The sequence below is a fragment of the Yersinia hibernica genome, assembly GCF_004124235.1.
In the GTDB taxonomy this organism is placed as follows: domain Bacteria; phylum Pseudomonadota; class Gammaproteobacteria; order Enterobacterales; family Enterobacteriaceae; genus Yersinia; species Yersinia hibernica.
The window spans coordinates 1,784,200-1,899,542 of sequence record NZ_CP032487.1; the positions used below are offsets into that span (position 1 = coordinate 1,784,200).

Sequence of the window (115,343 nt, forward strand, 5' to 3'; positions counted from 1 at the left end):
AATCGCCGCACGCTCCAGCGTATTGAGCAATCTGAGGCCCTCATGCCCTTGGCGCGCATAAATAAAGACCAGTAAACCGGGGGCATATAACAGTGCCGATAGCAGCAAATACAATAAGCCCGCCGCATAAATCAACCACAAACCATACAAACATGCACCACTGGCCGCCATAATCAACCGCCAGTCTTGGCGTTTCAGCGCCACTTTAAATAAGAATGCCCCCACGAGGAAATAGGGCACCAGAATCATCTCTGAGGCAATGGTCAGCAAAGTGTTGTAATTACTGCCCGTCAGCCAGATAAGAATCAGCGCCACCTGTACGGCACAGTTAGTTAGCCACAGTGACTTGGCCGGGGCATTATGTTTATTCTGATACTGGAATATTTTAGGGAATGCACCATGTTTGGCCGCCACCATAGGGACTTCCGCGGCCATAATTGTCCAGCTCAGATAAGCGCCGCACACTGAAATAATCAGCCCAGTGGCAATAATGACCTCTCCCCAAGGGCCTATCATTTCAACCATAATACCTGCCATGGAGGGGTTACGCATGCCCGCCAACTCCGCACGCGGCACCACGCCAAGGGACAATAACGTGATGAGCAGGTAAACACACAGCGCTGAAAGCACCGCCAGCATGGTTGCCCGGCCAACATCTTTTTTATTGCGCGCTCTGGCGGAAACCACCACCGCACCCTCGACACCAATAAAGACCCACAAGGTGATTAACATGGTGTCTTTCACTTGCTGCCAAACTGGGGTGTGCAGGGCGATGCCAGTGAAATCAAAACGGAAGGTATCGAGGCTAAAAGCCAGGCCGGCCAAGACAATAAAACCGCCGATGGGCAATAGTTTTGCTAATGTTGCGGCCAAATTGATACTGGCGGCAGTTTGAACCCCCCGCAAAACCAGGGCATGAACGAGCCATAACAGGCAAGACGCGCCCAGCAGTGCCTGCCAAGTGTTGCCCTCACCGAACATAATATGGCCTGACTTATCAGTAAAAAAGCTTAACGCCGCAAAAACAATCACCAAGTAAGATACATTGGCAATAACGGCGCACAGCCAGTAACCCCAGGCCGAGAAAAAGCCAATAAGATCACCAAAACCCTCCTTGGCATAGCTGAATATTCCCCCATCCAGATCAGGGCGCAATCGTGTCAGTAGCAACATGGCAAATGCCAGAAAAATGATTCCCACACCGGTAATACTCCAACCAATGAGCAACGCTGCGGGGCTGGCAACTTCAGCCATATTTTGTGGCAGGCTGAAGACTCCGGCACCCAGCATTGAGCTGAGCACCAGCGCGGTGAGGGCTGTCAGGCCAAGTTTTCTTTCCAATGATGGATCCTGGTTTTTAGAGTATTAATGAATGGTTACTGACTTGTAAGCAGCATTATATGAGGTAAATCAGTCGATACCTGACAGATAATATCCCAAAATTTTCGGGAGATTTTACGGAGTGGGGCGCGATCATGCAATGATTGGTTATGCGATTTTGACAAAAAATTATTCAGTCGAGTTTCAGGCGCTAAATCAGCACTGTGGCAGATAAAAAAAGGGCAGCCCTAGGCTGCCCTTATGTGACTATTCAAACCAACTTATTTGAACAAATCAGCACTGACACTCAGGTTACCACCACTTTGGTTCTGCCATTGGCGAGTGATATGGTAATACTTCGCGCCTTTGGCGGCAGCGCGTTTCGCCACTTCATGCGAGACATCAGTCATGCTGTTGTAATGGCCGCCAAAGGTCACTGAATCAAATGGCACCATCTGAGCCGCCGTGATGTTGTTCAATTCCTGAATCTGCGTGCCATCATTCAGAGTGACGGTGTAACGTTTGCCAGTTGATGACTGCGTTTCAAAGAAACGGCCAACATCGGCACTTGGCGTAGCGGAAGAAGCAACACCCGGAATTTCTACATTTGCCGCCGCAGCACCGCCCGCCGCCAGTGCGGCACGGCCAGCATCTGAATCCGCAGGAATGACATCAGGGCTTTGTACGATACGTTTGGCGGCATCTTCTTTATAAACATAAGCCGTCACAAATTGGTTCCCGCCTTGGTTGGCATCCACTTGGCGCACGATAAAGAAGGAGTACGCGCCTTTCTCTTTGGCTGCTTTGGAAACGGCGTCGTTGATATCAGGTTGGCTACGGAAGAAACCACTGACTGAAACGGTGTCATAGGGTTGCAAGGCGTAAGCTTCTGTTTTTGGTAATTCTTTGATGCCATTAAAGATACGATACTGAGTCTCTTTACTGACTTCTGGCGCATCATTGTGATAAATATCGGCCGTTACACGCCAGTTGCCACCATTATTATTGCTGTTGAGATCCTGAATATAGAACGCATCAGCCCCTAATTTATCAGCACGACGGGATATTGCATCAGCAGCTTCATTAATTGCGTTAAATCTGCCGGTCACAGTAATACGATCAAATGGCTTAATGGCTGCTGCTTGCTCTGGTGTTAACTCTTTCGCCGCATGTGCAGCAGAAAGTGCCGAGAGTGACAGCAATGCCGACGCGATGATCGTGTATTTCAGCTTCATAAAAAATCCTTTCGCCTTGCGCATTAACGTTGATACATGCGGAACAATTGATGTGTAACAGAATAGCAGATGATTATTACATGTAATAATGCTGGGTGTCTCCGCAATTTATATGACTAAGTATATGAATTCTGCAGTTCGGCCTGATAGCACTTTACAGTAAGAATCGAGATAAGCTTTACGAATAATGCCTTTAACCTCATAAGCGCTGTTTATTTACATTTTTCTAACCTGATGCCGCGCCATGACTGGGTTGCCTTACTATACTAAATCTTGTTATTTTGGCTCAAAGTTGCAGGATAAGCCGCTAGTAAATATTATTTTTATAGTGAATTATACAGAGTTCTTTCTGCCTACTAGTTTTAGTGCAAAAACTGCTTCAGAACCGCATACAGATATGGATCATCAGTCACATTTTCAGTAGGTTATAGGGAGCCGTAACTAAGCAGTTTTGTCAGTAACCAAACAGATAGACATTATATCAAAGACAAGTAAAAGGGATCATTATGCGTATTGGTGTACCAAGAGAGCGGTTGGCCAATGAAGCCCGTGTTGCAGCAACGCCGAAAACGGTGGAACAGCTGCTGAAATTAGGCTTCACCGTGGCGATTGAAAGCGGAGCTGGTCATTTAGCCAGTTTTGACGATGCGGCGTACCAGGATGCGGGTGCCACCATTACGGATACCACCGATGTGTGGCAGTCCGATATTATCCTCAAAGTGAACGCCCCCCTTGAGGACGAAATTGCCCTGATGCGTGCGGGGAGCACTTTGGTCAGCTTTATTTGGCCAGCTCAGAACCCAGAATTACTGCAAAAGTTAGCCGAGCATCAGGTCACTGTATTGGCGATGGATTCGGTGCCACGGATTTCACGTGCGCAATCGATGGATGCCCTAAGCTCAATGGCTAACATTGCGGGCTATCGCGCGATTGTTGAAGCCGCGCATGAGTTTGGCCGTTTCTTCACCGGGCAAATCACCGCCGCGGGCAAAGTCCCGCCGGCAAAAGTGATGGTTATTGGTGCCGGTGTTGCGGGGTTGGCCGCTGTTGGGGCTGCCGGGAGCTTGGGTGCGATTGTGCGCGCTTTTGACACCCGTCCGGAAGTGAAAGAACAAGTCCAAAGTATGGGCGCTGAATTCCTCGAACTCGATTTTGAAGAAGAGGCCGGCAGTGGCGATGGTTACGCGAAAGTCATGTCTGAAGCGTTTATCAAAGCCGAAATGGCGCTATTTGCCGCACAAGCTGCTGAAGTGGATATCATTGTCACCACGGCATTGATTCCCGGCAAGCCCGCGCCCCGTTTGATAACTAAAGAGATGGTCGCATCAATGAAGTCGGGCAGTGTGATTGTCGATTTGGCAGCACAAACCGGCGGTAACTGTGAATTGACGGTGGCCGATAAAGTCACTGTGACTGAAAATGGCGTGAAAATCATCGGTTATACCGACTTACCTAGCCGTTTACCGACCCAGTCATCTCAGCTTTACGGTACTAACTTGGTTAACTTGCTGAAGTTACTCTGCAAAGAGAAAAATGGCGAGATAGACATTGATTTTGACGATACCGTGATCCGCGGTGTTACCGTGGTTAAAACCGGTGAAATAACTTGGCCAGCGCCACCAATTCAGGTATCAGCGCAGCCAGCGGCTGCCAAAGCAGCGCCCATTGTTAAAGAAGCGGCGAAACCTTCATCGCCGTGGCCTAAATACATCATGATGGCGCTGGCTATTGTGTTGTTCGGTTGGTTGGCGAATGTGGCACCGAAAGAGTTTTTATCCCACTTTACGGTCTTTGCGCTGGCGTGTGTGGTTGGTTATTACGTGGTGTGGAATGTCAGCCATGCGCTGCATACCCCGCTGATGTCAGTGACTAACGCCATTTCCGGCATCATTGTGGTTGGCGCACTCTTACAGATTGGTCATGGCGGCTGGGTGAGTTTCTTATCCTTTATTGCGGTACTGATTGCCAGCATCAATATCTTTGGTGGCTTTACTGTCACCCAGCGCATGCTGAAAATGTTCCGCAAAAATTAGGTTTCGCCGAAAGCCAACTTGCCTCAAGGGCAAGCGAGTTGATAACGCTAAGTGGATAAAACAATGTTTATCAAGACAATGTTTACAAAGACAATGTTATATAAAAATAAAGGGGTAACTAATGTCTAGTGGTCTCGTTACAGCTGCGTACATAGTTGCTGCGATTTTATTTATTTTCAGTTTGGCTGGGCTGTCGCGCCACGAAACATCCAAACAAGGTAACACTTTCGGTGTAACCGGTATGGCCATCGCGCTGATCGCCACCATTCTGGGGCCAGATTCAGGTAACGTTGCCTGGATTATCATTGCCATGGTGATTGGTGGGGCAATTGGTATTTACCTGGCGAAGAAAGTCGAAATGACTGAAATGCCGGAACTGGTGGCTATTTTGCACAGCTTCGTGGGCCTGGCGGCAGTTCTGGTTGGCTTTAACAGCTATCTGGATCATGGCTCGGCAGTCATGGATGCGGTGATGGTGAATATCCATCTGACCGAAGTGTTCTTGGGCATCTTTATCGGTGCGGTAACATTTACTGGCTCTATCGTTGCGTTCGGTAAATTACGCGGGGTTATTTCATCCAAACCGCTGATGTTGCCACAACGTCATAAATTGAATTTAGTCGCGCTGGTTGTTTCATTCCTGCTGATGATTATGTTTGTCAGAACAGATAGCGTGGCCCTACAAGTGGTTGCTCTGTTATTGATGACCGTGATTGCTTTGGGCTTCGGCTGGCATTTGGTCGCCTCCATTGGCGGTGCTGATATGCCAGTGGTGGTGTCAATGTTGAACTCCTACTCCGGTTGGGCAGCGGCGGCGGCGGGCTTTATGCTGAGCAACGACCTGCTGATTGTGACCGGGGCGTTAGTCGGTTCTTCGGGTGCTATCCTGTCATACATCATGTGTAAGGCGATGAACCGCTCGTTTATCAGTGTCATTGCCGGCGGTTTTGGTACTGATGGTTCCTCAACCGGTGATGCTGAAGAGATGGGCGAATACCGCGAGACGAATGCAGAAGAAGTGGCGGAGCTGCTGAAAAATGCCAGCTCAGTCATCATCACCCCAGGTTATGGTATGGCGGTGGCGCAGGCGCAGTATCCGGTGGCTGAAATTACCGCAAAATTGCAGGCGCGTGGGGTCAAAGTGCGCTTTGGTATTCACCCAGTAGCAGGGCGCTTACCTGGCCATATGAACGTGCTATTGGCGGAGGCCAAAGTACCTTACGATGTGGTGCTGGAAATGGACGAAATTAATGATGATTTCCCAAGCACTGATGTGGTGCTGGTTATTGGTGCTAACGACACCGTAAACCCCGCCGCCCTTGAAGACCCGCGCAGCCCGATTGCCGGTATGCCCGTACTGGAAGTCTGGAAAGCGCAAAGTGTTATTGCCTTTAAACGCTCAATGAACACCGGCTATGCTGGCGTGCAAAACCCATTGTTCTTCAAAGACAATACTCAGATGTTATTTGGCGATGCTAAAGACAGCGTGGAAGCAATTTTACGCGCGTTATAATCGCAATGTTTTGATTAAGGGCCACCACGGTGGCCCTTTTTATTGGCTATAAATCATACAATATACAAGAAAGAGGGGGCTACGCGCTGTCGTTTCTATCTTCATTGCTTTCAATCGGGCAGGTAAATCCTTCCGGCTTAATCGCTAACAAATCGCATTTAAGATGGTCAATCACATGCTCTGTGGTGTTGCCGATAAAAGCCGCCGACAGCCCAGTGCGCCCCAAGGTACCCAGCACCACCACCCCAGCATGTAGATGTTCTGCCAAGTCAGGAATAACTTCCTCGGGTAACCCTTTTTCGACATGAGTGAATTTTTCATCAATGCAAAACTGCTGACGTAATGCTTTCATGGCCACTAAATGCTGACCACGAATAGCATCGTTATAAACGCTTGGATCAAAATCAGGCAATTCGATAGCAATATTAATCGGCGTTACCGGATAGGCACTTATCAGATGCACCTGAGTTTGATTGACATGCTCTGCGAGTTCTTGGGTTTCTTTCACTAAACGCAGATTAAGGGGGTCATGCAGTGGGTCTTCACTTGAAAGGTTGACGGCCACCAGTGCGGTGCCATTTTCCGGCCAAGGCTGGTCTTTGACCATCCAGACCGGGCAGGGGCACTTACGTAATAGATGCCAGTCAGTCGGGGTGAAAATAATCGATTCCAAGCGGTCATGTTGGTGCGCCATTTTTAGCAACAAATCATGCTTAAATTTCAGCACTTCCTGAATCATGGCTTCATAGGGGCGGTTATGCCATACCACTTTGATTTCAATCGGGATCCCCTCATCAAGATAAAAGCGGCACTGCTCGCTTATCCAGGCTGAGCGCTGGCTGATAACCCCTTTACGCATCGCTGTACGCTCATCGGGTGACAGCAGGGTCGTCATGTCATAGGACAAATCATAAATAGCCAAAAATGCTTTAATTGTGCCACCATTGCGGCGCACAAGATAAACCGCACGTCTTAATGCAGGTTGATCGTCCTGATTGGGGTCAATAGCAACCAGAATATTCTGATACTTTGCCATAGAGTCTCCTTACAACCGTGAATTAACAGTATGTTAGTTAAAGAGTAAACCATGAAAGTGAAAGAGAACAGGCGAGAGAACAAACCAGACCAATTATTATTGATCTGGTTTCCGATTGATTTACAGATTGGGTCTTGGGTTACCTGCCAGTTGTGCCAGAGCTTCGGTATTCTCGATAGTGATGTATTTACCTTTCACACTCAAAATATCGCTTTTCTGGAAACGGCCCAGTAAACGGCTGATAGTTTCTACTGTCAGACCTAAATAGTTGCCGATATCACCGCGCGTCATAGTCAGGCGGAACTCACGAGGTGAGAAACCACGCTGAGCAAAGCGGCGCGAGAGATTATAAATAAAGGCGGCCAGACGCTCTTCTGCATTCTTTTTAGAAAGCAGCAAAATCATATCTTGATCACCTTTGATCTCGCCACTCATTAACCGCATCATTTGCTGGCGCAGATTGGGCATTTTACCGGATAAATCATCCAGCGTATCAAATGGGATTTCACAAACCATTGATGTTTCTAGGGCTTGTGCAAAACTTGGATGCTGTAAGTTACTGATAGCATCAAAACCGACTAAATCGCCCGCCAGATGGAAACCGGTAATTTGCTCATCACCTTCTTCGGTAATGGTGTAACTTTTGATAGTCCCGGAACGGATGGCGTACAGGGATTTAAGTTCATCACCGGCCTTAAATAACGCCTGTCCTTTCTGAATAGGTTTCTTTCTTTCAATGATATTGTCGAGCTGATCCAGCTCGTTTTCATTCAAAGTGAAAGGAATACAGAGCTGACTGATACTGCAATCCTGGCAATGGATGGCACAACCGCCAGATTGAATACGTCGGATTACGCGTTTTTCCGGGATCATAGGGTATTCCCATTAATATTGATATGCGTCAATTTTAACATCTTTTCTTGCGTCTGATAAGTGCAAGAATAGTTAGCGTGCTAAAAGATATCCCTCGTGCATTAATAACCAGCGTTTTCGCTCCACACCACCGGCATAACCTGTCAATGCCCCTTGCTGCCCAATCACGCGATGGCAAGGCACAACAATCGAAATAGGATTCAAGCCATTCGCCATCCCAACCGCCCGCGATGCCGTGGGGCGATTGATACGTTTGGCTAACTCACCATAAGTAATGGTTTCACCGCAGGGGATTTTTCGCAATTGCTGCCAGACTTGACGCTGGAAGTCAGTGCCAGCGGTTTTTACCGGTAAATTATCAATAATACTTAGCTCGCCGGCAAAATAGCGCTGCATACTGTCACTCAAACCGCCAGGATTCACTTGTTCCACCAAGGTAAAGCTGTTGCTGGCGTAATGATTGTGCAGCAACTTTAGCAGCCGCTCATAATGATCAGTCCAATCAATGGCGCGTAGCCGATTTTCTTCGTCTGCAATTAACACCAGTTCCCCCTGCGGGGTGGCTATTCTATCAATCAAAAACGTTTCCATAAGTCTCCACTACTTGGCTGCCACGGTTTGATAAAAATCATTTAATGAAAAGCGGGGTGAGGAAAATTTTGCCGGTGATTATGACATGAAAGCCAACATCATTAGATAACTATCCGGTTCGAAAGCTAAAAGCTGGCTTTAATCGGGCACCAATCGCAGCATCCCGCAAGTTTAGATTCAGCTCGGGGTGGGCGAAGTGGATTTAAGCCGCTAGGATGAATGTCTGCTATTCGCGAAACTAATTCATATCAGGTAGGTAATTCATGTCCAATATCACTTTGTCCCCTTTATTACGAGAAGGCGAACCTCCAGCCGCGGTAATTGAACGCCCTGCAAGTCGCTCACCCTTTATCTTGCTAGCAGACCATGCCGGGCAGTGTATTCCCGAGCAACTCGGGGATTTGGGGTTACCCGCCGGGGAAATTGACCGCCACATTGGTTGGGATATTGGCTCGCTGGCCACGGCGCAACGGCTTAGCCAATATTTGGATGCCACATTGATTCATCAGCGTTATTCGCGCTTAGTGATTGATTGCAACCGTACCCCCGGTATTGCCAGCTCCATCCCTGAAATTTCAGAACATACCCGAGTCCCGCGCAATATTGGCGTCACAGTGCCAGAGGCTCAAGCTCGCCGCGCCGAAGTATTTCAGCCTTATCATGACTTAATTACCCAAACACTTAATCAGCGCCGTGATAGCGGTTTGCCCAGTGTGATTATTTCCATGCACAGCTTCACACCTTCGTTCAAAAATATTTCTCGCCCCTGGCAAATTGGCACATTGTTTAACCGTAACCCCGAGTTTGCCTTGCAGTTAGTGGCACTGTTACAACAAGAAGATTCATTAAAGGTCGGCATCAACGAACCTTACGCCATGACAGATGCAACGGATTTCACTTTACCGTTCCATGCCGAGCAGCGGCAACTACCTTATGTGGGCATCGAAATTCGGCAAGACCTGATTACCCAGCAAGAGGGGCAGGAGCAATGGGGGCAGCGATTAGCGCGCTTGCTGCCGCAAGCCTTAGCCGCCTATAACCAATCGAAATAAGTTTTGATGTGTTTATTTACCCAAGAAATATCTGTTTTTCACTAACTCTTTTACTGGGTTTATGACTGGCCACTATTAATTAGTTATTATCGGTGGCTATAGTTATTTCTAATTTGTCACTCATTTATTTATCACAAAATAGTAAGGTTGATAATCTCGTGGAAGCCAAACCAGCGCGTATCCTAATCAGTGCCTGCTTGATGGGCAAAGCCGTGCGTTATAACGGCAGTGCTCTGCCTGTTGATAATGAAATTATCCAGCGCTGGCAGGATGAAGGCCGACTGGTACTGGTTTGTCCTGAGCTGGCTGCCGGAATGCCAGTACCACGGCCACCGGCTGAAATTCAGCAAGGCAATGGTGAGGCGGTGTTACAGGGGCAGGCGCGCGTGATTGAGCAGTGGGGTAATGATGTCAGCCGGGAATTCCTGCAAGGGGCTTATCAAGCATTGGCATTGGCACAAAAACACCAGTGTACATTAGCTATTCTTACCGAGGGCAGCCCATCTTGTGGCAGTAGCCGGATTTACGATGGGCGTTTTAACGGCACCCAACGCACGGGACAGGGGGTGACCACGGCATTATTGCGCCGCCATGGGATAACAGTTTTTAGTCATCTTCAGCTTGAACAAGCAGATGATTTTTTGCGAAGCGGTTCACAATCAAGTGGGAAAATTAATCAAATGTCATAAAATGCCGCTATACTGTATAGATGTACAGTATCTATGTGGATTCGTATCTTTAGTCACTTAATTTTTATAAAAACCATTAAGTTGAGGTAGCGATATGACATTTAAAATTATTGAAAAACCGTCACAACAGGTTGTGAGTATCCGAGTCGTTGGGCCTTATCACGAGACCATCCCGCAAGGCTTTGACCAGTTGTCATCACTTTATGGCCAGCATCAAATTCCTGGAAAAGATTGGCTAGCGCTTTACTGGGATAATCCGGAAACAAATCCTCCGGCGCAGTTGCGGGCTGATGTGTCACTCTCTGTTGCCGATGACTATACCTTGCCAGCTGAACTCAGTGGTCAGCTACAGTTGCAGGTGATCCCCGCAGGTTTATATGCGGTGTACCACACTCGAGTTACCGATGATGACTACGCCAAAGCTTGGGGGGAGTTATATCACCAGCATCTGCCACAAAGTGGCTATCGCCCAGCGGAGGGCGCATGTTATGAGGTTTACCTCAATGACGGCAGAACTGACGGCTATTTTGATATTGATATCTATCAATCCGTCGAGAAAGGACAATAACGTGTGGCAACAGCCGAGCTAACCTGTTCGGCTGTTTATGCTGTTCGGAATATCTGACGGAGCCAGTCACTGAAAATACGCACGCGTGGTGATAATTGCCGATTGTGCGGATAGAGGAAAGAGACTGGCATCGGAGGTGGCGTATATTCTGGCAATACCTCAATCAATGTTCCAGCGTATAAATCAGGTTCAACATGGTAACGCGGCACTTGTACTATCCCTAACCCCAGTCGAGCGGCAGCAACAAAACTTTCAGCACCACTGACGGATAAAACGGCGGGTAATTTTACTGCTTGAATGCTCGTTTTTTGACAATCAGGTGATAGGCGGGGCGGTGTAGGGCTGACAGCGAATTCTAACGGCATTAAGCCACCGCTGGCACTGGAACGAAATCCGACCATCCGATGCCCGGCTAACTCATGCGGTGTGCACGGGGTGCCATAGTGTTGCAAATAACGCGGCGCAGCACAGGTCACTTGTGGCAGAAGTGCCACACGGCGGGCCACCATATCACTGTCTTGTAATGTGCCGACGCGCAATACTCCGTCAATACCTTCGCGAATCAAATCGACGAGTCTATCACCCTCACTGATAAATAATTCGATGTCTGGGTATTGTGCAATAAAATCGGGTAATTGCGGCAATACGAAATGACGAGCCAAGGTACCCTGCACGTCGATTCGCAGTAAACCTCGTGGTTTGGCATCCGCGAACGCCATTTCAGCATCTTCGATGTCAGCAATAATCTGTAGGCAACGTTGATAGTATGCCTCTCCATCCAGTGTTGGGCTGACATGCCGGGTGGTGCGTTGTAATAGGCGCACATTCAGCCGTTTTTCAAGCTGCTTAATCGCATCCGTGACGGTAGAACGCGGCAAATTCAAATCTTGCGCTGTTTGGGTAAAGCTGCGCTGTTCCACGACTCTGATAAACACACGCATTGCATCAATTCTGTCCATACTATTGTTCGACTTTTTCGGATAGTGTGAACGAATAATAGGTGATTATCCGAATGACGAAAAGTGACATGCTGTATCTAGCGCTTTAAGTGGCCGAGTGTTTAATCATTCGCCACGAATCCAGACAGATAATGAAACTCACGCTCAGGAGAATATTATGACGAATTCCACTCAACAGGTCGCTATTGTTACAGGTGCATCAAGGGGAATTGGCGCGGCAATCGCTGAGCGCTTGGCGCAGGATGGCTATACGGTTGTTATCAATTATTCTCAGGCTGGTGATAAAGCCGAAGCATTGGTGCGTAAAATTGAACAAGCGGGAGGGCATGCAATGAGTGCGCAAGGTGATGTTAGTGATCCCGCTGCTGTGGCTCAATTATTTGCAACAGCAGAGGCTGCTTTTGGTGGTGTGGATGTTTTGGTCAATAACGCCGGCATTATGTCACTCAGTACCATTGCCGACAGTGATGATAAACATTTTGACCGCCAGATGGCAATTAATGTGAAAGGCAGCTTCAACGCAATGCGGGAAGCCGCGAAACGGTTGAGAAAGGGCGGCCGCATCGTCAATTTTTCCACGAGCGTCGTGGGGTTGAAGTTAGAAAAATATGCTGTTTATGCGGCGACCAAAGCCGCAGTGGAAACAATGACGGCAATCCTGGCAAAAGAGATGCGCGGCCGCAATATTACTGTTAATGCTGTGGCACCAGGGCCAACGGCTACGGATCTTTTCCTGCAGGGTAAACCCGCAGAACTGATTGAAAAAATGGCCCAAATGACCCCACTGGAAAGATTAGGCACCCCAGAAGACATTGCGGCGGCGGTATCATTTTTGGTCGGTAAAGATGGCGGTTGGATCAATGGGCAAGTGCTGCGCGCCAATGGCGGCCTGATTTAGCCCAGTTTCTAAGGAGTCCGGGCAAGGGCAGAGGTCAGGGTAAATGGCCCTGAAAGATAAGGAATAATAATTAATTGCGATTGTCATAAAAGCGTCATTCGCCTGTTTTAGTATCCGTTGTAACCAATCAATACAAATTGTATTACTGTTTTACAACAAGGAACTCTACTGATGCAGAACCGCGTATCCACTTTGTCCGGCATAGCCTTATCAACTCTGATATTAAGCAGCTCCCTGTTCGCCCACCATGCGGTGGCCGCGGCCACCGGTTTATACGATCGCAGCGCCCACGGTGATATCACCCAATTTGGTGGCGCTCGCCGTTTGACTGCAGATCAAACCCAAGCTCTTCGCAACTCACTGTCCAACAAAACGGCAAAAAATGTCATTCTGCTGATCGGCGATGGGATGGGGGACTCAGAGATTACGTCTGCTCGTAACTATGCGATGGGAGCCGGTGGTTTCTTTAAAGGGATTGATGCATTGCCGTTAACAGGGCAATACACGCACTATTCATTAGATAAAAAAACGCAGAAACCCAATTATGTGACTGATTCAGCGGCATCGGCTACCGCCTGGTCATCAGGGGTGAAAACCTATAATGGGGCACTCGGCGTGGATGTGTTGGGTAAAGACCACGCCACACTGTTGGAGCTGGCTAAAAAAGCGGGTAAAGCCACCGGCAATGTTTCAACCGCTGAATTGCAAGATGCAACGCCTGCCGCACAATTCGCCCATGTTACGGGGCGCAAGTGCTACGGCCCGGAAGAAACCAGCGAGAAGTGCAGCACCAATGCATTGGAGAATGGCGGCCGGGGCTCTATCACCGAACAAATGATTGAAGGGCGCGCTGATGTGACCTTGGGCGGCGGTTCGAAATCATTCAGCCAACTGGCTAAAGCAGGTGAATGGAAAGACCAATCGTTGCGTGACCAGGCACTGGCTCGGGGTTATGTGATTGTCGAAAACCTTGATGACCTGAATGCAACCAAACAGGCTAACCAACAAAAACCGCTGTTAGGGCTATTCAGCCCAGGTAACATGCCGGTTCGTTGGCAGGGGCCGAAAGCCTCTTATCACGGCAATGTGGACAAACCACCGGTAGTTTGTGAAAGCAATGCTGAGCGAACTAAAGATATTCCAACCTTGGCGGTCATGACTGAAAAGGCTATTGACCTCCTGAAAACCAATAAAAATGGTTTCTTCTTGCAAGTTGAAGGAGCCTCTATTGATAAACAAGATCACGCCGCCAATCCTTGTGGCCAGTTTGGCGAGACCGTTGACTTAGACGAAGCGGTGCAAAAAGCATTGGAATTTGCCCGTGCGGATGGCAATACACTGGTCATCGTGACTGCGGATCATGCGCATTCCAGCCAAATAATTGAAGCGGATGCCAAAGCGCCGGGGTTAACCCAAGCATTGACCACCAAAGATGGCGCGGTGATGGCTATTAGCTACGGCAATTCTGAAGATGACTCTCAAGGGCATACCGGTACGCAATTACGTATCGCGGCTTATGGCCCACATGCAGCAAATGTTGTTGGTCTAACTGACCAAACTGACCTGTTCTTTACCCTGCGTGATGCCATGGCCATTAAATAAATCCCCTCTGTCTTATCGAATGTCCCGGTGCAGTAATGACCGGGATTTTTCATTTCTGCTATTTGTTCATCTGCAAATATTCTCGATTTATATCATGAATGCTTACCAATTGTTATAATAATAACATTTTAGTGATTGCACTTAAGGCTTAAAACCTCTATTTCGCATTTTCATTGGTGCGATCATTGTCACATACATAACATTCTCGCCCTGATAATGTTATTGAAATAACATTGAAAAATAAAAATAGCATAGAGGGATGGACAATGGATATTGCAGTCATTGGCTCGAACATGGTTGACTTGATTACCTATATTGATGAAATGCCGCAAGTGGGGGAAACCTTAGAAGCACCTGATTTTGAAATCGGATGCGGTGGTAAAGGCGCTAACCAGGCGGTCGCGGCTGCTCGATTAGGGGCCAATGTGATGATGATTACCCGCGTAGGTGACGATCTTTTTGCAGAAAATACGATAAGAAACCTACAACAAGCGGGGGTTGATACTCAGTATGTTAAAGCGGTTGTCGGGGCCTCCAGTGGTGTAGCACCGATTTTTGTCGATAAATCGTCACAAAATCGCATTCTGATTATTAAAGGGGCCAACAATCATCTATTACCAGCAGATGTCGCCGCGGCGGCTGATGCTTTAAAACATTGCCAACTGATTATCCTACAACTTGAAATCCCACTGGAAACTGTCTACGCCGCAATTGATTTTGCCCGACAAAACAATATCAAAGTTATTTTAAATCCCGCACCCGCTGCCAAAGCATTAGATATTGGTTACGCCTGCCAATGTGAATTTTTTATGCCGAACGAAACGGAATTGGCTATTTTGACCGGGATGCCGGTGGACAGCCTGGATAATATCTATCGGGCAGGGCGCAGTTTATTAGATAAAGGCCTGCATAATTTAATTATTACATTAGGACACCGTGGTTCGTTATGGATGCACGGCGAAGAAATACATCATGTGCCGCCAGTGAGTGTCCATGCCATTGATACCAGTGGGGCAGGCGATGCTTTCATCGGGTGCTTCGCTCATGAGTATGTCCAGCATGGAAATATATTAAAAGCCATGGAAATGGCCTCTGCTTTTGCTGCATACAGTGTCACCGGCAAAGGAACGCAACGTTCTTACCCTGACGCGTCGCAATTTATTGATTTTTTAAAAACCCTACACCAAGGAAAATAAAATGCGCCTTAATACCGTTCAACTGCCCGATGGCTATTTAAATAAAACACCCTTATTTCAGTTTATTTTGCTTTCCTGCTTATTCCCACTTTGGGGATGCGCAGCCAGTCTGAATGATATTTTAATTACTCAATTTAAGAGTGTTTTTGCATTGAGTGATTTTGCCAGTGCACTGGTACAAAGCGCCTTTTATGGTGGCTATTTCCTGATAGCTATCCCGGCCTCATTAGTGATTAAAAAAAGTAGTTATAAAGTTGCTATATTAATCGGGTTAACACTTTATATTGTCGGCTGTACCTTGTTCTATCCGGCATCACATATGGCTACCTACACCATGTTTCTGGCGGCTATTTTTGCCATTGCCATTGGTCTAAGTTTCCTTGAAACTGCGGCGAACACCTACAGTTCCATGATTGGTCATAAAGACTATGCCACATTACGGCTTAATATCAGCCAGACGTTTTATCCCATCGGTGCATTAATGGGAATTGTATTAGGGAAATATCTGGTATTTCAGGAAGGGGACAGTTTAGAGAATCAGATGGCATCCATGACGCCAGAACAGGTTCATGAATTCCGTCTTAGTATGCTAGAACACACCTTAGAACCTTATAAATACCTTATTTTCGTGTTATTACTGGTGATGCTGCTCTTTATTATAACTCGCTACCCACATTGTAAACCGCAAGATGATAGCAATAAGAAAGTGGCGCAACCCTCATTAAAAGAAACACTGAAATACCTGGCAGGAAATAGCCGTTTTAAAAAAGGAATTGTGGCTCAGTTCCTTTATGTCGGTATGCAAGTCGCGGTATGGTCATTTACTATTCGCTTGGCATTGAACTTGGGAGCATCCAATGAGCGAGACGCTTCAAACTTTATGATCTATAGCTTTATTTGCTTCTTTATTGGTAAGTTTGTGGCCAATTTCTTGATGACCCGCTTTAAAGCAGAGAAAGTATTAATTGCTTATTCTATCTTAGGGGCATTAACCCTGCTCTATGTGGTATGTGTTCCTAACTTTACCGCAGTTTATGCAGCGGTATTTGTCAGCGTTTTATTCGGGCCTTGCTGGGCGACTATTTATGCCGGCACACTGGATACTGTGGACAATAAATATACTGAAGTCGCTGGGGCTATTATTGTTATGTCAATCGTTGGTGCCGCCGTCGTGCCAGCATTGCAAGGCTTTGTCTCTGACCACTTAGGTTCAATGCAACATGCCTTCATGGTGTCATTATTGTGCTTCGTCTATGTTGGTTTCTATTTTTGGGGTGAACTGCGCAATAAACAGCGGGTCAATGCGGCAACATTGGCAAATAATGAATCCTAACGAAACGGGGAGTAACCATAAATGACTGCCAAAATAGCGCTGTTCCGTGAACAATTCAGTCGTCATGAACAGGAAATTTATCACAGCGATAATTTTACTGTCACCAGTTTTAAATATGCTTCAGGTATTGAAGCATTAAAAATGACTAACTCCCGCGGTTATATCACTGTCTTGCCTTATTATGGTCAGATGATTTGGGATGCAGAATTTGATGGTCATAATTTGAAGATGGATAACATGTTTTCTCAGCCTAAACGCGGAGAAAATATTGTTGATACCTACGGTTGTTTTGCTTTCCATTCAGGTTTGCTGCGTAACGGTTGCCCATCACCTGAAGATGACCATGTATTGCATGGTGAAATGCCTTGCGCCGAAATAGATCAGGCCTGGTTACTTATTGAGGGTGAACAGCTAGCACTGACGGGCAGTGTGGAATATGTGAAAGGGTTTGGTGACCATTATTGTGCTCAGCCATTAGTCAGACTAACGGCAGGCAGTGCGCAATTCGATATTGAAATGAAGGTCACAAATTTAGCCAGCACTGCCATGCCTCTGCAATATATGTGTCATATGAATTACGCTTATATTCCCGGGGCCACTTTCCGTCAAAACTTGCCGGGTTCAGCTCTAAAATTACGTGAGACAGTACCTGCGCATGTTCATCCAACGCCGCAATGGTTGCAGTATAACCAGCAATTACGCGAGCGTCCGGCGGGGCTAACAGATTTAAATGAACCGGAGTTTTATGATCCTGAGATAGTTTTCTTTGCAGATGATCTGTCGCAATATGTTGATAAAGCAGAGTTCTTTATGTTGTCGCCGGCTGGGCATCGCTTTGTGACGCGGTTTTCAACTGAGCAGTTTAATTATGGTACTCGCTGGATACTTTATAATGGTGATCAGAAAGTGGCTGCATTTATTTTACCAGCCACCTGTCGCCCTGAAGGATATTTAGCTGCAAAAGAAAAGGGCACATTACTGATGTTACCGGCAGGAGAAAGTCGCCATTTTAGTGTTACCACCGGGGTAGTCTAATCAGTTGTTTGCTTTATTATCGCGGGCAAGGATGCCCGCACTTTAGCAATTAAATTAGCAACTAAATACGGCCATAAAACGTCATTCGAGCCGTTTCAGATAATGAGATATCAGGCTGCGCATTATAAGCCAGTACCACCAGCATCCGGGTGATATCACCTTGTGTTGGCGTGACTCGGTGAATGGCATTCCTGCCACGAAATAGCACCAAATCCCCCGGTTCAATACCTAACGTTTTAGGCGTAATTTGCTGGTCTAATAGTTTTTCTACCTCGGTATAATTCATCTCTCCGTTATCGGCATCCCTCATCTCTTCAATGTATTCAAAAACGCCACCCGCCAAGGGTTTCTGTACCAATAAGGTGATGGCAAATGACGAGTTATCAAAATGCCAGCCTAACTCTTGGCCCTGACTGGCATAGTGCAAATTGATGGAAGACAAGGTGTCAGCATATGGATAGAGCTTTTTTTCACCTAAAACAGCACACAGAAAATCTTGAAAATCGGTGGCGTTATACAGTGTCCGCAGTATCGAATGCGGCGGGATATCTTCATCGGTAATACAGCCTTTTGATGAAGTGACCAACCGATTCCGAGGATGGTCAACAGCAAATTGCGTATCCGTTTTGGCCAGATATACATTGTGCTGATTGGCGGCATAGTAAGCCAGATGTTGATGATCTAACCCCTCGCGCTTAATACTGTTCAGTGCCGGCGGCAAGATGAAATCAGATAAAACCAACGCCCCGTATGTTGCTAAGGTACTCTTGCTTTGTGCAATAAATGTCGCATCGTTGATAGGATTGGTGGCCATGTTAATTATTTCAGCGAGTTTCTGCATATTTCCCCACAATCATGCTAAATGTTACTTGGTTTCCACATTCAACTGTATAGGATAATTTGTAGCTGAAATAACAATAAAACGTTACTGATAGGTTAAGTTTGGCTATCGATATCACCATCATGCGCCATGGGAAAGAGGTCGGATAATGAATAATCTCGCCACAGTTCGCTTGCCAAAATTAACCGCTATATTAGCCTTTGAAACCGCCGCAAATACTGGCAGCCTGGCCAGTGCAGCGATACGTTTGTCATTAACTCCAGCGGCGGTAAGCCAACAAATTCGCCAACTAGAACAGCATTTAGGCATTCAACTCTTTGCTCGTTCCAAGACAGGTGTTGAACTGACTCCGCAAGGCAGTGCTTATTTGGCTTATGTACAACAAGCCTTTGAAACATTGCGTATGGCGCAGCAAGGTATTGCGCGGGATAAAGGCGACTTATCCCTGAATATATTCGCATTGCCGGCGTTGGCCAGCCGCTGGCTTAATCCCCATCTCAACCAGTGGTTATTACACTACCCAGATGTCGATATCCATATTCACGCCACACATTCCGCGGTAGATTTCAATCGTTGCGCCGCCGATTTTTATCTGGCTTTTGGTCATGAGCATTACCCGCAACAAGAGCAAGAGATTTTATTTCAAGATTGGGTTTTTCCTGTTGCCAGCCCCAAATTATTAACAGCTCCTTGGTTGGAGAGTCAGCACCAGATTGATTATCCGATGATCCATGTCGATTGGGGTAAAGAAGGGCAGTTTTTACCGGATTGGCATGAATGGCTTTTGTCAGCACAATGGGGCGCGAGTGTGCCTAACCGGGGGCCAATTTATAATCTAACGTCAATGGCAATTGACTCAGCAATAGCAGGCAATGGCATTTTACTGGGGCAACAACATTTGATTAAGAAAGAAATAGCCGAAGGAAGTTTAATTCCATTATCTGAGCACAAATTGCCGGTGACTAAACCTTATTATTTAATTTATCCCAAACGCACACTGGACAAACCAAAGGCGAGGGAGTTTATCCAGTGGTTGCATAGTCTTTGCTAGCTGAATGCATAATGAACTGGCATAATTGATTTACTGAGTGTTTTAGTACGCCATTCTGCCGAATGGGCCGTTATTAAAATAAAATTCTGACTTATTATTTAACCTATAAATTGGACTTAAGTGCAATTTATAGGTTTCGTCTGTGGTTTTTACTGTGTTTTATTTGTGTGAGAAGTCCTGTTAAGAAGCATTATTTATTAAAAATTGCCATTAAAGGCAGAATAAAAATTATTATTTTAAGATAGGGGCATATAAACCATCGTGGCTAAGAGAAAATCTACTGGTACCGGCTGGGTTATCCTACTGATTGTGGTTTTAGGGCTCATTAGTGGTATCCCAAGAGAAGTGTGGATTGCACTGAGTGCGGCTATCTTATGCCTGTATTTTGTCTGGCAAAACCTTAAGGGCACCAAAAGGCATCTGGGCACGGCGATGAATACTGATATGCAAAAAGCCTCGGCGGTGCCTGACCTGGGGGATTACCAAGTTGCGCCGTCTCAGTTGGAATTAGAACCCGCGACGGTACCTGATGAATTGGTGAAAGAATCCCCGGTCAATGAAGCCAAAAAATCTAAAGTAAAACAACCAGATGTATCACGTGGGTCGCTAGCTCGTGCCTCTTGGCTTCGTCCTGGTGAATTGGCGGTGGTCGCCGGTATAAACTTACCTGATGGTATGGTTTACATTGGTAATAAATATAAAAGCAATCGTACCGGTGCCGAGCCCGCATTTATTAATCCCTCCATGGATGTGGCATCCGAAGAAATAGATATCTCATTACCCCTGATTGAATATGCGCCGGATTACTCAACTTGCTCACCGGAGGCGAGGCGGGCATATTTGCAGTGGTTATCGGAAGGCCGCAAGTCGCCAACCGCAGATATTGGTTATGTTTTCTTATTTTTCTATGGTTTAGAGCATCGAGTGCTCATTGATGCCGCGATAGATCCTATCGCTAAAAAAGAACTCCATATTATTGAATCTGAAATTAATCGCCTGCTAAATATTTACGGAAGAAATAACGCATTCAATCATTATGCGCAGAATCTATTGGTTTATATCACTAGAGTGAATATAGATGAGAAACTCTATCTTTCTGCGCCACCTGAAATCCGCGAGGCCTCAACTGAACTGCCGCTGGCGCTCTTGGTTGGATTGGGGCAATTAGCGCTTGACCAGAAACCCTTACCGGCAGCTTGGGCACTGGCTTGGGGAGAGGCAGACCCGGCTATCAACCAAAATATCTCAATGGCACATTGTGCTGATATTTTTTCCACCTTGTTCTGCCAACGCTATCAACAACAATATGGCGATGGATTTTTATTACCGGTTAATAAAACCAAACTACAAATATTCTATCGCCCAGCCTCTGCGGGCTTAATGGGACAAGAGTTTTTCCAACAAATTGCGGATCTGCCAAATGTCGCGGTGTGTAAAGCGCATCGAGATAAACTGCGAGCAATATTTGCCGCATGTCAGCAGGATCTTGATATTTATAACCGTTTTGCCAGTGTTAATCCGAAGAAAAAAATGTCGCTCGAAGGCCAGTTATTAATGCCGATGGCATTGTGGTCTGCGGCATTAACCACCGAATTAGCAAATATCAAGGCCAGAGTAGGCTATGGTTTATTGATGGTCACTTTGGGCGAGCTTTTTGTGCAACTCGGCGCGGCCTGTGGTACTAAGCCATTAGAGCGTTTATCGCGCAGCCATGTGATGGCATTGACCTATGCATTAGCCGCTTTGCAAGTGGGTATTGAGCCTGATGTCAGAGCCGATAATCGCACTCCCGTTTTGCAAGATACAGTGGCACTTTTTCCTATCGAATCGCTGGTTGCTGAGTCAGCAACCTTTGATACTTACCGCGTCACGATGCTAACGGTCGAACTGGCTTGTGCGGCGGTCATGTTTGATGGGCGTATTGGTGAGCCTGAATCTATAATATTGACCAGGCATATTGATGCATGGGGTTTTCTTAGCCCCGGCCAACGTATGCGCTTAAAAGCTTATTTGCAGCCGGGCATACGAAAAAACAATACATTATTGGCCCTGAAGAATAATTTGGAGCCGCTCTCGCTAGAACATCGCCGTGTTATTGCGCGCTTCCTGGCGCACCTGATTCAAGTCGAAGGGACAATCACACCACCAGAAGTGAAGTTTCTCGAGCGTGTATACCAACGTTTTGCACTGGACAGTAAATGGGTTTATACCGACCTTGATAGCCGAGCAACCCCCATGACATTGAGTTTACCGTCAGCGGCGGTTGAGGCGGTGACTGATGCCGACCGCGTCAATTTGCTGAAAAAGGAAAGTCAGGAGCTGGCCAAATTACTGGAGGGCCTGTTTGTTACTGATACAGTTAAAGCTGACAGTGCGCCAGAGCTGAACCCGCAATCGATGGCAGCAATCACCGCTGATTTGCCTGAAACAACGGTTACCTTCTTGAAATTATTGATGTCACGGGATGCATGGGAACGCGAAAAATTGCAGGATATCGCCGCTGATATGGAGATAAAGCTTGATGACACGTTGATTGAGATTAACCGAAAAGTATTAGCCGCGTTTGATAACCCGCTTATCACCGGTGACAGTGATTTGGTGATAAACCGCGAAATATCCACCGCACTATTAATGGTGTAACGGCAATTAATGGTGTAACGGCGATTAATAGTGTAACGGCCATGAAAAAGTAGCTTGGCTTGAGCTGAGTCACAATTATCGCTACCATAACGCGCCTAATAATGTCTAAGAGATGAGCGTAATGAAATACCAATGGATACTGTTCGATGCAGATGAAACTCTATTTCACTTTGATGCTTATCAAGGGCTAAAGCTGATGTTTTCGCGCTTTAATGTGGATTTCTCTGTACAAGATTTCGACCATTATCAGTTGGTTAATAAACCGCTCTGGGTGGATTATCAAGACGGTAAAATATCGGCAGCCGAATTACAAAATACGCGCTTTGCCATGTGGGCTGAAAAGCTGGGTGTGACAGCGCCGCGCCTCAACAGTGAGTTTTTGATAGCCATGGCCGATATTTGTTCACTATTACCCGGGGCGCGCGAATTAGTGGATGCCCTCAGTGGCAAAGTGAACATGGGCATCATTACCAATGGTTTCACTGAGTTACAAACTATTCGCTTGGAACGTACTGGGTTGAGAAATGTTTTTTCTCCTCTAATTATTTCAGAGCAAGTCGGGGCGGCTAAACCTGATGTTGCTATTTTTGAGCATGCCTTCCATTTAATGAATAACCCTGCAAAAGAAGATATTCTGATGGTGGGCGATAACCTTCATTCGGATATTCAGGGCGGTATTAATGCTGGCATTGATACTTGCTGGCTTAATACCAGCGGCGCTATCGCCGATGATAATATTGCGCCACGTTATCAGGTCAGTTCACTGGCAGAGTTACAACAATTACTGCTGGCGTAATGCCGTGCTATTTAATGAAATAAGGGGGCGTTAGCGATATATTGTCGATAATGCCCCTTATTCTTGCAGTCATCCTTTATTTATTGCCATAGAGCAGCCAGCATTCATCATCCCTGATGGGGCATTAATGATGGTGTACCTACCACTGCGGGTTTATTGCTTTGTAGGGCTTGCTCATCCTGATGAATACTTCCGCTATTGGCAGCCCAAACACCTTCTTGTGTTTTAGTGACCGCTTGATGCTGAGCATTCAAGTCTTGCCCAACGGCGGCGATATGAGTGGTTTCAGTTGCGCCGCTGTTATCAGCCCAGGGTATTTGGGGATCGGCCGCGCGAGCCATATTAGTGCTCGCTAATGTCATGATGGCTATGGCGAATGCATATTTGATTTGAGTGTTCATAATATACCTGCTTATTGGGGTCGCAAATACGTTGTCTGCCATGCGGCAGAACCCTCTCACTCAGGCGAATAATTGTCGGGGGAGATACTGCTCAGCTTATGCCCGTGTCATGCATCAGATTTAGCAATGGATGCGGTATGTTGCATTTTTGTATATTAAAATGTAATTAATATTGCCATTAAGTAATTTAATGTGTGCCACAGCAATGTCAATTAAAACATGGGCAAACTGAAGAGAACTTTGCCCGACACTGCCATTTATTCGCCGCAGTGTCGGCCGGTAATAACTGTGGCATTAGCGCTGATTGGCGACTAAATCCTCAACCCTATCAAAAATAGGCATTTCAGCGTCAAAGCGACAAACCTGAAGCACATCCTCGAGCTTTTCAAGCTGGCTTATCATTTGCTGTAAACGTTGGTCATCTAAGACTTGCAACCAGATTCGGCTTTCTTCGCCGCCAGCCAGCGGCATACATAATATCCCATCAACGTTAAATGCGCGGCGGGCGAATAAACCGCAAATATGGGACATCACCCCCGGGTGGTTGCGCACGGTTAGCTGCAGTGTGACGCGCGCAGCCGTGGCTGGTTGTGGCGCTATGTGTGGGTTAGTCATATTACTCACCTCCAATCATATCAATATTTGCCGCACCCGGTGGCACCATGGGGTACACTTTTTCATCCACATCGATCAGGGCATGGATCAAGACCGGGCCAGGGCGGTTTAATGCCTCATGCAATGCGCTATAAGGATCATCGGCAGCATTGAGATCACAAGTCGAGAAGCCAAAGCCTTCAGCGATATGAATAAAATTAGTGCGATAAGGGTAATCCGCGGCAAAGATCCTTTTGCCGAAGAACAATTCCTGTTGTTGATGAACTAAGCCTAATGATTGGTTATTCATCAAAATAATCTTAACGTTAAGTTGCTCTTCTGCTGCGGTGGCCATCTCTTGAATATTCATCATCAAGCTGCCGTCGCCTGAAAAACACACCACTTTAGCTTGTGGTTTGGCCAGCGCAGCACCAATGGCCGCGGGCAGGCCAAACCCCATGGTGCCTAGTCCGCCAGAGGTTAACCACTGGCGCGGGCGATGCAGAGGATAGGCTTGTGCGACCCACATCTGATGCTGGCCGACATCGGTGGTAATGATAGTGTCGTCATCCAGTGCCGCCGCGGCTGCTCGAATCAAGCCATAGTGGCACAATGGATTGGCACTGTTGGGTTGATTGAACGGAAATTCGCGCTGCATCTCACTGACCACGCGCCGCCACTCACGGCGCGCTTGTGTGTCAATCAAGGGCAGCAAATGGGTTAATGCCTGCTTGATATCCGCATTTATCGCCAGATGCGGGCGGCGAATCTTCCCCAATTCTGCCGGGTCAATATCAATATGAATAATACTGGCATCAGGGCAGAACTGTTCGGCTTTTCCGATAGCCCGATCATCAAATCGCGCCCCCAGTACAATCAATAAATCGGCTTGTTGCATAATGAAATTGGTTGAACGCGCGGCATGCATCCCCAACATTCCCAATGATAATGGGTGGTCAACCGGCATCGTGCCTAATGCCATTAATGTCATGGTGGTGGGTAAGTCGGCTTGTTCCGCCAGTTGTATGGCCTGCTGATGGGCCTCGGAGCTGATGATACCGCCGCCCAAATAGAGCACCGGGCGCACAGCGCTGTTGATCATCGCGGCGGCTTGTGCCATCGCCAGCGGATCAATGGGGCAGGGGTTATCAGCGAAACCGGGCTCTGGCAGGGCATCAAGCTCGATTTCCGCGGTTTGCACATCTTTAGGAATATCAACCCATACTGGGCCTGGGCGTCCAGACTGCGCGATACGGAATGCGGCCGGGATAACTCGCGTCAGTTCGCTAATATCCCGCACCAAATAATTGTGTTTGGTGATGGGAATCGACATGCCGTAAGTATCGACTTCCTGAAACGCGTCGGTACCAATCATTGAAGATGATACTTGGCCGGTAATACAAACCAGTGGGATGGAGTCGAGTTTGGCATCCGCAATCGCGGTCACCAGATTGGTTGCCCCCGGGCCACTGGAGGCTAGACAGACAGCGGTTTGCCCAGAGGCTCGCGCCATTCCCTGAGCCATAAAACCAGCACCTTGCTCATGGCGCGCCAACACATGGCGAATAATGCGGCTTTGTCCCAGAGCATCATACAGCGGTAGTGCGGCTCCACCAGGAATGCCCGCAACAGTGGTGATGCCTTGCTGTTCCAGCAAACGAACGATTAATTGGGCGCCTGTATAACGCATGGTTATATCCTTCATCAGGGCCGGCAGCTAACAGAGTGGGGCTAAAAAGAAACCCCGCTCGGCTGGCGCCGGCGGGGTTTGGGAATCTTGCTGGATTCGGTACCCGTTACGGCGCGCTGCCGACCACCACCACGCGCACGACGACTACCGCGTCAACATGCGCGGTGTTTAGTAGAGCGAAATTGGCAGAGGAATAGTTCACGAGGTATCTCATCAATAAGTGTAATAAGCATTAAAAGATAACCACGATTTGTAAAAAGGCACAAGCATGCTGAATGAGAAGAGTGCAAAAATCCAAGATTGATCACAAAGTGACTCGAAGCGGTCTGATTAAGTGTTTTGTTTAATTATTTGATAAATATGAAATTAATTGATTTTCTGACTCTGCTCGACCTGATATTTGGGGGCAAAAAAAGTGAGCCAACTTAAGTGCTATTCTCTGCTAATTCCCACAAATAAGATTTTGTTTATGCCTTGTTTAAATTTTAAACATTAAGGTAACAACTCTTAGCTTGAATGGAAATATCTGATAAGACGCAGAAGGGACTTATGCATAAATCGTTATCTTTGGTTTTACTTGCTGTTTTAGCGGGCTGCAGTGCGCAAAACAGCGCCCATCAACCCGCCAATATTGACAGTTATACGGCTAATCGAATCAATGACATCATAGAGAATCAAGTTAAAACATCGGATAATCGCAATCCCGGCGAGGTCATTAATAAAGTCTCGGCTGAGTTTTTGGCAACCCCCTATAAAGCCGACATGCTGATTGGGTCACCGACAAAACCCGAAGAATTAGTGATAGATTTCCGTGGGCTGGATTGTTTTACTTATCTTGATTATGTTAATTCATTGCGCAAGGCAAAAAAGAAGACAGACTTTGTGCAACAGCTGATAATTACCCGCTATATTAATAGCGATATTAGTTACAAAAATCGCAAACATTTCTTCACTGATTGGTCACACCAACCACCATTAAATGCGCAAGATATTACGGCAAAAATAAGCTCTCATACCGTGACCGTAACCAAGTTCTTGAATCAAAAAAAGGATGGTGGTGAGTTTATTCCAACATTAGGAATAGTTAAACGGGATATTGCTTATATCCCCGCACAGTTCATTAATGAAGCCGTTATTAGCCAATTAAAAACCGGCGATTACATTGGTATTTATACAAAAATTGATGGCTTGGATGTCACTCATACCGGTATTTTTATTATGACTGCTGATGGGCCAATGTTGCGTAATGCCTCTTCGTTGCAAAAGAATATGAAAGTTGTTGATTCACCTTTTATCCAATATATCAAAGATAAGCCGGGGATTATTGTACTGCGAGCGTTATAGCGTTGATATATTAAATCATGCATTCATCAGTACACAGTAATCACTAACAACCCGTGGTCGGGAATATCCACTGGCAACCGGATATTCCAGACCTGAGCAGTTTAGCCCCTCTCAAATCATCCCTTCTGCATTGTTTCATCTTCTGCTGTGTATTCATTTAATTATTCAGTATGATTTCACATTTATTAATAGATCTAAATTAATTAAGAGAGCCACGGTGTGAATATTGCACCCTTGCCTGAATTTAGGTGATTAATAAACAATATTATTAATATTTTCAATTTAAATCAATGTGTTGCGTTGATACTGGGAATGAGCATTAATTAGGGTAGATAACTAAAAATGGAGAGTACCTATCTTAACTGTATATATTTTGCTAGTTAAGAGTTAATTAAAACTGTTTTATTTTATTTTTTCCAGACATGAAGTAATAATTCCGCCTCTTAAAAATCGAAGAGTGGAAGTTTAGTTATGTATAAAAGGAAAAAAGATATTATTAAGGATGGCGGTAATTTAAAAACAAAAATTGCTCCAATTATGTGTTTAGCATTTTCAGTACTCTCTACTTCACCTCATGCTGCGGCTGAAGATGGCACTATTACTTTTACGGGAGCAGTCTCTGCTGTTACTTGTGAAATAACTGGCGGAACAGAAGAAGGGGGGGCCGGGACTAATGATTTTACCGTTCCTCTTAAAACTGTCAGTACTTCTGCATTATCAAGTATTGGTCAACGTGCGCAAGCAACTAAATTTTATATCGCATTAAGTGGAGCACAATGTACTGATGGTGCAACAGCAAATGTAAGTTTTGAAAGAGCCAGAGGCACAATTGACGATAGCACTGGCAATTTGAAAAACTCCGCTACAGGCGCTGCTGCTAATGTGCAAATTAGTATTCTAAATAAAGATGCTACGCCTTTAAATTTAGCGGAACCAAATGATAAACATCAAGAGCAAACTATTTCAGGTAACAGTGCTCGATTTGATTATTGGGCAGAATATGTAGCCACAGGTGTGGTGACTGCAGGTAATGTAGAGTCGAGTCTTATTTATTCTATAGTTTATAACTAATTTTGGGGGGCTTGCTCTTTAAGAGCCTGTCCCCGATGATTATTTTTGCAATGGTTTTAAGGTGTGGAAAATGAGGTTATTAAAAATACTTCTAATAGGCTTTTTTGCGTGTGGTGGATATTCGGCCTATGCCTCTATTCAAATTATGGCAACACGCATAATTTTTGATGAAAAAAGCAAAGAACAAGTTATTAGAGTCAATAATATTGGGGAACTCCCCTCTTTAGTCCAGGTATGGTTAGAATCCGATAGGGATTCCATGGACTTTAGTGATGTTGAAAAAGAAGATTTACCTTTTGTGATTAGCCCACCAGTTTCGCGAATAAATGCGGGGAAGGGAAAGTCGTTTAGAGTTTTTAAAACAGAAGAAGCAAAAGGAAAGTTTCCCCGTGACAGAGAGACATTGCTCTGGGTAAATGTGCTTGATATACCACCAGAGGTGGAAAACGATAATTCAAAAAATAAGCTAAATCTTGCGTTTCGTACACGCTTAAAGTTTTTATATCGTCCGATCGGCCTATCTTCAGACCCCAGAGTTGCAGCAGAAAGTGTTAGTTGGGTGGCAAAAAGGACAGGTAAGGCGATTAATATCAAAGGTGAGAATAAGTCACCGTATCACATATCAATCGGTAAATTTGTAGTAACTGATGGCAGCAAGAAAATTGATTTAGCGGGAGGAATGATCCTTCCATATTCGAACTATGAATTCAATTTTAAGGTTGCAGAACTTAGTAATCAACCGGTTAAGCTATTTTATAGTTATATTACTGATTTAGGTGCATTTGTAGAAAAGGAAATAATATTGGAATAATAAATTAAATATAAAATAACAATACAGGCGCTATGATTATAATGAAACCTTTCATTTTTAGTATTACTCTATGTTTTTTTCCACTACAGTCATTTTCTGCGGTAAAACATAATGTTATTCCTCAGGGACAGGTTAAATTTAAGTCTGGCTTTATGAGGTTTTATGAGCATGGAATTAATTTAGAGGATTTTGATGGAGAAGATACAGTAAAAGCTGGAAAGTATTATGTAGAAATCAACTTAAACTCCAAAAATATTGAAAGTTCAAATGTAAACTTTATTGAAACAGATAAAGAACCAGGTATTCAACCATGTTTCACACCGAAAGATATACTGGCTTTTGGTGTCAGACAGAACATGCTCCCGCCGGAGTGGCAAAACAAAGATTGCATCTTAATTAACGATATTATCCCAGAGGCAACAATAAATTTTGACGATGACGAACAGAAGTTATATCTAACGATACCGCAGGCCTACGTGGAGAGTATGCCGAATGGATATATTAGACCAGAGTTATGGGACGAGGGGGTTCCAGCATTAACCTTAGCTTATAGTTTGAATGCATCTAATTATAAAAACTCATCTGAATACAGTAACCAGAAAAAAAACAAACAATTTTATTATGGCAGCTTGAATACATCAGCAAAGCTAGGGTCATGGCGACTCTTTACTAATGGCACGGCAAATAGTAGTAGCGATGAGAGTGTAAAGTGGAATAATCAATCTGCTTATATACAGCGATCTCTAGCGGCCAGTCAGTCACAATTAATTCTTGGCGATGTGAATACCAATGGTGTTATGTTTAATACAACGCCACTTCGTGGGGCCAGTGTATATACTGATGATCGCATGCTGCCGCATTCTATGCGGGGATATGCACCTGTTATCCGAGGGGTCGCCGACAGTAATGCCTTGGTCACCATCCGACAAAATGGCAATGTTATCCATGAAACAAATGTTCCTCCTGGCGAGTTTATTATAAATGATTTAAATACAGCTGGTTATGGTGGGAATATTGAAGTCACTATCAGAGAGGCAAACGGGAATATAAGAGTACAAGTTGTGCCTTATTCTAGTATCCCTCAACTTTTACGTGAAGGATACTCAAAATATACCGCCACATTAGGTGAAGTAAGAACCTCAAATCTTAGTGACCCCCCAATGTTATTTGAGGGGAGCTATCAATATGGATTTAACAATTACATCACTGGCTATGGTGGTGTACAAAAAACTATATCAAATGATTATTTTGCATTACTTGGTGGGGTGGCATTTAATACGCCAGTCGGTGCGCTGAGTTTTGATGCGACACGCTCTTCAACTTTAGTTAAAGCAGATGATGAATCGCAGTGTCACTCTACATTTTGCAATATGAGTTTTAAAGTAAGCCTGGCGAAGGTCGTTGAACCAACAAAAACAAATTTTAGCTTAATGGCCTATCGCTACTCAAGTAGTAATTATTTTACATTAATGGATGCACTAAATACGGTTGAAGCCCAAAAGAGTGGCAACGGTATTCGTCCTGAAAATTATCGCGAAGTACTTGAGGCAAATATAAATCAAAATCTATCCCCTGGTTGGGGAAGCCTCTTTTTAACAACCTATTATGGTCGATACTGGAATAAAGATGTTGATGAGAAAAATACGTTAAACTACCAAGTTGGTTATGCAAACTCGCTAGGAACAGTCAACTATAGCTTAGGTTTTAATCGGTTAAATAATCGCTATGGTAATAGTGATAATACCTTACGTTTATCACTCAGCATTCCATTAGATACCGCATCAAGTTATCGTAATAGGCCAAGATTAACGTCGACAATAAGTCATAATGATCGTGAGTCCCGCTTAAAAACAGCGATTAGTGGCACAGTTGGCGAACATCAAGAATATAGCTATGGGACCTGGGTTGATGGAACAAGCAATAGTGATCGCAATTTTGGTGTTAACGGTGGATATACTGGCAACACATCATTAATAAACCTTGGTTATAGCCAAGGTAGATCAAACTCTATGGCTTCAGTAAATTTAAGCAGTGGCGTTGTCGTGCATGCGGGCGGTGTGAATCTATCGCACTCGATTAGCGATACCCTAGGTATTATTGAAGCCAAAGGTGCAACGGGAGCCAGTGTTTATCCTTATACAAATGCACGGGTTGCTAAAAATGGATATGCTATTTTACCGTATTTGTCACCATTTCAATACAATGATATCTCACTTAATGTAAAAGATATGCCAACTAATATAGAGATTGAAGAGGATAGAATTAAAATAGTACCAACAGCAGGTGCTTCTATATTGGTGAAATTTGATACTAAAAATGTTAATAACCAAATTCTTAAGATTAAGAGTGAAGCAGGAAACTATATTCCCTTTGGGGCCAACGCCTATAATGCTGCTGGTGATTCACTAGGTGTGGTTGGTCAAGGTGGGAATATCATTCTCTCGAATGAAGAATCGCAGAGTATTTCTATTGTTTGGAATAGTAAAGAAGGTACACAGAAATGTTTTATCAATTATATACCTGAATCCTATTCTGAAGATGAAAATATAAAGATCGTCAACACTATTTGTCGTAATGAAATTATCTAACCTAATTGAGGTGAGTATTAGATGTTAATTATTAGGATGTTAGCCATTGTTATTTTATCGTTAGGTTGGATAAGTTCGGGGGCAATAGCGGCAACTTGTTCGGGGAATATAGCAACGGCCTCTATGCTGCCATTGGTTCTTAACCCAGCAGAGAATGGGGGGATAGGTACAGTTCTTGGCACACAGCTTATTTCCGTCAATGCATTAAATTATACCTGTGGGTCAAATATAAAGACCCGACTAACGTCTACTTATACACGTGGTAACTCTTTATCAGCTCTGCCTGATGTATATAATACTGAAATTGGTGGGGTAGGAATCAGAATAAAATGGCCCGTTAGCCGTGCCACTGCCTATTTACCAACTATTCAAGATTGTCAGTCGCCTTGCACCATAAATAAAGATGATTTATTAATCGAATTTGTTCAAACCGGAAAAGTCATTGCAGGCGATATCCCTCTGGGTGAAATTGCAGAGGTTGTTCTTACGGCAGCTGAAGAAACAAGCAATAGTGTAAAATTATTATCTGTAGTGTTAGTAGCCAATACTTCAGTTGTTGTACGATCCTGCATGATCGCAAATTCAAATTTAAATATTGATTTGGGTAGTTACCCTCTTTCTGATTTCAATACCGGTAATAAACATGGAAATAAAATCCCTTTTTCAATTTCAGTATATTGTCCACAAGAGTCCTCCGTGAAAATAGCCTTTACTACTGTTGAACAACAACCTGTAGGTTCATCTAGAGGGGTTATTCAAAATACTATTCCCGTAGAGAGCGGTGGTGCCAAAGGAATAGGGACAAGGATGTTAACTGAGAATGGAGTTATTCCTCAACAGGTAGATGGTACAGTGTCATCAAAAATTTTAGTTAATGCAGATGAACATAAAGATCTGAAGTATTCCGCTCAAATATACATAGTGGATACAGATAGAAAAAATATCACATCAGGCAATATTTCTGGCCAAGTTTATTTTAATCTAACGATAGAGTAATATCATGTTTGGTATAGTCAGAATGGTTATCATTAATAGGATGTATTTGACAGGCTGCATTGTCGCGCCATTTGCATTTATATGTGCACACGTTAATGCTCAAATACAGCCACCGCAACTAAATACTCAGGCATCAAACGCATCCAGAGAATTAGATAGACTGGAGCGAAGTCGCACACGCTCAATGATTCAAGATGAAAAACGTCGAGAGAGTGAAATAAGACGTCAGAATAATATTCTCAATGAGCAGCACGAGAATAATCTTTTGAAGTCAAAACATATGTTTTTTATTCATCACATCAGTATTGAAAACGATGATATCTATGCCCATTCACCACAAAGGCAGAAGATTATCATGCAATTCTTAAATACTGAGATGGGGCAAAAGGAGATAATGGAATTGGTTAAAGATTTGACCAATTTCTATGTTGGCAAGGGTTATGCGACAACTCTGGTAACAGTTCAACCGGGCAGTTTACGCGAGGGAGTGCTTAAATTAGAGGTATTATGGGGGAAGATTGCCGGGTTTAGTGTTGATGGGAATCCACCCACATTCTTTGAAAAGACCAGGCTGTTTAGTGCCATTCCTTTTGCCCAAGGGAATAAGCTTAAAATGTCAGATATTGACCAAGGTTTGGATAACTTACTTCGAGTTTCAAGAACTGATAAATTACAAATTGTTCCAGCGGATGACTTTGGCTACTCAACGTTAGACCTTCATAATTCAACTTATTCTCCTATTTCGTTCTCGGTAGGGATGAATAACTCAGGCCGTGAAGATGATGGTTGGCATCAATACAATTCGACTTTGACAGTAAATAATTTTTCCGGATTTAATGATTCTTTGTCTGTCTATTATGCTTACAATGATTTGCATGCCAAAACTGATACTCAAAATTCTTGGTCTGTAAATTACAGTTTGCCACTTGGCTATTGGTTGCTAGATGCATCCTTATATCGTTCTGAATATGAAAAGGTGATTGGTGGATACTTTGGTGGCTATCACAGCGAAGGGACTTCCCAGCGAGCTTCTACTAAGCTAAGCCGAGTCATTTTTCGAGACTCAGTGGGGAAGTTTAGTGCTTATACAAAAGTAGAAGGCCGCGATAACACCAATAAAATAGAAGATATAAAAATAGGAGTTAGTAGTAAAAAATACAGCAGCATTGCCTTTGGGGTAACTCGAGTTGGTACACTTGGGGGAGGCGGTTTATTTTGGGATTTGAGCTCGACAGCGGGCGTTCCCTGGTTTGGTGCAGCATGGAAAAATGAACCTGACTTAAAGGGGTTTGATCTAAACTACATAAAATATAATGGCATCGTTAGCTGGTCTAAGGCATTGGCCCAATATGGTCCAGTGAGTTTAACATATGAACTTAATTCAGGATTTCAATTTACAAAAGATATATTAGTGAGTGATGGTAAACAATCAATTGGCGATGAATATACGGTCCGCGGCTACAAAGAGAGTTCAGTATCGGGACATAACGGTGGCTACATTTCCAATACAGTTCAACTGCCCATTGCTATCAATAAATTGGGGATATGGCAGCTGTCGCCTTTTGCTGGCTATGATCTTGGTTTTATTAAAAACAACTGTACTGATGATATGGGCTCATGCCCCGCAGAGTATTTAACTGGAGCTGCTCTTGGTCTTAAGGCTGTAGGTAACCATTTCTCCACTTCATTAACATTAGGTTATCCCCTAACCAAACCATCAATATTAAGGAATTCTGATATTGACTCTAGAACACTAAGCTACAGGTTTGATTTGCGATTCTAAATAAATAATAAATTCTATCTTAATAAAGTTATATCCAGCAAACTGCAGGAGTTTTACGTATGAGTAAAAATAAAGTTAAGACCAATAATTATGCATCATCTTTTATTGGCAAACTAACTCAAGAAAATCTACATAAGAAGTTGTGCCCTATTTATTTGGCCTTGGTTGCAGTATTGCCTAGTTTGTCTTATGCGAACTTAGTTCCCGATACAAATTCAAATGCACCAACGATTTCAGAGTCAGCCAATGGAACACCAACAGTCAATATTATTAATCCAAACGATAATGGGATTTCTCACAATAAATTTGAAGACTTTAATGTTGGCCCAGATGGTTTGATTTTTAATAACAGCATACAGGATGGTGTTAGTAGTATAGGTGGTTATATAATTAAAAACGGCCAGCTACAACAAGAGGCTAGCGCTATCATTAGTGAGGTTACGGGTGCCAAGGGATCGTATTTGAATGGCACAATGGAAGTATTTGGGAAAAAAGCCGACCTTATCATTGCGAATGAAAATGGTATATCTGTCAATGGCGTTTCGACCATTAATGCCAATAATTTGACTCTCAGTACCGGTCGAGTGGAATATGGTGAAAATGGTAATGTTCAATTAAATGTTAATAGGGGTTTGATTGCAGTAGAAGGACAGGGCCTGTCTACTGAAGGATTAACCCATTTTGATATGATCAGCCGTACAGTAAAACTCGATGGTGAAGTATCTGGGAGTGCCGATATTAAAGTTGTTGCGGGCCTCAATACTTACGACACAAAAACGCGACAGCACCAGGTGCGTGATTTATCGGCTGCAGATACCCCTAAAGTTGCTATTGATGGCAGTTCATTGGGTTCCATGTATGGGGGAAAAATACAGCTAATTAGTACCGAAAGCGGTGTTGGGGTTAGACATAAAGGTAGCTTAGTCGGTAATCAGACTGTTGAGATATCGGCCGATGGTGATTTAGTGCTGACTGCCATTAGCAGCAAGTCAGGTGATGTTAATTTATCCGGCAACAATATCGATATTTCAGTTAATGAAAATACAGGTTTTGGTGGTGTCATCAGTAATGGCTCTCTAATTATTAGAGCTTTATCTCAAGTAACACTCAGCGCTGATGCCGTATCAAATAATGGCAATATTAGAATTACTGCTGATTCATTATTGCAAAATGCCGCACGTATTTTTGCAATGAGCGGTGATAGTGACAAAATAGATGTAACATCAATTTTTATTGATGTTAAGGGTGAATATGAAATAACGGGGACACTTTTCGCTCTTGATGCTTCAGGAAAAAAAATAGATAATGCGATTATCTCCCTTGTAGATGGTAATTATGTTGTATCAATTAATGGTGAAGCTATTGATTCCGCGACTATAATTTCTGATGCGGCTATTAGCAGCCAGTCAGGCAATGTTGTAGTCAATGCTAATTCATTTTTAAATCAAGGCGGTGGAGTTAATAGCCAGAACGGGACGTTAAGTTTTACCATTAACGAACTATTTGACAATGATGGTGTTGTCAATGCGAGTGGTCCGCTGAGCATTATTGCTAATAATTTACATAATAAAGGTGTTTTATATACTGATCAAAACGCAAATGTTATTGTTGGGTCTTTAGTTAATAAAGGTCTGCTACAATCTGAAAAAAACAACACTATTAAGTCAAATAGCATTCACAATAGTGGCAATATCACTGCAGCTAAAGATTTATCACTCAATGTCAGTGAGGAAATTAATAATCAAAATGGGGGTAATATACTCTCAGGTGCCAACCTGAAAATAAATAGCGACGGATTGCAAGCTGTTAATATAAATAATAACAACAGTTTAATTCAAGGTGGTGCTATTGAAATTAGTAATGCTAACACAATTACAAACAGTAATGATGCAAAACTAATCTCAGAAAACTCTATTAAGCTCAATGATATTAAAGAGTTAAATAATAAAGGTGGTTTGTCACTCATTCAAGCGAACGAGATTCAATTAACGAATGTTGATAGTATTAAAAATACGGATGAAGCAAAAATACTCGCCGCTGACCAACTATCAATTAGTCATTCGTCAGAGTTAATTAATCAGAACTCATCTATACTCTCCTCTGGTGATATTTATTTGAGTGATATAGAAACGATAAAGAATGTAGATGGATTTATTAATGCGGATGGGACTGTAAGCATAAATAACAGCACTAATTTGCTTAATATAGGAACTGGAGCGGTACAATATTCAGGTTCAGGAATAATCGCGAACAATATTGATATTCATTCTGTTAGCAATGTGGAAAATTCCGGTGGAAGTTATATTTCAGCATTGGGAGAATGGTTAAAGTTAGAACTCATTAATAGCATTATTAGTGATGAGAGTAGTGTTATAACATCAGATAATGATCTAATGATATCTAATGTAGATAATCTAAATAACAAAGGTGTTATTTACTCCGGTGCTGACATGTCTCTAGCTAATATTGGGGTTTTATCCAATGTAGGTGATGGCACGGGGAATATCGGTATTATTAATTCGGGAAGGAATTTATACGTCAGTTATGTCAGTAGTTTTATTAATTCCATTGCGGCAATTATTAATTCTGATGGTGATGCCATCTTCAAAAACATCAATAAACTAGATAATGTTAATGCGATAATTCAGGCATCAGGATTATTATCCGTAGAAGCAAAAACTATCGTAAACAGTAGCGGTAAAGGGGTATCTACTGGCGATGCTATCATTATCGGTGTCGGTGGGCTTGCAATAGAGTCAGACTCTATTTCTAACCTGAATGGCGCGACCTTATTTTCCGATGCTGATATTTCTATTAAAGCAAAAGATGTCAATAACAGTGAATCTAATATCATTGGTGATAATGTTGACATTCAAGGTGACAACTTAAATAACAGTGTCGGTTATATCTACTCAGCTAACAGCCTATTAATTAAGCTAGCCGAGTCGTTGAATAATTTATCTGGTGATATTTTTAGTGATAATAACCTCTCATTGATTCTCTCTAACGATTATCACTACAATGATGATAGTGGGGATATTAATTCTCGAGGTGAGTTCTCTATTAATACTACGGGATCCATCATTATTGATCGCATTCTGGAAAGTGCGGCAAGCATACTGCTTAACGCGGACCAGAACATTAAAATATCAAGCAATCAATCTATTTTGAGTCTTAAGGATATCATTCTTAAGGCAATTAATATTACTAACAGTAGCGGAGCTTTGATTTTCTCCTCGCAAAATATTGTTCTTGACGCTGAGAAAGGTAATTTTCTAAATGAAGATAATGCTAATGTTCTTAGTATGGGTAAAATTGATATTGTTGCGGAGAATATAAAGAATGACGGTGGTCATATTAGTTCTCAAGGCGACATGGCATTAGATGCTAAAGTTATTGATAATATTAGCAAATATGATAACCCTGGATGGGTTGCAGGCCCTGCGCAAAATGCTGTAGGTTCGCATGAATGGAAACAAGGTTTTGGAAGTTTCGCATATTATAGTGCAAGCCTGTCAGGTTCAATTCCAACGTGGATTGGCGATTTAAAATTAACGACAATGGCCGAAATCTCATCCGGCGGTAACTTAAATATTAATCAAAAGAATATTTATGCTGATAAAACAGTAAATAATACAGGTGGTATTATTCAAGCAAGCAAAGATATGACAATAACTGGAACTGTTAATAACTCACCAGAATATAATGAAATGTCAGTTTACGATTATCTGACGGAGACACTTAGCACCCCGATTACACTAGAAGTGTATAGAAAATTCATGAGTGGCAAATCTCACTATGCTGAATTTGACTCGCTATATCAATTACTGGACTTTTTCTTAGGCAATGGAAGCCCGGCCTCGATCTCTGGAAAGGAGTCCATAATACTTGATACACAGTCCAATAGCTTTAATAGCTTAAAAGAAATGGCTAAGCAGAGTGAACAATTAAACAGTATTATGAAAAGAGTGTTTGGTGATGCGTGGCTGTCAGATAGCCAAGAGAAGCTATCACAAGATTGGGCCAAAATAACGGATGCAAATAATTCGTCTTTGAAAGGTTTAAAAGATTATGGCTTGTCAGATAATAACGGTGGAATTATCGCAGGGGGTAACCTGACTCACAATGGTGGAGCATTTAACAATGGATTGTTCGATTCGAATCTCGACGCTAATAAAATAATAGTTAATATTGGTGATAAGGAGGTTGTGGTCACTCAGAATCCTTACGAAATTAATATTGGCTTGAAAACCATTGCCGAACTGACTAAAGGATTAAGTACCACAAAAACCTATACTGAACTCGCGAAAATTCAAGGGTTATTTGTTTCTAACCAGAAATGGAAAGATGTTGATTTCACTGCCAAGGTCGGGGATGGTGCCAGTAACCCTATTTATCCGTTTTATGAAACGCGAACGGAGATGATTGATCAGAGCCTTTTCTTTGGATCACAGTATTTCTTTGACCAAATTGGTTATATTCCAGAAACACCTGTTTTGGTTGTGGGCGATAATTATTTTATTAGTGAAGTTATTCGCCGTCAATTAAACGAGTCTGTTGGCACCTTTTTCAGCGTGCGCGATGGTGTTGATGGTACCGAGTTGGTTGAGAAATTAATGTCCAATGCGGCAACTGTAAATGGTGTAGAAGATTTTACCGTCGGTAAAGCGTTAACTGATGAGCAGATTGCCGGACTGGATAAAGATATCGTTTGGTTTGTAACGGAAAATATTGATGGGCACGATGTACTCACCCCTAAAATTTATTTCGCCACAACAACGTTAGAACAATTAGAAAGTGGCCGCTATGATGGTTCTGCCGTAGTCCATGCGGGCGGTAATATAGATATTGATGCATCCTCCTTTAACAATGTTAATGGCCAGGTCAGTGCCGGTGGCAATATTAATATTCAATCAGAAGGGAATATTAATAATAGTAGTGTCGGGATGAATGGCGGTATCACCTCTGGTGGAGATTTATCATTGGTCTCCAGTGGCGGTTCTATAACCAATAGTGGCGCAGCTCTTAGTGCCGGTAATGATATTACTTTACAGGCGGATAATGGTTCCATTGAGCTTACTGCCAGCCAAGGCGCTAACGTTTCCGGTAATCAAGAACTGCATTATTATGATGATGGTGTCACTGCCGGTGGCAGCATTGACATGAGTGCCAAAGATATCACTGTTAACGCTGTTGATATTGCTGCGGGAAAAGATATTAGCCTGACTTCAACTGAAGGTGATGTCACCTTCAATAATATGTATGAGGTTGAGGGTAATTATGAATACAGCCATAAGTCTACGGGGATACTAAGTCACGAATCGACAGAAACTATTAGCTCTAGCGCGACAAGTGTCGATAGTTCAGTCAACGCCGGCGGCAAGTTTACCGTTAATTCCGCGAATGATATTGTTCTCAAAGGTGGTGAATATAATGCGCAATCTGGTGAATTGAAGGCTGCTGGCGATATAGACATCCAAACATCACAAGATTACAGTTATTCTGAAACCACGGTTGAAAGTACTGACCTAAAATTTGGCGCAGGTGCGAGTGGTTTAGGGCAATCGGTAGCTTATGATATTAGCGGTCTGGATGGGGAAAGCACCAGTAGTAGCACGGGTGAACATAATAATCTTGGGTCGGATATCACCAATGCCGGGTCTAGGCCGGGTCGAGCTCCAACATCTTCCTCTGGTAATTTCCAAGCCGGGTTAGAAACCGTCACGACAGTTGATACGCAGCAAACGACGACTAATAATAATGCTTCACTTAACTTTACCGATTCTATGACATTAGAAGCGGGCAATGTGGTTGATATTGGCGGCGGTAATTTTAGCACCGAAGGGGCGTTAAATATTGTTGCCGATGAAGTTAAGTCGACAAAATATGAAGATGAAGTGATAACGACCAGTGAGGAAACCGTATCATTTTATGGCGTAAAGGGTGAAGCTCATAGTTCATTGGTTGATGCTTTTGATAAAGCCGGTAATTTGGCTGAAAAGAGCAATGACGGGCAAGAAATTAATGCCGGTTTAACGGCGCTAGAAACGGCAGGTAGTGCCTCTAACCTTATATTCAATGATTTACTTGGAGGCTCAGTCACCGCTGGATTCGATACCACCACGACCAGTAGTTCATCGACGACTAAAAGTGAAAACATTACTAATATAAATGCGGGTAATGTATCAATTACTAGTAATGGCGATACTACGTTAAAAGGTGTTGAATTATCGGCAGAAAGTGTCGCGATCACTACTGGTGGTGATTTGAATATTTTAGCCGCCGAGTCTTCAACTGAAGATTGGTCGCAAAAAGATACCCATTCTGCGGGCGTCAGTGCTGGGGCTTCCGTCGCACCGACAGGGTCTGGTGTGGGAGTATCTGTTGATTACCATGGCAGCACTTCAACCTCAACTGGCTCAAGCCATACATATACCAACTCCAACCTTAATAGCGGTGATATCAGCATTAACACTGGCGGAGATATGACTTTAGCTGGCGGTAATATTCAGTCAGAAACCGCAGACCTTAATATTACTGGCGATCTGAATGTGCAGAGTGTGCAAGACACAGTCAATAACCAGACTAATAGCAAGGAGTGGGGGGGATCAGTCGGGGTTGCTGTTGCAACCAATGGCGGCCTTATTCCAACAGTGGCAGGGAACTACGGTCAAGGTGGCGAACATTATGATTCGAAGACTACCGGGACCCAGACCGGTATTAATACCAGCGGTGAGCTGAATATCGCTACTGGAGGGGACCTCAATCTTACTGGCGCGCACATTGTCTCTGATTCCAAAACCGGAACTGTAGATGTTGCGGGCAATATTAATGCAGTCGAGTTATCAGATACTATTGATCAAGATGGTGCCTACGGTGGTGGTGGTGGCGGTATTTCTAAAACAGGCATACCGACAGTCAATGGCTATTACAACACGGTAGAAAAAGTTGAATATCAGGAAGATCAAAAAGCGACAATCGATGTTGGTAATATTAACGGAAATGTACAAGGTGAATTGAATACCGATGGTGAAACACTTTCTCAAGTGAATGTGGATAAAGTGACCGCATCAAATAGTATTTCATTTACTGCTGGCAGTTTATCGAGTTCAAATAAACCGGCAAAAAATAGCAATACATCCAAACCATCGAAAACCACTGCGGCGCAAACCGACAAACCGACACCGCCGAAAACCAAGCCGGTAGAAACGGACAAACCGACACCGCCGAAAACCAAGCCGGCAGAAACCGATAAACCGACACCGCCGAAAACCAAGCCGGTAGAAACGGACAAACCGACACCGCCGAAAACCAAACCGGTAGAAACGGATAAACCGACACCGCCGAAAACCAAACCGGTAGAAACGGATAAACCGACACCGCCGAAAACCAAGCCGGCAGAAACGGATAAACCGACACCGCCGAAAACCAAGCCGGTAGAAACGGATAAACCGACACCGCCGAAAACCAAGCCGGTAGAAACGGATAAACCGACACCGCCGAAAAGCAAGCCGGCAGAAACGGATAAACCGACACCGCCGAAAACCAAGCCGGTAGAAACGGATAAACCGACAGCACCAAAGAATCGTCCATCAAAACCAGTGAAAGGAGAGGAGAGGCCAAATCATATGAGCCCTAGTTATCCGGGCTCTAAATTGGGGGGTGATTTCAAAGGTCATTTACCTAAAGATGATAAAAACTCTTCTCAGTGGATCAAAAAAACCACCACAGGAGCTGAACCAATATCCTACCCTAAACCATCCGAGATTCGGCAGCCTACAGCGCCGTCTAAAACACCAGTGTCTTCGGTTAAATCACCGGTAGAAAGCAATCCAAATCATATAAGCCCAAGTTACCCAGGCTCGAAACAGGATGGCAGTTTTATTGGCAATTTACCTAAAGATGATGGTACATCGTCAGGTTGGATCAAACACCCGACAACTGATTCGTCCAAACGATAGCTTAGACTAGGTTTATCGAGATAATACTAATAACAGGCTGTCATTACTTGGCAGCCGGTTATTTATTCTCCATTCTTTCTACTGCTGCTGAGTTTTAACGCAATGGCGATAGTTCGGTATATAAAAGCCGAACAAATTTCACCTACTTAACTATAAGGGAATGTACAATCATCGGAACGAGATGAAAATAGAATATTTATGAAAAACACACTCGCCGTTATTTCAAGTTGTGGTGAGAATCCTAGTTCGTCGTTGTTCCATCCGAGTCAGATTAACCTTTGTGACGAACTGCTAATTCTTGGTAGATTTGCCATCGCAATGTTCTCTTTTATTGATTATTATTGCTGACTATCTATAATAAATTTTTGATACGTATCATTGGAAATAATTGGCATGAGTAAATGTTATACTATAAATGATAATATTACATTTTACCCTGAAAGTGGTATCCTTTCATCCTCTTCGGGGGCTCGCATTAAGATCAACGTGCCAACAGCACAATTACTAGAGGCATTTGTTAATAGAGTTGGTTTGATCATATCGCAAAGTGATTTGTATTCAATTGCTTGGGGTGACAATGGTGTGAATGTCACACCGAACACTCTGTATCAGAACATTTCATTGTTACGTAAGGCATTGCAAGATATCGGGTTATCTGGTGAAACCATCACGACTGTCAGAGGAAAAGGTTTTATCTTTACGGTCACTCAAGTTGCAGAATGCGAAGTCAATATTGATCCTGAAGATGAGGTCGCTGAAGTTATTCTCGAGAATAGTGCCCCTGAGCAACAAGATGAAAAGTCAGCAACCAAAAATAGCTATAAAATATATAATATAGTATTGCTGTTTGCATTGGTATTAATTTTCTTTGGCGCTGTATTTTATTTTATTCATAAAAGTATTCCTAAACGTATACTTGATTATCCTAAAAACTTCACCTTTTTATCAAAAATTGATGGGTGCAGTATCTTCACCAGCACTGAATTACATAACTTAGAAAATCAGGAGAAAGTCAATGCGTTTCTCAGTGCCCAATCATTAGAATGTAATACTTACCCCTACATTTACTTAAACCATACAATAAGACACCCTACAATATCAGTCATTTCTTGTGAGTTTGAAGTTAACTACAGTAAGAAGAATAATTGTAGAACTGAAATATTCATTAATCATGGTGGTTTTAATGAAGTTAAATACTAAATACATACTACTGATTTTCATATCAGTCATCATGATTGTTTCCGCTATTGCTTATGCTTACTTTTTAGTGGATAACAACAATAAAAAACTAAATTGCCATGGCTTGCATTATACATATAGTAAAGATTTTAACATAAAGTCCAACATTGAAATAAACCTATATAACAAAAATGGTTATATGATAATAAACGGAATTGTGACTAACAATAACATACCATATCAATTAACCAGGAAGACACTATTTAATATCTCTGATGTTGATAATAAAACCATTCTGACTTTTACTGGTATTGAAATTAGTCTTTCAGACGAAGTGAGCCGAACTAATCTTGAGCAGATGCTACCTAACTTTATGTCTCAAATCGGGAGTAACCTCTTAATTTCCATTTATAGAGTTAACGATAATAACTATATTATTGAGTCTAATGGCGTGGCAAGTTTTCTGTGCAATAAGGATTAGTTTATTGGCTACTCTGCTTAAACGTCACCGTGATTTTGACTATGACAAACTGTGATATTTAAGCATTTTTTCTAGATTCCATGCCTTTATTTGTTCTTTTTAAGGTTATATTCATTATTCTGAATATTAACCAAGTCTTAACTGGGCTAAATTTCGCTCAACTAAAGCCCATCCGCCTCCCACAGTTGCTGTAAAATCCCCATAAAAAAACCACATAATTTATTTTTATTTCAATGGGTTATGCTGTTCTTGAAGCGCTTTGATATGGCCCTATCTGCATAATTTCATTAATTAATTTTTATTAAGACCTTATGATTTATATTGTTATTTAGCTTGTGTTTTAATTGTCGTCCTAATTTTTTAGAGTCTATTTTTATGCGCTGCATGATAACTATATCTGACCACGATAAATTTTTTTCGCATGGGTTGTATCATATATTTAAAAACCACCTTAAGGCTTGTTTATTGGTTAAGGCTACCAACCTGGGCAATGAAACTGATGATGACTTTATCACTATATCCTTTTTTGAGGATGTCAGTGTGATTCTCAAAATTAGGGAAAAAAAACATATGGTAAAAGAACTGGTTTCAGAAGTTGTACTTTTTAGGAGTGACAGTAGTCATCAATTAATCCGTAAAGTTGAATCTGTAATCGCCAAAATGAAAAAGCATGGTCACCAGTATAGTGCCCCCAATAATAGTCATGAAACTATTCAATTAACGCCAACTCAAATAAAAATTTGCAAATTTTTTTATAATGGGATTACCACGAAGACAGCGGCTATATTGTTGAATCTAAGTGAGAAAACCATTAGCACTCACAAACGAAATGTTATGAGGAAGATAAATGTTATGAATAATCAAGATTTTTACCGGTGGATTAAAAAGAATAAGAATCACTATTTTTAAATGGAAGTGAGAATAAGTTAACTTCAAACAATAAGGTTTTACTTTGATAAACGATGTTGCTCTTTCGAATAAAATTCATCTGATATTAAAAATAATGCTGTCTATCGTATTTGTTTTTTTGCTTTCATTTTTACTGCTAAAATTTAGACATGATAAAATTGATATTATTAATTGTAATGCGAATCTTACCATTCATAGAGAAGAATTGGGGCTCACAACAAAACTTATGGTCGAGTTTTCCATGAATAATAAAAATGGAATTGTCTATATTGATGGTGTTGTTTATAAAAACCATGAAAAAGTAGGCACGGTAAGTCGTAGAACTTTTTTTGATGTCACCGAGGTTAATGATGATTTGTTATTAACATCGAAAAAAAACTGGGTGACTGAAACGAATAATGTGAGTGAGTCTTTATTTGCAGATCTGATGCTATCTAAATTTTATTTCGTCGATGGTCATCCTATGGCGGCTTTCTTCACTAAAAGTCGTAACGGAAGTTATTATATTTCGACTCGAACAATGCCCCATGTGTACTGCTCTGAACGCTAGAGTTAGACTTTTAACAATAGTGATCAATTATCATACTGAGGGTATAATTGCTGGTTAGCCTGCGGTGAGTAACCCGTCAGCGCGCACTCTTCATTGCGGCATACTGATTATATCCCTTGGGAGGGATGGTCATGTGTCAGCGCCATTATCTGTTAATTGTCTTTATACCGATCAGGCTCCGCCTGTATAAAAAGCCGCTGTCTGGCATACCTGCAATGCATCCACTGTGTATTCAGGAATACACAGTGGCGGTGAGCTTAATGAGTATCAGTGGGCTTGACCAAAGCGAGTATCGCGGCTAAATGTTGCCGTTGCTGTTCAGTGATTTCAGTGCTGGCCGAATAGCCCTCATTGTGAATAATCATTTGCCCTAAACCCACTAGCCAGTCATAAATATAAAATGCGGTATTATTCGTCGGTGTGAGGGCCAGTTTAGTCAGGCGCTGAGATGCCCCCAAAGGAGAGGTTGATGTGGGCGGTTGAGCAAAAATTTTATAGCCGCGATTAATTCGGCTGTCTGGCCGCTGGGCTTCAGTGATTTGCAAGAATCCCAACCAGGCAGTGAAATCTCCCAATACGGTCAGGGCGCGCGACACTTGGCGCTCAGCTTTAATATCACGATGCAAACCCACTTGCTCATTATCGGCCAATATTGTGACCAATTGCCCGGTGATATCCAATCTGATGCTGGCGGTGATTAACTCAGCCACCAGTAACTCAAGAGTGGGTTTGGTGATGCCCAATAGCGCAATGAGTGGGCTGTTATCCGGTAGCTGCCGCAGGTGATTAACCCAGTAACGTTGCACATTGGCGGCATACTGCGCCTCATAATCGCCGCCGGTGGCGATTGCCTGCGCGCCTGGCCGCGCTGGAGATAAAGGTTGGTCGCTAAATAAGTCGATATCAACCCCAATACTGAATGACTCATTATTATTTATCGCCGTGGCAGCGGTTATCTCCACCGCCCGATTTGGCTGCTGCAAATAGAGGGCGCGCAACTCATCACGCGACGGTAATAAGCGCTCTAACAGCTCGCCATGCAGGCCGGTGCGGGTTTGTAATGCTTTGAGTAGCGTTTCGGCGATGCGCTGTTTTTGCTGTAATTCATGACTGCCAGGCTGAGCCCAGCCCGCCAGCACATTGTCAGTCAGATCACGTTGTAGCTCACTCAGTTGTTCAGCTATCCGTTCCGCCTTAATATCACGGCGAATTTCTTGGCTCAGATAAGTCACCATGCGCTCAATACCCCGCGCATCTAGTGCCAGCAAGCTGCCCCAGCTATCACCGGGGTGGCCGACATAGCGCTGTACCGCTTCGTCATGGTTTTTCGCGCCAGCTGAAGTTATCCGCTGGTCAAAAGGTGTCAACGCCCAGATAAGCCCCGGATTGCGCCGTGAGCGCACCGGGGTATTTTCGCCCTGAGACTGTTTAACCCAATAATGGAGGGCTTTGCCCACGGTTTTGACATCGGCACGGCTGCTGGCGGCATTGCACACCAACAACAAGTTTATTTGTTGCTGCTCGGTATAGCGCTCAAGTAAATAGGCATTCTTGGCCAGTGATAATGACGAGGCCAATGCATATGGCGCAGGCTCAAGGGGCGTCGGGCTTGTGAACACGTCGCTAAAATTGGGAAAGTCCAATAAATCAGTGGCTGCAAAGGCATTTTCTGCCGCAGATTTGGGCAGGGGGATCTGTAACTCAACCGACAGGAGAGTTAACTCCGCCAGTGACACTGTCACGGGGGCGCCGACCTGGCTGTCTTTCAGCGGCAGCACTTGTATCTGGCTATCCGCCGCGGTGTTGAGATAGTTAAGTGCGGTAACATTCATGATGCCATTAGCCGGCAGCAACATATCATCAACTAACAAGCTAAGCGGGGCCAGCAATCGCGATGCGCCAGTTAAGTGCTGCAAAGTATAGGCAAAATGGCGATAAGCATCCGTCAGTGGCGCCGACTCTGCCCACAAAAGTGAGAATAAAATAGCACGGTCATCAATGGTTAAATAAGGGGCCAATTCCACCGCGATAGGCCAGAAATGCGCCGCCAAATACTTTTGGCGCACGGCGTCATGGCGCACTAAATAATCCCAAAGACTGATGACATCATCACTGGTGACTCCGGCCATGGCCAGCGGCTGCTTGCGCATCACCAATTGTTGTAGATGCTCGGCAATATGCTGCTCATCCAGTGAATGCTGACGGATGTCTGGCGGATTATCCTGTAGATAGGCACCCGCCACGATTTTAGCCATATCCACTTCATTGAGCAGCGCCAGCTGTACCGGATGGCTGGCGTGATTTATCGCCGTTTGATGACTAAAACGGACCACCAACCCACAGGATTGATAGCCAGGTTTGATCTGCTGCCAGAAATTGAGGGTTTTTCCCGCCAGCGTGGTGGTCAATTGCCCATATTCATCAGCAATCAAGGCCGCAATCAGATGCTGTTTTCCGCCTGAGGATTGCCCGATAAAACCGATACCCATCGGGGCTAACGCCATCTCAGACAAATAGCGCGCTTGGTGACGATGACGGCGCAGCTTGACCAGCAATGGGTCGGCTTCGGTATCCAGACGGACGGCATGCTGGCGGGTATGGTTAATCCAATCAATCGCTTGATCAATACCTTGAGTCACTTGTTGCAGCTGGTCATTAAGCTGGCGGTGAGTTAATGATGTCATTTTTTAAATACACTCCCACTATCAATCCAATAATGGGTTGATGCTGAACCATTGCTGGCTAATGTGTTTAGTTTGAGACGCAAATGATGCAATGGCACACGGCTGCCATCTTGCAGCACGGCATCCGCTATCTCAAAACGTGCCGGGCGACTGTGTTTATCCATGACGGTTTTATCATTAGCCAGCTTAACCGTACTGGCCAGTTTCAATCTGACATGCAACGCACTGTCACCGGCGACTTTTCGTGCCAGTTCTTGATCCACAATCGACAAAGTATAAAGGGGAGATGCTGGCCAGCGGTCATTATCAAGCTGGCGGAATCCTAAGCATAATGTTCCTCTTACCTGAAAACGCGTATCGGCTGGCAGGGTGAAATCAGCGCCGTCCAGATCAATATCACGGTAATAAACATGGTCATCAGTCAGGGTCTCGCGGCTGTCTAACATCCCGAGATAGCGTATGGTCGAATAGGGCTGAAAATCACCGGCTTTAAAGTAAAAACCGGCTAGGCGTAAATCCAGTGACAATAAACACAGCATCGCCCCTACTGCGGCCGTCGATTTAGGATTATCAATTCGCCCTTGTTGATTAAAAGGATACCAATCGCTGGTATGGTATCCATCCAAAGAGATAATACGGTTATTGGGCAGCGGTTGCAGATGGCGGAATAATGCTTGAATCCCCGGGAAGCGCGAAGGGCGGCCGGTTAATAACAGCACATCACAGTGATAAAGTGACACCACTTCGGACAGCGAGCGCAGGTTTTGCGTAATACTCATGCGGTGAGATAAAAACTCGCCGTGTAATTGACTTAATTTCAACACCAATGGCACGTGCAAAATATCAAATTCACCCGCCTCGGCGGGCAATTCGCGTTGGATTTCACTGTTGATATATTCCAATACTTTTGCCGTGGGGCGCTGGGATAATAACTCAGCGAAACTGGCGTCTATTTCTGCGCTAATATCCAGTGGGTCAAAACGTTCATAGGCGGCAAGAATGGCGTGTCCTATGGGCATAAATATCTGTAGCGTGGTTTGCTGGCGCAGTGCTGATTGACCATCCATTCGGCCATCATTGCCGAACAATTTATCCATCAGAATATCAGTATTGGCCACCGCCGCTTTTTTAAGCCAGGCCTGCAACGCGGGTAAAATATAAAGCTGGATAACATCGAGCAATATATCATCGCCTGCGACTTTAAACCCTTCGCGAAATAGCAGGCGAGGGCTGATTTTGACATTATTCCCCATGCCATCATCCAGCCAATATTGCGTGATAGCCAAATCTGTTGTGCCGCCGCCAATATCAATTGAAGCAATACGCAAGGTTTTCCCGGCAGTTTCTCCGGCATCGAGTTGTTTGTCCGGCCGCGCCATACTGGCAAAAAAAGCGGCAGTTCGGCCACCAAAGTTAACTTGCGTTTCGTTATACAGATAAACCATCTGACCACAGGTGGCCTCGTCCCACTCCATTTGGACGCTAGGGACGGGCACCTGGCTTTTAGCGCGGTCGGCTTCAGAGACAAAGTTATCATCAGTCGGATGCCAACCCATTGATTTCCAGACCAGAGCAATAGCTTCATTCATCCGCTGGCGGAAAATATCGCGCTCGGGTTTTGGCATTGCGGACGGCAAAGTCAGAATAATGGCCCGTAATTGCCGTGGGGCGTTGGCATGGGTCATTTTCAAGCGCTGGGCCGCACTGTTAATCTGCATCAGCGCCTGGGCTAACAGCTCAGAGAGCATAAATGTCATTAATGAACTGCGGCTATAATGCGGCGAAAATACCGGCAATCGCTCATCCACCGGCAGGCTATACAGCGGCTGGCCTTCATCATTGACCAGATTTGTCAGCGGCGATGCCGTGGCGAGCGGCTCCGGTGTCGCTGGGTTTGCGCTGCCATTAAAGCGCCAACCAGGGGGATACATTTCTTCATCCCACAGATAACGACGTGGGCTGGAGATACCGGTCGCCCCCTCGCTCCCCAAGCGGTGTAACGCCATGCGGCTGGCTTCACGGCCAACGCGGATAATTGATGGCCAGATAAAGGCATCATCACGGCCGCTTTCAACGGAAAAGTTCTGCTTGCCGAATTTCGCGGCGGCGAACTCAACCCGGCTATCAAATAATTCGTTATAGAGATAGTGAGGCTCGCTCAAATCGCGAATTTGCAATTCATAGGTTTGTTTAAGACCATGACTTTCATCGCTGCTGTCTTCCACCAAAATACCGCAGGTATGTGAGTTCCCGACATCCAGAATAAGGTCAACATTCACTGCTGGCTCTTGCAATGTACTGGTCTTGATTTTGATTTCAGGTACACCCACTTGGCTGCCCAGTAATTCCAGCACATTAAGATAGTGGGCTTGATATTCAAATTCGCGCAGTGAAGCACTAATATGGCGCGCGGTGCGCTCTTCCTGCTCGCCAGCTTGCTGAATAAAGACTTCCCGCAGCCAACCATCCACCCAAGTCAAATCAAGAAACTCAGCTAATTCTTCATTGTGGTAGGCCAAGGCGAAACTTAATCCGCTTTTGATGTCATTTTCATTCGGGGCCAAATATTCGTTGGCATGACCCTCAGCATAAACTTGAGTGTCAAAGGCCAACGTGACTCGCAAAGTATTGCCATCTTGGTCTGGGTTATCCAACACTAAAATTTGCACTCTGGCCCAATTATCTGGCCCATTGACGAAGGAGCGCGGTGGATTAAAACGCAGAAAAGGCAAGGGCAGCCAAATCTTATTCAGCAGCTTCAGGGATTGCGCCAAGGGAAAACTAAATTCCGGTTTAACAATCTCTGGGGCCGCTCCGGGCACCAAGAGCGAATATTTACCATTATGTTGCTGGTAATTGAGGCGCAATAGCGGGCCATTGGCACTTTTGCGCACAAATTTATTCGCCAGCTCGGCATCTAATTGCGGTGTTAATGCAAAGTCCAGAAACTGAATGCCACTATTCTGAATCAGGGTGATGCTCTGTTTATAATCAGTGATCGTTGCCAGCATAATATTATTTACTCTCACGCTTCATCGTCATGGGAAGTGTTGTATTGGCATCGTAGCGGCCTTTGCAATCAGCAATACCGCTAACGCCTTGCTTACAGACGATCTCTGGCATTTGATATTTTGAACCATCACTGCACTGTGCTCGATAGCGGCTGTTAATCACCAAATTGCCCGATTTCATTAGCCCGGCGGTAATATTGGCCTGGCAGGTAACATTGTCACCATGGGTAATTTTGACCGTGCCTTTACCCTGTTTAATCTGATATTTCAGGCTCGGGGCTCTCCCGGTTTGGGCGGCTTTAATATCCGGGCTGACGCGCCAATGGCCATTAAGGAATGTGGTTGACCCCACTTTTACCGCATCGGGCGGCAGTATTAGCGCACTTTTCAGCTGTGTTGCGCTGAGCTCGACAACCGGTTCGGCGACGGCCGGGGTGGGTGGTGTGACGGTGGCGTTATCCAATGGCAGTTGCGGCGCAATGGTGGGCGGTATAATTTTGCGGGCCGGGCGGCTCAGCACTGGCGCGGTTTCTGGCCCCGCTGGGGCAGGCTCGGCCTTATTCTCAGCCGCCGGTTTCGGCTCGGGAGCCGCCAGCGCGGTTTCTGGCATGCCCCCACTGAACTGCACGATTAAGGCGATGATCAAGGCCAGCGCCGGCAATATCCAGCTTAATCGCCACCATCGGGCTCTGGGCTTTTCTGTGCTGAGTGGCGCGGCTGAGGTTATCACCGTCGTGACGGGTATTGCAGGGGCAATGTCGGCTTGTGGTGCCGGTTCCACCGCGGCGGTGACGGGGGCTAGCGCTGGCGCACTCAGGGGGGTGAAAGTCGGCTCAATAGCTTCAGCGGTTTGTCGTAAACAATCAAGTGGGTCACTGCGCGTTTTTTGATCCTGACTGACAAAGCCCCAGAAGGTCAGTACCGGCTTGCCAGCCACGAGGTAGACATGATTCTGGTCGGGAAACTGCATGGCTTTAGCCAGCAACACCCCTAATAACCGCTGGGCGGCGTTATCTGATTCTTGCGCGCGCTGACATAATTCATTGGCACTGGACAGGCAGGCAGACAGTTGCTTTATGGCGGATTTTCGCTCTGTGGTGCTGGCCGCCAGCCATGAGGTCACTTTCCCCGCAATCGGGGTATACCAGTCAATGCGGTCTCCTTGCTCATTGAGCTGAGGAATGGCCAGACAATCCGCGATATGTTGCTGTTGCTTCAGGCGCAATGCCTCTCTAATCTGCAGTGCGCAAGCATAAACCGGTTGCCCGTTCTCGCCCAACGCCAGAATATCGTCCAAACTACCACTGCGTAAAAATGATTTCGCCACGCAAAAGAGACCTTTTCAAAGCAGAAAATAAAGTGTTATCTGCGACAGTGACTATTTTAATGTTAATAAGAGTGAATCAAACGCGGGAATAAGTGCCAAAATGGTACGTTGTTTATTTGCTATTCACCGCCTTACACGTATTGAAAGGAGATACCTTGAATCAATCACAAGCGACCCCCCATCTCTCGGCCGTTGCGGCGATAGAAAAACTGGAAGCATTATACGAGGCGGCGCTCACGGCCTTGCGTGATGCTATCAGTGCTTATATTCGGGACGGTGCGTTGCCGGATGTGGGTGACCGGGCGAAAGGCTTATTCTCGTATCCACAGCTCAGTGTCAGTTGGGATGGCCGTTTTCGTGACCATCAGCGCACGCGTGCTTACGGGCGTTTCGCACGCACCGGCCAATACAGCACCACCATTACCCGGCCCGCATTATTTAGCGAATATCTTACCGAGCAACTGACCTTGCTTGAAACGGAGTATGGTGCGGTGTTCGAAGTGACACCGTCACAGCAAGAAATGCCGTATCCCTTTGTTATTGATGGCTCCGACCTGATTCTTGACCGCTCGATGACCGCCGGGCTGGCCCAGCATTTCCCGACCACTGATCTGGCCAAAATCGGCGATGACATCACTGACGGCATTGATATTGCCGGTGCTGATTTCCCGCTCTCGCATTTTGATGCATTGCGCACGGATTTTTCACTGGCCCGGCTTAAACACTATACCGGCACGCCAGCTGAACATATTCAGCCCTATATTTTGTTTACCAATTACAGCCGCTATGTTGATGAGTTTGTCAGTTGGGCCTGCGAGCAAATCCTTGACCCTGCCAGCCCTTACACCGCCTTATCTTGCGCCGGTGGCAGCTATATAACCGCGGACAATGCGGATCCAGAGAAGACCACATCGGATCTGGCGTGGAAAAAACACCAAATGCCGGCTTACCATCTCATCGCCGAGAGCGGGCACGGTATTACGCTGGTGAATATTGGGGTTGGCCCATCCAATGCCAAAACTATTTGTGACCATCTGGCGGTGCTGCGGCCGCACGCGTGGTTGATGATAGGGCATTGTGGCGGTTTGCGTGAAAGTCAGGCGATTGGCGATTATGTATTGGCGCATGCTTATTTACGCGATGACCATGTGTTGGATGCGGTGCTGCCGCCGGATATCCCGATCCCGAGCATTGCTGAGGTCCAGCGCGCGTTATATGACGCCACCAAAGCCGTGAGTGGCATGCCGGGCGTGGAAGTTAAACAGCGGTTGCGTACCGGAACCGTGGTCACGTCCGACGATCGTAACTGGGAATTGCGTTTTTCTGCCTCCGCCCGGCGTTTTAGCCTCAGTCGCGCGGTGGCCGTTGATATGGAAAGCGCCACTATTGCGGCACAGGGTTATCGATTCAGAGTGCCTTACGGCACATTACTGTGTGTTTCAGATAAACCATTGCATGGCGAAATAAAACTGCCGGGGCAAGCCAACCATTTCTATGAAGGCGCAATTTCCGAACATTTACAGATTGGTATTCGGGCGATAGATTTACTGCGTGCGGAAGGTGACCAACTGCATTCACGTAAATTACGCACCTTTAACGAGCCGCCGTTCCGTTAATATTCTCCGCCATCACTGGCAAAGTATCGGGCGATATTTTGTCAGTGATTCACGGCTCACCGTCTGAATAAAATTATCCCGCACTAAATCCTCAATGGCACTATTCCAGGCGATGCCCACTTGCCAATTGAGGTGATGCCCGCTGAGTGGAAGAATATGCATGCCAGATGGTGCGATATGCACCACACTCTGGGGTAATAGCGCCACGCCGATGCCGGCAATCACCAGCGCCAATATGGTTTGGATATCCTCGACTTCTTGTGTCTGCGCGGCATACAGTTGATTTTGCTGTAAAAAAAGGTCGATTTGCGCATTTAATCCACTCCCGCGTTCAGTATATAAACGCAGTAATGGCAAATGTTTTAACCACTCATCAACAGAAAATGCATTATCTGACGGGGTCACTAATACCAAGCGGTCTTCAAATAAAGGGGAATATGCCAATGGCGCTTTTGCGGGCCGGCGAACAAAGCCTATTTGCAATTCACCGGTGGTTAATAATGCATATTGTTGGGTGGAGGGAATATCTTCTAATGTGATGGCAATCGCCGGGAATTGTTGCCTAAATTGCGCGATACAGTGGGGGGCCAGATAAAAAGTCGACAAGCCAAATCCTATCGCGATAAACCCCTCCGCGCCACGGGACACTCGGGCCGCGCGTTGCAAAAAACCGTCAGATTGACTGACGGTTTTCTCCGCCTCGGCCAGTAATTGTTGCCCACTGGGGGTCAGCACGGCACCATGGCGGCCGCGGCTGAATAAGTGAATATTAAGCATTGATTCCAATAAGTTAATTTGCTTGGTCAGGGCGGGTTGTGTCACACAAAGGGCCTGTGCGGCAGCACCATAGTGGCCTTTGTGTGCCAGCATCACAAAGGCTTTCAGCAACTTAATATTCATATTTTCATTCCCATTGGTAATCAATAAAGGAAAATAATTCATTATAAAGTTATCAATACGGCTGCTGTAATAGCAATAGTAAAAATCAACAGTGGGCATCCGGGAGAAGAGTATGACTGAGTCATCATTGATACGTGCAGCAACCGTGCAATTCCAGCATCAGGCCAACAACAAGCCCTATAACCTGTTCGTTATTGAGAAGTTTATTGAGCAGGCCGCCGGGCAAAATATCAACATATTGGTGTTCCCGGAGATGTGTATTACCGGATATTGGCATGTGCCTAAATTGACTGCGCCACAAGTGACAGCGCTGGCTGAGCCTATTGAAAGTGGCCCATCCATTGCTTTAGTGCGGGCTTTAGCCGTGAAACATCAAATGTTGATTGGTGTCGGGCTGATTGAACTGGCTGATGATGGGCGACTGTATAATGCCTATGTGGCCTGCATGCCAGATGGCAGTTATCACACCCATCGCAAGTTGCATGCTTTTGAACATCCAGCCATTAGCAGCGGTGATTCTTACACGGTGTTTGCTACGCCATGGGGGGTAAAAGTCGGGATTCTTATCTGCTGGGATAATAATTTGGTCGAGAATGTTCGTGCCACCACCTTGCTCGGTGCCGATATATTATTAGCGCCGCATCAAACTGGCGGAACTCACTCCCGCAGCCCTTATGGTATGAAGCCGATTGCACTTGATCTTTGGCAGCAACGTGCTGAAAGGCCAGCGGAAATGACTGCGGCGATCCGCGGGATAAATGGCCGCGAATGGTTAATGCGTTGGCTACCGGCTCGGGCGCATGATAATGGCCTATTTATTCTGTTCAGCAATGGTATTGGAGCCGATGATGATGAAGTTCGCACCGGCAATGCCATGATATTGGATCCCTATGGCCGCATTATCAATGAAACCTGGGTCGCGGCAGACGCTATGGTCTGCGCCGAGTTAGATCTCAGTTTGATTCCACTGAGCACCGGACGGCGTTGGATCTATGGCCGCCGCCCTGAATTGTATTCCATTTTAACCCAGCGCCAAGGCTATGAGCGCGATGCTATTTCAGCGCGCTTTTCGCCTGATATTCCGCCGCTAAAAGGCCGTTAAATTCGCGATAAAGGGGCCAGGCCCGCCAGTTTACCGACGAACGCCGGTGCCAATACTGATACTGGATATACCGCTCGAACCGCCACTCACCCCGACGTGGCCAGTATTGGCACAGGCCACCAGTAAGCAGGCTAGCAGCACGAGAGTTAATTTTTTCATTTGACGCCCTTGGTTAGGTCAATATCAACAGCTTGTATCATAGCATTCAGTATATAACTAAAGCTGCTGGCGACCGACAGTTCAGTCATGCGTGACAGCGGAATAGGTCGCCTGACTGACCATATACAGCGCAAATGTATAGCCGAAGTGGGCTTATTCAACCTGATTGGTGACAGTATCTGTTTAATAATCAGATTAATAGTTTCGCCCCCAATCATGAGAACCGCTTATGCACTTTACTCAAGCCATTGCCAGACTTCCTGCGGATACCTGCGGTCACGGCCAAACCACTGCCCAACTGGGCGCACCGGATATTGCCGCCACCGGGCAACAATTTCTGGCCTATGTGGACACCTTGCTGCGTCTGGGCCTGAAAGTCACCATCCTGCCTGCGGCGTCGGACTTCCCCGATGCGCACTTTGTCGAAGATACCGCGGTCATCATGCCAGAACTGGCGGTGATAACCCACCCCGGTGCGCCGAGCCGCCAGGGGGAAGTGGACACCATTGCGCCGCTGTTGACTGACCGCCCGGTTTTTCGCATGAACCAGCATGGGCATCTGGATGGCGGTGATGTGTTATTGGTTGATAAACAATTTTTCATCGGGCTGACGTCGCGCACTGATGCCGAGGGCATTCGCCAATTTACTGCGGCGGTGGGGCGCTACGGCTACAGTGTGACGGCGATTGAAGTGAGTGCCGGGTTACACCTGAAATCGATTGTTAATTATGTGGGCCACAATACCTTATTGCTGACAGAAGATTATCAGCACCATCCGGCCTTTGCGGCCTTTAATACTATTGTGATTCCGCAAGCCGAATCCTATGCCGGTAATACCTTATGGATCAATGACACGCTGATTACCCCGCAAGGTTATCCTGCTACATTAGCGCAGATTGAACAGCTGGGAATGCCGGTTGTGCAGCTTGACACCAGCGAATTTAAAAAAATGGATGGCGGCTTAACCTGCCTCTCACTTCGTTTCTAACGATTTCTTGTTTCTCACGGCCAGCGATGGCTGGCCAACATCGGGGTTCAACATCATGAAAAAGACCATAGCGGCATTACTGACTGGCTTGATACTTTCCGCGCCAGTGGCGGCTCAGGCGCTAGAGACTATCAGCTTTGGCGTGGATGGCGGCTATCCACCTTTTGATGTGCTCGCACCCAACGGCGAGATAACCGGCTTTGATATTGATATCGCCAATGCCTTATGTGCCAACCTGCATGCCAAATGCGTTTTCGTCAAACAGCCATTTGAAAGTATGATTGCGGCCCTGAACGCGCATAAGTTTGATGCCATTATTGCCTCACTGAGCATTACTGATGAGCGCAAAAAAGAAGTTGATTTTACTGACCGCTATTACCGCAGTGCTGCACAGTTAGTGGCGCGCAAAGGCAGCCCATTACAACCTGATGTTGCCAGCCTCAAAGGGAAAACCGTGGGGGTTCAGACCGGCTCTATCCATGAAACTTACGCGAAAAAACATTGGGGTGGGCAGGGGGTGAAAATTGTCTCTTATGCCAACCAAGATAATGTGTATCTGGATTTGATGTCAGGGCGCATTAATGCCTCGCTGCAAGATAACATTCAGGCCGCCAGCAGCTTCATTGATACCCCGCGCGGGCAGAAATTTGCGTTTGCCGGCCCGGTGATTCAGGACGAGACTATCTCCTCTGATGTCGGTATCGCCGTGGGTAAAGATAACCCGGCACTGCGCGATGCCCTCAATGGCGCACTTAAAGCGATTCGTGCCGATGGCACCTATGACGCCATCCAGAAAAAGTATTTTAGTTTCGATATTTACGGCAATTGATTGCTTGCCGTGATTTTTGCGACCACCGGGCGTTGACACCGATGCCCAGTGGTTATTGGTCCGCCTCGGGAGGTCAATAATGGTCATCGACTATTTGCCGATATTGGCTCAGGGAGCAGGGTTGTCGCTGTGTGTGATGCTGCTATCACTGGCCGTGGCACTGGTACTCGGCCTTATCAATGCGGTCATCAAGCTTTTTGGCCCGGCGTGGTTGCGTTGGATCTCGACGGGCTACACCACCTTGGTGCGCGGCATTCCTGAGCTGGTGATTATGCTGCTGCTGTTTTTTGGTGGCGAAATGCTGGTTAATGGTGTTCTCGGCCTCTTGGGGCTTGGGCCGGTGCGCTTTAATACCTTTATTTCCGGGGTGCTGGCCATCGGCATCGTCTTTGGCGCGTATTACACCGAAACCTTCCGCGGCGCTTTTCAAACCGTGGATCGCGGCCAGTTAGAAGCGGCGGTGGCTTACGGCATGCGCCCGGGGCAAATCTTCCGCCGTATTATGCTGCCGCAGATGCTGAGTTTTGCCATTCCTGGCATCAATAATAACTGGCTCGGCTTGATGAAAGCCTCGGCCCTGATATCCATTCTCGGATTGGAAGATATGGTGTGGTTGGCGGAACAAGCCGGGCGCGCGACGCAAAAACCGTTTTTGTTCTACTTCTTGGTGGCGCTGATTTATATGGTCATCACCGCGCTGTCCAGTTGGGGCTTTAGTCTGTTGGCACGGCGCTATGCGCTATCAACCTCTACTGCGGCGAGGGCGCGCGGATGAATCTGCAAACCGTACTGGAAGCGGTGCCAACATTCTTATACAGCGACGGCTCTGACACCACCGGCTTAGCCATGACGGCCAAATTATTTTTATTGTCGGTGGTGCCCGGTTTATTGCTGGCATTGCTTATGGCCATCGGCCAAGCATTCGGCCCACGCCCGCTGGCTTGGCTGATCCGCAGTGTGACTTATTTCTTTCGCAGCACGCCGCTCTATCTGCAATTAATGCTGATTTATTATGGTCTTTCGCAGTTTGATATCGTGCAGTTGGGCTGGCAGGACGAGCAACCGTTTTGGTTGCTGTTCCGTGATGCGACGTTCTGCGCCACCCTGGCTTTAGTGCTCAATACCAGTGCGTATGTCGCGGAGTTATTGGCCGGCATGATGATAACGTTCCCGCGCCAAGAGTGGCTGGCGGGCGAGGCATTCGGTATGAGTCAATGGCAAATCATTCGTCGTTTGGTGCTACCGGCGACACTGCGCCGGGGCATTCCGGCACTGAATAATGAAATGGTATTCTTGCTGCATGCCACCTCCCTGGCCAGCACCGTCACACTGTTGGATATCACTGGCGTGGCGCGGGCTTTCTATGCGGCCACCTATTCGCCGTTTATCCCGTTTTTGATGGCAGCAGCGCTGTATTTGCTGTGTACTTTCGTCTTAATTTTTGCCTTTTCACGTGCAGAACGGCGCTGGCTGGCCTTTGCCCGCCATGATTGAATCTGGTAGGTCAAGCCCGCGTCAGGCGCGCTTGATCGCCTGTAACTCGGTGATGGTGACGATTTTATCCACCCGGAATTTTTTGCTGGTCAACCAGGTGTCGGCCAGCAATCGGTAATGTTCCATATTGCGACAACCAATGCGCAGCAGAAAATCAAAGCTACCCCCGACCAGCCAGCAATCCAGCACTTCTGGCGTTTTGCGTACCTCTTGCTCAAAGGCGGCTTGAGAATGGCCATGGTCAGCCAAAGCAATCTGCGCTTGGATAACAAACGCATGCTCGGGTTCCGGCAACGCAATTATGGCGCTGTAGCCACGAATAATACCGGCGCGCTCCAGCAGCCGAACCCGCTCCAGACAGGGGCGGGCGGTCAAATTGACCTGCTCAGACAGCTTTTGATAAGAGATACGGCCATCCTGGCTCAGGATTTCCAGGATTTTTTTGTCAATTCGGTCAAGCCGGGGTTTCTTTTCCACAGATAGGACGTCCAATGAAAATCAATAACCATAAGTTACCTGAACATGCCCTAGGTGGGCAGCGTCAATTAACCAGTTTTCATTTCGGCCAACCGGGTGTGGGCGAGAAAATTTACCTACAAGCTGGCCTACATGCCGATGAACGACCCGGAATGCTGGTATTACATTATCTTAAAAGATTACTGAGTCAGGCGGAACGGCGCGGAGAAATTCAGAGTGAAATAATTATTGTGCCCATCGCTAACCCGGTCGGTATGGCGCAAGTGCTACTTCACAGTGGAATAGGCCGCTTTGATTTGGTCAGTGGGCGTAATTTTAATCGCGATTTCCCTGATTTGGCCCAAGCGGCCCAGCAACGGTTGGAGCCGAGTACATTAAGTGAAGCCCCGCCGACGCGCCAAAAAATCCGCCGCGCGATGGTCGAGGCATTACAGGCTTTACCCGCCCGCAGTGAAGTTGATGCCTTGCGCCAACATTTACTGATGCTGGCGTGTGATGCGGATTTGGTGCTGGACTTACATTGCGATGACAATGCCATTTTGCATTTGTATGCCGACCCGGCCTGGCAATCAGCGGTGGAAATTCTCGCGCGTTTTTTACATATCGACACCGTGCTACTGTCGCAAGACAGCGGCGGCGGCTCCTTTGATGAGGCCTGTGGCTTGCCTTGGCATCGGCTGGCAGCGCACTATCCGCAGTTGACGCCCGCTTGTATGGCCGTGACCGTTGAATTACGCGGGCAGCAGGATGTCAATCACGCACTGGCCAGTGCGGATGCCGAAGCTATTTATCAGTATCTGCAATATCGTCGGGCCATTAGCGGCCCGCCGGCACAGATTCCCACGCGCGAGGTAATGATGTTGCCTTTTGCCGCCGGGGAAATTGTCAATGCCCCGGCCAGTGGTCTGTTAGTGCCATTACGTCAACCGGGCGACTGGGTGGCAAAAGATGAGGCGGTGGCGGAAATCATCGACCCGATTACCGATACGGTGCAAGCGGTACGGGCCAAAGCGGGCGGGATAATCTATGCCAGTCGGCGCGCACCTTTTGTTACCTTGGGGGCAGAGATTATGAAGATTGCCGGGAAAACGCCCTACGCCGGCGGTGGCGGGCTGGCATCCTGACAAAATAATCGCCCTCAAGGCGATAAAACAAAACTTGAGGGCGATGTTAGTTACTTGATAAGACGGTCAAAATCCGCTGCATCATGGCGCTCAGCTAACTGTTCTGCTGGCTCGCCCCAGGTTTTATTGACGATACGGCCGCGCTGTACTGCCGGGCGCTTAGCAATGGCTTCGGTCCACCGTATCAGGTGGGTATAGGATTTCACATCCAAGAATTCACCCGCCTCATATTGCAAGCCCAGCACCAAATTGCCGTACCATGGCCAGATAGCCATATCCGCGATGGAATATTCATCACCGGCAATATATTCATGGGTGGCCAGCTGGTTATCGAGCAGCGAGAGCTGGCGCTTGGCCTCCATGGCGAAACGGTCGATGGCATATTCGATTTTCACCGGCGCATAGTGATAAAAATGACCAAAGCCGCCGCCCAAATACGGGGCCGCGCCCTGTAACCAGAACAGCCAATTGAGCGCTTCGGTTCGTCCTGCCACCGAGCGGGGCAGGAAATGGCCAAATTTATCCGCCAAATACAGCAAAATGGCACCAGATTCAAACACCCTGACCGGCGGCGTGGTTGAATGGTCCATCAGTGCCGGAATTTTTGAATTCGGATTAACCGCCACAAAACCGCTCGAGAACTGATCACCATCACCGATCCGAATCAGATGGGCATCATATTCTGCCCCTGTTTCGCCCAATGCCAACAACTCTTCCAGCAAAATAGTGACCTTCTGACCATTCGGCGTCCCCATGGAATAGAGCTGCAATGGGTGTTTGCCGACGGGCAGGGTAGCCTCATATCGGGCGCCCGCCGTCGGGCGGTTGATCTTAGACCAGACACCGCCGCTGGCGTGGTTTTCTGTCCATACTTTCGGTGGCTGATATTCACTGTCTTTCATCATGGATGACCTTATTTGAGAATGAATACGAACTTAATAATGCGCATAGTGATGATGCTCAATCATAAAGAATAACAGGGATAATATTTCTGTCACCCCAACACCGTGGCGGCGGCTTTGACTTGCCGTTCAAGAATATTCAGGGTCTTGGCTAACATATTCTCTTGCTCAGTGAACCAGTGGTCTTTATCCGGCAAAGAGGTGGCGAGCCGCCATGACTCTTCCGCGTCCAGCGCGTCCAGCTCCTGCAAGAGGGTGTCAATGTGCTTTTTGACCTGATCAATTTTCTGGCGCAACCGGCCAAGGTCATCAATAACATCACTGGCCATCAGCGGCTCTAGCCCTTGCATCAAACTGGCCAATAAAGCATGGATCGCCGGGAAATCACCACGTTGGCGGGCCTGATTGAGCTGAACCATCAGTTGATGCGCTTGCTCTTTAAACTCATCCGCCACTAAATCGGGATGGCACAGCCGGCTGGCTTGTCGCCACAATCGTTTCAGTTCCTGGCGCTGTTCCGCCGACAGTTTGCCTTCATGAGTGAGACGTTGCTCCGCATCAGTTTGTTGTTCTTGATAACTTTCGTATTTCTCTTTTGCCTCTTCACGGGCTTGGCGGGTGGACTCGGTATTGCGGGTACAAAAGCTATTTTCCAGCTCTTTTATCTCGGCCAGCAGGGCGCTAATTAACTCGCTTTGTTGCTGAATTTTATGCCGAATTTCAATGGCTTCGCTGGCGATAGTCGGCAGCGCCAACCAGCGCTGTTTTAGCGCGGCAAGTTTATCGATGGCTTGAGAAATATACTGCTGACAGTGGCGATAATCGCGCTCTCTGCGGCGGGCTTCCGCCTCGGCTTTACGCAAGCTGCTTTCGGCTAACTGCTTGCGTAAATTGAGAATTTGTTTCATCAATGGGCCAAGGCGCACCAGGTACAGGTCATTAAAATCATCCAGCAACTGAATGCGCTCATTACGTTTATCAATTAAATCGCTTAATTGTTGCTCCAGCGCTTTCAGCTCAAGTTTGCAAGCCGACAACTCAATATCCTGCCACTGGGTGACCCCTTGCTGACTGGTGAGCCAGGCGGAAATGGCCTCTAATGCCTGGGTAAATTTCCCCTGTTCAATCGCCGTGACGATAAAAACCAGCACCGCGTCCTGAGTCTCACTTTTAAGATAAGGGAGTTGATGGCGAATAATGTCGTCATCTTCAAGCTCGATACCGCTTTTGATGATCTCCAGTCGTTTAATGAGTTTTTTCATAAATATAGGATTTGCTGATAGCGAAAACAAGTTACCTACATACTAAACAAGGGTTTCATTTTGTTCCAGATGAATGAGCGCCGATCGCGTCAGGAAAGTCAGAGATAAACCGGCATGTGCGATAAATCACATTCAACACTTGGCGGGCAACATCGGCCAGAATAACGGGCAGGGACGTTTTGTCGGTCACAATCCAGCTCTCTTTATCCTTATGCGGCCCCGGTTAAGCCCAATCCGACGCAAAATGGCGCGGCGAAAATATTGAAATGGCGTTTTAAAAAACGTAAGATCACCACGTTAACCATCATGCTCAGTGACTAAAAGTTGCCAAAATGAACCAAACAAAAAAGAGTGAGTGCAGGGCAACCCAGCGTCAGACTCGAACAGACATCAAAATCAGTTTGGGGCAAAGTGAGTGAATGCGACGACCGCAGTGCCATATTCCCGCCATGTATTTCACTACGCACCCTTTCGAAACTTATTTTTCGCCCGGCTGCTAACCGTATTAGGCAATGGCATTGCGCCCATTGCCTTGGCTTTTGCCGTGCTGGATATCGGTGGCTCGGCCACTGACTTAGGGGTGGTGATCGCCGCGCGTTCTATTTTCAATGTGGCTTTTTTATTGATTGGTGGGGTACTTGCCGATCGCTATTCCCGCAGCCTGGTTTTATTGTCTTCATCGCTGATTGCCGCGTTATCCCAAGCGGTGGTTGCTTGGCTGGTGCTGGACGGAGCCGCCACGGTGATGGGGCTGGCGCTACTGGGCACCCTTAATGGTGCGGCGGCCGGCATCGCATTACCCGCCTCCTCGGCTATGGTTCCGCAAACCGTCCCGGCGTCTAACCTCAGGGCGGCCAACGCTTTTATTCAAGTCGCTATCTATGGCGGAACGGTGATTGGGGCCTCATTGGGCGGCGTGTTGATAAGCACCATTGGGCCTGGCTGGGGCTTGGCCGTCGATGCCTTAGGTTTTGCGGCTGCGGCACCGCTCTATTTCTTGATACGCACTCATCCCGCCGTGGGGCTGTCATCCAACAGCAACATCTTGCAGGACTTGCGCGCGGGCTGGCAAGAATTCATTGCTCGCTCATGGGTGTGGGCTATTGTTGCTCAGTTCACCATAATTAATGCTGCTTTCAGTGGCGTCGTGATGATCCTTGGGCCGATAGTGGCTGATGCGTCATTTGGGCGAGCAGGTTGGGGCATCATTGTAGCGGCCCAAAGCATGGGATTGATTATCGGCTCTTTTATTGCACTGCGCTGGCGGCCAAGACGTGATCTGTTTATTGGTGTCATGCTGGTTTCGCTGTGTGCCGTGCCCATTGTGCTGCTCAGTATGGTTTCTTCGATAGCCATGCTGATGGGCGGCTTTTTTGTCGCCGGCATCGGGTTTGGCCAATTCGGCGTTGTTTGGGCCAATTCGCTGCAAACTCACATTCCTGCCGATAAACTTGCGCGCGTTTATGCCTATGATGCGATGGGTTCATTTGTGGCCATCCCGGTCGGAGAACTGGCCGCCGGCCCACTTGCTGTACAATATGGCAACAGCGCGGTTTTATCGGCCGCCGCCATTGCCGTGGTGATAGCCACCATCGCGACCAGTTTGACCCCCGCGATTAGACAACTCGATAATGGCCCTAAAGTGAAGCCCTATGATGCGTAACATTCACCACGATAGCGGCAACATTGGGATGGATTCAAGGGCAGGGAGTGCCCCTATTTAAACATCGCTACGTGAATTCTGCTGACCCTATGTACTGATAAAAACCCAGAATTCACGTAGCGCGATCGGTGGTATATTATTATTTAAATTCAACAAGTTAATCAGAACAGCCCGTCATAATGCTGATTCAACCATCGATAATCATAAAAACCATACGCACATCACGGGTTTTTTACCCGACAGCGACATTGACACATGGTAACGAATTCGTTACCGTTAGTTTATGAAGATAAAATATTACACCACATCAGATGACGTAATACCGCTGCAAAAATGGTTATCAAAAAATCGTACTGCCATCAGTAAAGTATTAGCCATTGAAGAGCGTTTAAGGCTCGGGAATTTATCCTCAGTGAAGTGGTTATCCGGTCGGCCCGGTATCGGGGAATATCGAGTTAATTGGGGGGCTGGCTTACGGGTTTATTTGATGAAAGAAGGTGATGAGATAATTATTTTATTGTGTGCCGGATTCAAAGATATGCAAGACAGCGATTTAGACAAGGCGCAAAGTTACCGCGCCGATTATTTAAAAAGAAGGAGTTAATTATGCCAGCAACAGACAGTCATAAAATGTGGGCTGACTTGCTCCATGATGACCCGACAGCCAGTCAGGATATTTTGGCCGAAGTGCGTCAGCGTATTCTTGAGGGTGAAATAGAAGTCGCCAAGGGAATGTTGAGAACATTAATTAAGGCTACCTGTGGTTATCCGGCAATTTCTGACGACGTAGGTCGCAACTCAAAATCTATTATGAGAATGTTGTCGCCAGATGTTGATCCCGGTATTAAGGCGTTTATGAGCGTCGTCAATGCCGCGGAGCGACATTCACATAAACCCGCATAAATAGAAGCCCGCATAAGTGCGGGCTTTTTTGTCTCGGTTATTGGGTGCAATCTGCCGGGCCATCATGCTGTCAGCGCGATGGATTTCACCTAGCGTCACCGGTCAATAATGAGGGCAGGGATTTGATTTGTCGTTTTGCTGCTGGTCATTGAAGTCGCCGCTGTGGCTTTGACTGCATTGGATTCAATTTAACATAATATACATTATGCGCACCAAAGTAGAGATAAGCGGTTTTTAACGGATTTCGGTTATGGTTGATGGTTGCTCACAGGCTGACGCGCCTGCGGTTTGTCCAACTCGGCGGAATTCAACGCCGCTGGCGTAAATAATATTATACAATGCTCAGAGTAAAGCCTTTTTGAGGAGCGATAGCCATGTATGAATCAAAAAATATGCCACTCATTCCATTCGGTGCATTTTTAAAAAGAATACTCGTGCATGTGAGTTATGCGTTTATTCTTATCATCATCACGTTGCTCATTGGTATAGCTGGACATATGGCTTTTGACGCCGAAATAAATTGGCATGATGCAATATTAAACAGTGCATTTATCGCCAATGGTATTGGCCCTTATATATGAGCCAGACTGCCTTACCCAGCGCTGCTCTGCCACTGTTGGTCGCCGGTGCCTTCTTTATGGAAAACCTTGATGGCACCGTGATTGTCACTGCGATGCCACAAATGGCTGCGGCATTTGGCGTACATCCCATTGATATGAATATCGGTATTTCTGCTTATATTCTTACCCTAACGGTATTTATTCCTGCCAGCGGCTGGATTGCCAATCGTTTTGGCGCACGAAATATTTTTACCGCCGCTATGGTGGTGTTTACCTTGGCATCAGTATTTTGTGCATTAAGTTCTGATCTTGCGACATTCACTGCCGCCCGAATTTTACAGGGTATTGGCGGTGCCATGATGGTGCCCGTCGGCCGCTTGATTGTATTGCGCAATACCTCTAAAGCTGACCTGATTAAAGCCATCGCGACGATTACCTGGCCGGGATTAGTCGCCCCGATCCTTGGGCCGCCGCTGGGCGGTTTTCTGACCACTTATGCTTCTTGGCATTGGATATTTATTTTAAATGTCCCGCTGGGGATGGTCGGGCTATGGCTGGCGTGGCGTTTGATTCCGCTGGAACCGACCCCGAAAGCCACCCGTTTCGATCTGCTGGGTTTTGTGCTGACCGGTTCAGCCTGTTTCAGCCTGATGTTTGGCTTGGAATTATTCAATCACCAAACCCTGTCACACTGGGTTCCTGTGCTGTGTCTGGCCGCGAGTCTGCTGTTGGGGATTTGGGCGGTTTATCATGCCAGACGGCAGATTTCTCCGTTGGTCGACCTGTGGGCGCTGCGGATAAAAAGTTACAGTGTCACCATCTGGAGTGGCAGTTTATACCGCATCGCTATTGGTGCTGTGCCTTTTCTGTTGCCATTACTGTTCCAACTCGGGTTTGGCATGAGCGCGTTTGATGCAGGCTTATTAGTGTTAGCGGTTTTTGCCGGCAACTTGGCGATGAAACCCTTTACTTCGGCTATCTTATATCGCTGCCCTTTTCGTTCAACCTTGCTGGTGAATGGCTTACTGAATGCCGTGTCTATTTTCGCCTGTGCGCTGATTACCCCGGACACCCCTCATATCCTGATTATATTGCTGCTTTTTATCAGCGGGTTAACGCGTTCAATGCAGTTCACCGCGCTCAATACTTTGGCTTACTCTGAGATTCCCAGTGATAAAATGGGTGGCGCGAATACGTTTTCAAATATGGTGCAACAACTGGCTATGGGGCTTGGGATAGCGATTGGGGCCTTAGCGCTGCGCATTGCCGAATGGTTCCATCCTTATCGTGCTGGCGTTATTCCGTTGGAAAATTTCCAGATAGCATTTGTGGTTATTGGCGTGGTCGCATTACTATCGATGGTTAATGCCTTAACACTCAGCCCTGATGCGGGTGATGAAGTGCGTAAGCGAGCATCCACGCGGAAGTGAAAGATAGCTTATGGCGCATGGCGCGCTGCGGTACTGAAGAGTATGTTAGTCATATCAATGATATTATTGGCAACGAAAAACAAGGAATGCATATGATCATTTTCGTCACCGGCGCGACCTCCGGGTTTGGTGAGGCTATTGCCCGCAGATTCATCAACCAGGGCCACCAAGTTATCGCCGCTGGCCGTCGTCAAGAACGGCTGGTTGCGTTGAAAGCGGAACTGGGCGAGCAACTGCATATTGTGCGCTTAGATGTGCGCAATCGTGCGGCGATTCAACAAGCGATTGATGAGCTACCTAACGCGCTGAAAAATATTGATGTGCTGGTGAATAATGCCGGGTTAGCTTTGGGGTTAGAGCCGGCGCACAAAGCCAATATTGACGATTGGGATACGATGATTGACACCAATACCAAAGGTTTGGTGAATATGACGCGCGCTTTACTCCCAGCCATGGTGGCACGCGATGTCGGCCATATCATTAATATTGGTTCTACCGCCGCCAACTGGCCGTATGCCGGGGGGAATGTGTATGGCGCAACCAAAGCCTTTGTTAAACAGTTCAGTTTAGGTCTGCGGGCTGACCTGCATGGCACCCGAGTGCGCGTCACCGATATTGAGCCCGGTATGGTCGGCGGCACCGAATTCTCGGCGGTGCGCTTTAAAGGCGATGGCGATAAAGTCAATAAAACCTATGATGGCGCTAACCCATTGACCCCAGAAGATGTGGCTGAAGCGGTATATTGGGTCGCCACTTTACCGGCGCGGGTGAATATCAATACTTTGGAAATGATGCCCGTCAGCCAATCTTTTGCTGGCCTGAGTATTCACCGCGGAAATTAACCGTTTGCAGCAGTAATGAAAGTCCCCGGGGCGTACACCGCCCCACCCCTAATTGACGCGCCATCCTGCGACAATAATCAACATCCCGGCTAACGCCACGCCAGCACCCAGCCAATCAAATACTGACAGCTTCACACCATCAACCACGCGTAGCCAAATTAATGCCGTCGCGACATACACGCCACCATAGGCCGCATAAACACGGCCGCTGGCGGCCGGATGCAAGGTTAATAGCCAGACAAACAGGGCTAAACTAGCGGCGGCGGGCAGTAATAACCACATTGAACCGCCTTTGCGTAGCCATAAATAAGGCAAAAAGCAGCCAATAATCTCGGCCAGTGCCGTGACAAAAAACAGTAACGATACCTTTAACACGGCAACATCTCTTGTAGGCTAGACAATGGCTTAGCGCCAATTGTCAGTGGGATTAACATCAGGTTACTCTACAGAGTCTCAACAAACCTGTCGCTAACTAGTCTATCAGCTATCAGCAGTGATATAATTTTACTGACTGATAATGACATAATGATTTTGTATCACCGACTCATAAAGGATTTAAGACGATGAAAATAACCAGCCTGCCCCGCCTAATACGCGCTGTTCTGCCCATTGCCGTACTGGCTTTACCGCTGGCATGGCAGGCACCTGCGTTGGCGCAATCGGCCAACTGTACGCAGGGCAGCACCTGTGTTTCGGTGGGTGGCAACAATGATCCGATGGCAAAAGAGCAATCACGCCAAAGCCAACAGCAATGGGATGATACCCAGCGCCTGCGCAATAAAGTGAATAATCGGGTCGAAAAGAATTTTGATAAAGATGACCGCGCTGAAGATGCCAAAGATAATTGTGATCGCAGCGAGAATATCAATGCCTACTGGGAACCTAACACCCAACGTTGTCTGGATCGTCTGTCCGGTCGCCGGATTAATCCGTAATGGGCAATAATGGCTCAGATTAACTTGAGGTTATGGGAACCAGAGCTATCCTTAGCGTAGCAAACTATTCATCCACATAAGGATTTCATGATGAAAAAAACGCTTATTATCAGTACATTGTTATTATCTCTGGCCCCTATAGCGGCGTTGGCATCCTGTGAAAGTGTCAAGGCCGATATTACACAAAAGATTATCAGTAATGGCGTGCCTGAGTCTGGCTTTAAACTGGACATTGTGCCTAATGATCAGGTGCAACAAGCGGGCGGGCAAGTCGTTGGGCATTGTGAAAATGATACTCAGAAGATTGTCTATACCCGCATCACTGACAGCGAATAATCTTTTAACACCAATAGGGTGCACTAATGGGTGCGCCCGACTGTTTTCCCCTCCGCTGTCAGCGACGCAAGGTTAATCAATGATGCCAGAGCCCCATCTGCGGCCCCACCGCTTGAGTTTGGCTGAAGTTATTAACGATTTTTTCCATTTCATCGCCGGATAATCCCTTATTGTGCAGATATGTCGCTGAATGTGGCACTGGTGGTGTTTGGCCTAAATCACAGAAAAACTCGCCGGCCGGATTATGGGGAAATGCGGCCCGGCAATTCTTATAGCAGGCCGGCCCTTGATGCATACAGGCAAATGCAGGTACAGCAAAGGGTAACAGAGCAAATAACACGAGCATTCTATATTTCATAGCAACCTCGATTTTCTTGTTTATATAAAACTTAATGAAACGGCTTCAACTCCGTTTTAAATGTTACGCCCTGCACTCATCGGTTCTTCTGAAATAACAAACTATCTATCAATAATGCTTTTAACTATCAATAATGCTTTTAATCTCTGCGCCCGAATAAGCACCTGGTGAAAAGAATAAATATTCGCTAGCCTTTCCCTTATTCACACGTAACAATGGTCGCCCCTAAATTTAGCGCCAGTGGCTTTGTATGAGATGGCCTGCCCATATATATGACTACCGTGCCATGTTACGCCGGTTGATGATTGCCATCATGCTGGGCATGATATCTGCGGTGATTGTTTGGTTATTCCATCAAGCCATGCTGGCCATCGAGTGGCTGTTATTTGCGCGAACTGACGGCAGTTTGGTGGCCGCCGCCGCGTCCATTGGTGGCTGGCGCCGCGCAATAACCCCGGCCTTGGGTGGGTTAGCGGCGGGCTCATTATTGTGGTTTTATCAGCGTTATCAACAGCGTAAGCCCAGTGCGCCAACCGATTATATGGAAGCTATCGAAACCGGTGATGGCCGATTAGACGTTTCCGCCAGCCTGATCAAATCCTTAGCCTCACTATTGGTGGTTGCCAGCGGCAGTGCCATTGGCCGAGAAGGTGCCATGGTGCTTTTGGCGGCATTATTTGCCTCGGTTTTCGCCCAGCGCTATGCCAAACCCCAAGAGTGGAAACTCTGGGTCGCTTGTGGTGCCGCCGCTGGGATGGCCAGCGCCTATCATGCGCCCTTAGCGGGTAGTTTATTTATTGCAGAAATTCTGTTCGGGACATTAATGCTGGCGTCCTTGGGGCCGGTGGTGATCGCGGCGGTCAGTGCATTACTCACCACCAACCTATTACACGGCGGTCAGGAAACACTTTATCAAGTCCAGACACTAACATCCCCTTGGCCAATACAGTATTTCCTAATGGCTTTATTGGGGCTGATCGCCGGCTTCAGTGGGCCACTGTTTCTTAACGCCATGTCCGCCAGTGGCCGTGCTTTCCGCGCCTTGAAGCTATCACCACCACTCCAGTTAGCCTTGGGCGGGATGATTGTCGGGCTATTATCACTTATTTTCCCTGAAGTTTGGGGGAATGGTTACAGTGTCGTGCAATCACTGTTGACCACGCCGCCGGGGATTTTATTGATAGGCGGGATATTGATTTGCAAACTATTGGCGGTACTGGCCAGCAGCGGCTCGGGAGCGCCCGGCGGGGTCTTCACCCCCACCCTGTTTGTTGGCGCGGCATTGGGCATGTTATGCGGCCAGATATTTGCTTGGTGGCCGCTGTTTGGTGACAATATCGCCCTGTTAATGGCGCTAACCGGAATGGCAACCTTGCTGGCGGCAACCACTCACGCGCCCATTATGGCCGCGCTGATGGTGTGTGAAATGACCGGCGGATATGCCTTGCTGCCCGGGCTATTATTGGCCTGTGTTATTTCGACCACCATCGCCCGCGGGTTACGCCCTGACTCGGTATATCACTCTCGCTAAAATAGGCTGATAATAGCATTGCGCTATTATCCTATATTTAAGCAATATTGTTATTGAGCGGCCAATAGCGTTAGCCACAAAATAGCCAAGCGTAAAATAGATTATTGCGCCATTGCGGTGAGGTCTAAATATTTTGCCAACGGCTTTTGTTCTGGATGGGGCAAATAAGGCAATTGCCCTAATTGGGGGGCCGGTAACCGTTCGCGCAGCATGGCAATGGTTTCCGCATAATGTGCCAGCCCCGGATTAATCCTATTCGCCACCCAACCTAATAAAGGTAACCCATCGTTGATAATTGCTTGCGCGGTTAATAAGGCATGATTAATACAGCCTAATTTAATTCCGACGACTAAAATTACCGGCAATTGTTCTTGTATCACCCAATCAGAATAAAAACGCTGGTCATTCATCATGACTTTCCAGCCCCCGCAGCCTTCGACTACCACGGTATCGGCTTTAGCGGATAAGCGCTGCAATCCTTCGGTCATTTTATTGTAATTAATCAGGGTATCCGAGCAAGCATGGATAACATCCCCGACCAGTGGGTATGGGTTAACCTCTTGATAATCAAGCTCAATTGAGGATGAATCTTGTAAAATCAGGGCATCCTGGTTACGCAGTCCATTCGGCGTTTCTTGACTCTCTGTCGCCACCGGCTTATAGCCTACAGCGGTTCTGCCATTTTGGCTTAAGGCCTGAAGTAAGGCCCGTGACACCACGGTTTTACCAACAGCTGTGTCGGTACCCGTCACAAAAACACGCGTTAACATAACAATACTCCGCAATCTGGCCACTTCGACTCACGTCTTTCCGCCTAATATTAGCGAAATGGGTAACATGGATAAAAGTCTAGGCGATGCCGACAGCAAACAGCTTGCGTTAGCGCAATGTTTTGCTGAACTGAGCGCGGTTTTTAACAAATAGTGCGCAATAATAGGGGGAATAGATCCCATATACCCATTATTAATTAACGCTTTATGATTAGTATTGCCCTAGCCTTGCAATAATTTCACCAATAAAGAGCCATTATATAATGCCTCTTTTACCAGCGCCGCACCGGGCATGGTGCCCTGATTAAAAAATGCCGTTGGCTCCACCAGAATATGTTCACTGTAAGCCGGTAGTGCTTGCTGACGAATACAAGAGGCAATGGCGGGATGCAGAATAGCCGCGGCTTTATTTAAGGGAGAGCCGACCAAAATCTTTTCCGGATTAAATAAATTGACCATGATGGCAATAATACGGCCGACACTGTGACCAACGCCCAAGATAATATCTTTGGCTAGTTGGTCACCAGCCAATGCCGCATCACATAATGACTCAACATTCAGTGGTGAGCCGTGTAATAACGAACTCATGGAGCCATTTAATCTTTGCTGGGCAATTTCCAGCATATTTTCAATACTGGCCACCGTTTCCAGGCAGCCATGATTGCCGCAATAACAGCGTTTGCCATAGGGATCAACTTGAGTGTGGCCAATCTCAACCACACTGCGGCTGCCGGCATGCAATACCCGGCCGGCACTAATCACCCCGGCCCCGACGTTATGGTCAATCACCACTTGAATCACATTCTGGCAACCGCGCGACGCGCCATATAAGGCCTCAGCCATCGTCCAGGCACAAATGTCGTGTTGCAAATAGACCGGCAATCCGGTGCGTTGCTCGAGCGCCGGGCCAAGTTGCATCTCATCAACATCATAAAATGGCATTTTATGCACGATACCGGCGGGCGCATCGATGATGCCTGGCATGGTAATGGCGATAGCGGTCAGTCGTTCCAGTTTTTGCTGATGACGGATAAAAAACTGGTCAACTTCGCTCAGAATGCGCTGGAGCAACGGCTGCGGATGGCTATCAGGCAGTGGGATGTTATCTTCAACCACCAGTTTACTGCTGAGGTCGCGTAGCGCAAGGGTAATGGCCCCCCGGCTGATGCGTCCGGAGACATAGTGCCAAGCTTCGGTATCAAGCACCAAACCAATGGCTGGCCGCCCACGGCTACCCACATCTTGATATTCGGTTTCTTTGACCAGATGCGCTTCGACCAATTCCCGCACAATCTTGGTGATGCTGGCGGGGGCCAGTTGCGCCCTCTTAGACAGTTCAATACGCGATATCGGGCCGAACAAATCAATCAGCCGATAAACGGCCCCTGCATTGGTCTGCTTGATTTGATCAATATGCCCAGGCTGCCCATCCGTTATCACCAAACCGGCTCCTTCTCTGTCACCGAGTATTTTTCGCGCTTCTAAATAAAGATTATCGGCTATGTTGCGGCTTTTAGTATATGGCGTCAACTATTTGATTAGTTATGTGATTTAACGCACATAATCGCCGATGTCCTGCGCCTTGCTGCGGGTTATTTATACGAAGCTTGGATAAAGCCTGTCCATCGTATTGATGGACTCCGCGCGGTCAATGCCGCATCAGGCGGTTTCCGGTGGCGTATCCGCAACCATCAGGTCAATCAATGCTTGCGCCGGGGCGGTCACTGGGCGATGTTTATGATTCACCAACCACACCTCGGTGGTCGCGCTGGCCTCTGCGAGGGGTAAATATTTCACCCCGTCCACTTTGACCCGAGTAAAAGACGCCGGCAGGATAGAAACGCCTAAACCGGAGGAGACCAAACCCACAATGGTCATCGCCTCGCCCACTTCTTGCGTGATGTAGGGGGTAATTCCGGCCCGCGCTAACAGCGTGAGGATTTCGTCATAAAGTGCCGTGCCCACCTCGCGGGCAAAGAACACAAAAGGTTGCTCGGCTAACGCGCTAAATTTGATACTGCCGGTGGGCAAGGCGGCTAACGGGCTTTCTTGGTGGACGACCGCCACTAATGGCTCACGCAGTAGCACGCGGTATTGTAGTGCATCGGGCAAACGGGTGTTGCGCATCACCCCCAGATCAAGCCGCCCATCCAGCAACGGCTCAATTTGCTGTTTGGTGTTAACCTCCTGCATTTTAATATGAACTTGTGGATGGCGCTGGCGAAATATGCGCAAATTTTTAGACACGGTACTGATAAACGGAGCCGACGAAGTAAAGCCAATGGTTAACTCGCCAGATTCGCCACGATGCAAGCGCGCGGCTTTCTCCGCCGCCGAATTCACTTGTGCCAGAATTTGGTAAGCCTCTTTTAAAAACAGTGCCCCTGCTTGTGTAAGGCTGACATTGCGGTTATTGCGAGTCAACAGCCGAGCGCCAATTTGCTCCTCCAAAATTTGAATTTGTTGGCTCAGCGGGGGTTGAGAAATGCGCAAACGCTCGGCGGCGCGGCCAAAATGCAACTCTTCGGCGACCGCAATAAAATAACGTAAATGTCTGAGTTCAATACTCATCTCGCCCCATTGATACTTTTAACGTCTTATTGTGAATGATTAATATATTAGACAAAAAACTTAGCTATTTCTACTATCGACAGATAGCGCCGAATAGCCGTTGAACCAGGGTGCCGGCGGCGAGTAACTTGTTTTTGACTGTGTATGACTTTTGACTGTGTTATGACTAAGGAAATACCGTGACCACCTCTTTGCGCACGCCTGATAGCCAAGTGCCAACCCCCGCAGCAAATGATGATGCCACGGCCGTTAGCCCGAATAAACCCGTCACTCGCTTAACGAAAAAACCTTATATTCAACGCGGTTCGCCAGAATTTATCCGCGTGACGCTGGCTTTCTTTTCCGCCGGATTAGCCACTTTCGCGCTGCTTTATTGCGTTCAACCCATTCTGCCCATGTTATCGCAGGATTTTATGATTTCCCCTGCCGGCAGCAGTTTATCGCTTTCGGCCGCCACCGGGATGTTGGCGGTTGGCTTGATGTTTACCGGCCCATTGTCGGATGCCATTGGCCGTAAGTCAGTGATGGTGGTCGCCTTAATGTTGGCGGCTATCTGCACGCTAATCTGCTCGGTGATGACCAGTTGGCAGGGCATTTTGCTGATGCGCGCCTTGATTGGCTTATCCTTAAGCGGTGTGGCTGCCGTGGCGATGACCTATCTGAGTGAAGAGATCCATCCCAGTTTTGTCGCGTTATCCATGGGGCTGTATATTAGTGGCAATTCGATAGGCGGGATGAGTGGCCGTTTGGTGACTGGGGTGCTGAGCGATTTCTTTTCCTGGCGTATTGCATTGGCGGTGATTGGTTTATTTGCCTTAGCCGCCGCGGCGATGTTCTGGCGTATTCTGCCGGCGTCTAAACACTTCCGCCCGACCTCATTGCGCCCCAGGACATTGGCAATTAATTTCAAACTGCACTGGCGCGACCCCGGTTTACCGCTGCTGTTTGCCGAAGGTTTTTTGATTATGGGCAGTTTTGTGACGTTATTTAATTACATTGGCTATCGTTTATTAGCGCCGCCCTATAATCTCACTCAAGCCGTCGTCGGTTTATTATCGATAGTTTATCTCACCGGGTCTTATAGCTCCCCGAAAGCGGGCGCATTAACCAGCCGCTATGGTCGAGGGCCGGTATTAATGGCATCAATCGGCATGATGTTAATTGGGGTCATTATTAGCGGATTCTCGCCGCTAATCGCAATCTTTATCGGTATGATGGTATTTACTGCCGGTTTTTTTGCCGCGCATTCCGTGGCCAGCAGTTGGATTGGCCGCCGCGCTCGGCGTGCTAAAGCTCAGGCTTCATCACTTTATCTATTTTGCTATTATGCCGGTTCAAGTATTGCGGGAACATTAGGCGGTATTTTCTGGCTTAATTTAGGCTGGCTTGGTGTGGTTTCATTTATCGCCCTGCTGTTGTTAACGGCATTGTATGTTGGCCAGCGCTTGCGTCAATTGCCCGAAGCGGCCAGAATTTAATCTCAAATTAACTTAATACGCTAAGACGTCAAATTACAATTTGACGTCCTCTCTGCTATGTACCTATGATTAACAGGAACCATATTAGGGGATTTTATTACCAGATATTTCCTTAGTTTATTTAATGTCAGGAGAAAATATGACAAACCACTTTCTTACCCTTTGGGATATATTGGCGACAACCTTTTCAATCTTCTTTTTCATCGCCTATCTGCTGATTCTGTTCCAGGTCATTTCTGACCTGTTTAGGGATCATGAGCTGGGTGGATTTTATAAAGCAATTTGGATTTTGTTCTTACTCTTCATCCCACTACTGACCTCTCTGGTATATCTGATTACCCGTGGCAAAGGTATGGCACAGCGCTATCGGGCGTCAGTGCAAAAATCGGTTTCGGATACTAACGAGTATATCCGCCATGTGGCCGGTAAATCTCCCGCAGAGCAGATTGCTGATGCCAAAAAATTATTGGATGAAGGCACCATCACTGACAGCGAATATCAGCAATTAAAAGCGAAAGCGCTGTCCTGATATTCTATTTGACGACTCAAGGCTAAATGTCATTCACCCTGCCATTTAGCCTTTTTTATTGCCACCAGTTTCGCTGACAATAATAGGCAGTGGTGCTCAGCCGACACCGCGTTTATAATCCTCGTTTTATGCTTATTATTTGCGAGATTCAGGAATGAAACACTCTGCGCTGCGGCGTTCGCTATTATTAGCCGGGATAACACTGCCCCTCACCCATTTTGCCTTGCCCGCCTGGGCAGACGCGCTACCGACCACAGTAGGTAAACAACTGGCTGAACTGGAACGCACCGCTAATGGCCGTTTAGGTATTGCGATGATTAATACTGCCAATGACCATAAAATTCAATATCGCGGCACTCAGCGCTTCCCATTCTGTAGCACGTTTAAGTTTATGTTGGCCGCCGCCGTTCTGGGCCAGAGCCAGTCTCAGCCAAATTTGCTGGATAAACATATTCATTATCATGAGAGCGATTTATTATCTTATGCGCCAATCACGCGTAAAAATCTTGCTCACGGGATGACGGTTTCTCAGTTATGTGCCGCAACTGTTCAATATAGTGATAATACGGCCGCGAATCTGTTAATCAAAGAATTGGGGGGTTTAGCGGCGGTTAACCAGTTTGCGCGCGATATTGGTGATCAGATGTTCAGATTAGACCGCCAAGAGCCTGATTTAAATACCGCCCTGCCTAATGATCCACGCGATACCACCACCCCTGCGGCAATGGCCGCGAGTCTGCAGAAACTGGTCTTGGGTGATGCATTGCTGCCCGCTCAGCGCCAGCAACTGGCAACGTGGTTAACAGGGAATACCACCGGCGATGCGACTATCCGCGCGGGCGCACCAAAGGATTGGATGGTGGGTGACAAAACGGGCAGCGGCGACTACGGTACCACCAATGATATTGCGGTGTTATGGCCCCCCGAGGGAGCCCCGGTCGTTTTAGTGGTTTATTTCACGCAACGTGAAAAAGACGCGCAACCACGCCACGATGTTTTGGCTTCCGCCACTAAAATATTACTGTCTCAGTTCTCCTGATCTCCGGCGCGGGTGCTATCACCCGCCCTCGAATGCGCGTTTTAATCGCTGTAGAGGATGTTGCGTTGGTGCATATACCCGTTAATTGATGGTTATTGCGCGCTTTCAGATTGCCTCTTTTACTGATATAACCTAGTGTATGTTGTAACTAAAATGGCTTTTATTACAAATGTCGATGAATAAATATGATTTGATCGCGCGACTAAATCACCGCTTTAGCGCATTGGAAATCGGCTTGCAGCAGCTCCACCAGCAGCTTGAGGAGTTACCTTTACTTGCCGCCCGGGTTTTTGCCTTGCCTGATATCGAGAAAGGCACCGAGCATCAACCGATAAATCAGATTGCCGTGAGCGCAACGGTGGGTACGCCGGCACGAGACTTGGCGTTACAGCATTATCAGCGGTTGTTTATTCATCACCAAAGCCAGAATGTCAGTAGCAAAGCCGCCCTGCGCCTACCTGGGGTGCTCTGTTTTGCCGTGACCGATAGCCAGTTAATTGCTTGCCAAAAAAGCATTCAACACATTAATCAATTAAAAACCGAGCTGGAACATATTATTACCGTTGAATCTGGTTTGCCGAGTGAACAGCGTTTCGAGTTTGTTCACACTCACTTGCACGGGCTGATTACATTAAATACCTATCGTACCCTTACCCCGCTGATAGATCCCAGTTCAGTGCGCTTTGGTTGGGCTAACAAACATATTATTAAAAATGTCACTCGCGATGAAATTTTGGCTCAGCTAGACAAAAGCCTGCATGCCGGGCGCGCCGTGCCGCCATGGACTCGTGAACAGTGGGCGCAGATGATTAGCCAAGAAATCAATGAGGTGCGCCAATTACCCGAAAACGCCCGCTTAAAGATCAAGCGGCCAGTCAAGGTGCAACCGATTGCGCGGATTTGGTATCAAGCGCAACAGAAACAAGTACAGCACCCCTGCCCGATGCCACTGATTGCATTTTGCCAACTGTCGTCCGCGGCGGAATTACCTAAATTAGGCGAATTAACCGATTATGATGCCAGCCAGATTAAACATAGATATAAACCCGATGCCAAGCCGCTGCAGCTATTGGTGCCAAGACTGCATTTGCATCTCGAAATAGAAAAATAAATCATTATATTTGATGGGATTTTATCGATATTTATTTACATTGTTGTGCTTAAAATTATACATCATACTTATTATTGGTTTTTCCTAAATATGGCGATATTACTCTCCACTATACTGTGTTTTAAATTGAAACACTGTGGCGAGATGATATGAAAAAACTCATCTTGTTAGTGTATGGCGCAATTTCTTATCTGATTGGCATGACCGGATTATTCTTTCTTATCAGTCTGTTGCAGGGGTGGGTGTCAACAGCAATGTCCATCCCTGATGTCAGTTTTAGCCTGCGCGCAGCACTCATTAATATAAGTTTATTATTGCTGTTCTCAATTCAACATTCTTATATGGCACATCATTCATACAAAGACAGATTCAATCTCTCGCCAGCCGCAGAACGGGCAACTTATGTTCTCTTTTCTGGTGTTTTAATGATTTTGCTATTTTTATACTGGCAACCTTTGCCCCATTATTTATGGCAGTTACCGCCGGGCTCTACGGTAGCCATATTATTACTGACGCTGGGATGGATCGGCTGGTTAATTGTTTTTGCTTCGACATTTATGGTAAGCCACGCAGATCTTTTCGGGCTACGTCAGTCATGGTTGCAGTGGAAACAAAAACCCTACACTCCGCTGCCGTTCAAAATTAATATTTTCTATGCGCTATGCCGCCACCCTATCATGGCCGGTTTTTTACTCGCCTTTTGGGCCACACCGGATATGACCAGCAGCCGCATACTCTTTGCCGCTGGCATGACCATTTATATTTTGATTGGGATTCATCTCGAAGAGAAAGGCTTGCAAACCGAGCTCGGCGAACCCTATATCGACTATTGCCAACGGACACCCAAGCTGATTCCGCAGATTTTTCATCGACATAAAAACGCCGAGAACAACTCCCGGCGTCAATAGCACGATGCGAATAGCGGCTACTTCATGCTGCCAACCATATCTTCTGGTTTAACCCATTCATCAAACTGTTCAGCAGTGAGATAGCCGAGCTTCAGGGCGGCGGCTTTCAGTGTCAGCCCCTGCTTGTGGGCGGTCTTCGCAATGTCGGCCGCTTTGTCATAACCAATATGGGTGTTCAGTGCCGTCACTAGCATCAATGATTCATTCAGCAACTGGGTAATACGGTCGCGATTAGGTTCAATACCCACGGCACAATGCTCATTAAAGCCGCGCATACCATCAGCCAGCAGACGAATAGATTGCAGGAAGTTATGAATAATCAGCGGACGGAACACATTCAATTCAAAGTTACCGGATGCCCCACCAATATTGACCGCCACATCATTGCCCATCACCTGCGCGCACAACATGGTCATAGCTTCACATTGGGTCGGATTCACTTTACCCGGCATGATAGAACTGCCCGGCTCATTTTCCGGAATTGAAATTTCGCCAATACCGCAACGCGGGCCAGAAGATAACCAGCGCACATCATTGGCGATTTTCATCAGCGAGGCGGCCAAACCTTTCAATGCGCCATGGCCCTGCACTAAGGCGTCGCAGGCGGCTAATGCTTCGAATTTATTCGGCGCAGTGATAAAGGGTTGATGGGACAAGGCGGCAATCTCTTTGGCGACACGCTCGGCATATTCGGGATGTGTGTTCAGGCCGGTGCCTACCGCAGTGCCGCCCAATGCTAACTCACACAGATGGGGGATTGTCGCTTCAATATGTTGCACATTGTGGGCCAGCATCGCCACCCAGCCGGAGATCTCTTGGCCCAGTGTCAGCGGCGTGGCATCTTGTAAATGTGTCCGGCCAATCTTCACAATATCGCGATAAGCCGCGGCTTTATCGGCCAATGTCCGCTGCAATTCTTTTAGCTCAGGCAGCAGCTGCGTTTTTAGCCCAATAACGGCGGCGACGTGCATTGCGGTTGGAAATACATCATTTGAACTTTGGCTTTTATTGACATCATCATTAGGGTGAACCAGACGCTGCTGACCTCGCTCGCCGCCTAATAATTCACTCGCGCGGTTCGCCAGCACCTCATTCATATTCATGTTGGTTTGAGTGCCAGAGCCAGTTTGCCAAATAGAAAGCGGGAATTCGCTAGAATGTTGGTCAGCCAAGACTTCATCCGCCGCGCGCATAATCGCTTTCGCCCGCTCTGGCGCAAGCAGCCCGAGATCCATATTAACCTGTGCGGCCGCGCGCTTGGTCAATGCCAGAGCATGAATCAGTGCTGTCGGCATTTTCTCTTGTGAGATGCGAAAATGCTCCAGTGAACGCTGGGTTTGTGCGCCCCATAATTGACTGGCCGGTACATCGATAGGCCCCATTGAGTCTTTTTCACTGCGGGTGGTCACCATCACGGTCTCCTTAGCACGTAGAACAAAAGGTTGAGGTATGTCATGCCCGTCGCATTGGCAGCATAACTGTTATAATGGCATATTTAGCGCCAGCTTTATGCGACTGATTCGCATTTCTCTTATTTAGTTGCTCTCAGCCGCTAGAGCGAATGGCATTACCACTTGCAACCCGATAGACCCCATTGTTTACTAAGGGACTTTTTTTATTCGGGCGATGAATATCGCCAAGTTTGATGGCAGATGACCAATATGCAAAAAATGAAGAATGCAGTACAACACTATGCTTGGGGCAGCACCGATGCGCTCACGAAGCTTTATGGCATTGAAAATCCGCAAGGTAAGCCGATGGCGGAATTATGGATGGGCGCACACCCTAAAAGTAGTTCTGAAGTGGCTGATGCACAAGGTCAATGGCACTCATTGCGGGCCGTTATTGCGCAAAATCCGCAGGCCAATTTAGGTCACGCGGTTTTTCAGCGCTTCGGCGAATTGCCATTCCTGTTCAAAGTGTTGTGTGCCGCACAGCCCCTCTCCATTCAGGTCCATCCAAGTAAGGCGGCGGCAGAAATCGGCTTTGCCAAAGAGAATCAGGCCGGTATCCCACTGGATGCCGCCGAACGCAATTATAAAGATGCTAACCATAAACCAGAGTTGGTTTATGCCCTTACCCCTTTCCAGGCAATGAATGGTTTCCGCCCGTTGGCGGAGATTGCGGCGCTGCTCCAGCCCTTAGCCGCCGCTCATCCTGATATCGCGGCATTTCTACGCGCCCCTGATACTGCGCAGCTAGCCACATTATTTGCCAGTTTGCTGAGCATGACTGGCGAAGAGAAAACGCGCGCATTGGCGATATTGAAAGCGGCCTTAAATAATCAATTGGGGCAGCCCTGGGATACTATCCGCAGTATTGCGCATTTTTACCCTGATGACAGCGGCTTGTTCTCGCCATTATTGCTCAATGTGGTCACCCTGCAACCTGGCGAAGCGATGTTTCTGTATGCCGAAACCCCCCATGCTTACTTAAACGGTGTGGCGCTGGAAGTGATGGCCAACTCTGATAACGTATTACGCGCCGGGCTAACCCCTAAATTTATCGATATCCCTGAGTTGATGGCGAACCTGCAATTTATACCCAAACCCGCAGCGGCCCTGCTCACTACACCACATCAGCAAGGTCATGAGTTGGTATTCCCCATCCCGGTGGAAGATTTTGCTTTCTCCCTGCATACATTAACGCCCCAACCGCAGCAGTTGGCACAAAACAGTGCTGCTATCGTGTTTTGTGTGCAAGGCCAGGCGGTCTTGCGCAAGCAGCAGCAAGAAATCACGTTGCAACCGGGTGAGTCCTGTTTTATTGCAGCGCAGGAATCCCCAGTGACAGTACAAGGAGAGGGGTCAATTGCCCGAGTTTACAACGCAGGGTGAACGAAGTGACTCATTTTGTTGTATATTGCTGGCCTTTTAATGCCACGATAGTTAGATTTCGCTATCGTATTCAGCCGTTATCGTCGTAATAATTGTGGTATGCGGTTAATCTAGGCCTATATTTGTTTGGTGAATGTTGTTTTCTTACCAATGTTATAGCCGAAATAATGTTATAGCCGAAATAAAGCAACCAACGCATACGCAGCTTGCAGTATGGCGGGGATATTTTTAACCAGTGATGCATTACCGCGTTCAACATAGTGAATTGGGTGTATTAGAAAAGGATGAACAGAACAATGAAAAAATCGTTAGTGGCTGTCAGCGTCATTGTAGTACTTGGCGCAGCATGGACTGGGGCCTCATGGTATACCGGCAAATTAATTGAACAACGTATGGGTGAATTGGTTAATAACGCAAACGACCAGATCAGAACCTTACTACCTAAGGCGGGGGTGAAGTTCGCCTATAAAGATTACCAACGCGGCCTGTTCAGTAGTCAGGTTCGTTATATATTACAGCCAGATAGCAGTGTTGCGGGTGAAAAAGCCCTAAAAGATGGCGATGAAATAGCCTTCATCGAGACTATCGACCACGGCCCATTCCCGCTGGCGCAATTAAAAAAATTCAATCTGATCCCTAGCATGGCCTCGGTACATACTGAGCTGGCGAATACTCCAGCCTTGAAAAAACTGTTTGAGGTGACCAAAGGCCAATCGCCGTTTACGGCGGACTCGCGCATTTCCTATCGCGGCGATACCTCTTCCGCCATTACGTTTATTCCGATTGAGTATCAGCAAAATACCACCAGCATGAAGTTCTCTGGCGCTAAAATTGATGCTGATGTCTCGCGCGACCTGCGTAATGTGACAATGAGCGGTAACAGCGATAGCTTGGTTTTTGCCAGCAAAAATCAGTGGGATCAACAGGAGCAATTTAGCCTGCAAGGGTTGGTTATCAAAAGTGATACTAATGTGGGTAAGTTCGACCTGAGCATTGGATCCCAACAACTCAGTATCAAACAAATCGGTTTTAGTATTGATGGTAAAGACGCCGCCACTCTGGTTGGCTTTAACCTGAATACTCAACTCGGTGAAACAGATAAAGACTTGAACGGCAAATTGGCCTACCAGTTAGATGCCTTAAAAATTCAAGGTAATGACTTTGGTTCCGGCACATTGGCTTTCACGTTTGATAATCTGGATGGTCAAAGCCTGAAACAGTTCTCCAATGCCTATAATCAGCAAGCATTAAAAGCGATTCAGGCGGGTGAAAATCTGGATGCTGAAGCCTATCAACAACAAATGACCGAGATGTTACTGGCCAATCTGCCGGCCTTGCTGAAAGGCAATCCGACCATGAGCATTGCGCCACTGAGTTGGAAAAATGCTAAAGGGGAAAGTACTTTCACACTCAATGTCGCGTTGACGGATCCGGCGCAAGCCAAAGCCGGTGCCGGTGCCGAGCCACAGCTCGCGCCGCAGTTTGTCAAAAAAGTCGATGCGACTCTGACCATTCCAATGGCTATGGCGACCGAGTTAACCACTCAAACTGCACGCCTGCAAGGTTACAGCCCAGAAGAAGCACAAAAACTGGCACAGCAGCAGGTGCAGGGCATTGCAGCCATGGGCCAGATGTTTAAACTGACCACCACTAAAGATGATGTTATCAGCAGCAGTTTCCACTTTGCTGATAATCAGGTCGACTTAAATGGTCAAAAAATGTCGCTGCAAGAATTCGTTGGCCTGTTTGGTATGTTCGGTGGTGCCCCCGCGGATGAAGATAGCGGTGCAGAACCCGAAGATGCTGCGCCAGCAGCGCCAGCAGCGCCCGACGCACAATAAGTTTTAAGCGCAAAGTATTTAACACATAAAAAACGGGGCCTGATGGCGCCGTTTTTTTATTTCAACGGATCACGCCGATCCGCGCCGGATCAATACCGGCGGTAAGATGACGTTTTGCAGTTGCAAGTCGACACCCGCGATGCGCTGGAGTAAGCGCTGCCCAGCACTGTAGCCAATCTCACGGGCAGAGCTGGTGATAAAAGTGAGTGGCGGCTCAGTCAGTTCCGCCGCAGGAACATCACCAAAACCTATCAATGCAACTTGCTGGTCGAGATAAGTATCCACTCCCGCGCTGCCGATGGTTCTACCGGTGCGTAAAATACCAAAATAGGCCCCGAGCGCCACAGAGGCCTGGTGGCAAACAATGGCGCTGACATTGGGATGGTGGCGTAATAGCGCTTCAGCGGCGTCTGCCGCGGCCTGTTGTTGACTATCACACTCAACTACCCACTCCGAGCGAAACGGTAAACCATACTGCACCAGTGTGGCGCAAAATCCCCCGAGCCGCTCCGCCCGCGTTAATGAGTGTGAATGCCCACCAAGATAGGCTATTTGGCGATGACCCCGACCAATCAGAAACTCGGTCGCCATTTTAGCCGCTTGCATATTATCTGGCCGCACCACATCCACCCCATCCAAGGCATTTGAGCGCGCAGCACAAATCAGTGGAATATCATGTTCGGCGGCCTTTTCTTGCAGCCCCATATCCGGTGTGGCACCACCGCCTAGCACCAAACCGTCCACACCTTGATCAATCAGAGTATCAAAACAGCGCAGTAGCCCTTTGCCCTCGCGGCCACTTTGCGTCAAGAACAGCAATTTGCCGCCGGCCTCAACCGCCTCACTTAACCCGGCGGTCATTTCCGCGTAGAACGGATCGCCAAGATCACGCACAATCAAGCCAATCACGCCAGAATCCCCGCCGCGCAATTGCGCAGCCTGACGGTTACGGACATAACCTAACTGTTCAATGGCCTGATTGACCCGCTCGGCGGTGGCCGGTGAGATTCGCCCTTTACCACTGATAGCTAATGAGACCGTCGCCACGGAGACGCCGGCAAATTTAGCCACATCGGTAATTGTTATTTTTTTAGTTGTCATAACCGCTGATAAGCATTGTTCACTCAGACTTGTCAATCTTCGCACCTTAGCACGAAGCCCAATACCTGCGGGCCAATATTACAGCCACAATAGCAAAGTCATCCCATCCAACAAGCCAAGTTAAACGTTTAATCTGATGATTTACTCTAATACAAAAATAGGATCCGTAATTGTGACTTGCCACTCATATTATCTCGGTTAAACGTTTTATCTTATTTTACCTCCAGACAGGGAGACAAATTAATCGCCGTGGCTCATCAATACACAGTCAACCAACGGCATTTTTAACATCAGGTGTGTCAGTACAGGAGTCACTATGTCAGCGGTAAAAAAACCAAAAATTACGCTGTGGGAGTTTTTCCAAAGCCTCGGTAAAACTTTCATGCTACCGGTCGCCCTGCTCTCTTTCTGCGGGATCATGCTAGGGATCGGCAGTTCACTCAGCAGTAAAGACGTCATCACCCTCTTGCCGGCCATTGGTCATCCCGCCTTCCAGCTATTGTTTACCTGGATGAGTAAAGTTGGCTCATTTGCCTTTAGCTTCTTGCCGGTGATGTTCGCCATCGCGATCCCACTGGGTATGGCGCGCGAAAATAAAGGCGTGGCGGCGTTTTCCGGCTTTGTCGGTTTTGCGGTGCTGAATTTGGCCACTAACTTTTACCTCACCACCAGCGGCGTGTTGCCGACCACCGATCCCATGGTGCTAAAAACCCATAATATTCAGAATATTTTAGGGATTCAGTCCATCGATACCGGTATTCTGGGGGCGGTGATTGTCGGGATCATTGTTTATTTGCTGCATGAGCGCTTCAATACTATTCGCCTGCCTGATGCATTAGCATTCTTTGGCGGCACACGCTTTGTGCCGATTGTCACCACGGTGGTGCTGGGATTAGTGGGTTTATTGATCCCGCTTATTTGGCCTTGGTTCGCCGCGGGTATTAATGGCTTAGGGCGTTTGATCAATGGTGCCGGTATATTCGGGCCCATGATCTTCGGCAGCGGCGAGCGCTTATTATTGCCGTTCGGCTTGCACCATATCTTGGTGGCGCTGATCCGCTTTACTGAAGCAGGCGGCACCATGGAGGTCTGTGGCCACAGTGTGAGCGGTGCGCTGACCATCTTCCAAGCACAATTATCCTGCCCGACCACCAGCGGCTTCTCCGAAAGCGCCACCCGCTTCTTATCACAGGGTAAAATGCCCGCGTTCTTGGGCGGTTTGCCCGGGGCCGCACTGGCAATGTATCACTGTGCCAAGCCAGAAAATCGCCATAAAATTAAAGGGTTGCTGATTTCAGGGGTGGTGGCATGTGTTATCGGCGGAACCACTGAGCCGATTGAGTTCCTGTTCTTGTTTGTTGCGCCGTTCCTGTATTTGATTCATGCGATTTTGACCGGATTAGGCTTTACCGTCATGGCGTTACTGGGGGTCACCATCGGCAATACTGACGGCAATATCATTGATTTTGTGGTGTTTGGCATCCTGCACGGCACCGCCACCAAGTGGTATTGGGTGCCGGTGGTGGCCGGGATCTGGTTTGTGGCTTATTACTGTATTTTCCGTTTTGCTATTCAGTATTTCAATATCAAAACCCCCGGGCGTGAGAATGAAACCGCGGCCAGCAATGAGGCCGAAAAAGCGGCCAGTCACAGCCTGACCGGTAAGTCCGGCTATAACTCCCCGGCTATTCTGGCGGCGTTGGGCGGTGCCGATAATATCGTCGCCCTCGACAACTGCATCACTCGCTTACGGATGTCAGTGAAAGATATGGGATTGGTGAATAAAGAGGCGCTGAAAGCCCAGCGGGCCATTGGCGTGATTCAACTCAACGACCACAATCTTCAAGTTGTTATTGGCCCTCAAGTGCAATCAGTGAAAGATGAATTAGACTCACTGATAAACAATGGCCAATTTGCCACACCATAACCTTGTCGGGGTATTCAGATACCCCGCTGATGAATAAGCGAGATACTGATGTTCGATTTCTCCACCCCGGTTGACCGTCATGGCACTTGGTGTACCCAATGGGACTATATTGCCGACCGCTTTGGCGCTGCTGACTTGCTGCCATTCACCATCTCAGATATGGATTTCCCCACCGCCCCAGTGATTTTGCAAGCGCTTGAGCAGCGACTCAAACACGGTGTTCTGGGCTACAGCCGCTGGCAACATGAAGATTTTCTCGGGGCGGTTCGTCACTGGTATCAACAGCGTTTTCAGTGCCCGATTGATACCTCGCTGGCGGTCTATGGCCCGTCGGTTATCTATATGGTGGCTCAGCTTATTCGCTGCTGGTCAGCTCCGGGGGATTTTATTGTCACCCACACCCCGGCTTATGATGCCTTTTATAAAGTGGTCCTCGGCAATCAGCGCCAACTGCTCAGCTGCCCGCTGCATAAAATCGAGCATCAGTGGCAGTGTGATATGGCGCATTTGGAAGCATTACTGGCGCGGCCGCAAACCAAAATCTTGTTATTGTGCAGCCCGCATAACCCCACCGGTAAAGTCTGGACGCCGGGCGAACTGGCACAGATGGCCGAGTTGTGTGAACGCCATGATGTTAAAGTCATCAGCGATGAAATTCATATGGACATGACCTGGGATAATCAAGTGCATACCCCATGGAGTCAGGTAGGACAAACAGCGTGGGCCTTGCTGACCTCCGGCTCCAAGACATTTAATATTCCGGCATTAACCGGGGCTTACGGTTTTATCAGTGACACAGAAACCCGCGCTACCTACAGCCAAATGCTCAAGGGGCGCGATGGTCTCTCTTCGCCGGCCATATTAGCCATTGTCGCGCACATCGCCGCTTATCGGCAGGCCGAACCCTGGTTGGATGAACTGCGCCAATATCTGCAAGCCAATCTGGCTTATGTGGCACAGCGGCTCAATCAGGCTTTTCCCGCCTTAAACTGGCAGCCCCCTCAGGCCACATATTTAGCCTGGATAGATTTGCGCCCACTGAATATTGATGACCATCAATTACAAAATATCCTGATCGAGCAAGAAAAAGTCGCCATTATGCCCGGCTTCACCTACGGCGAAGAGGGCCGTGGCTTCCTGCGCCTGAATGTCGGCTGCCCCCACAGTAAAGTTGTTGCGGGGATGGATAAACTGATTCACGGCATTCAGACGGCTCTGCGGAGCGCGTAAGCCATTTGCCCTATTTTTGCCCCTTTTGGCCCGACAAAGGGGGCAAAATGAGATTTTCGTCACTTTTTTATGCAACGCGGTGGATATTTTCACTATTTTGTTTTTATAATGTTCTGCACTTTACCCACCAGAATCTATTTTAAAAAGTGAGTGCCGCTATGATTGACTCTCGCCTTCCCTTGACTGACATTCATCGCCACCTTGACGGCAATATTCGGGCGCAAACTATTTTGGATCTGGGTCGCCAGTTCAATTTGCCCCTGCCGGCGGATGAGTTAGCGGCTTTACGCCCACATGTGCAAATTACCCACACTGAACCTGATTTAATCAGTTTCCTGCAGAAATTAGATTGGGGCGTGGCGGTATTAGCCTCGCTGGATGCTTGCCGCCGTGTGGCCTATGAAAATGTCGAAGATGCGGCCAACGCCGGTTTACATTATGCCGAGCTGCGCTTCTCGCCATTTTACATGGCGATGAAACACCAGTTGCCGGTCGCCGGTGTGGTCGAAGCGGTGATTGACGGCATTCAATCCGGTTGCCGCGATTTTGATATTGATATTCGCCTCATCGGGATTCTCAGCCGAACATTTGGTGAGCAAGCCTGTGAGCAAGAGCTGAATGGGTTACTGGCCCATCGTGATGGGATTACCGCGCTGGATCTGGCCGGTGATGAGCTGGGTTTCCCCGGCGGCTTATTCCGCAGCCACTTTAACCGCGCGCGGGATGCCGGTTGGCACATTACCGTCCATGCTGGTGAAGCCGCAGGCCCTGAGAGCATCTGGCAAGCAATCCGCGAATTGGGGGCTGAGCGCATTGGCCATGGTGTTAAAGCCATCGAAGATATTAAGCTGATGGATTATTTAGCTGAGCACAATATTGGCATTGAATCTTGTCTGACATCCAATATCCAGACCAGCACCGTCGCCTCATTGGCCACTCATCCCCTCGCCACTTTCTTGCGCCATGGCATGATTGCCTCCATCAATACGGATGACCCCGCGGTTCAAGGCATTGAAATTGCATATGAATACCACGTGGCCGCCCCGGCGGCAGGGTTAACGGCAGCAGAAATTCGTCAAGCGCAAGAAAATGGCCTGACCATGGCCTTTATCAGCGCACAAGAGAAACAAGCACTACGCGATAAAATTCGCGGCTAAACCGTCAGAGATAACCGCGCGCCGCACTTTTTCCTGCGGCGCGCGGGCAAGTCAATGATTACGATGTCTCGCCACTCTGCCCCGTGAGCGCTTCGGCATGCTCGCGCGCCACACGTTTGGCATAACGCTGGGCTAATACCGCACAAACCATCAATTGCACCTGATGGAATATCATCAGCGGTAATACCATAACCCCCACCACCGAGGCCGGAAACAGCACATTGGCCATCGGGATCCCATTGGCCAGACTTTTCTTCGAGCCACAGAACACAATGGTAATCTCATCGGCGGTGTTGAAACCTAGCCAGCGGGCCGCCAACGTATTGACAACCAATACCAATGTCAGCAGAACCATTGAGCAAATCAATATTGCCAGCAACGACCAGCCATCGATTTGATGCCAAATTCCCTGAACCACCGCCTCACTAAACGCCACATAGACCACCAATAAAATCGATGACCGGTCAGTGATATTCACCAGTTTTTTGTGGCGCTCCACCCATTTAGCAATCAGTGGGCGTGATAAATGCCCAACAATGAATGGCACCATCAATTGCATGATGATAGAACCAATAGCATGCAAAGTATCAGTGTCGCCGCCCTGAGTCTGCATCAGCATGCCCACCAGAATCGGTGAGAGGAACACGCCGAGAATACTGGATGCCGATGCACTGCAAATGGCCGCGGCGACATTGCCCCCTGCCACCGAGGTATAGGCGATGGCCGACTGAACCGTGGCCGGCAAGGCACACAGATAGAGGAACCCCAGATACAGCGTGGGTGTTAACACGCCAGGAACCAACACATTCATGCCCAAGCCCAGTAATGGGAAGAGCGCGAAGGTGCTGAGGAAGACCACTAAATGCAGTTTCCAATGCCCCATGCCGGAAACGATTGCGGCGCGGGATAGTTTGGCACCGTGCATAAAGAACAATAATGCGATGGCCGCCGTCGTCAGGTGTTCAAACCACACCTTAACTTCCCCCTCACAGGGGAAGACAGAGGCAATAATCACCACCAATATCAGCACCAATAAAAACTTATCTATCTGTAAACGTTGTAACCAAGACATGCCGCTGTATTCCTTCAATCTATACCTTTCGTATGGGAAATACGCAGGGATGTTAGTTACGCACACTCACGGGCAGCGCTTTTTTCTGTTGATCAGAGGCGATGCCCAGTTCAATCAACTCCATCACTTTGATAGCTTCACAGGCGGGTACCGGATTAGCGCCAGTGCCCCAAATGGCATCGCGCACACCAGCATAGTAAGCCGGATAATTGCCCGGTAATGTCAGCAAAGGTTTCTCCGCCAGCACACCATCACGTGACAGTGTCACTACGCCATCGCGCATATCATAGCCCCAATCAGCTTGCGGCAGGCGCTCGCCCGCTTTCAGCCGGTCTTCCTGAGGATCTAAACCAAATTTGATATAGCTGCCTTGCATCCCGTGGACGATATAGCGCGCCGTTTCAGCCGCTGCCAGCACGGTTCCGTGCAATACCACGCGCTGTTGCGGATAACTGAGAGTGGCATGGAAATAGTCGACAGATTGCGCCCCGGGGCGCAGCATCGCCAAATCAACATTCAGGGTGTCTGGCAAACCAAACAGTTGCAGCGCTTGATCCAACAGATGTGGCCCCAAATCGTACCAAATGCCGCTGCCCGCACCGGCCTGCTCACGCCAACGCTGACGGATTTCGGGGCGATAGCGGTCAAAGTGAGATTCGAAATAGACCACCTTGCCCAGTGACCCTTCCGCCAGCAGTGTTTTTAATGTCAGAAAATCACTGTCCCAACGGCGATTATGAAACACTGATAATAGCAGCCCGGCGTCATCGGCTTGTTTTTTCAGGTCATGCGCTTGTGACAGTGTCACGGTAAACGGCTTATCCACCACCACATGTTTACCGGCGGCCAGTGCCTGTTGCGCTAAGGGGAAATGAGTGTCATTCGGCGTAGGAATGACAATGAGATCAATCGTGGGGTCAGCAAATAAAGCTTGCGGGTCAGACACCACCGCCATCGCCGGCCAGTCAGCATGAACTTTACTGGCATCACTGCTAGAAACCCCCACCAGCTCCAGCCCCGGCGTGCCCATGATAAGTGGCGCGTGGAACGTTTTACTGGCGTAGCCATAGCCCAGTAAACCTACTTTGATTTGTTCAGACATGCTATTTCCTCTTGCCCGGAATATTTGCTATTTGATATCACTCGATTAATCGATTTGACACCATGATGATTCCCGCGACAAGAGGTAATTTTTTGCTTAAGGTGGCTGACCGGGCTAAACCCGCCCAAGCGCCTCTGAATTATCCCGCCATTCGGGATGGCGTAGACTGCGTTGCGGGTAGTTGGTCTCTATGCTGCGCCGCCTGAAATCACTGGGGCTCACGCCCACGCGCTTGCGAAAAACACGGGAAAAATAGAGTTGGTCGTCATATCCCACCACCCGGCCAATAGTGGCAATAGGTTCTTGCGTGGTTTGCAGGAGTAATTTCGCCCGGATAACCCGCTGATCTTCTCGCCAGCGCAGAATATTAATGCCAACTTGTTCACGAAACAGGTGCGCTAGCCGCGAAGGAGACAAACACACATGGCGCGCCACTTCATCAATCCGCAATTCGCCCGCCAAGTTGCCGGTGATAAACTGGCAGGCCTCGATAACCCGCGGGTCCATAATGCGCTGCGGGCTAAGGGGGTCTTCTTCCATCGAGCGCAGTAGCAGCCGCTCCAGTAAATTCATGCCTAACTCTTCACCAAAACGTCGGCCAGACTTTTGCGTTTGTTCTATATTGGCAAACAGCCGGTCAAATTCCAGCAACAAGTTGTTGTTAGGTAAGGATAAACGCCCGACTTCATGGGTTTTGCTGTGCCATTCTAGCCAATCTGCCCAGTAGGCGCGCGGGCGGAAATACACCCAGCGGTGATACCAGCAATCACTGTTGGGTGAGCGGCCATAATAGTGAGCCGCCTTGGGGGGAAAGAGCAGCAAGTCACCGGGATTACTGTAAAACGTGTTTTCACCATCAAAAATCTTACCCTGACCTTTAATGGTTAAATTGAGAATATAGCCTTTCATGCCGCCGGGCCGGTCGATAAAGAAATCGAGTGGTCCGTCAGCCAGAATCGGGGTTAATCCAGCGACCAGATACGCATTGAATGTGTAGCCTGGCAGCAAGGGATTGGGTTGCGGTTCCTGAACCATTCGATGGTACATTGAGTCTCCTTAGCGTCCTTTTCTGCGGGTATGCACTTGTACCCGCCATACTTCAGTTTATCGGGCAGATATCAGACTGCCCGATAGCGATGACAGAATTGTGAGCCAGAGTGGGTTTTTATGGACATTTCTGTCATTCGAGCGCTTATACCGTCCGTTTAGCCAACTGTTTGTAACGGTCGAAGATAACCGCCGCCAGTAGGATCAAGCCCCGCACCACATATTGGGAGAACGGCGAAATGTTCAGCAAGTTCATGGCATTTTCCACTGTGCCCAGAATCAAGATACCCGCGATAACGTAGGAAATTTTACCAATGCCACCTTTGAGTGACACCCCGCCAAGTACACAGGCTGAAATGACAATCAACTCGTAACCAATCGAGGTCATGGGCTGACCACTGGTCATGCGCGAGGCCAAAATGATCCCCGCCGCGGCAGACACCAAACCAGACAGCACAAAGATAATGATTTTGGTGCGCACCACCGGCACTCCGGCTAAACGCGCCGCATCTTCATTGCCGCCAATCGCCAAGGTATTGCGGCCAAAAGTGGTTTTGTTCAACAAGAAGCCAAACAGCGCCAAACAACCAATAGTTATCCAAATCGGGGCCGGCAATCCAAGCCAGTTGGTATAGCCGAGGGCAAAGAAACGCTCATCTTCAATCCCCACCGCTTTACCATCGGAAATGATATAGGCCAGACCGCGCACAATCTGCATGGTGGCCAATGTGGTTATCAGGGCATTTATCTTCAGCCGAGCAATCACAAAGCCGTTGATCAAGCCGCACAGCGCGCCCAACAACAGGCCGGCCCCCACGCCCAGCCACAAACTTTCGCTCATATTGATGACCACCGCAGTGGTCACCCCGGCACACGCAATGACGGAGGCGACGGATAAGTCAAAATCACCGGATGCCAGGCAAAATAGCATGCCGCACGCCACCATCCCTGACATCGAGATGGCCAGCCCTAAGCCTTTCATATTGATAAAGGAGCCGAAGTTAGGCACGAAAATCACGCAGCCGATAAACACCACCGCGAAGACCACCAGCATGCCGTAGCTATCCCAAATACGGGAAAGCCCTAACCCCGCTTTGGAGGGCGCGTCTTGCGGTGGCTGCGCTGGGCTTTTTTTATCTGAACTCAATGTGACACTGGATGTTGATGCATTCATGACAATCTCCTTCATAATCAGGCCACCGCAGCTGCGGTATCCGTCGCAATATTTGGGGTACGTAGCATCGCCAAACTGAGCGCTTGCTCCTCCGTGGCATAACCGTGGTCTAGCTCACCGGAGATAGCCCCCTCACGCATCACCACAATCCGGTCTGCCAAACCGAGAACTTCCGGCAAATCACTTGAGGCAAACAGCACCGCAATGCCCTGTTTCGCCAGTTCATAAATAACGTTATAGATTTCATGCTTGGCCCCGACGTCAATGCCGCGCGTCGGCTCATCCAGCAAAATCACTTTCATATCCTCAGATAACCAGCGGCCTAAAATGGCTTTCTGCTGATTACCGCCGGAGAGATTCATAATCAACTGCTGGGGGCTGGGTGTTTTGATATTCAGTGACTGAATACGCAGCGCCGCATTCTCTTGCTCCCAGCGATGATTAATCAGGCAACCCGCCGTCAATGTCTTGCGCCGGGCGCTGATGTTGATATTGTCCTGCACTGAATGCACCGCAATGATGCCGTCGGCTTTGCGATCTTCGGGGCATAACATTATCCCGGCGCTGATGGCATCAATGGGCGAGCGGATCGTCAGCGGCTTGCCATCCAACAACACTTGGCCGCTGGTCAGTTTGGTGCCACCAAATAACCCTTTGAGTAATTCACTGCGCCCGGCCCCGACCAGGCCAAACAAGCCGACAATTTCGCCTTGATGCACCGTTAAGCTAATGGGCGACTGCACGCCGATGGCTTTTACCTCTTGTAATGTCAGGCGCTCTGGCCCGATATCACGCGGCTGATAGCCATAAATATCCCCCAGATTGCGCCCGACCATGGCTTGCACCAGTGAGTCATGATTAACCTGCGCCATATCAGCAAAAGTGCGCACATAGCGGCCATCTTTGAACACGGTAATGGCATCACTCAGGGCAAATATTTCTTCCATCCGATGCGAGACATACAAAATGACCCGCCCCTCAGCGCGTAATTCACGGATAACCCGGAACAATTGTTCGATTTCTCTGGCGGAGAGTGAGCTGGTCGGCTCATCAAAGGCAATGATTTTGGCATTGCGGGCCAGCGCTTTGGCAATTTCCACCATCTGCCATTGGCCGATGGAGAGATATTTCAGTGGCGTATCTGGGTCAATATCCAGCCCTAAATGGGCCAGTTGCAAACTGGATTCATAGCGCAGCAATTTGCGGTCAACCATGCCCATCTTGCTCGGCAATTGGCCCAGATAGATATTTTCTGCCACGGTCATTTCTGGCACTAAATGCAGTTCTTGATAAATAATGGCCACGCCGCCATCCAGTGCCTCAGTGGTATTGGTAAAATTAACCGCTTTACCTTTAATGCGGATTTCCCCCTGAGTCGGGGTGTAATTACCACTGAGAATTTTTAGCAAGGTCGATTTCCCGGCACCATTCTCCCCCATCAGGGCATGGATTTGACCGGCCTGACAGGTAAAACTGATGTCATCCAGCGCTTGCACACCGGGGAAACTTTTTCCGATGCCACAAAACGCCAGATAAGGTGACTGTTCGGCTTCCAGCTCGGCTTGTAACGCAGAATGGAGTGCTGACATGATGGCTTCCTTGATAGAGTTTGGGTTGCACCACACCACTGACTGCGTGGTCATTGGGGCAAGCCGTAGCCTGCCCTCAGTGCGCCATAGCGTTTAATGGATTACATCAAACCTTTTTTCTCCAGCTCGGTTTTGAAGTTATCCCGGGTGATGAGCACCACATCAGTCACTTCAGTAAATTTGGCGGGTTCAACATCTTTGGTCACCCAGTCATGCAACATCTGAATACTCTTGTAGCCGTGAATATCCGGACTAGGTAACAATGAGCCATAGAAGCCCGTTGCCTGACCTTTAGACAGTTCGCTGACCGCATCAACACCATTGATACCAATCCCGATGACATTCGGTGCTTTAAAGCCCTGCCCCTCAGTTGCCCGCACGCCACCCAATACGGTGTTGTCATTCATCCCCACAATCAGCCAGTTTTTCACTTCAGGATGCTGCACTAACATCGAGTTAGCGGCATCAAATGCCCCAGGGATATCATTAGATTTGGTCGGCACTTTATAGATCTGTTTTTCCGGGAAGCCGGCGGCTTTCAGCGCATCCATTGAACCTGTCGTGCGGCGGCGCGCAGTGTCCAGCTCATCAGAGGTGATCGCCATCACGGCAGTTTCCCCGGGTTGCCAGCCGCGATTATTCATTTCTTTCCACAATTCCTGCCCTTGGCGCTCACCAATTTTGGTGGCCGCCATCATCACTAACGGCACGCTATCCATCGGTTTGCCTTTGGCATTGACGAATTGATCATCCACCGCGATGACTTTCAGGTTATAGCTGCGCGCTTTCGCTTCGATGGCCGGCCCAAGTTTGGGATCCGGTGTACAGATGACGAAACCTTTCGCCCCACTGGCGGCCAGGCTGTCGATGGCATTCAGGGTTTTTTCACCATCTGGCACGGCAATTTTTATGACTTCAAAACCTAAATCTTTGCCGGCTTTATCCGCAAACTTCCATTCGGTCTGGAACCAGGGCTCTTCAGGCTGCTTGACCAAAAAGCCTAACTTCATGCTTTCGGCAATAGCTGAATGTGACATAACTGCCGCTAACCCAACCACTGCCAGCGCCTTAGTTAATTTATGCATAGTGTTCTCCGGACTTTTTTTGTAGGAAGAGATAATTTTTGGTTATTTAATCGTCAACCACGGCAATCAATCGATTTTTAGTGGAAACGTTATCAATAGTATTTTTTAACTTATGTAAGGTTAAAGCCAGTGTTTAAAGCGACTTAACCTCACCCTACCCGGTAAGACGCTGACAGTTTTAGCGTTAATTTCACCACAGAATGTAGAGCGCTATCACATCCAGGGATTACAGTTTATTTATCCATGTATTCAGCAAAATTAACCTATTACTAACTTTTGACTGACATCACAAAAACGCTATAGGAAGCAGAAAAGTACATACTTCCAGCTATCGGCTCCTCGCATCTTGCGGTCACTCACTTCTATCTTGGTTAGCAATTAATGGGCAATGACCAATGAATTCTTGTTTTCAGCACTGTGTTAGGAGCAACCACCATGACAGGCGACGTTATATCGGCAGACCGCCCTTTATTAACAAAAGAAGCGATAGCGCTCGGGTTGGATTTTGGCAGTGATTCAGTTCGGGTATTGGCGGTGGACTGCCAGCATGGCACCGAGATAGATACTGAAGTTGTCTACTATCCTCGCTGGCAGAAAGGTCTCTACAGCCACGCGGCACAAAACCAGTTCCGTCATCATCCCCTCGACTATATCGAAGCCATGGAACAGGCGATTCGCCAAGTCGTGGGCCGCCTGTCGCCAGAGCAACGCCAACACATCATTGGTATTGGCGTCGATACCACCGGCTCGACACCGGCTCCCATCGATGAGCAAGGCCAAATCTTGGCATTACGCCCCGATTTTGCTGAAAACCCCAATGCCATGTTTGTGCTCTGGAAAGACCACACCGCCATTGAAGAAGCAGAAGAAATCAATCGCTTATGCCGAAGTGGTCAATTTGATGATTATTCGCGTTACAGCGGCGGGGTTTACTCTTCAGAGTGGTTTTGGGCCAAAATTCTGCATGTCACCCGCGCGGATAAAGCGGTGTGTGATGCGGCGGTATCATGGATTGAGCTGTGCGACTGGATCCCCGCCCTGCTCTCAGGCACCACCGCGCCGAAAGATATTCAGCGCGGCCGCTGTGCTGCGGGGCATAAAAGTTTGTGGCACCCATCATGGGGCGGCTTACCCCCCCGGGAGTTTTTGGCAGCCCTGGATAGCCGCTTGGTCGACAATCTCGATGACCCGATGTTCACCGCGACCTATACCGCTGAGCGCCCGGTGGGGTTAATTACCGCGCAATGGGCTGAGCGGCTGGGGCTGCCAGCGACGGTGGTTATTGCCGGTGGCGCATTTGATTGTCATATGGGGGCGGTGGGTGCTGGAGCGCAACCTTATACACTAGTGAAAGTTATCGGCACCTCGACCTGCGATATTCTGATTGCTGACGAAAAATTAGTCGCTGGGCGCGCTATTGCTGGGATTTGCGGCCAAGTCGAAGGCAGTGTGGTGCCAGGCTGGATTGGTATGGAAGCCGGGCAGTCCGCATTTGGCGATATGTACGCCTGGTTCAGCCGTTTGTTGAGCTGGCCATTGCATCAGGCTGCTTTAGCCCACCCCGAGTTACAACCGCAGTTAACAAAGATTGAGTCAACCCTACTGGCAACATTGACCACTGAATGGGCTAAAAATCCATCACTTGACCACCTTCCCGTGGTGTTGGATTGGTTCAATGGCCGGCGCACCCCGAATGCCAATCAGCGGTTAAAAGGCGTGATTACTGACCTGAATCTGGGGACTGATGCCCCTACGTTGTTCGGTGGTTTTATTGCTGCCACCGCCTTTGGTGCTCGCGCCATTATGGAGTGTTTCGAACAGCAGGATATCCCGGTGGAGAACGTGCTGGCATTAGGCGGCATTGCTCGGAAATCACCGGTTATTATGCAGGTTTGTGCTGATGTCATGAACCGACCCCTGCAGATTGTGGCATCAGACCAATGTTGTGCATTAGGTGCGGCTATTTTTGCGGCGGTTGCCGCCGGTATTTTTGCCGATGTGCCGACGGCACAGCGCCACATGGCGTGTAAAATTGAGACAACCCTGACACCCAATGCGGCACAAGTGGCTCGCTATCAACAGCTTTATCAACGCTATCAACAGTGGTGTCTCTCCGCAGAGCCACACTACGCAGCGATAACCGAAGCGACGCTATGACCTTGATGCTCCGGCTGATTTATCACTGTATGCTTTATAAAAATTGATTAAATGGAGTATCCGATGGACGTATTCAAACAGTCAGAAGTGTGGTTTGTGATTGGCAGTCAGAACCTGTATGGTCCTAAAACCCTGCAACAAGTGACAGATAATGCCCATCATGTCGTCAACAACCTGAATCGCGAAGCGGGTTTGCCGGTAAAACTGGTGCTGAAACCTTTAGTGACCACGCCCGATGAAATCACCGCGTTGTGCCGCGAGGCTAACTATGATACCGCCTGTATCGGGGTCATGACTTGGCTGCATACTTTCTCTCCGGCCAAAATGTGGATTGGCGGGCTGAGCATTCTGAATAAACCTTTATTGCAATTCCATACTCAGTTTAATGCTCAGATCCCATGGGAAACCATGGATATGGACTTTATGAACTTGAACCAAACTGCCCACGGTGGCCGTGAGTTTGGTTTTATCGGCGCGCGTATGCGTCAACAACACAGTGTCATCACCGGCCACTGGCAAGATAAAGCCGCACATCAGCGTATCGGGCAATGGATGCGCGTCGCCGCGGCCAAACAAGAAAGCCAACAGCTAAAAGTGGCGCGTTTTGGCGATAACATGCGCGAAGTAGCGGTGACCGACGGGGATAAAGTGGCCGCACAAATCCAGTTTGGTTACTCAGTGAATGCTTATGGCATTGGGGATTTGGTCACGGTGGTGGATGCCGTCAGCCAAGCTGATATTGACACCTTGGTCGAAGAATATGAAGCCACTTACCGCTTGACTGATGCGGTAAAACTGCATGGGCCTAAGCGCGAAAACTTGCTGGATGCCGCGCGTATTGAGTTGGGGATGAAGCGCTTCCTGGAACAGGGCGGATTTAAAGCTTTCACCACTAACTTCGAAAATCTTTATGGATTGAAACAGTTACCTGGCTTAGCCGTTCAGCGCCTGATGCAGCAAGGCTATGGTTTTGGTGGCGAAGGCGATTGGAAAACCGCCGCGTTACTGCGCATTCTGAAAGTCATGGGAACCGGTCTGCAAGGTGGCACATCCTTTATGGAGGATTACACCTATAACTTCCAACCGGGTAATGATCTGGTGGTGGGCTCCCATATGCTCGAAGTTTGTCCGTCTATCGCCAAAGAAGAAAAACCGCTGTTGGATGTACAGCATTTAGGGATTGGCGGTAAAGCGGATCCCGCGCGGTTGATCTTCTCGACACCGGCGGGCCCAGCACTGAATGCCAGCTTGATCGATATGGGGAACCGCTTCCGCTTGCTGGTCAATGTCGTTGATACGGTTGAACAGCCGCATCCGTTACCCAAACTGCCCGTCGCCCGAGCTATTTGGCAAGCGCAACCCTCGTTGGCAACGGCGGCCGAAGCTTGGATTATTGCCGGTGGCGCGCACCATACTGTTTTCTCACAAGCCATCGGGGTCGATGAATTGCGCCTGTATGCTGAAATGCATGACATTGAATTCCTGCTTATCGATAACGACACCACCTTACCGGCCTTTAAAAATGAAATTCGCTGGAATGAAGTGTATTACCATCTGAACCGCTAGCGGGCCGCCGCTGGTGTGCTTAGCCTTATCACTCATCTCAAGGGGCTTATTGCCCCTTGTTACTGGGTTTTTAACTCGATTTTCACTTCTATTTTCAACCCGATATCTAGCGCGACGGCCATTGCCAGTCAGCCCTTGCCGCTGGTTGTACCGTGGTTTCGCTGAGTTCTTTGCGCAACAAGATAGAGTGGCAATCATTTTCTTGTTGCAGTGCACTGACTAATGCGGCGGCATGAGACACCACAATCACCTGAGTATGCTGTGCTGCCTGACCAATCAACCGGGCTAATGGTTGTAGCAAGTCAACATGCAAACTTATTTCCGGCTCATTAAGGATAATCATTTCTGGCGGACGCGGGGAGAGCAATGCCGCCACCAGCAACAAATAACGTAAAGTCCCGTCCGACAATTCAGCCACTTTGAGTGGTCTCAATAAGCCCTGCTGTGACAGCAACAGTTCAAAGTTAGGTTGAATAGCTAACGTGGTGCCCGGGAAAGCATCGGCGATGGTATGGTTTAAAGCATCAACATCCCCTATTTCCCTGATGGTTTGCAGTGCCGCCGCCAAATCCGCCCCATCACTGGCAAGCACCGGTGTATAAGTTCCGATTTGGGGTTGGCGTGCTGGTGCCTGGCGGTCTGTGCGCAAATTGTCATAAAATCGCCAGGCGCGCATGCGCTCTCGCATGAGTAAAATCTCCGGCGCATCGCGCGGGTCGGTGCTGTGTGTCATCATGCTGTCATGGCTGGCTAACCCGTGATATGCCTCGCGCCAAATGCCGTGGTCATCACGCAGGCGGACTCTCGGCCCACGGCGCTCGGCAAAAATATGACTGTGGTGCAAGATATCGCCACACCATAGCGTTTCAATCTTGATTTCGGGGTCACGAGTGAAGTAAGAGCCGTGAATACTGCCGTCACCTGCCGGGAAAGATCCGCGAGAGTCCGGTAGCCCTAGATTGATGGCATAGCCGTAGTCCGCCGCGGAAAAGCCAAGCTTTAGGCTGACAGGATGATGGCGGACCACACCTTGAATGGGTTGTTCGCCAGTTTTCATCGCCCGAGAGAATGATTCAGGCCCAGCCCATAGCGTTGACTGTAATCCCCCTTCTGCTGCCAGTGATTGAATAACCTGCCCTTGACCAATGTCAGACAGTAATCTCAGCGCCCGATAGAGGCTGGATTTGCCACTGCCATTAGCGCCGGTAATTACATTCAGTGGCCCCAATTCCAGCACCACATCACGTAGAGAGCGATAGCCCGAGATAGCCAGCCGCGTAATCATAATTTTCCTTATTGAAATGCCCCGTCGCGCCACCCACTGACTATATATACAGTAGTCATTGATTGCACCACTTGTCTCGCCCTTGTTTAGCCGCTATTGACTGTTTGGCGCAGGGGTTGAGCCGTTGGCCCCGCTTTACTCTGTCTGTAATTGCCACAAACGTGCATAAGTGCCGGACTGGGTGAGCAACTCTTGATGACTGCCATGTTCCAATACTTTTCCCTCTTTTAATACAACAATGCGATGGCATTGGCGCAATGTATTTAGCCGATGTGCGATGCAAATGACGGTGCGGTTGCGAGTAATTTCCGGGAGCTGGCGCATGATTGCCGCCTCTGACTCATAATCCAGCGCACTGGTGGCTTCATCAAGAATCAGAATTTTTGGCTCCGCCATCAATGCTCTCGCCAATGCCACTCGCTGGCGCTGTCCGCCAGATAGCAGGCCACCCCGCTCACCGACTGGCGTGTGATAGCCCTGCGGCAGCGCCATAATAAAGTCATGGGCGCCGGCTAATCGGGCAATACGCTCAACGTCGCTATCCTGCGCATTGGGGCGGCACTGACAGATATTGTCGCGTATCGACCCGGAAAACAGGATGCTTTCCTGCAACACCACACTCATCTGGCAGCGCAATGTGGTCGCATCGGTAATCGCCAAATCCTGCCCATCCACCAGAATTTGCCCGTGCTGTGGGGTATATAGCCGTTGGAGTAGCTTGGTTAGTGTCGATTTCCCACTGCCTGATGGCCCAGTAATCCCGATAAATTCACCACTGGCGATAGTTAAATTTAAGTTTTGTATCACTTCGGCGCTATCAGCCCGATAACGAAAACGCACCTGTTTAAAGGCCAAACTCCCTGGCCGATGATGATTGGCTAACAACCCCGTACTGCCCGGCTCGGTCGGAGAATCCAAGATGGTGCCAATGCGCTGTAAAGCCACTCGCGTATGCTGGAAATCTTGCCAGATTTGCGCCAGACGCAGGATAGGCTGAGTGACATAACCTGAAAACAGTGTGAAGGCGATAAATTGCCCCGGGCTTAGCTCGCCCGCCAATACCAACGTCACTCCCCGCCACAATAGGATTGCCGCCGTCACTTTATGAATGAGCGTGATACCTTGTTCGGCGATGTTCGCGGCTCTGGCACTGGCAAATGAGGCCCGCACATAGCCTGCCAGTGATTGCTGCCAGCGCCGATTAAACAGCTTTTCCGTGGCCGATGTTTTGATGGTTTCCAACCCACTGATAGCTTCAGTGAGAAAGGCGGTATTCTGCGCACTGGCTTCATATTGCCGCTCCACCCGCCGTTGCAGCCCCCCGCCAACCGCGCGCCAGAACAACAGATAGCCCAGCAGAGAGCACAGCACTATCCCGGTCAGCTGTGAGCTGTAGCGAAACATCACCGCGATAAAGGTGCTGACAAAGAGTAAATCGAGCAACATCGTGAGGGCAGAACCGGTCAAAAAACTGCGGATTTGCTCCATTTCTCGCACTTTCGCGATAGTTTGCCCGGTTTGCTGCCCGGCAAAGTAGCCCAGCGGCAACCCCATTAAATGACGATACAGGCCACTATTTAGCTCCGCCCCCACGCGGCTGGAGAGATGTGAAAACAGCCAACTGCGCAAAAAGGTATAACACGGCTCCACAATCGCCAGCGCTATCATGGCAATCCCCAGCACCAGTAAACTCCCCATGCCACGGCTGACTAACACTTTGTCGATGACAGATTCAAATAGCAGCGGCGTCACTAGCAAAATGGCCTGTAATAGCAATGAAACCAGCATAATGTTACGCAACTGATGGCGGTATTTGGTGATGGCCGGGATAAACCAGCGAAAGCCAAATGGGGTTTTCTTGATTTCAGGCGGCTCCGCCTTGGCCAATAATATGGCCTCACCGCACCACAAGCTGGCCAGTTGCTGCGGGTTTATCTGTTTCTGCTGGTCATCAGAAGAAAAATAGACGCTCGCCCCTTGTTCATTCAGGGCCAATAACACATACCACTGAGTGCCACGACAAAACAGCAGTGGCAGCGGCAGCTTGCTCAGTTGTGAAAAGCGGTAATTGACGATTCTGGCGCGTAACCCAATCCAAGCCGCACAGCGGCACACCGCAATGTTATCTATTGCTGGCGGGGCTAATCCGACCTTATGTGCCAAGTGTGAGGCCTCGACCGCCAGATCAAAACAGGCGGCGGCGCGGGCCAACGCGGCCAATGGCTGAATCGGCGGCGCAGAGGTTGAGTTCATCATATCAGCGCTCCCTCATGGCTTCTGCTTGGTACTGTTGTAGTGGGCTAAGTAAATAATCAATCACGCGGCGGCGGCCGGTTTTAATTTCAGCACTGACCGCCATGCCGGCCGATAAACGTACCGGTTTGCCCTCAACAATGAGCGTATCGCTATTGAGTCGGATACGCGCCGGAAACACTAAACCTTGCTGTTGGTCTTCCAGCGCATCACGGGAGATATATTTGACCTCACCGGAGAGTGTGCCGAAGCGGGTATAGGGGAAACTGTCTATTTTGACTTCCACCGCCTGGCCGGGTAACACAAAACCGACATCTTTATTGAGGATCATCACATCCAGCTCTAGCTGATGATTTTCCGGCACCAAAACCATCAGTGCTTGAGCGCTGGTCACCACGCCGCCAACAGTATGCACCGTGGATTGCTGTATCACGCCCGCCACCGGGGCGCGTAAGGTCTGTTGCCGCTGCTGTTCCATCAATTTCACCCGCTCTTGCTGTAATTGGTTCACCACCTCATGGGTCTTATTTAATTGCTCCTGATAACCGCGTTTTTTTTGCGCCAAATAGTGCAATCGGGTTTGCATCAGCTGGTTTGCTTTCGCGTGCAAAACATCCTGTTCATTCTGCAAGCGGCTGGCCTCGGCATTCGCATTCAACCACTCGCGCTCTTGTAGCAAAACCTCAATTTGAGCAATTGACTGAGACTTCACCAAGGTCTGCAATGCCTGCAAGCGCTGATAAATATTCTTCATCAATACGCGTTGGTGGGTAATATTGCTCTCCCCGGCCTGAAGATATGCTTGATTAACCGCCTGCTCACTGTCTTGGCGCGCCAGCTCGGCATTCACTTCGTGATATTCTTTCAGCAACAGGGCTTTGGCTGTCGTCACCAAATTTTCAGGGGTGTTATGGCGATAATTGAAGTGTGCCAGTGGGTCATCGCTCAGTAGCGCCGACATTCGCGCCACTTCGAGCGAGCGATGCATTAATTGTTGATTGATATTACTGACCTCGGCATCAATCCCAATGGGATTAAGCGCGATTAACACTTGCCCCGCATCCACCCGGTCACCATCACGGACATTAATTGCGGCCACCACCCCCGGTTGAAAGGATTGAATGACTTTGGAATGTTCAGCAACCATCACTTTGCCACTGGCCGAGGCATGAATATCAAACCGCCCGACAATCGCCCAAATCAATACCAATAACAGCGTGAGTGCCAACCCCCAGGCAGTGCGCCGCGCCAATGGGGCGACCGGCCGCTCGACAATCGCCAGATAAGCGGGAAGAAAATCATATTCATCGCGGGTTCGCTCGGCAAAAAAGTGGCTTTGCCAACGTTTTTTGAGTCGGTTAAAAATCGCTAACTTCGCCAAAGTGTGCATTGGCATCATATTGATTTCTCCTGACCGAAATCGGCTTGCTGTCGCCACAGCTGGGCATAAACGCCATTTTGCGCCAGCAGCTGTTCATGAGGCGCCAGCTCAGTCACCCGGCCTTGAGTTATCACCGCAATACGGTGGCAATGGCGCACCGTTGAGAGCCGATGGGCGATGGTGATAACTGTGCGATGAGCGATAATGCGCGACATATTTTTCTGTACTTCAGCTTGTGACTCGTCATCCAGTGCGCTGGTTGCTTCATCAAAAATCAAGATGCGGGGATTGGCCAGCAGGGTGCGGGCAATCGCAATACGTTGACGTTGCCCCCCAGAAAGAGAGGCTCCGCCCTCGGACAATAGGGTGTCGTAGCCGAGCGGCAAAGCCAGAATAAAGGCGTTAGCACCAGCCAGTGTGGCGGCGTCGACAACCTCACTGAGCGAAGCTGTTGGCCGAGAATGGGCAATATTTTCACGGACCGTGCGGTTAAACAGGTAGCTTTCCTGCATCACCACCCCCACGTTACGCCGCAGATATTCAGGCGAGAACTGACTTATTGGCCATCCATCAATATTGATAACCCCTTGCTCAGCAATATAAAGGCGTTGTAACAGCCGCGCGACCGTGCTTTTACCTGACCCCGATGGCCCCACCAGCCCGATATGCTCCCCGGCACGCAGTGACAATGAAAAATCAGATAGCACCGGGTCAAGGTCGGGGCGATAGCGAAAAGTCACATTTTTCAGGGCGATATCACCGTTAATCGGGGTGGTAGGCGCTGCGTTTCCCGCGGTTTGCTCGACTGGCAAGCGCAAAATATCGGCGATTAGCGCCAGCCCAACCTGCGCACGGATGCTCTGTTGCCATAAATCAACCAGCTTACTCATCGGCATTAATGCTTGAACCGCCAGCATGTTAAAGGCAATTAATTGCCCGATACTCAGGTGCACAGACATCACTTGATATGCCCCAATCACTATCACCAGCGCCCCGGCAAATTTTTGCAATAATTGAGCGCATTGGCTGCTGAGGTTTTGCAGATTTTGTACTTGAAAATTGGCTTGGGCATAATCGCGCGTTTGTCTCTCCCAGCGCTGCTGCATGTGTGGCTCTAATGCCAGGCTTTTTACTGTTTCAACACCTGAGACGCTTTCGGTCAAAAATGCGCCATTGCGGGCCGCGCAGCCGCACAACACTTCGACTTTTTTTTGCAGCGGGCGCGTGGTCAAGGCGGCTAATAACAGATAAAACGGTAGCGTCGCCAAAACCAATAATGTCAGTAGCGGCGAAATACACCACATGACGCTAAATAATACCAAGGTAAAAACCACATCCACACCTAAGGTCAGGGCCGAACCGGTAATAAATTCACGAATATTGTCTAATTCCCGCACTCTGGCGACAATATTCCCCACCTGGCGTTGCTTAAAATAACTGAGTGGTAACTTAATTAAGTGTTTAAATAGCTTGCCGCCCAGCAAAATATCTACCCGGGTCGTGGTGTGGCTAAAAATATATTCACGCAAAAACTTCAGCACCACTTCATATATACCGACCACTAATAATACAATAATTAACACATCAAGGGTTGCCAGTGCATTGTGTACTAAGACCTTATCCATAATGACCTGAAAAAAAAGGGGCGAGATCAATGCCAGGAACTGCAATAACATGGATAGCACTAAAACTTGAAACAGTGATTTACGGTGGCGGAATAAAACCGGAATAAACCAGCGGATATCAAATCGTGAATGGCGACAATACAGCACCACCCCGCCCCACATCATACTAAGCTCTTGATAATTTATTATTTTTGGCTTTTTGCTGTCAGCGTATTGCACTAATGCCTGATTATCACTCAGCCGAGCTAATACTATAAACCGGCCTTGAGCATCACGAAATGCCAGTGGCAACTGCTTAGTTTTAATTTTATTTAACGGTTGTTTTTTGATATTGAAACGGAGGGATGTCGCGCGCGATAATTGGGATAAATATTGCTGTAATGCTGTGAATGTCACCTTGGCTGAGATATCAACGGCCGCTTTCTGGCTAAATATTTTCACCGGTTCTGCATTAATTCCGGCGAGACAAAGCAAGCGCGCGGCACAAACTAAACAAGAATGAATATGGTTTTCCATAAATAATATTGCCTATATTATCGTCAAAGTCAGATAACTTTCTGTGGTCATAGAATATAACCCCGCAAGGGTATAATACCTGTGACACTCCCGCCTGATAAAATAAGGTTTTATAATAAATTCAATCTCAAAATTTCTTTAATTTGTTTAAAAAAACAAACTCACTCTCAAAGTCATCAATTCAATAATATGAATCAGCATTCTGGTATTACTGGCCATGTTGTCAACACCCCTGAGTGGCCCGTGCTTGGCACTTCACATTTATTGATTTGTATCGCTAATTCCTCAGTATTTTGTGTGATAATTCCGCGGTGATTGATCGCCATTGTGATTGGCCGCCGCCGTTTTATCACTGATAACAGGAATTTCCTCACCATGACACCGACACTACCGCCGACTGCCGATGCTCTCACGCCCCTATCTGATATAAATCCTGCTGCCAATCTGCTGCCAATCCAATGTATTGCTCAGCAATTAGGTCTCAGCGCAGATGATTTAATCCCTTATGGGCATCATATGGCGAAAATCGATATCCGGGCATTACGCCCCGGTAGCGCGCAGGGCAAGCTGATTCTGGTTTCCAGCATTACGCCAACCCCGCTGGGAGAGGGTAAAACTGTCACCACTATTGGCTTGAGTCAGGGGATTAATCGATTAGGTTATCGCGGCGTGGCTTGTATTCGCCAGCCCAGTCTTGGCCCAGTTTTTGGTGTCAAAGGGGGCGCCGCAGGCGGTGGCTGCGCGCAAGTGTTGCCCATGGAAAAATTGAACCTGCACCTGACCGGCGATATCCATGCTATCAGTGCTGCACATAATTTAGCCGCCGCGGCGCTGGATGCGCGGCTCTATCATGAACAGCGCTTGGGGCACGCCTTTAGCCAGCAAACGGGCAGGCCGCTGTTGAATATTGATGCACAACAAATCCTCTGGCCGCGGGTGGTTGATCTTAATGATCGCGCGCTGCGGCAGATTCAAATCGGGGTTGGCGGAGGCAGTCACGGGGTGGCGCGGGCTGATCATGTCGAAATTACCGCCGCATCAGAGCTGATGGCTATTTTGGCGTTATCAGAAAATTTGCATGATATGCGCCAGCGTATTGGCCGGATTATTTTGGCCAAAAACACCGACGGCCAGCCGATTACCGCAGATGACTTGGGCGTAGCCGGTGCCATGACCGCACTGATGAAAGAGACAGTCCACCCGACACTGATGCAAACCAGTGAACAAACACCGGTGCTTATCCATGCCGGGCCATTTGCCAATATTGCCCACGGCAACTCCTCCGTACTGGCTGACCGTCTAGGATTACAATTAGCGGAATATGTGGTCACCGAGGCCGGTTTTGGTTCCGATATGGGCATGGAGAAGTTTTTCAATATTAAGTATCGCCAATCCGGCATCGCCCCTTCCTGTGTGGTTTTGGTCGCCACATTACGCAGTTTGAAAGCCAATAGTGGCGTTTTTGACATCAAACCGGGGCAGCCGCTTCCTGCAGAAATTCTTAATACGCATATCCCCTTATTGAGTCAAGGCTGTGCCAATCTAGCCTGGCATATTCAGCACGCCAGAAGCTATGGCTTGCCGGTGGTAGTGGCGGTCAATCGCTTTCCTGACGACAGTGCCGAGGAACTGGCATTTTTGCGCGACTATGCCCTCTCCGCCGGTGCTGTTGCCTGCGAAATCAGTGAGGCTTTTGCTAAAGGCGGTGCCGGCACCGCCAACTTGGCACAGCAGGTTATTGCCGCGTGTAGCCAGACCACAGCCCCCACTTTGCCCTACCCGGATAACGCCGCGCTGGAGCAAAAAATACAGATTTTGGCGCAACGCTACGGCGCCCGAGAGGTCACCCTCACCCCACTGGCGCGTCAGCAGCTTGATGAAATAACGGCGGCAGGTTTTGCTCATTTACCGCTGTGTATGGCCAAAACGCCACTTTCCATCAGCGCCGATGCCAGCTTGAAGAATGTTCCTGTGGACTTTGTGTTGCCTATCACGTCGTGCGCAGTATCCGCCGGTGCCGGGTTTGTCCGCATTTTTGCTGGGGATATTATGACCATGCCGGGCCTAGGAACCGAGCCTGCGTATTATCATATTGATATAGATGACGAGGGGCGTATTCACGGGTTAAGCTAGTGTGATACCAGAGTAATAAGTTAATCGACAAATAAGGTTTATTATGTCTCAACAGCAAGAATATCAACGAGTTGGCGGTTGGCTATTGGCTCCGCTGGCCTATCTGATTGTGACATTGCTCAGTGCCAGCTTGATGTTGGCACTCTATGCCATGGCGATTTTTACGCCAGAATCCAGAGAATATCTGGTGACTAACTCACAAGCATTTACACTGCAATGGTATTTCTCTGTGGTCACCACGGCTTTAATGTGGATTTATACAATATGGGTTATCTGGCTGTTGTGTAGCCGCTCACAACGTTTCCCCCAATGGTTTATTTTATGGTTATTGCTCACCGTATTATTGGCGTTAAAAGCATTTGCGTTTTCCCCTATCAGCGATGATATCGCCTTGCGCACCTTGGGCTGGCCCCTATTGGCCGCCGCGGTTTTTGTGCCCTATATCAAACGTTCTCAACGGGTGAAAGCCACATTTATCGAAAAATAAGCGCGTATTCTCCTTCTTCCTATCCCCAAAGGATTTTTGTGTTACGGCCAGCTCGCCCCGCAAGACACCCAAGGAGTTGAGGTAACTCAATGACTTGGGTGAGCAATCGCCGCCCACCGCCCCCTATCTTGCAAGATGGCGAATAAAATCGTAATAACCTTGTATTTCATCTGTTGTCCTTCGGCTGCCAATTTTGGATAATAGGCGGCTTTTATTTTTTTAGGCTCTGCAATGACTGAATACCTGCTCCTGTTTGTCGGTACTGTTTTGGTAAATAACTTCGTTCTGGTCAAATTTCTTGGCCTGTGCCCTTTCATGGGCGTCTCCAAAAAACTGGAGACCGCCATTGGTATGGGGTTGGCAACCACGTTTGTACTGACACTGGCCTCGGTGTGCGCCTGGATGGTTAACAGCTTTATTTTGCTGCCTCTTGGCCTGGTCTATTTACGCACGCTGGCCTTTATTTTAGTTATCGCGGTCGTCGTACAATTTACTGAATTGGTGGTGCGCAAAACCAGCCCCGCGTTGTATCGCTTGCTAGGGATCTTTTTGCCCTTAATCACCACAAACTGTGCGGTATTGGGTGTCGCCTTGCTTAATGTCAATCAATCTCACAATTTTATGCAATCGGCGGTTTACGGCTTCAGTGCTGCCGCCGGTTTCTCTCTGGTGATGGTGCTCTTTGCTGCCATCCGTGAACGGCTGGCGGTTGCTGACGTCCCGGCACCGTTTCGCGGCTCATCCATTGCGCTGATAACCGCTGGGCTGATGTCATTAGCCTTTATGGGCTTTACCGGGTTGGTGAAGTTCTAATGATGTCGTTATGGATTGCCATTGGTGCATTAAGCACATTGGCGCTGATTTCCGGTGCTGTGCTGGGTTTTGCTGCCCGCCGTTTCCAAGTAGATCAAGACCCGGTTGTCGAACAAATTGACGCCATTTTACCGCAGAGTCAGTGTGGCCAGTGCGGTTATCCCGGCTGCCGCCCCTATGCCGAGGCGGTCTCCGCTGGCGGCGAGTACATCAATAAGTGCGCCCCCGGTGGCGAGCAAGTGATGCTCAAACTGGCCGCGTTACTGGCTGTTGAGCCACAACCATTAGATGGCGATGAAGCCGCCGCCCATCCGCAGCGCAAAGTTGCCTTTATCGATGAGGCCAATTGCATTGGATGCACTAAATGCATTCAGGCCTGTCCGGTGGATGCCATTGTGGGTGCGACTCGCGCGATGCATACCGTATTGTCTGATCTCTGTACCGGTTGTGACCTCTGCGTCTCACCTTGCCCGACCGATTGCATAGAAATGGTCCCGGTGGCGACCACCACGGCCAACTGGAAGTGGGATTTGAGCACCATTCCCGTCAAAAATCTGCCTAACTCGTTGGCGGCCTCGCAGATGATCCCGGTGAAAATGATAGATGTGGAGCAACATGTTTAAGCTGTTTACTGCCCGTCAACACGATAACATCTGGGATTTTGACGGCGGCATTCATCCGCCGGAAATGAAGTTGCAATCAAGCACGGTGCCAATGCGCATCGCGACCTTGCCTGAACACATGATTATCCCACTGCAACAGCATCTGGGGCCGGAGGGCGAATTGCGGGTGCGTACCGGTGAGCGGGTGTTAAAAGGGCAACCCCTGACCGTGGGCCGTGGCCGCACCGTGCCAGTGCATGCACCGACTTCCGGTGTCATCACCGCCATTGCCCCCCACACCACCGCCCATCCCTCCGGTTTGGCCGAGCTGTGTGTGCATCTCACCCCTGATGGCGAAGACCGCTGGCGCGAGCAACAGCCGTGGGCTGATTATCATCAGCGGAATAGCAGCGCCCTGTTGGATAGAATTCATCAGGCGGGTATCGCCGGGTTAGGCGGTGCGGGTTTTCCAACCGCCAGTAAGTTACAGGGCGGTGTGAACAAGGTTACCACACTCATCATCAACGCGGCTGAGTGCGAACCTTATATCACGGCCGATGATCGTTTGATGCAAGACCATGCTACAGAAGTGGTCTTGGGGATTCAGATTTTAATCCACCTGCTGCAACCCCAACAGGTGCTGATTGGCATTGAAGATAATAAACCCGCCGCTATCACCGCGCTACAGCAGGCGCTGCGGGGTCAGAATGCAATACAGTTACGCGTGGTACCCACTAAATATCCATCGGGCGGGGCCAAGCAACTGACCAAAATCCTCACCGGCAAAGAAGTGCCTTTCGGTCAACATTCGTCATCGATTGGCGTATTGATGCAAAACGTCGGCACCGTCGTGGCCATCAAGCGGGCAATTATTGACGATGAACCCTTAATTGAGCGGGTCGTGACCTTAACTGGCGATGCATTAACTCAGCCGGGCAATTTCTGGGCCAGAATCGGCACCCCCGTCAGCCACTTATTAAAGCTGGCCGGTTTTATAGCGCAAAACCAGCCGATGGTTATTATGGGTGGCCCGTTGATGGGCTTTACTCTGCCCAGTTTGGATGTGCCGATTGTTAAAATCAGTAACTGTATTTTAGCCCCGACCGCGGCTGAAATAGGGTTAGCCGAACCCGAGCAGTCTTGCATTCGCTGTGGTTTATGTGTGGATGCTTGTCCGGCTGGCCTATTGCCTCAGCAGCTTTATTGGTTTAGTCGGGGCGAAGAGCATGAAAAAGCTCGCAATCATAACTTATTTGATTGTATTGAGTGCGGTGCCTGTGCCTATGTTTGCCCGAGCAATATTCCGCTGGTGCAGTATTATCGCCAAGAAAAAGCGGAGATCCGCGCCGTTGACCAAGAAAATGCGCGGGCTGCAGCCGCAAAAGCGCGTTTTGAAGCCAAACAAGCCCGTCTGCAACGGGAAAAATTGGCGCGCGAATTGCGCCACCAGCAAGCCGCAGTCAAACTCAGCGATGGCGACCAACAAAAGGTTGAAGCAGCCATCAGCCGCTTAGCTCGCACAGCCAACAATACTGATTCAGCTATCAGTGTCACCCCTGGGGAAACACCGGATAACAGTGCCGCCATTGCCGCGCGCGCAGCCCGTAAAGCACAAGTTAGAGCACGCCAGGCCGAGAAAGTGACGGAAACCACCACGCAGGCGCTGGACCCACGTCAAGCCGCAGTGGCCGCCGCCATCGCCCGCGTTAAGGCCAAGAAAGCCGCACAGGCGCAGCTTGATGCTGAACCGGTCAAGGTGGAAAGTGACGCACCGGAGCAAGACCCGCGTAAAGCCGCAGTGGCCGCCGCCATCGCCCGCGTTAAAGCTAAGAAAGCTGCCCAGGCCGCCGCTAATCCAGATTAAAAGCCAATGCCCACTGGACTGACGCCCGCTAATCAGGTGTCAGTTCACTGACATCAGATAGGTATAGGCCGCGCTGATATCACGCATTTTAGATTCAGCATGGCAATTATCTATTTCAATAACTTCCATTTCTACCCCACCGCCATACTCATCCCGCAGCTTAGGCAATACTTCGTTGAACAAGTATATAGAAAACTTTATGCATTCTTTGGCGTTACCCTGATGGGATATCGACAAAAATTCGCCCGCTGGGATAGCAAGATGGTCTATCTCGCGATGCCCTTGAATTTCATGGCGTTTGTCTTTGTCAATGGCCGTCGAGTAATACACACTTTTCTGCCCTTGCTGGCACTTATTGGCAGAAAACAGGGAATATACCCGCTGGCAAGAGAAGTTAACTTCCTTAAAGAAATCGAGCAAAATTTCATCTTTCATCGCCATACAAGATGAATGCTGGCCACTGCAATGATTATGCTCATCAAAGTCCAACCGCCGGGTAAAGCCCACCAGCTCTTGCTCTGGCAAGGATATCCGTTTGATTTCTGGCGTATAATTTTCATAGAAACTGAACCGGGGCAGCATCCCTTCCACCGCCCACTGTGCCATCTGGCGAAAACTATTGGGGGTCACGCCAAAGCGCTTCTTAAAGGTCCGCGTAAAGGTTTGTTGCGAATCGAACCCCAGTTCATCCGAGATTTCAATGATTGGTCGGCGTGATATACGCAACGCCACCGCAGCGCGCGTCAATACCCGCCCACGTATATAGGAAGCTAATTGTAACCCCACAATACTTTTAAATTTGCGTTGCAGATGCCATTTTGAATATCCGGAAATCTTTGCCACATCATCCAGTGTTGGGCGTTTTTCTAAATTAATTTCAATCCATTCAATTAATTCATCTATAAACAATATGTCTTCGTTTACCATTTCATTATTCTTTAAATATATAATTATACTGCATACTACATACTACATTAATCTATCATTATGCCAACGCTTTTCTCAACTCTCATCTCAACCGTTAAAAAATCGTTAACTTAC

General features: G+C 47.8%; 94 protein-coding genes (1 of these 94 running past the window's edge). 57 read left to right on the forward strand and 37 right to left on the reverse strand.

Going from position 1 to position 115,343, the window contains the following annotated elements:
- Window positions 1-1,341: the 5' portion of an amino acid permease gene (locus D5F51_RS08445; RefSeq protein WP_087768235.1), read on the reverse strand. 51 nt of this gene lie to the left of the window's left edge; 1,341 of the gene's 1,392 nt are visible here — the first part of the coding sequence; the start codon lies at window positions 1,339-1,341; the stop codon falls past the left edge of the window.
- 260 nt (window positions 1,342-1,601) lie between these two features.
- Complete coding sequence (gene ydgH / locus D5F51_RS08450) at window positions 1,602-2,555, reverse strand: DUF1471 family protein YdgH (RefSeq protein ID WP_129196134.1); 954 nt, start codon at window positions 2,553-2,555, stop codon at window positions 1,602-1,604.
- A 506-nt stretch (window positions 2,556-3,061) separates the two neighbouring features.
- Here ydgH and pntA point away from each other — a divergent pair.
- Window positions 3,062-4,588, forward strand: coding sequence for a Re/Si-specific NAD(P)(+) transhydrogenase subunit alpha (gene pntA, locus D5F51_RS08460; protein WP_129196135.1), 1,527 nt, complete (start codon window positions 3,062-3,064; stop codon window positions 4,586-4,588).
- Between the two features lie 121 nt (window positions 4,589-4,709).
- The gene (gene pntB, locus D5F51_RS08465) at window positions 4,710-6,101 is read left to right on the forward strand and encodes a Re/Si-specific NAD(P)(+) transhydrogenase subunit beta (protein ID WP_025378310.1); all 1,392 of its coding nucleotides are present in this window, start codon (window positions 4,710-4,712) and stop codon (window positions 6,099-6,101) included.
- Between the two features lie 79 nt (window positions 6,102-6,180).
- Here pntB and uspE read toward each other — a convergent pair whose 3' ends face one another.
- The 3 genes from uspE to ogt all read right to left on the reverse strand — a co-directional run bounded on the left by uspE (window position 6,181) and on the right by ogt (window position 8,601).
- A complete protein-coding gene (gene uspE / locus D5F51_RS08470) occupies window positions 6,181-7,137 on the reverse strand; it encodes a universal stress protein UspE (protein ID WP_129196136.1) in 957 nt (318 codons plus the stop codon).
- Between the two features lie 120 nt (window positions 7,138-7,257).
- On the reverse strand, window positions 7,258-8,010 hold the full coding sequence (locus D5F51_RS08475; protein WP_025378308.1) for a fumarate/nitrate reduction transcriptional regulator Fnr: 753 nt from the start codon (window positions 8,008-8,010) through the stop codon (window positions 7,258-7,260).
- A gap of 72 nt (window positions 8,011-8,082) precedes the next feature.
- Complete coding sequence (ogt, locus tag D5F51_RS08480; protein ID WP_129196137.1) at window positions 8,083-8,601, reverse strand: methylated-DNA--[protein]-cysteine S-methyltransferase; 519 nt, start codon at window positions 8,599-8,601, stop codon at window positions 8,083-8,085.
- Between the two features lie 263 nt (window positions 8,602-8,864).
- Between ogt and D5F51_RS08485 the strand changes: the two genes are divergently transcribed.
- From D5F51_RS08485 to sbmC, 3 genes are all read left to right on the forward strand, one after another.
- Window positions 8,865-9,653, forward strand: a complete 789-nt coding sequence (locus D5F51_RS08485; RefSeq protein WP_129196138.1) for an N-formylglutamate amidohydrolase — start codon at window positions 8,865-8,867, stop codon at window positions 9,651-9,653.
- 158 nt (window positions 9,654-9,811) lie between these two features.
- Window positions 9,812-10,342 (forward strand): 2-thiouracil desulfurase family protein, encoded by a 531-nt coding sequence (locus D5F51_RS08490; protein ID WP_025378305.1) that lies wholly within the window; start codon window positions 9,812-9,814, stop codon window positions 10,340-10,342.
- A gap of 94 nt (window positions 10,343-10,436) precedes the next feature.
- The gene (gene sbmC, locus D5F51_RS08495; protein ID WP_129196139.1) at window positions 10,437-10,910 is read left to right on the forward strand and encodes a DNA gyrase inhibitor SbmC; all 474 of its coding nucleotides are present in this window, start codon (window positions 10,437-10,439) and stop codon (window positions 10,908-10,910) included.
- A 35-nt stretch (window positions 10,911-10,945) separates the two neighbouring features.
- Here the strand turns inward: sbmC and D5F51_RS08500 are convergent, their stop codons facing one another.
- Entirely contained in the window at window positions 10,946-11,869 is a 924-nt protein-coding gene (locus D5F51_RS08500) for a LysR family transcriptional regulator (RefSeq protein ID WP_129196140.1), read from the reverse strand.
- 157 nt (window positions 11,870-12,026) lie between these two features.
- Between D5F51_RS08500 and D5F51_RS08505 the strand changes: the two genes are divergently transcribed.
- The 5 genes from D5F51_RS08505 to D5F51_RS08525 all read left to right on the forward strand — a co-directional run bounded on the left by D5F51_RS08505 (window position 12,027) and on the right by D5F51_RS08525 (window position 17,933).
- Window positions 12,027-12,767: an SDR family oxidoreductase gene (locus tag D5F51_RS08505; protein WP_129196141.1), complete on the forward strand. Its 741-nt coding sequence runs from the start codon at window positions 12,027-12,029 to the stop codon at window positions 12,765-12,767.
- A 171-nt stretch (window positions 12,768-12,938) separates the two neighbouring features.
- Window positions 12,939-14,369 (forward strand): alkaline phosphatase, encoded by a 1,431-nt coding sequence (gene phoA, locus D5F51_RS08510; RefSeq protein ID WP_129196142.1) that lies wholly within the window; start codon window positions 12,939-12,941, stop codon window positions 14,367-14,369.
- Between the two features lie 266 nt (window positions 14,370-14,635).
- Window positions 14,636-15,565 carry a ribokinase gene (gene rbsK, locus D5F51_RS08515; RefSeq protein ID WP_129196143.1) on the forward strand — a complete coding sequence of 310 codons (930 nt, stop codon included), beginning with the start codon at window positions 14,636-14,638 and terminating at the stop codon, window positions 15,563-15,565.
- Between the two features lies 1 nt (window position 15,566).
- Complete coding sequence (gene fucP, locus D5F51_RS08520; RefSeq protein WP_129196144.1) at window positions 15,567-16,898, forward strand: L-fucose:H+ symporter permease; 1,332 nt, start codon at window positions 15,567-15,569, stop codon at window positions 16,896-16,898.
- 21 nt (window positions 16,899-16,919) lie between these two features.
- Window positions 16,920-17,933 (forward strand): aldose 1-epimerase family protein, encoded by a 1,014-nt coding sequence (locus D5F51_RS08525; protein WP_129196145.1) that lies wholly within the window; start codon window positions 16,920-16,922, stop codon window positions 17,931-17,933.
- A gap of 61 nt (window positions 17,934-17,994) precedes the next feature.
- Here the strand turns inward: D5F51_RS08525 and D5F51_RS08530 are convergent, their stop codons facing one another.
- Window positions 17,995-18,774 (reverse strand): HalD/BesD family halogenase, encoded by a 780-nt coding sequence (locus tag D5F51_RS08530; protein ID WP_129196146.1) that lies wholly within the window; start codon window positions 18,772-18,774, stop codon window positions 17,995-17,997.
- A 148-nt stretch (window positions 18,775-18,922) separates the two neighbouring features.
- Between D5F51_RS08530 and D5F51_RS08535 the strand changes: the two genes are divergently transcribed.
- From D5F51_RS08535 to yjjG, 3 genes are all read left to right on the forward strand, one after another.
- A complete protein-coding gene (locus tag D5F51_RS08535) occupies window positions 18,923-19,825 on the forward strand; it encodes a LysR substrate-binding domain-containing protein (protein WP_129196147.1) in 903 nt (300 codons plus the stop codon).
- 261 nt (window positions 19,826-20,086) lie between these two features.
- On the forward strand, window positions 20,087-22,465 hold the full coding sequence (locus D5F51_RS08540) for a tellurite resistance TerB family protein (RefSeq protein ID WP_129196149.1): 2,379 nt from the start codon (window positions 20,087-20,089) through the stop codon (window positions 22,463-22,465).
- A gap of 121 nt (window positions 22,466-22,586) precedes the next feature.
- On the forward strand, window positions 22,587-23,261 hold the full coding sequence (gene yjjG / locus D5F51_RS08545; RefSeq protein WP_129196151.1) for a pyrimidine 5'-nucleotidase: 675 nt from the start codon (window positions 22,587-22,589) through the stop codon (window positions 23,259-23,261).
- A gap of 107 nt (window positions 23,262-23,368) precedes the next feature.
- On the opposite strand, the gene D5F51_RS08550 is transcribed toward yjjG, so the two are convergent.
- The 4 genes from D5F51_RS08550 to ivbL all read right to left on the reverse strand — a co-directional run bounded on the left by D5F51_RS08550 (window position 23,369) and on the right by ivbL (window position 26,160).
- Entirely contained in the window at window positions 23,369-23,623 is a 255-nt protein-coding gene (locus D5F51_RS08550) for a hypothetical protein (RefSeq protein ID WP_167480539.1), read from the reverse strand.
- A gap of 333 nt (window positions 23,624-23,956) precedes the next feature.
- The gene (gene ilvN / locus D5F51_RS08555) at window positions 23,957-24,277 is read right to left on the reverse strand and encodes an acetolactate synthase small subunit (protein WP_087769621.1); all 321 of its coding nucleotides are present in this window, start codon (window positions 24,275-24,277) and stop codon (window positions 23,957-23,959) included.
- 1 nt (window position 24,278) lies between these two features.
- Complete coding sequence (gene ilvB, locus D5F51_RS08560; RefSeq protein ID WP_162301712.1) at window positions 24,279-25,946, reverse strand: acetolactate synthase large subunit; 1,668 nt, start codon at window positions 25,944-25,946, stop codon at window positions 24,279-24,281.
- 106 nt (window positions 25,947-26,052) lie between these two features.
- Window positions 26,053-26,160: an ilvB operon leader peptide IvbL gene (gene ivbL, locus D5F51_RS22915; protein WP_129196155.1), complete on the reverse strand. Its 108-nt coding sequence runs from the start codon at window positions 26,158-26,160 to the stop codon at window positions 26,053-26,055.
- 335 nt (window positions 26,161-26,495) lie between these two features.
- On the opposite strand from ivbL, the gene D5F51_RS08570 reads away from it, so the two are divergent.
- The 11 genes from D5F51_RS08570 to D5F51_RS08620 all read left to right on the forward strand — a co-directional run bounded on the left by D5F51_RS08570 (window position 26,496) and on the right by D5F51_RS08620 (window position 45,619).
- On the forward strand, window positions 26,496-27,290 hold the full coding sequence (locus D5F51_RS08570; RefSeq protein WP_129196157.1) for a DUF1460 domain-containing protein: 795 nt from the start codon (window positions 26,496-26,498) through the stop codon (window positions 27,288-27,290).
- 537 nt (window positions 27,291-27,827) lie between these two features.
- Window positions 27,828-28,361 carry a fimbrial protein gene (locus tag D5F51_RS08575; RefSeq protein ID WP_425471892.1) on the forward strand — a complete coding sequence of 178 codons (534 nt, stop codon included), beginning with the start codon at window positions 27,828-27,830 and terminating at the stop codon, window positions 28,359-28,361.
- Window positions 28,362-28,431: 70 nt separating this feature from the next.
- Window positions 28,432-29,172 carry a fimbrial biogenesis chaperone gene (locus D5F51_RS08580; protein ID WP_129196161.1) on the forward strand — a complete coding sequence of 247 codons (741 nt, stop codon included), beginning with the start codon at window positions 28,432-28,434 and terminating at the stop codon, window positions 29,170-29,172.
- A 41-nt stretch (window positions 29,173-29,213) separates the two neighbouring features.
- Window positions 29,214-31,760 (forward strand): fimbria/pilus outer membrane usher protein, encoded by a 2,547-nt coding sequence (locus D5F51_RS08585; RefSeq protein WP_162301713.1) that lies wholly within the window; start codon window positions 29,214-29,216, stop codon window positions 31,758-31,760.
- Between the two features lie 21 nt (window positions 31,761-31,781).
- Window positions 31,782-32,756, forward strand: a complete 975-nt coding sequence (locus D5F51_RS08590; protein WP_129196165.1) for a fimbrial protein — start codon at window positions 31,782-31,784, stop codon at window positions 32,754-32,756.
- A 4-nt stretch (window positions 32,757-32,760) separates the two neighbouring features.
- Window positions 32,761-34,539 (forward strand): ShlB/FhaC/HecB family hemolysin secretion/activation protein, encoded by a 1,779-nt coding sequence (locus D5F51_RS08595; protein WP_129196167.1) that lies wholly within the window; start codon window positions 32,761-32,763, stop codon window positions 34,537-34,539.
- A 59-nt stretch (window positions 34,540-34,598) separates the two neighbouring features.
- Complete coding sequence (locus D5F51_RS08600) at window positions 34,599-42,500, forward strand: two-partner secretion domain-containing protein (RefSeq protein ID WP_129196169.1); 7,902 nt, start codon at window positions 34,599-34,601, stop codon at window positions 42,498-42,500.
- Window positions 42,501-42,893: 393 nt separating this feature from the next.
- Entirely contained in the window at window positions 42,894-43,700 is an 807-nt protein-coding gene (locus D5F51_RS08605; RefSeq protein WP_129196171.1) for a winged helix-turn-helix domain-containing protein, read from the forward strand.
- Window positions 43,684-44,160 carry a hypothetical protein gene (locus D5F51_RS08610; RefSeq protein WP_245994917.1) on the forward strand — a complete coding sequence of 159 codons (477 nt, stop codon included), beginning with the start codon at window positions 43,684-43,686 and terminating at the stop codon, window positions 44,158-44,160. Before D5F51_RS08605 ends, D5F51_RS08610 begins: the two co-directional genes overlap by 17 nt.
- Window positions 44,161-44,625: 465 nt before the next feature.
- Window positions 44,626-45,069: a helix-turn-helix transcriptional regulator gene (locus D5F51_RS08615; protein ID WP_162301714.1), complete on the forward strand. Its 444-nt coding sequence runs from the start codon at window positions 44,626-44,628 to the stop codon at window positions 45,067-45,069.
- Between the two features lie 241 nt (window positions 45,070-45,310).
- Window positions 45,311-45,619 carry a hypothetical protein gene (locus D5F51_RS08620; protein ID WP_129196175.1) on the forward strand — a complete coding sequence of 103 codons (309 nt, stop codon included), beginning with the start codon at window positions 45,311-45,313 and terminating at the stop codon, window positions 45,617-45,619.
- Between the two features lie 257 nt (window positions 45,620-45,876).
- Here D5F51_RS08620 and D5F51_RS08625 read toward each other — a convergent pair whose 3' ends face one another.
- Genes D5F51_RS08625 through D5F51_RS08635 form a run of 3 tightly spaced genes read right to left on the reverse strand, consistent with a single transcriptional unit; the run spans window position 45,877 to window position 52,641 of the window.
- On the reverse strand, window positions 45,877-48,303 hold the full coding sequence (locus tag D5F51_RS08625) for a putative virulence factor (RefSeq protein ID WP_129196177.1): 2,427 nt from the start codon (window positions 48,301-48,303) through the stop codon (window positions 45,877-45,879).
- Complete coding sequence (locus D5F51_RS08630; RefSeq protein WP_129196179.1) at window positions 48,300-51,314, reverse strand: virulence factor SrfB; 3,015 nt, start codon at window positions 51,312-51,314, stop codon at window positions 48,300-48,302. The genes D5F51_RS08625 and D5F51_RS08630 overlap by 4 nt, the downstream gene beginning before the upstream one ends.
- A gap of 4 nt (window positions 51,315-51,318) precedes the next feature.
- The gene (locus D5F51_RS08635; RefSeq protein WP_162301715.1) at window positions 51,319-52,641 is read right to left on the reverse strand and encodes an SrfA family protein; all 1,323 of its coding nucleotides are present in this window, start codon (window positions 52,639-52,641) and stop codon (window positions 51,319-51,321) included.
- A 155-nt stretch (window positions 52,642-52,796) separates the two neighbouring features.
- Between D5F51_RS08635 and D5F51_RS08640 the strand changes: the two genes are divergently transcribed.
- Window positions 52,797-54,257: an AMP nucleosidase gene (locus D5F51_RS08640; RefSeq protein ID WP_129196181.1), complete on the forward strand. Its 1,461-nt coding sequence runs from the start codon at window positions 52,797-52,799 to the stop codon at window positions 54,255-54,257.
- Between the two features lie 12 nt (window positions 54,258-54,269).
- Here D5F51_RS08640 and D5F51_RS08645 read toward each other — a convergent pair whose 3' ends face one another.
- Entirely contained in the window at window positions 54,270-55,157 is an 888-nt protein-coding gene (locus D5F51_RS08645; RefSeq protein WP_129196182.1) for a LysR family transcriptional regulator, read from the reverse strand.
- Window positions 55,158-55,269: 112 nt separating this feature from the next.
- Between D5F51_RS08645 and D5F51_RS08650 the strand changes: the two genes are divergently transcribed.
- The gene (locus tag D5F51_RS08650; RefSeq protein WP_129196184.1) at window positions 55,270-56,259 is read left to right on the forward strand and encodes a nitrilase family protein; all 990 of its coding nucleotides are present in this window, start codon (window positions 55,270-55,272) and stop codon (window positions 56,257-56,259) included.
- 30 nt (window positions 56,260-56,289) lie between these two features.
- On the opposite strand, the gene D5F51_RS22870 is transcribed toward D5F51_RS08650, so the two are convergent.
- A complete protein-coding gene (locus D5F51_RS22870) occupies window positions 56,290-56,418 on the reverse strand; it encodes a hypothetical protein (protein ID WP_261372980.1) in 129 nt (42 codons plus the stop codon).
- A 229-nt stretch (window positions 56,419-56,647) separates the two neighbouring features.
- Between D5F51_RS22870 and D5F51_RS08655 the strand changes: the two genes are divergently transcribed.
- The 4 genes from D5F51_RS08655 (at window position 56,648) to D5F51_RS08670 (ending at window position 59,729) form a co-directional block, all read left to right on the forward strand.
- Complete coding sequence (locus D5F51_RS08655) at window positions 56,648-57,406, forward strand: dimethylarginine dimethylaminohydrolase family protein (RefSeq protein WP_129196187.1); 759 nt, start codon at window positions 56,648-56,650, stop codon at window positions 57,404-57,406.
- 55 nt (window positions 57,407-57,461) lie between these two features.
- Window positions 57,462-58,235 carry an ABC transporter substrate-binding protein gene (locus tag D5F51_RS08660; RefSeq protein WP_087769630.1) on the forward strand — a complete coding sequence of 258 codons (774 nt, stop codon included), beginning with the start codon at window positions 57,462-57,464 and terminating at the stop codon, window positions 58,233-58,235.
- A 79-nt stretch (window positions 58,236-58,314) separates the two neighbouring features.
- Window positions 58,315-59,010, forward strand: a complete 696-nt coding sequence (locus tag D5F51_RS08665; RefSeq protein WP_025378269.1) for an ABC transporter permease — start codon at window positions 58,315-58,317, stop codon at window positions 59,008-59,010.
- Window positions 59,007-59,729: an ABC transporter permease gene (locus D5F51_RS08670; RefSeq protein WP_025378268.1), complete on the forward strand. Its 723-nt coding sequence runs from the start codon at window positions 59,007-59,009 to the stop codon at window positions 59,727-59,729. Before D5F51_RS08665 ends, D5F51_RS08670 begins: the two co-directional genes overlap by 4 nt.
- A gap of 21 nt (window positions 59,730-59,750) precedes the next feature.
- Here D5F51_RS08670 and D5F51_RS08675 read toward each other — a convergent pair whose 3' ends face one another.
- Window positions 59,751-60,206, reverse strand: coding sequence for an Lrp/AsnC family transcriptional regulator (locus tag D5F51_RS08675; RefSeq protein ID WP_129196189.1), 456 nt, complete (start codon window positions 60,204-60,206; stop codon window positions 59,751-59,753).
- Window positions 60,207-60,220: 14 nt separating this feature from the next.
- On the opposite strand from D5F51_RS08675, the gene D5F51_RS08680 reads away from it, so the two are divergent.
- Window positions 60,221-61,330 carry a succinylglutamate desuccinylase/aspartoacylase family protein gene (locus D5F51_RS08680; protein ID WP_129196191.1) on the forward strand — a complete coding sequence of 370 codons (1,110 nt, stop codon included), beginning with the start codon at window positions 60,221-60,223 and terminating at the stop codon, window positions 61,328-61,330.
- Between the two features lie 50 nt (window positions 61,331-61,380).
- Here D5F51_RS08680 and yghU read toward each other — a convergent pair whose 3' ends face one another.
- Both yghU and D5F51_RS08690 read right to left on the reverse strand, forming a co-directional pair.
- On the reverse strand, window positions 61,381-62,232 hold the full coding sequence (gene yghU / locus D5F51_RS08685; RefSeq protein ID WP_129199278.1) for a glutathione-dependent disulfide-bond oxidoreductase: 852 nt from the start codon (window positions 62,230-62,232) through the stop codon (window positions 61,381-61,383).
- Between the two features lie 92 nt (window positions 62,233-62,324).
- Window positions 62,325-63,494: a coiled-coil domain-containing protein gene (locus D5F51_RS08690; protein WP_129196193.1), complete on the reverse strand. Its 1,170-nt coding sequence runs from the start codon at window positions 63,492-63,494 to the stop codon at window positions 62,325-62,327.
- Window positions 63,495-63,909: 415 nt separating this feature from the next.
- Here D5F51_RS08690 and D5F51_RS08695 point away from each other — a divergent pair, with 415 nt between their 5' ends.
- The 6 genes from D5F51_RS08695 to ydfG all read left to right on the forward strand — a co-directional run bounded on the left by D5F51_RS08695 (window position 63,910) and on the right by ydfG (window position 68,892).
- Window positions 63,910-65,157: an MFS transporter gene (locus D5F51_RS08695; protein ID WP_129196195.1), complete on the forward strand. Its 1,248-nt coding sequence runs from the start codon at window positions 63,910-63,912 to the stop codon at window positions 65,155-65,157.
- Between the two features lie 283 nt (window positions 65,158-65,440).
- Window positions 65,441-65,761 (forward strand): type II toxin-antitoxin system RelE/ParE family toxin, encoded by a 321-nt coding sequence (locus tag D5F51_RS08700; RefSeq protein WP_129196197.1) that lies wholly within the window; start codon window positions 65,441-65,443, stop codon window positions 65,759-65,761.
- Window positions 65,762-65,763: 2 nt separating this feature from the next.
- On the forward strand, window positions 65,764-66,060 hold the full coding sequence (locus tag D5F51_RS08705) for a hypothetical protein (RefSeq protein ID WP_129196199.1): 297 nt from the start codon (window positions 65,764-65,766) through the stop codon (window positions 66,058-66,060).
- A 374-nt stretch (window positions 66,061-66,434) separates the two neighbouring features.
- Window positions 66,435-66,641 (forward strand): hypothetical protein, encoded by a 207-nt coding sequence (locus tag D5F51_RS08710; RefSeq protein WP_245994918.1) that lies wholly within the window; start codon window positions 66,435-66,437, stop codon window positions 66,639-66,641.
- The gene (locus tag D5F51_RS08715; protein WP_129196201.1) at window positions 66,638-68,050 is read left to right on the forward strand and encodes an MFS transporter; all 1,413 of its coding nucleotides are present in this window, start codon (window positions 66,638-66,640) and stop codon (window positions 68,048-68,050) included. Before D5F51_RS08710 ends, D5F51_RS08715 begins: the two co-directional genes overlap by 4 nt.
- Before the next feature lie 92 nt (window positions 68,051-68,142).
- A complete protein-coding gene (gene ydfG, locus D5F51_RS08720; protein ID WP_162301833.1) occupies window positions 68,143-68,892 on the forward strand; it encodes a bifunctional NADP-dependent 3-hydroxy acid dehydrogenase/3-hydroxypropionate dehydrogenase YdfG in 750 nt (249 codons plus the stop codon).
- Window positions 68,893-68,940: 48 nt separating this feature from the next.
- Here ydfG and D5F51_RS08725 read toward each other — a convergent pair whose 3' ends face one another.
- Window positions 68,941-69,267, reverse strand: a complete 327-nt coding sequence (locus tag D5F51_RS08725) for a YnfA family protein (protein WP_087769532.1) — start codon at window positions 69,265-69,267, stop codon at window positions 68,941-68,943.
- Between the two features lie 188 nt (window positions 69,268-69,455).
- On the opposite strand from D5F51_RS08725, the gene D5F51_RS08730 reads away from it, so the two are divergent.
- Entirely contained in the window at window positions 69,456-69,827 is a 372-nt protein-coding gene (locus D5F51_RS08730; RefSeq protein ID WP_129196203.1) for a DUF1283 family protein, read from the forward strand.
- 90 nt (window positions 69,828-69,917) lie between these two features.
- A complete protein-coding gene (locus tag D5F51_RS08735; protein ID WP_025378256.1) occupies window positions 69,918-70,163 on the forward strand; it encodes a DUF1161 domain-containing protein in 246 nt (81 codons plus the stop codon).
- A gap of 76 nt (window positions 70,164-70,239) precedes the next feature.
- On the opposite strand, the gene D5F51_RS08740 is transcribed toward D5F51_RS08735, so the two are convergent.
- Window positions 70,240-70,509 (reverse strand): hypothetical protein, encoded by a 270-nt coding sequence (locus D5F51_RS08740; RefSeq protein ID WP_245994920.1) that lies wholly within the window; start codon window positions 70,507-70,509, stop codon window positions 70,240-70,242.
- Between the two features lie 262 nt (window positions 70,510-70,771).
- On the opposite strand from D5F51_RS08740, the gene clcB reads away from it, so the two are divergent.
- A complete protein-coding gene (gene clcB / locus D5F51_RS08745; protein ID WP_129196207.1) occupies window positions 70,772-72,052 on the forward strand; it encodes a voltage-gated ClC-type chloride channel ClcB in 1,281 nt (426 codons plus the stop codon).
- A gap of 101 nt (window positions 72,053-72,153) precedes the next feature.
- Here clcB and bioD read toward each other — a convergent pair whose 3' ends face one another.
- The 3 genes from bioD to D5F51_RS08760 all read right to left on the reverse strand — a co-directional run bounded on the left by bioD (window position 72,154) and on the right by D5F51_RS08760 (window position 75,393).
- A complete protein-coding gene (gene bioD / locus D5F51_RS08750; RefSeq protein ID WP_025378253.1) occupies window positions 72,154-72,822 on the reverse strand; it encodes a dethiobiotin synthase in 669 nt (222 codons plus the stop codon).
- 222 nt (window positions 72,823-73,044) lie between these two features.
- The gene (mlc, locus tag D5F51_RS08755) at window positions 73,045-74,262 is read right to left on the reverse strand and encodes a sugar metabolism global transcriptional regulator Mlc (RefSeq protein ID WP_025378252.1); all 1,218 of its coding nucleotides are present in this window, start codon (window positions 74,260-74,262) and stop codon (window positions 73,045-73,047) included.
- A 219-nt stretch (window positions 74,263-74,481) separates the two neighbouring features.
- Window positions 74,482-75,393 carry a LysR family transcriptional regulator gene (locus tag D5F51_RS08760; RefSeq protein WP_129196209.1) on the reverse strand — a complete coding sequence of 304 codons (912 nt, stop codon included), beginning with the start codon at window positions 75,391-75,393 and terminating at the stop codon, window positions 74,482-74,484.
- Window positions 75,394-75,572: 179 nt separating this feature from the next.
- Between D5F51_RS08760 and D5F51_RS08765 the strand changes: the two genes are divergently transcribed.
- From D5F51_RS08765 to D5F51_RS08785, 5 genes are all read left to right on the forward strand, one after another.
- Window positions 75,573-76,871: an MFS transporter gene (locus D5F51_RS08765; RefSeq protein ID WP_087769530.1), complete on the forward strand. Its 1,299-nt coding sequence runs from the start codon at window positions 75,573-75,575 to the stop codon at window positions 76,869-76,871.
- Between the two features lie 139 nt (window positions 76,872-77,010).
- Complete coding sequence (locus tag D5F51_RS08770; RefSeq protein WP_025378250.1) at window positions 77,011-77,400, forward strand: SHOCT domain-containing protein; 390 nt, start codon at window positions 77,011-77,013, stop codon at window positions 77,398-77,400.
- A gap of 154 nt (window positions 77,401-77,554) precedes the next feature.
- Window positions 77,555-78,439, forward strand: a complete 885-nt coding sequence (gene bla / locus D5F51_RS08775) for a class A beta-lactamase (RefSeq protein ID WP_129196211.1) — start codon at window positions 77,555-77,557, stop codon at window positions 78,437-78,439.
- Between the two features lie 175 nt (window positions 78,440-78,614).
- Complete coding sequence (gene tus, locus D5F51_RS08780) at window positions 78,615-79,550, forward strand: DNA replication terminus site-binding protein (protein ID WP_129199282.1); 936 nt, start codon at window positions 78,615-78,617, stop codon at window positions 79,548-79,550.
- A gap of 149 nt (window positions 79,551-79,699) precedes the next feature.
- Window positions 79,700-80,458: a methyltransferase family protein gene (locus D5F51_RS08785; protein WP_129196213.1), complete on the forward strand. Its 759-nt coding sequence runs from the start codon at window positions 79,700-79,702 to the stop codon at window positions 80,456-80,458.
- Window positions 80,459-80,475: 17 nt separating this feature from the next.
- On the opposite strand, the gene fumC is transcribed toward D5F51_RS08785, so the two are convergent.
- The gene (gene fumC / locus D5F51_RS08790; protein WP_129196215.1) at window positions 80,476-81,870 is read right to left on the reverse strand and encodes a class II fumarate hydratase; all 1,395 of its coding nucleotides are present in this window, start codon (window positions 81,868-81,870) and stop codon (window positions 80,476-80,478) included.
- Between the two features lie 249 nt (window positions 81,871-82,119).
- Between fumC and manA the strand changes: the two genes are divergently transcribed.
- Both manA and D5F51_RS08800 read left to right on the forward strand, forming a co-directional pair.
- Window positions 82,120-83,295, forward strand: a complete 1,176-nt coding sequence (manA, locus tag D5F51_RS08795; protein ID WP_129196217.1) for a mannose-6-phosphate isomerase — start codon at window positions 82,120-82,122, stop codon at window positions 83,293-83,295.
- A 296-nt stretch (window positions 83,296-83,591) separates the two neighbouring features.
- Complete coding sequence (locus tag D5F51_RS08800) at window positions 83,592-85,136, forward strand: YdgA family protein (protein WP_129196219.1); 1,545 nt, start codon at window positions 83,592-83,594, stop codon at window positions 85,134-85,136.
- 69 nt (window positions 85,137-85,205) lie between these two features.
- Here the strand turns inward: D5F51_RS08800 and malI are convergent, their stop codons facing one another.
- A complete protein-coding gene (gene malI / locus D5F51_RS08805) occupies window positions 85,206-86,237 on the reverse strand; it encodes a Mal regulon transcriptional regulator MalI (protein WP_025378239.1) in 1,032 nt (343 codons plus the stop codon).
- A gap of 316 nt (window positions 86,238-86,553) precedes the next feature.
- Here malI and malX point away from each other — a divergent pair, with 316 nt between their 5' ends.
- From malX to add, 3 genes are all read left to right on the forward strand, one after another.
- On the forward strand, window positions 86,554-88,164 hold the full coding sequence (malX, locus tag D5F51_RS08810) for a maltose/glucose-specific PTS transporter subunit IIBC (RefSeq protein WP_129196221.1): 1,611 nt from the start codon (window positions 86,554-86,556) through the stop codon (window positions 88,162-88,164).
- 48 nt (window positions 88,165-88,212) lie between these two features.
- Entirely contained in the window at window positions 88,213-89,394 is a 1,182-nt protein-coding gene (locus D5F51_RS08815) for a MalY/PatB family protein (RefSeq protein ID WP_129196223.1), read from the forward strand.
- Between the two features lie 158 nt (window positions 89,395-89,552).
- A complete protein-coding gene (add, locus tag D5F51_RS08820; RefSeq protein ID WP_129196225.1) occupies window positions 89,553-90,551 on the forward strand; it encodes an adenosine deaminase in 999 nt (332 codons plus the stop codon).
- Window positions 90,552-90,609: 58 nt separating this feature from the next.
- Here add and D5F51_RS08825 read toward each other — a convergent pair whose 3' ends face one another.
- The 6 genes from D5F51_RS08825 to D5F51_RS08850 all read right to left on the reverse strand — a co-directional run bounded on the left by D5F51_RS08825 (window position 90,610) and on the right by D5F51_RS08850 (window position 97,620).
- A complete protein-coding gene (locus tag D5F51_RS08825; RefSeq protein ID WP_087769524.1) occupies window positions 90,610-91,623 on the reverse strand; it encodes a bile acid:sodium symporter family protein in 1,014 nt (337 codons plus the stop codon).
- A gap of 52 nt (window positions 91,624-91,675) precedes the next feature.
- Complete coding sequence (locus D5F51_RS08830; RefSeq protein WP_129196227.1) at window positions 91,676-92,725, reverse strand: oxidoreductase; 1,050 nt, start codon at window positions 92,723-92,725, stop codon at window positions 91,676-91,678.
- Between the two features lie 114 nt (window positions 92,726-92,839).
- The gene (araC, locus tag D5F51_RS08835) at window positions 92,840-93,772 is read right to left on the reverse strand and encodes an arabinose operon transcriptional regulator AraC (RefSeq protein WP_025378235.1); all 933 of its coding nucleotides are present in this window, start codon (window positions 93,770-93,772) and stop codon (window positions 92,840-92,842) included.
- A gap of 145 nt (window positions 93,773-93,917) precedes the next feature.
- The gene (araH, locus tag D5F51_RS08840; protein WP_206197191.1) at window positions 93,918-94,946 is read right to left on the reverse strand and encodes an L-arabinose ABC transporter permease AraH; all 1,029 of its coding nucleotides are present in this window, start codon (window positions 94,944-94,946) and stop codon (window positions 93,918-93,920) included.
- A 17-nt stretch (window positions 94,947-94,963) separates the two neighbouring features.
- Window positions 94,964-96,535 carry an L-arabinose ABC transporter ATP-binding protein AraG gene (gene araG, locus D5F51_RS08845; protein WP_129196231.1) on the reverse strand — a complete coding sequence of 524 codons (1,572 nt, stop codon included), beginning with the start codon at window positions 96,533-96,535 and terminating at the stop codon, window positions 94,964-94,966.
- A gap of 101 nt (window positions 96,536-96,636) precedes the next feature.
- Window positions 96,637-97,620, reverse strand: coding sequence for an arabinose ABC transporter substrate-binding protein (locus D5F51_RS08850; protein WP_087769523.1), 984 nt, complete (start codon window positions 97,618-97,620; stop codon window positions 96,637-96,639).
- A 435-nt stretch (window positions 97,621-98,055) separates the two neighbouring features.
- Here D5F51_RS08850 and D5F51_RS08855 point away from each other — a divergent pair, with 435 nt between their 5' ends.
- On the forward strand, window positions 98,056-99,777 hold the full coding sequence (locus D5F51_RS08855) for a ribulokinase (protein WP_087769522.1): 1,722 nt from the start codon (window positions 98,056-98,058) through the stop codon (window positions 99,775-99,777).
- A 63-nt stretch (window positions 99,778-99,840) separates the two neighbouring features.
- Window positions 99,841-101,343: an L-arabinose isomerase gene (araA, locus tag D5F51_RS08860; RefSeq protein WP_025378231.1), complete on the forward strand. Its 1,503-nt coding sequence runs from the start codon at window positions 99,841-99,843 to the stop codon at window positions 101,341-101,343.
- A 106-nt stretch (window positions 101,344-101,449) separates the two neighbouring features.
- Here the strand turns inward: araA and D5F51_RS08865 are convergent, their stop codons facing one another.
- From D5F51_RS08865 to D5F51_RS08880, 4 genes are all read right to left on the reverse strand, one after another.
- On the reverse strand, window positions 101,450-102,628 hold the full coding sequence (locus D5F51_RS08865; RefSeq protein WP_129196233.1) for an AAA family ATPase: 1,179 nt from the start codon (window positions 102,626-102,628) through the stop codon (window positions 101,450-101,452).
- 135 nt (window positions 102,629-102,763) lie between these two features.
- Window positions 102,764-104,884 carry a type I secretion system permease/ATPase gene (locus tag D5F51_RS08870; RefSeq protein ID WP_129196235.1) on the reverse strand — a complete coding sequence of 707 codons (2,121 nt, stop codon included), beginning with the start codon at window positions 104,882-104,884 and terminating at the stop codon, window positions 102,764-102,766.
- Between the two features lies 1 nt (window position 104,885).
- The gene (locus tag D5F51_RS08875) at window positions 104,886-106,271 is read right to left on the reverse strand and encodes an HlyD family type I secretion periplasmic adaptor subunit (RefSeq protein WP_162301834.1); all 1,386 of its coding nucleotides are present in this window, start codon (window positions 106,269-106,271) and stop codon (window positions 104,886-104,888) included.
- 5 nt (window positions 106,272-106,276) lie between these two features.
- Window positions 106,277-108,403, reverse strand: coding sequence for a peptidase domain-containing ABC transporter (locus tag D5F51_RS08880; RefSeq protein ID WP_129196239.1), 2,127 nt, complete (start codon window positions 108,401-108,403; stop codon window positions 106,277-106,279).
- Between the two features lie 375 nt (window positions 108,404-108,778).
- Between D5F51_RS08880 and D5F51_RS08890 the strand changes: the two genes are divergently transcribed.
- From D5F51_RS08890 to rsxC, 5 genes are all read left to right on the forward strand, one after another.
- Entirely contained in the window at window positions 108,779-110,536 is a 1,758-nt protein-coding gene (locus D5F51_RS08890; RefSeq protein ID WP_162301716.1) for a formate--tetrahydrofolate ligase, read from the forward strand.
- A 43-nt stretch (window positions 110,537-110,579) separates the two neighbouring features.
- A complete protein-coding gene (locus D5F51_RS08895) occupies window positions 110,580-111,023 on the forward strand; it encodes a DUF2569 domain-containing protein (protein ID WP_025378227.1) in 444 nt (147 codons plus the stop codon).
- Window positions 111,024-111,254: 231 nt separating this feature from the next.
- Window positions 111,255-111,836: an electron transport complex subunit RsxA gene (rsxA, locus tag D5F51_RS08900; protein ID WP_013649928.1), complete on the forward strand. Its 582-nt coding sequence runs from the start codon at window positions 111,255-111,257 to the stop codon at window positions 111,834-111,836.
- The gene (rsxB, locus tag D5F51_RS08905) at window positions 111,836-112,459 is read left to right on the forward strand and encodes an electron transport complex subunit RsxB (protein WP_129196243.1); all 624 of its coding nucleotides are present in this window, start codon (window positions 111,836-111,838) and stop codon (window positions 112,457-112,459) included. Before rsxA ends, rsxB begins: the two co-directional genes overlap by 1 nt.
- Window positions 112,452-114,302, forward strand: a complete 1,851-nt coding sequence (gene rsxC, locus D5F51_RS08910) for an electron transport complex subunit RsxC (protein ID WP_129196245.1) — start codon at window positions 112,452-112,454, stop codon at window positions 114,300-114,302. The genes rsxB and rsxC overlap by 8 nt, the downstream gene beginning before the upstream one ends.
- A 39-nt stretch (window positions 114,303-114,341) precedes the next feature.
- Here rsxC and D5F51_RS08915 read toward each other — a convergent pair whose 3' ends face one another.
- A complete protein-coding gene (locus tag D5F51_RS08915) occupies window positions 114,342-115,229 on the reverse strand; it encodes a helix-turn-helix domain-containing protein (protein ID WP_129196247.1) in 888 nt (295 codons plus the stop codon).
- Window positions 115,230-115,343: the final 114 nt, after the last annotated feature.

Coding starts and splice junctions, on each gene's coding strand:
- ydgH (WP_129196134.1), bottom strand. CDS start 2,555: ATGAAGCTGAAATACACGATCATCGCGTCGGCATTGCTGTCACTCTCG.
- pntA (WP_129196135.1), top strand. CDS start 3,062: ATGCGTATTGGTGTACCAAGAGAGCGGTTGGCCAATGAAGCCCGTGTT.
- pntB (WP_025378310.1), top strand. CDS start 4,710: ATGTCTAGTGGTCTCGTTACAGCTGCGTACATAGTTGCTGCGATTTTA.
- uspE (WP_129196136.1), bottom strand. CDS start 7,137: ATGGCAAAGTATCAGAATATTCTGGTTGCTATTGACCCCAATCAGGAC.
- D5F51_RS08475 (WP_025378308.1), bottom strand. CDS start 8,010: ATGATCCCGGAAAAACGCGTAATCCGACGTATTCAATCTGGCGGTTGT.
- ogt (WP_129196137.1), bottom strand. CDS start 8,601: ATGGAAACGTTTTTGATTGATAGAATAGCCACCCCGCAGGGGGAACTG.
- D5F51_RS08485 (WP_129196138.1), top strand. CDS start 8,865: ATGTCCAATATCACTTTGTCCCCTTTATTACGAGAAGGCGAACCTCCA.
- sbmC (WP_129196139.1), top strand. CDS start 10,437: ATGACATTTAAAATTATTGAAAAACCGTCACAACAGGTTGTGAGTATC.
- D5F51_RS08500 (WP_129196140.1), bottom strand. CDS start 11,869: ATGGACAGAATTGATGCAATGCGTGTGTTTATCAGAGTCGTGGAACAG.
- D5F51_RS08505 (WP_129196141.1), top strand. CDS start 12,027: ATGACGAATTCCACTCAACAGGTCGCTATTGTTACAGGTGCATCAAGG.
- phoA (WP_129196142.1), top strand. CDS start 12,939: ATGCAGAACCGCGTATCCACTTTGTCCGGCATAGCCTTATCAACTCTG.
- rbsK (WP_129196143.1), top strand. CDS start 14,636: ATGGATATTGCAGTCATTGGCTCGAACATGGTTGACTTGATTACCTAT.
- fucP (WP_129196144.1), top strand. CDS start 15,567: ATGCGCCTTAATACCGTTCAACTGCCCGATGGCTATTTAAATAAAACA.
- D5F51_RS08525 (WP_129196145.1), top strand. CDS start 16,920: ATGACTGCCAAAATAGCGCTGTTCCGTGAACAATTCAGTCGTCATGAA.
- D5F51_RS08530 (WP_129196146.1), bottom strand. CDS start 18,774: ATGCAGAAACTCGCTGAAATAATTAACATGGCCACCAATCCTATCAAC.
- D5F51_RS08535 (WP_129196147.1), top strand. CDS start 18,923: ATGAATAATCTCGCCACAGTTCGCTTGCCAAAATTAACCGCTATATTA.
- yjjG (WP_129196151.1), top strand. CDS start 22,587: ATGAAATACCAATGGATACTGTTCGATGCAGATGAAACTCTATTTCAC.
- D5F51_RS08550 (WP_167480539.1), bottom strand. CDS start 23,623: ATGACATTAGCGAGCACTAATATGGCTCGCGCGGCCGATCCCCAAATA.
- ilvN (WP_087769621.1), bottom strand. CDS start 24,277: ATGACTAACCCACACATAGCGCCACAACCAGCCACGGCTGCGCGCGTC.
- ilvB (WP_162301712.1), bottom strand. CDS start 25,946: ATGCGTTATACAGGCGCCCAATTAATCGTTCGTTTGCTGGAACAGCAA.
- ivbL (WP_129196155.1), bottom strand. CDS start 26,160: ATGAGATACCTCGTGAACTATTCCTCTGCCAATTTCGCTCTACTAAAC.
- D5F51_RS08570 (WP_129196157.1), top strand. CDS start 26,496: ATGCATAAATCGTTATCTTTGGTTTTACTTGCTGTTTTAGCGGGCTGC.
- D5F51_RS08575 (WP_425471892.1), top strand. CDS start 27,828: ATGTGTTTAGCATTTTCAGTACTCTCTACTTCACCTCATGCTGCGGCT.
- D5F51_RS08580 (WP_129196161.1), top strand. CDS start 28,432: ATGAGGTTATTAAAAATACTTCTAATAGGCTTTTTTGCGTGTGGTGGA.
- D5F51_RS08585 (WP_162301713.1), top strand. CDS start 29,214: ATGAAACCTTTCATTTTTAGTATTACTCTATGTTTTTTTCCACTACAG.
- D5F51_RS08590 (WP_129196165.1), top strand. CDS start 31,782: ATGTTAATTATTAGGATGTTAGCCATTGTTATTTTATCGTTAGGTTGG.
- D5F51_RS08595 (WP_129196167.1), top strand. CDS start 32,761: ATGTTTGGTATAGTCAGAATGGTTATCATTAATAGGATGTATTTGACA.
- D5F51_RS08600 (WP_129196169.1), top strand. CDS start 34,599: ATGAGTAAAAATAAAGTTAAGACCAATAATTATGCATCATCTTTTATT.
- D5F51_RS08605 (WP_129196171.1), top strand. CDS start 42,894: ATGAGTAAATGTTATACTATAAATGATAATATTACATTTTACCCTGAA.
- D5F51_RS08610 (WP_245994917.1), top strand. CDS start 43,684: ATGAAGTTAAATACTAAATACATACTACTGATTTTCATATCAGTCATC.
- D5F51_RS08620 (WP_129196175.1), top strand. CDS start 45,311: ATGAATAATAAAAATGGAATTGTCTATATTGATGGTGTTGTTTATAAA.
- D5F51_RS08625 (WP_129196177.1), bottom strand. CDS start 48,303: ATGACATCATTAACTCACCGCCAGCTTAATGACCAGCTGCAACAAGTG.
- D5F51_RS08630 (WP_129196179.1), bottom strand. CDS start 51,314: ATGCTGGCAACGATCACTGATTATAAACAGAGCATCACCCTGATTCAG.
- D5F51_RS08645 (WP_129196182.1), bottom strand. CDS start 55,157: ATGAATATTAAGTTGCTGAAAGCCTTTGTGATGCTGGCACACAAAGGC.
- D5F51_RS08650 (WP_129196184.1), top strand. CDS start 55,270: ATGACTGAGTCATCATTGATACGTGCAGCAACCGTGCAATTCCAGCAT.
- D5F51_RS22870 (WP_261372980.1), bottom strand. CDS start 56,418: ATGAAAAAATTAACTCTCGTGCTGCTAGCCTGCTTACTGGTGGCCTGT.
- D5F51_RS08655 (WP_129196187.1), top strand. CDS start 56,648: ATGCACTTTACTCAAGCCATTGCCAGACTTCCTGCGGATACCTGCGGT.
- D5F51_RS08660 (WP_087769630.1), top strand. CDS start 57,462: ATGAAAAAGACCATAGCGGCATTACTGACTGGCTTGATACTTTCCGCG.
- D5F51_RS08665 (WP_025378269.1), top strand. CDS start 58,315: ATGGTCATCGACTATTTGCCGATATTGGCTCAGGGAGCAGGGTTGTCG.
- D5F51_RS08670 (WP_025378268.1), top strand. CDS start 59,007: ATGAATCTGCAAACCGTACTGGAAGCGGTGCCAACATTCTTATACAGC.
- D5F51_RS08680 (WP_129196191.1), top strand. CDS start 60,221: ATGAAAATCAATAACCATAAGTTACCTGAACATGCCCTAGGTGGGCAG.
- yghU (WP_129199278.1), bottom strand. CDS start 62,232: ATGAAAGACAGTGAATATCAGCCACCGAAAGTATGGACAGAAAACCAC.
- D5F51_RS08690 (WP_129196193.1), bottom strand. CDS start 63,494: ATGAAAAAACTCATTAAACGACTGGAGATCATCAAAAGCGGTATCGAG.
- D5F51_RS08700 (WP_129196197.1), top strand. CDS start 65,441: ATGAAGATAAAATATTACACCACATCAGATGACGTAATACCGCTGCAA.
- D5F51_RS08705 (WP_129196199.1), top strand. CDS start 65,764: ATGCCAGCAACAGACAGTCATAAAATGTGGGCTGACTTGCTCCATGAT.
- D5F51_RS08710 (WP_245994918.1), top strand. CDS start 66,435: ATGTATGAATCAAAAAATATGCCACTCATTCCATTCGGTGCATTTTTA.
- D5F51_RS08715 (WP_129196201.1), top strand. CDS start 66,638: ATGAGCCAGACTGCCTTACCCAGCGCTGCTCTGCCACTGTTGGTCGCC.
- ydfG (WP_162301833.1), top strand. CDS start 68,143: ATGATCATTTTCGTCACCGGCGCGACCTCCGGGTTTGGTGAGGCTATT.
- D5F51_RS08730 (WP_129196203.1), top strand. CDS start 69,456: ATGAAAATAACCAGCCTGCCCCGCCTAATACGCGCTGTTCTGCCCATT.
- D5F51_RS08735 (WP_025378256.1), top strand. CDS start 69,918: ATGAAAAAAACGCTTATTATCAGTACATTGTTATTATCTCTGGCCCCT.
- D5F51_RS08740 (WP_245994920.1), bottom strand. CDS start 70,509: ATGCTCGTGTTATTTGCTCTGTTACCCTTTGCTGTACCTGCATTTGCC.
- clcB (WP_129196207.1), top strand. CDS start 70,772: ATGAGATGGCCTGCCCATATATATGACTACCGTGCCATGTTACGCCGG.
- bioD (WP_025378253.1), bottom strand. CDS start 72,822: ATGTTAACGCGTGTTTTTGTGACGGGTACCGACACAGCTGTTGGTAAA.
- D5F51_RS08760 (WP_129196209.1), bottom strand. CDS start 75,393: ATGAGTATTGAACTCAGACATTTACGTTATTTTATTGCGGTCGCCGAA.
- D5F51_RS08770 (WP_025378250.1), top strand. CDS start 77,011: ATGACAAACCACTTTCTTACCCTTTGGGATATATTGGCGACAACCTTT.
- bla (WP_129196211.1), top strand. CDS start 77,555: ATGAAACACTCTGCGCTGCGGCGTTCGCTATTATTAGCCGGGATAACA.
- tus (WP_129199282.1), top strand. CDS start 78,615: ATGAATAAATATGATTTGATCGCGCGACTAAATCACCGCTTTAGCGCA.
- D5F51_RS08785 (WP_129196213.1), top strand. CDS start 79,700: ATGAAAAAACTCATCTTGTTAGTGTATGGCGCAATTTCTTATCTGATT.
- fumC (WP_129196215.1), bottom strand. CDS start 81,870: ATGGTGACCACCCGCAGTGAAAAAGACTCAATGGGGCCTATCGATGTA.
- manA (WP_129196217.1), top strand. CDS start 82,120: ATGCAAAAAATGAAGAATGCAGTACAACACTATGCTTGGGGCAGCACC.
- D5F51_RS08800 (WP_129196219.1), top strand. CDS start 83,592: ATGAAAAAATCGTTAGTGGCTGTCAGCGTCATTGTAGTACTTGGCGCA.
- malI (WP_025378239.1), bottom strand. CDS start 86,237: ATGACAACTAAAAAAATAACAATTACCGATGTGGCTAAATTTGCCGGC.
- malX (WP_129196221.1), top strand. CDS start 86,554: ATGTCAGCGGTAAAAAAACCAAAAATTACGCTGTGGGAGTTTTTCCAA.
- D5F51_RS08815 (WP_129196223.1), top strand. CDS start 88,213: ATGTTCGATTTCTCCACCCCGGTTGACCGTCATGGCACTTGGTGTACC.
- add (WP_129196225.1), top strand. CDS start 89,553: ATGATTGACTCTCGCCTTCCCTTGACTGACATTCATCGCCACCTTGAC.
- D5F51_RS08825 (WP_087769524.1), bottom strand. CDS start 91,623: ATGTCTTGGTTACAACGTTTACAGATAGATAAGTTTTTATTGGTGCTG.
- D5F51_RS08830 (WP_129196227.1), bottom strand. CDS start 92,725: ATGTCTGAACAAATCAAAGTAGGTTTACTGGGCTATGGCTACGCCAGT.
- araC (WP_025378235.1), bottom strand. CDS start 93,772: ATGTACCATCGAATGGTTCAGGAACCGCAACCCAATCCCTTGCTGCCA.
- araH (WP_206197191.1), bottom strand. CDS start 94,946: ATGAATGCATCAACATCCAGTGTCACATTGAGTTCAGATAAAAAAAGC.
- araG (WP_129196231.1), bottom strand. CDS start 96,535: ATGTCAGCACTCCATTCTGCGTTACAAGCCGAGCTGGAAGCCGAACAG.
- D5F51_RS08850 (WP_087769523.1), bottom strand. CDS start 97,620: ATGCATAAATTAACTAAGGCGCTGGCAGTGGTTGGGTTAGCGGCAGTT.
- D5F51_RS08855 (WP_087769522.1), top strand. CDS start 98,056: ATGACAGGCGACGTTATATCGGCAGACCGCCCTTTATTAACAAAAGAA.
- araA (WP_025378231.1), top strand. CDS start 99,841: ATGGACGTATTCAAACAGTCAGAAGTGTGGTTTGTGATTGGCAGTCAG.
- D5F51_RS08865 (WP_129196233.1), bottom strand. CDS start 102,628: ATGATTACGCGGCTGGCTATCTCGGGCTATCGCTCTCTACGTGATGTG.
- D5F51_RS08870 (WP_129196235.1), bottom strand. CDS start 104,884: ATGATGAACTCAACCTCTGCGCCGCCGATTCAGCCATTGGCCGCGTTG.
- D5F51_RS08875 (WP_162301834.1), bottom strand. CDS start 106,271: ATGCACACTTTGGCGAAGTTAGCGATTTTTAACCGACTCAAAAAACGT.
- D5F51_RS08880 (WP_129196239.1), bottom strand. CDS start 108,403: ATGGAAAACCATATTCATTCTTGTTTAGTTTGTGCCGCGCGCTTGCTT.
- D5F51_RS08890 (WP_162301716.1), top strand. CDS start 108,779: ATGACACCGACACTACCGCCGACTGCCGATGCTCTCACGCCCCTATCT.
- D5F51_RS08895 (WP_025378227.1), top strand. CDS start 110,580: ATGTCTCAACAGCAAGAATATCAACGAGTTGGCGGTTGGCTATTGGCT.
- rsxA (WP_013649928.1), top strand. CDS start 111,255: ATGACTGAATACCTGCTCCTGTTTGTCGGTACTGTTTTGGTAAATAAC.
- rsxB (WP_129196243.1), top strand. CDS start 111,836: ATGATGTCGTTATGGATTGCCATTGGTGCATTAAGCACATTGGCGCTG.
- rsxC (WP_129196245.1), top strand. CDS start 112,452: ATGTTTAAGCTGTTTACTGCCCGTCAACACGATAACATCTGGGATTTT.
- D5F51_RS08915 (WP_129196247.1), bottom strand. CDS start 115,229: ATGGTAAACGAAGACATATTGTTTATAGATGAATTAATTGAATGGATT.